Source organism: Pseudomonas sp. Sample_23 (assembly GCF_004307595.1).
Lineage (GTDB): Bacteria > Pseudomonadota > Gammaproteobacteria > Pseudomonadales > Pseudomonadaceae > Aquipseudomonas > Aquipseudomonas atacamensis.
In genome coordinates, this window is sequence record NZ_RCNX01000010.1 from 20,568 (window position 1) to 118,593 (window position 98,026).

The 98,026-nt window shown below is 58.8% G+C and carries 86 protein-coding genes, 1 tRNA gene and 1 pseudogene; 32 read left to right on the forward strand and 56 right to left on the reverse strand.

What is annotated here, in order from left to right:
• Nucleotides 1-480: 480 nt before the first annotated feature.
• From gspE to D8U82_RS02160, 4 genes are all read left to right on the forward strand, one after another.
• Nucleotides 481-1,887 (forward strand): type II secretion system ATPase GspE, encoded by a 1,407-nt coding sequence (gspE, locus tag D8U82_RS02145; protein WP_122881681.1) that lies wholly within the window; start codon nt 481-483, stop codon nt 1,885-1,887.
• Nucleotides 1,887-3,098 (forward strand): type II secretion system inner membrane protein GspF, encoded by a 1,212-nt coding sequence (gene gspF / locus D8U82_RS02150; RefSeq protein WP_130901565.1) that lies wholly within the window; start codon nt 1,887-1,889, stop codon nt 3,096-3,098. The genes gspE and gspF overlap by 1 nt, the downstream gene beginning before the upstream one ends.
• 437 nt (nt 3,099-3,535) lie before the next feature.
• Nucleotides 3,536-4,639, forward strand: coding sequence for a substrate-binding domain-containing protein (locus tag D8U82_RS02155; RefSeq protein ID WP_125927549.1), 1,104 nt, complete (start codon nt 3,536-3,538; stop codon nt 4,637-4,639).
• Nucleotides 4,640-4,813: 174 nt separating this feature from the next.
• The gene (locus D8U82_RS02160; RefSeq protein ID WP_130901566.1) at nt 4,814-17,299 is read left to right on the forward strand and encodes a filamentous haemagglutinin family protein; all 12,486 of its coding nucleotides are present in this window, start codon (nt 4,814-4,816) and stop codon (nt 17,297-17,299) included.
• 46 nt (nt 17,300-17,345) lie between these two features.
• On the opposite strand, the gene D8U82_RS02165 is transcribed toward D8U82_RS02160, so the two are convergent.
• The 9 genes from D8U82_RS02165 to D8U82_RS02205 all read right to left on the reverse strand — a co-directional run bounded on the left by D8U82_RS02165 (nt 17,346) and on the right by D8U82_RS02205 (nt 24,027).
• Entirely contained in the window at nt 17,346-17,657 is a 312-nt protein-coding gene (locus D8U82_RS02165) for a type II toxin-antitoxin system RelE/ParE family toxin (RefSeq protein WP_130901567.1), read from the reverse strand.
• Entirely contained in the window at nt 17,620-17,814 is a 195-nt protein-coding gene (locus D8U82_RS02170) for a hypothetical protein (RefSeq protein ID WP_016774959.1), read from the reverse strand. The genes D8U82_RS02165 and D8U82_RS02170 overlap by 38 nt, the downstream gene beginning before the upstream one ends.
• Before the next feature lie 230 nt (nt 17,815-18,044).
• The gene (locus D8U82_RS02175; RefSeq protein ID WP_016774958.1) at nt 18,045-18,263 is read right to left on the reverse strand and encodes a hypothetical protein; all 219 of its coding nucleotides are present in this window, start codon (nt 18,261-18,263) and stop codon (nt 18,045-18,047) included.
• A gap of 107 nt (nt 18,264-18,370) precedes the next feature.
• A complete protein-coding gene (locus D8U82_RS02180; RefSeq protein WP_130901568.1) occupies nt 18,371-20,050 on the reverse strand; it encodes an MFS transporter in 1,680 nt (559 codons plus the stop codon).
• Nucleotides 20,051-20,228: 178 nt separating this feature from the next.
• Nucleotides 20,229-20,996: a phosphonate ABC transporter, permease protein PhnE gene (gene phnE / locus D8U82_RS02185; protein WP_130901569.1), complete on the reverse strand. Its 768-nt coding sequence runs from the start codon at nt 20,994-20,996 to the stop codon at nt 20,229-20,231.
• Complete coding sequence (locus D8U82_RS02190; protein ID WP_130901570.1) at nt 20,993-21,820, reverse strand: ABC transporter permease; 828 nt, start codon at nt 21,818-21,820, stop codon at nt 20,993-20,995. Before D8U82_RS02190 ends, phnE begins: the two co-directional genes overlap by 4 nt.
• Nucleotides 21,814-22,611, reverse strand: coding sequence for an ATP-binding cassette domain-containing protein (locus tag D8U82_RS02195; RefSeq protein WP_130901571.1), 798 nt, complete (start codon nt 22,609-22,611; stop codon nt 21,814-21,816). The genes D8U82_RS02190 and D8U82_RS02195 overlap by 7 nt, the downstream gene beginning before the upstream one ends.
• Nucleotides 22,608-23,471, reverse strand: a complete 864-nt coding sequence (locus tag D8U82_RS02200; RefSeq protein WP_125927554.1) for a putative selenate ABC transporter substrate-binding protein — start codon at nt 23,469-23,471, stop codon at nt 22,608-22,610. Before D8U82_RS02200 ends, D8U82_RS02195 begins: the two co-directional genes overlap by 4 nt.
• Nucleotides 23,472-23,628: 157 nt before the next feature.
• Complete coding sequence (locus tag D8U82_RS02205) at nt 23,629-24,027, reverse strand: RidA family protein (RefSeq protein ID WP_024013144.1); 399 nt, start codon at nt 24,025-24,027, stop codon at nt 23,629-23,631.
• Nucleotides 24,028-24,141: 114 nt separating this feature from the next.
• On the opposite strand from D8U82_RS02205, the gene D8U82_RS02210 reads away from it, so the two are divergent.
• From D8U82_RS02210 to D8U82_RS02220, 3 genes are all read left to right on the forward strand, one after another.
• Nucleotides 24,142-25,035 carry a LysR family transcriptional regulator gene (locus D8U82_RS02210; protein ID WP_130901572.1) on the forward strand — a complete coding sequence of 298 codons (894 nt, stop codon included), beginning with the start codon at nt 24,142-24,144 and terminating at the stop codon, nt 25,033-25,035.
• 118 nt (nt 25,036-25,153) lie between these two features.
• Entirely contained in the window at nt 25,154-26,314 is a 1,161-nt protein-coding gene (locus D8U82_RS02215) for a radical SAM/SPASM domain-containing protein (protein ID WP_130901573.1), read from the forward strand.
• Between the two features lie 115 nt (nt 26,315-26,429).
• Complete coding sequence (locus D8U82_RS02220) at nt 26,430-27,440, forward strand: GlxA family transcriptional regulator (RefSeq protein ID WP_177421646.1); 1,011 nt, start codon at nt 26,430-26,432, stop codon at nt 27,438-27,440.
• 219 nt (nt 27,441-27,659) lie between these two features.
• On the opposite strand, the gene D8U82_RS02225 is transcribed toward D8U82_RS02220, so the two are convergent.
• Nucleotides 27,660-28,694 (reverse strand): alpha/beta hydrolase, encoded by a 1,035-nt coding sequence (locus D8U82_RS02225; RefSeq protein ID WP_130901574.1) that lies wholly within the window; start codon nt 28,692-28,694, stop codon nt 27,660-27,662.
• Nucleotides 28,695-29,001: 307 nt separating this feature from the next.
• On the opposite strand from D8U82_RS02225, the gene D8U82_RS02230 reads away from it, so the two are divergent.
• Nucleotides 29,002-29,076 (forward strand) — tRNA-Gln (locus D8U82_RS02230).
• A gap of 113 nt (nt 29,077-29,189) precedes the next feature.
• Here the strand turns inward: D8U82_RS02230 and D8U82_RS02235 are convergent.
• On the reverse strand, nt 29,190-31,178 hold the full coding sequence (locus D8U82_RS02235; protein ID WP_024013138.1) for a U32 family peptidase: 1,989 nt from the start codon (nt 31,176-31,178) through the stop codon (nt 29,190-29,192).
• 224 nt (nt 31,179-31,402) lie between these two features.
• Between D8U82_RS02235 and D8U82_RS02240 the strand changes: the two genes are divergently transcribed.
• Nucleotides 31,403-31,879 (forward strand): hypothetical protein, encoded by a 477-nt coding sequence (locus D8U82_RS02240; RefSeq protein WP_130901575.1) that lies wholly within the window; start codon nt 31,403-31,405, stop codon nt 31,877-31,879.
• 166 nt (nt 31,880-32,045) lie between these two features.
• Here D8U82_RS02240 and D8U82_RS02245 read toward each other — a convergent pair whose 3' ends face one another.
• Nucleotides 32,046-32,426 (reverse strand): RidA family protein, encoded by a 381-nt coding sequence (locus D8U82_RS02245; RefSeq protein ID WP_130901576.1) that lies wholly within the window; start codon nt 32,424-32,426, stop codon nt 32,046-32,048.
• Nucleotides 32,427-32,641: 215 nt separating this feature from the next.
• On the opposite strand from D8U82_RS02245, the gene D8U82_RS02250 reads away from it, so the two are divergent.
• Entirely contained in the window at nt 32,642-33,055 is a 414-nt protein-coding gene (locus D8U82_RS02250) for a cupin domain-containing protein (RefSeq protein WP_130901577.1), read from the forward strand.
• 12 nt (nt 33,056-33,067) lie between these two features.
• Here D8U82_RS02250 and D8U82_RS02255 read toward each other — a convergent pair whose 3' ends face one another.
• The 5 genes from D8U82_RS02255 to D8U82_RS02275 form a co-directional block, all read right to left on the reverse strand.
• A complete protein-coding gene (locus D8U82_RS02255) occupies nt 33,068-33,319 on the reverse strand; it encodes a hypothetical protein (RefSeq protein WP_016774942.1) in 252 nt (83 codons plus the stop codon).
• Nucleotides 33,316-33,573, reverse strand: a complete 258-nt coding sequence (locus tag D8U82_RS02260) for a DUF6555 family protein (protein ID WP_016774941.1) — start codon at nt 33,571-33,573, stop codon at nt 33,316-33,318. Before D8U82_RS02260 ends, D8U82_RS02255 begins: the two co-directional genes overlap by 4 nt.
• A 207-nt stretch (nt 33,574-33,780) precedes the next feature.
• Complete coding sequence (locus D8U82_RS02265) at nt 33,781-34,332, reverse strand: ATP-dependent Clp protease proteolytic subunit (protein WP_016774940.1); 552 nt, start codon at nt 34,330-34,332, stop codon at nt 33,781-33,783.
• Nucleotides 34,333-34,429: 97 nt separating this feature from the next.
• Nucleotides 34,430-34,780: a general stress protein gene (locus tag D8U82_RS02270; RefSeq protein WP_130901608.1), complete on the reverse strand. Its 351-nt coding sequence runs from the start codon at nt 34,778-34,780 to the stop codon at nt 34,430-34,432.
• 470 nt (nt 34,781-35,250) lie between these two features.
• Nucleotides 35,251-35,427, reverse strand: a complete 177-nt coding sequence (locus D8U82_RS02275) for a general stress protein (RefSeq protein ID WP_016774938.1) — start codon at nt 35,425-35,427, stop codon at nt 35,251-35,253.
• Nucleotides 35,428-35,755: 328 nt separating this feature from the next.
• Between D8U82_RS02275 and D8U82_RS02280 the strand changes: the two genes are divergently transcribed.
• The gene (locus D8U82_RS02280; RefSeq protein WP_110645428.1) at nt 35,756-35,923 is read left to right on the forward strand and encodes a general stress protein; all 168 of its coding nucleotides are present in this window, start codon (nt 35,756-35,758) and stop codon (nt 35,921-35,923) included.
• A gap of 67 nt (nt 35,924-35,990) precedes the next feature.
• Here D8U82_RS02280 and D8U82_RS02285 read toward each other — a convergent pair whose 3' ends face one another.
• The 7 genes from D8U82_RS02285 to D8U82_RS02315 form a co-directional block, all read right to left on the reverse strand.
• Nucleotides 35,991-36,221, reverse strand: coding sequence for a hypothetical protein (locus D8U82_RS02285; protein WP_016774936.1), 231 nt, complete (start codon nt 36,219-36,221; stop codon nt 35,991-35,993).
• Nucleotides 36,222-36,376: 155 nt separating this feature from the next.
• A complete protein-coding gene (locus tag D8U82_RS02290; RefSeq protein WP_130901578.1) occupies nt 36,377-37,414 on the reverse strand; it encodes a DNA topoisomerase IB in 1,038 nt (345 codons plus the stop codon).
• Between the two features lie 71 nt (nt 37,415-37,485).
• On the reverse strand, nt 37,486-38,565 hold the full coding sequence (gene modC, locus D8U82_RS02295; protein WP_130901579.1) for a molybdenum ABC transporter ATP-binding protein: 1,080 nt from the start codon (nt 38,563-38,565) through the stop codon (nt 37,486-37,488).
• A 3-nt stretch (nt 38,566-38,568) separates the two neighbouring features.
• Entirely contained in the window at nt 38,569-39,249 is a 681-nt protein-coding gene (modB, locus tag D8U82_RS02300; protein ID WP_130901580.1) for a molybdate ABC transporter permease subunit, read from the reverse strand.
• Entirely contained in the window at nt 39,250-39,963 is a 714-nt protein-coding gene (modA, locus tag D8U82_RS02305; protein WP_241668034.1) for a molybdate ABC transporter substrate-binding protein, read from the reverse strand. It abuts the gene before it with no gap.
• Nucleotides 39,964-40,150: 187 nt separating this feature from the next.
• Nucleotides 40,151-41,215 (reverse strand): nitronate monooxygenase family protein, encoded by a 1,065-nt coding sequence (locus D8U82_RS02310; protein ID WP_130901582.1) that lies wholly within the window; start codon nt 41,213-41,215, stop codon nt 40,151-40,153.
• Nucleotides 41,216-41,320: 105 nt separating this feature from the next.
• On the reverse strand, nt 41,321-43,765 hold the full coding sequence (locus D8U82_RS02315; protein WP_130901583.1) for an autotransporter: 2,445 nt from the start codon (nt 43,763-43,765) through the stop codon (nt 41,321-41,323).
• A gap of 186 nt (nt 43,766-43,951) precedes the next feature.
• Here D8U82_RS02315 and D8U82_RS02320 point away from each other — a divergent pair, with 186 nt between their 5' ends.
• Nucleotides 43,952-44,935, forward strand: coding sequence for an MDR family oxidoreductase (locus D8U82_RS02320; protein WP_130901584.1), 984 nt, complete (start codon nt 43,952-43,954; stop codon nt 44,933-44,935).
• Here the strand turns inward: D8U82_RS02320 and ada are convergent.
• The 4 genes from ada to D8U82_RS02335 all read right to left on the reverse strand — a co-directional run bounded on the left by ada (nt 44,925) and on the right by D8U82_RS02335 (nt 47,246).
• Nucleotides 44,925-45,986 carry a bifunctional DNA-binding transcriptional regulator/O6-methylguanine-DNA methyltransferase Ada gene (gene ada, locus D8U82_RS02325; RefSeq protein WP_130901585.1) on the reverse strand — a complete coding sequence of 354 codons (1,062 nt, stop codon included), beginning with the start codon at nt 45,984-45,986 and terminating at the stop codon, nt 44,925-44,927. The genes D8U82_RS02320 and ada overlap by 11 nt on opposite strands.
• Before the next feature lie 78 nt (nt 45,987-46,064).
• Nucleotides 46,065-46,736 (reverse strand): DNA oxidative demethylase AlkB, encoded by a 672-nt coding sequence (gene alkB / locus D8U82_RS02330; RefSeq protein WP_130901586.1) that lies wholly within the window; start codon nt 46,734-46,736, stop codon nt 46,065-46,067.
• An 8-nt stretch (nt 46,737-46,744) separates the two neighbouring features.
• Entirely contained in the window at nt 46,745-46,915 is a 171-nt protein-coding gene (locus D8U82_RS28000) for a hypothetical protein (RefSeq protein WP_024013125.1), read from the reverse strand.
• A 28-nt stretch (nt 46,916-46,943) separates the two neighbouring features.
• A complete protein-coding gene (locus D8U82_RS02335) occupies nt 46,944-47,246 on the reverse strand; it encodes a DUF1883 domain-containing protein (protein ID WP_007912251.1) in 303 nt (100 codons plus the stop codon).
• A gap of 210 nt (nt 47,247-47,456) precedes the next feature.
• Between D8U82_RS02335 and D8U82_RS02340 the strand changes: the two genes are divergently transcribed.
• Both D8U82_RS02340 and D8U82_RS02345 read left to right on the forward strand, forming a co-directional pair.
• Nucleotides 47,457-47,813, forward strand: a complete 357-nt coding sequence (locus D8U82_RS02340; protein ID WP_016774925.1) for a hypothetical protein — start codon at nt 47,457-47,459, stop codon at nt 47,811-47,813.
• A gap of 72 nt (nt 47,814-47,885) precedes the next feature.
• On the forward strand, nt 47,886-48,116 hold the full coding sequence (locus D8U82_RS02345; RefSeq protein WP_016774924.1) for a hypothetical protein: 231 nt from the start codon (nt 47,886-47,888) through the stop codon (nt 48,114-48,116).
• 3 nt (nt 48,117-48,119) lie between these two features.
• On the opposite strand, the gene D8U82_RS02350 is transcribed toward D8U82_RS02345, so the two are convergent.
• Nucleotides 48,120-48,407 (reverse strand): hypothetical protein, encoded by a 288-nt coding sequence (locus D8U82_RS02350; RefSeq protein WP_071172599.1) that lies wholly within the window; start codon nt 48,405-48,407, stop codon nt 48,120-48,122.
• A gap of 140 nt (nt 48,408-48,547) precedes the next feature.
• Nucleotides 48,548-48,733: a hypothetical protein gene (locus D8U82_RS02355; RefSeq protein WP_016774922.1), complete on the reverse strand. Its 186-nt coding sequence runs from the start codon at nt 48,731-48,733 to the stop codon at nt 48,548-48,550.
• 258 nt (nt 48,734-48,991) lie between these two features.
• On the opposite strand from D8U82_RS02355, the gene galU reads away from it, so the two are divergent.
• Nucleotides 48,992-49,831, forward strand: a complete 840-nt coding sequence (gene galU, locus D8U82_RS02360) for a UTP--glucose-1-phosphate uridylyltransferase GalU (RefSeq protein WP_024013124.1) — start codon at nt 48,992-48,994, stop codon at nt 49,829-49,831.
• A 129-nt stretch (nt 49,832-49,960) separates the two neighbouring features.
• Nucleotides 49,961-51,319 carry a glutathione-disulfide reductase gene (gene gorA / locus D8U82_RS02365; RefSeq protein ID WP_122506793.1) on the forward strand — a complete coding sequence of 453 codons (1,359 nt, stop codon included), beginning with the start codon at nt 49,961-49,963 and terminating at the stop codon, nt 51,317-51,319.
• Here gorA and D8U82_RS02370 read toward each other — a convergent pair.
• Entirely contained in the window at nt 51,316-52,332 is a 1,017-nt protein-coding gene (locus D8U82_RS02370) for a DNA-binding protein (protein ID WP_130901587.1), read from the reverse strand. The two genes, gorA and D8U82_RS02370, sit on opposite strands and share 4 nt — an antisense overlap.
• A gap of 176 nt (nt 52,333-52,508) precedes the next feature.
• Between D8U82_RS02370 and D8U82_RS02375 the strand changes: the two genes are divergently transcribed.
• From D8U82_RS02375 to ahpF, 3 genes are all read left to right on the forward strand, one after another.
• On the forward strand, nt 52,509-53,447 hold the full coding sequence (locus D8U82_RS02375; RefSeq protein WP_130901588.1) for a site-specific integrase: 939 nt from the start codon (nt 52,509-52,511) through the stop codon (nt 53,445-53,447).
• A 137-nt stretch (nt 53,448-53,584) separates the two neighbouring features.
• Nucleotides 53,585-54,148: an alkyl hydroperoxide reductase subunit C gene (gene ahpC / locus D8U82_RS02380; RefSeq protein ID WP_016774916.1), complete on the forward strand. Its 564-nt coding sequence runs from the start codon at nt 53,585-53,587 to the stop codon at nt 54,146-54,148.
• 124 nt (nt 54,149-54,272) lie between these two features.
• Complete coding sequence (gene ahpF, locus D8U82_RS02385) at nt 54,273-55,835, forward strand: alkyl hydroperoxide reductase subunit F (protein ID WP_130901589.1); 1,563 nt, start codon at nt 54,273-54,275, stop codon at nt 55,833-55,835.
• Between the two features lie 252 nt (nt 55,836-56,087).
• Here ahpF and gloA read toward each other — a convergent pair whose 3' ends face one another.
• Nucleotides 56,088-56,609: a lactoylglutathione lyase gene (gene gloA / locus D8U82_RS02390; protein WP_130901590.1), complete on the reverse strand. Its 522-nt coding sequence runs from the start codon at nt 56,607-56,609 to the stop codon at nt 56,088-56,090.
• A gap of 137 nt (nt 56,610-56,746) precedes the next feature.
• Between gloA and D8U82_RS02395 the strand changes: the two genes are divergently transcribed.
• On the forward strand, nt 56,747-57,265 hold the full coding sequence (locus D8U82_RS02395; RefSeq protein WP_125918637.1) for a DUF4946 domain-containing protein: 519 nt from the start codon (nt 56,747-56,749) through the stop codon (nt 57,263-57,265).
• 215 nt (nt 57,266-57,480) lie between these two features.
• Here D8U82_RS02395 and D8U82_RS02400 read toward each other — a convergent pair whose 3' ends face one another.
• Both D8U82_RS02400 and D8U82_RS02405 read right to left on the reverse strand, forming a co-directional pair.
• The gene (locus tag D8U82_RS02400; protein WP_016774912.1) at nt 57,481-57,846 is read right to left on the reverse strand and encodes a histone-like nucleoid-structuring protein, MvaT/MvaU family; all 366 of its coding nucleotides are present in this window, start codon (nt 57,844-57,846) and stop codon (nt 57,481-57,483) included.
• A gap of 227 nt (nt 57,847-58,073) precedes the next feature.
• Nucleotides 58,074-59,609, reverse strand: a complete 1,536-nt coding sequence (locus tag D8U82_RS02405) for an EAL domain-containing protein (RefSeq protein ID WP_130901591.1) — start codon at nt 59,607-59,609, stop codon at nt 58,074-58,076.
• 351 nt (nt 59,610-59,960) lie between these two features.
• On the opposite strand from D8U82_RS02405, the gene hppD reads away from it, so the two are divergent.
• Nucleotides 59,961-61,037 (forward strand): 4-hydroxyphenylpyruvate dioxygenase, encoded by a 1,077-nt coding sequence (gene hppD / locus D8U82_RS02410; protein WP_130901592.1) that lies wholly within the window; start codon nt 59,961-59,963, stop codon nt 61,035-61,037.
• Nucleotides 61,038-61,210: 173 nt separating this feature from the next.
• Here hppD and rarD read toward each other — a convergent pair whose 3' ends face one another.
• Both rarD and D8U82_RS02420 read right to left on the reverse strand, forming a co-directional pair.
• Nucleotides 61,211-62,092, reverse strand: a complete 882-nt coding sequence (gene rarD / locus D8U82_RS02415; RefSeq protein WP_125927574.1) for an EamA family transporter RarD — start codon at nt 62,090-62,092, stop codon at nt 61,211-61,213.
• A gap of 285 nt (nt 62,093-62,377) precedes the next feature.
• The gene (locus tag D8U82_RS02420) at nt 62,378-63,688 is read right to left on the reverse strand and encodes an MFS transporter (protein WP_130901593.1); all 1,311 of its coding nucleotides are present in this window, start codon (nt 63,686-63,688) and stop codon (nt 62,378-62,380) included.
• A gap of 171 nt (nt 63,689-63,859) precedes the next feature.
• On the opposite strand from D8U82_RS02420, the gene D8U82_RS02425 reads away from it, so the two are divergent.
• The 4 genes from D8U82_RS02425 to D8U82_RS02440 all read left to right on the forward strand — a co-directional run bounded on the left by D8U82_RS02425 (nt 63,860) and on the right by D8U82_RS02440 (nt 69,343).
• Nucleotides 63,860-64,978 carry a sugar diacid recognition domain-containing protein gene (locus tag D8U82_RS02425; protein WP_125927576.1) on the forward strand — a complete coding sequence of 373 codons (1,119 nt, stop codon included), beginning with the start codon at nt 63,860-63,862 and terminating at the stop codon, nt 64,976-64,978.
• A 215-nt stretch (nt 64,979-65,193) separates the two neighbouring features.
• Nucleotides 65,194-66,330, forward strand: coding sequence for a glycerate kinase (locus D8U82_RS02430; protein WP_129999431.1), 1,137 nt, complete (start codon nt 65,194-65,196; stop codon nt 66,328-66,330).
• 158 nt (nt 66,331-66,488) lie between these two features.
• Nucleotides 66,489-68,114 (forward strand): methyl-accepting chemotaxis protein, encoded by a 1,626-nt coding sequence (locus D8U82_RS02435; protein ID WP_130889144.1) that lies wholly within the window; start codon nt 66,489-66,491, stop codon nt 68,112-68,114.
• A gap of 41 nt (nt 68,115-68,155) precedes the next feature.
• Entirely contained in the window at nt 68,156-69,343 is a 1,188-nt protein-coding gene (locus D8U82_RS02440) for an aminotransferase class I/II-fold pyridoxal phosphate-dependent enzyme (RefSeq protein WP_130901594.1), read from the forward strand.
• Nucleotides 69,344-69,510: 167 nt separating this feature from the next.
• Here the strand turns inward: D8U82_RS02440 and D8U82_RS02445 are convergent, their stop codons facing one another.
• The 5 genes from D8U82_RS02445 to D8U82_RS02465 all read right to left on the reverse strand — a co-directional run bounded on the left by D8U82_RS02445 (nt 69,511) and on the right by D8U82_RS02465 (nt 74,823).
• Nucleotides 69,511-70,479, reverse strand: a complete 969-nt coding sequence (locus D8U82_RS02445; RefSeq protein ID WP_130901595.1) for a D-glycerate dehydrogenase — start codon at nt 70,477-70,479, stop codon at nt 69,511-69,513.
• Nucleotides 70,480-70,492: 13 nt separating this feature from the next.
• Nucleotides 70,493-71,791, reverse strand: a complete 1,299-nt coding sequence (locus D8U82_RS02450; protein WP_130901596.1) for an MFS transporter — start codon at nt 71,789-71,791, stop codon at nt 70,493-70,495.
• 57 nt (nt 71,792-71,848) lie between these two features.
• Complete coding sequence (locus tag D8U82_RS02455; RefSeq protein WP_130901597.1) at nt 71,849-72,868, reverse strand: sugar kinase; 1,020 nt, start codon at nt 72,866-72,868, stop codon at nt 71,849-71,851.
• Nucleotides 72,861-73,643 carry a TIM barrel protein gene (locus D8U82_RS02460; protein WP_122506810.1) on the reverse strand — a complete coding sequence of 261 codons (783 nt, stop codon included), beginning with the start codon at nt 73,641-73,643 and terminating at the stop codon, nt 72,861-72,863. Before D8U82_RS02460 ends, D8U82_RS02455 begins: the two co-directional genes overlap by 8 nt.
• A 151-nt stretch (nt 73,644-73,794) precedes the next feature.
• Entirely contained in the window at nt 73,795-74,823 is a 1,029-nt protein-coding gene (locus D8U82_RS02465) for a LacI family DNA-binding transcriptional regulator (RefSeq protein WP_125926516.1), read from the reverse strand.
• Nucleotides 74,824-75,071: 248 nt separating this feature from the next.
• Between D8U82_RS02465 and D8U82_RS02470 the strand changes: the two genes are divergently transcribed.
• The 3 genes from D8U82_RS02470 to D8U82_RS02480 all read left to right on the forward strand — a co-directional run bounded on the left by D8U82_RS02470 (nt 75,072) and on the right by D8U82_RS02480 (nt 80,553).
• Nucleotides 75,072-75,890: a hypothetical protein gene (locus D8U82_RS02470; RefSeq protein WP_130901598.1), complete on the forward strand. Its 819-nt coding sequence runs from the start codon at nt 75,072-75,074 to the stop codon at nt 75,888-75,890.
• Nucleotides 75,891-76,012: 122 nt separating this feature from the next.
• The gene (locus tag D8U82_RS02475) at nt 76,013-78,019 is read left to right on the forward strand and encodes a hypothetical protein (RefSeq protein ID WP_130901599.1); all 2,007 of its coding nucleotides are present in this window, start codon (nt 76,013-76,015) and stop codon (nt 78,017-78,019) included.
• Between the two features lie 182 nt (nt 78,020-78,201).
• Nucleotides 78,202-80,553: an autotransporter outer membrane beta-barrel domain-containing protein gene (locus D8U82_RS02480; protein ID WP_130901600.1), complete on the forward strand. Its 2,352-nt coding sequence runs from the start codon at nt 78,202-78,204 to the stop codon at nt 80,551-80,553.
• Nucleotides 80,554-80,615: 62 nt separating this feature from the next.
• Here the strand turns inward: D8U82_RS02480 and D8U82_RS02485 are convergent, their stop codons facing one another.
• The 4 genes from D8U82_RS02485 to D8U82_RS02500 form a co-directional block, all read right to left on the reverse strand.
• Complete coding sequence (locus D8U82_RS02485; RefSeq protein ID WP_125926520.1) at nt 80,616-81,059, reverse strand: hypothetical protein; 444 nt, start codon at nt 81,057-81,059, stop codon at nt 80,616-80,618.
• Nucleotides 81,060-81,218: 159 nt separating this feature from the next.
• Complete coding sequence (locus D8U82_RS02490) at nt 81,219-81,860, reverse strand: DUF1345 domain-containing protein (protein ID WP_130901601.1); 642 nt, start codon at nt 81,858-81,860, stop codon at nt 81,219-81,221.
• A gap of 180 nt (nt 81,861-82,040) precedes the next feature.
• Nucleotides 82,041-85,139 (reverse strand): efflux RND transporter permease subunit, encoded by a 3,099-nt coding sequence (locus D8U82_RS02495; RefSeq protein ID WP_130901602.1) that lies wholly within the window; start codon nt 85,137-85,139, stop codon nt 82,041-82,043.
• Between the two features lie 15 nt (nt 85,140-85,154).
• Entirely contained in the window at nt 85,155-86,312 is a 1,158-nt protein-coding gene (locus D8U82_RS02500; protein WP_130901603.1) for an efflux RND transporter periplasmic adaptor subunit, read from the reverse strand.
• Nucleotides 86,313-86,565: 253 nt separating this feature from the next.
• Here D8U82_RS02500 and D8U82_RS02505 point away from each other — a divergent pair, with 253 nt between their 5' ends.
• Complete coding sequence (locus tag D8U82_RS02505; protein ID WP_122611358.1) at nt 86,566-87,267, forward strand: response regulator transcription factor; 702 nt, start codon at nt 86,566-86,568, stop codon at nt 87,265-87,267.
• A 4-nt stretch (nt 87,268-87,271) separates the two neighbouring features.
• A complete protein-coding gene (locus tag D8U82_RS02510; protein ID WP_073476613.1) occupies nt 87,272-88,573 on the forward strand; it encodes an ATP-binding protein in 1,302 nt (433 codons plus the stop codon).
• 15 nt (nt 88,574-88,588) lie between these two features.
• On the opposite strand, the gene D8U82_RS02515 is transcribed toward D8U82_RS02510, so the two are convergent.
• Both D8U82_RS02515 and D8U82_RS02520 read right to left on the reverse strand, forming a co-directional pair.
• Complete coding sequence (locus tag D8U82_RS02515; RefSeq protein ID WP_130901604.1) at nt 88,589-88,768, reverse strand: hypothetical protein; 180 nt, start codon at nt 88,766-88,768, stop codon at nt 88,589-88,591.
• A gap of 68 nt (nt 88,769-88,836) precedes the next feature.
• Entirely contained in the window at nt 88,837-89,193 is a 357-nt protein-coding gene (locus D8U82_RS02520; RefSeq protein WP_130889135.1) for a DUF2834 domain-containing protein, read from the reverse strand.
• Between the two features lie 250 nt (nt 89,194-89,443).
• On the opposite strand from D8U82_RS02520, the gene ilvA reads away from it, so the two are divergent.
• On the forward strand, nt 89,444-90,457 hold the full coding sequence (gene ilvA, locus D8U82_RS02525) for a threonine ammonia-lyase, biosynthetic (protein ID WP_130889134.1): 1,014 nt from the start codon (nt 89,444-89,446) through the stop codon (nt 90,455-90,457).
• 12 nt (nt 90,458-90,469) lie between these two features.
• On the opposite strand, the gene eco is transcribed toward ilvA, so the two are convergent.
• Complete coding sequence (gene eco / locus D8U82_RS02530; RefSeq protein ID WP_125926527.1) at nt 90,470-90,955, reverse strand: serine protease inhibitor ecotin; 486 nt, start codon at nt 90,953-90,955, stop codon at nt 90,470-90,472.
• Nucleotides 90,956-91,324: 369 nt separating this feature from the next.
• Here eco and D8U82_RS02535 point away from each other — a divergent pair, with 369 nt between their 5' ends.
• Nucleotides 91,325-91,594, forward strand: a complete 270-nt coding sequence (locus D8U82_RS02535; protein ID WP_016774885.1) for a DUF1652 domain-containing protein — start codon at nt 91,325-91,327, stop codon at nt 91,592-91,594.
• On the opposite strand, the gene D8U82_RS02540 is transcribed toward D8U82_RS02535, so the two are convergent.
• From D8U82_RS02540 to D8U82_RS28240, 8 genes and pseudogenes are all read right to left on the reverse strand, one after another.
• Complete coding sequence (locus D8U82_RS02540; RefSeq protein ID WP_130901605.1) at nt 91,591-91,989, reverse strand: hypothetical protein; 399 nt, start codon at nt 91,987-91,989, stop codon at nt 91,591-91,593. The genes D8U82_RS02535 and D8U82_RS02540 overlap by 4 nt on opposite strands.
• Before the next feature lie 90 nt (nt 91,990-92,079).
• Complete coding sequence (locus D8U82_RS02545; protein WP_130889133.1) at nt 92,080-92,349, reverse strand: DUF2790 domain-containing protein; 270 nt, start codon at nt 92,347-92,349, stop codon at nt 92,080-92,082.
• Nucleotides 92,350-92,640: 291 nt separating this feature from the next.
• On the reverse strand, nt 92,641-93,609 hold the full coding sequence (locus D8U82_RS02550) for a sel1 repeat family protein (protein WP_177434103.1): 969 nt from the start codon (nt 93,607-93,609) through the stop codon (nt 92,641-92,643).
• Between the two features lie 171 nt (nt 93,610-93,780).
• Nucleotides 93,781-94,755 carry a sel1 repeat family protein gene (locus D8U82_RS02555; protein WP_130901606.1) on the reverse strand — a complete coding sequence of 325 codons (975 nt, stop codon included), beginning with the start codon at nt 94,753-94,755 and terminating at the stop codon, nt 93,781-93,783.
• Nucleotides 94,756-95,146: 391 nt separating this feature from the next.
• Nucleotides 95,147-95,350: pseudogene (locus D8U82_RS28365) on the reverse strand (type VI secretion system tip protein VgrG); the annotation flags it as partial.
• A gap of 149 nt (nt 95,351-95,499) precedes the next feature.
• On the reverse strand, nt 95,500-97,320 hold the full coding sequence (locus D8U82_RS02565; RefSeq protein ID WP_130901607.1) for a DUF2235 domain-containing protein: 1,821 nt from the start codon (nt 97,318-97,320) through the stop codon (nt 95,500-95,502).
• A complete protein-coding gene (locus tag D8U82_RS02570) occupies nt 97,317-97,793 on the reverse strand; it encodes a DUF3304 domain-containing protein (RefSeq protein WP_177434102.1) in 477 nt (158 codons plus the stop codon). Before D8U82_RS02570 ends, D8U82_RS02565 begins: the two co-directional genes overlap by 4 nt.
• A 51-nt stretch (nt 97,794-97,844) precedes the next feature.
• The coding region (locus tag D8U82_RS28240; RefSeq protein ID WP_206663320.1) for a hypothetical protein at nt 97,845-98,026 on the reverse strand (182 nt) is incomplete at its 5' end.

The window sequence follows — 98,026 nt, forward strand, 5'->3', positions numbered from 1 at the left end:
TGACTGTGGCGAGGGGATTCATCCCCGCTCGGCTGCGCAGCAGTCGTAAAACCGGTACACGGGATTTGCCTGTAGAAACCGGTTCTCAAGGTTTGGGTCTGCTTCGCAGCCCAACGGGGATAAATCCCCTCGCCACAAGGGTTCTCATTGCCACAGGGGATCTCATTGCCACGGTACCCATTGAAGGGAGCACTCGGTTTTGAATGGAATGATGATTGTGGCGAGGGGATTCATCCCCGCTCGGCTGCGCAGCAGTCGTAAACCGGGCACACGCGATTTGTCTGGAGAAACCGGTTCTCAAGGTTTGGGTCTGCTGCGCAGCCCAACGGGGATAAATCCCCTCGCCACAGGGGATCGCATTGCCACAGGGGATCGCATTGCCAAAGGGGATCGCATTGCCACAGGGGATCGCATTGCCACAAGGGATCTCATTACCACAAGGGCTCCCATTGCCACGGTGGATTGTGGGGAGGATGGACGATGAGTGCATTGCCTTACGCCTGGGCCAAGGCGCAGCGCATTCTTTTGCGCGATGGCGTGCTGACGGTGTGCCCGTCAACGCCCGGCTGGTCGATCAGCGAAGTGCGTCGGCAGTTCGGTGCGACGCGGATCGAGCGGGTGCGCGATGACGAGCTCGACGGTTTGCTCGCCAGCGCTTACGCCGATACCGGCAGTGCGGCGGCGGTGGTGGGTGCTGCGGAAAACGAGGTTGATCTCGATCGGCTGATGCAGGACATGCCGGAGATCACCGACCTGCTCGACACCCAGGACGGCGCGCCGGTGATTCGCATGATTAACGCTTTGCTCACCCAGGCCGCGCGCGATGAAGCCAGCGACATTCATATCGAACCTTTCGAAACCCATTCGGTGGTGCGCTACCGCGTCGACGGCACCCTGCGTGACGTGGTCTCGCCGCGCAAGGCGTTGCACGGTGCGCTGGTGTCGCGGATCAAGATCATGGCCCAGCTCGACATCGCTGAAAAACGCTTGCCGCAGGACGGTCGCATCGCTTTGCGCGTAGCGGGGCGGCCGATCGATATTCGCGTTTCAACGGTGCCCACCGGCCATGGCGAACGCGTGGTGATGCGCCTGCTCGACAAACAGGCCGGGCGCTTGCATCTGGAAACCTTGGGCATGGATGCGCAGGTGCTGGCCAAGCTCGACCACCTGATCCGCCAGCCCCACGGCATCGTGCTGGTCACCGGGCCGACCGGCAGCGGCAAAACCACCAGCCTCTACGCGGCGCTGGCGCGGCTGGATGCGAGCACCAGCAACATCCTTACCGTGGAAGATCCGGTGGAATACGATTTGCCGGGGATCAGCCAGATTCAGGTCAACGCCAAGATCGACATGACCTTTGCCCTCGCGCTGCGGGCGATTCTGCGGCAGGATCCGGACATCATCATGATCGGCGAAATCCGCGATCTCGAGACCGCGCAAATCGCCGTGCAGGCCTCGCTCACCGGGCACTTGGTGCTGGCGACGCTGCACACCAACGACGCGGTGTCGGCGGTCAATCGCCTGATCGATATGGGCGTTGAGCCGTTCTTGCTCGCGTCATCCATGCTCGGCGTCCTCGCGCAACGTCTGGTGCGGCGCCTGTGCAATCAGTGCAAACAGGAAGATCCGGCCACGCCCGGCACCTGGCGCCCGGTGGGCTGCGCAGCGTGCAATCACACCGGGTACAGCGGCCGCACCGGCATCCACGAATTGTTCTGCATCGACGACGACATCCGCACGCTGATCCACCAAGGGGCAGGGGAGCAGGCCCTGCGCGCGGCGGCGGCGAAAGCAGGGATGTTCAGCCTGCGTGAGGACGGTGAGCGCTGGATTCGCAGCGGTGCCACCGCGCCGGAAGAAATCCTTCGCGTGACACGGGACGCCTGATGAATCGCTATCGCTTTGAAGCGGCGGATGCCACCGGGAAAATCGAGTCCGGGCACCTTGAAGCGGACAGCCAGAGCGCAGCGTTCAGTGCCTTGCGCGGACGTGGCCTGACGGCGCTGTCGGTGCACGAGGAAAGCAACGTCGCCCGACACGGTGGCGGCGGTTTGTTCAGCGCCAGACTCTCCGACAACGACCTCGCCTGGGCCACGCGGCAACTGGCGAGCCTGCTCGGTGCCAGTCTGCCATTGGAAGCAGCACTGAGCGCCACAGTCGAGCAGGCCGAGAAAAAGCACATCGCCCAGACCCTCAGCGCCGTGCGCGCCGATGTGCGCAGCGGCATGCGTCTGGCGGAATCGCTGGCGTCGCGGCCACGGGACTTTCCCGAGATTTACCGCGCGCTGATTGCTGCTGGCGAAGAGTCCGGCGATCTCGCCCAGGTGATGGAACGGTTGGCCGATTACATCGAGGAACGCAACAACCTGCGCGGCAAGATTCTTACCGCGTTCATCTATCCGGGCGTGGTCGGGCTGGTGTCGATCGGCATTGTGATTTTCCTGCTCAGCTATGTGGTGCCGCAGGTGGTCAGCGCGTTCTCTCAAGCGCGGCAGGATTTGCCGGGGCTGACGCTGGCGATGCTGACGGCTAGTGATTTCATTCGCGCCTGGGGGTGGTTGTGTGCGGCGCTCATGGCCGGGACGTTCTGGAGTTGGCGTCTGTATTTGCGCAATCCGGCGGCGCGCTTGAGCTGGCATCACCGGGTCCTGAAGTTGCCGCTGTTCGGGCGTTTTATCCTGGGATTGAACACCGCGCGATTCGCCTCCACGCTGGCAATTCTCGGCGGCGCCGGCGTGCCGTTATTGCGTGCATTGGAAGCGGCGCGGCAGACCTTGTCCAACGACCGCTTGAGCCTGAGCGTCAGCGAGGCCACGGCGAAGGTGCGAGAAGGTGTCAACCTCGCCGCCGCGCTGCGCGTGGAGAATGTCTTCCCGCCGGTGCTGATTCACCTGATCGCCAGCGGCGAGAAAACCGGCTCGCTGCCGCCGATGCTTGAGCGTGCGGCGCAGACGCTATCGCGGGATATCGAACGGCGCGCGATGGGCATGACCGCGCTGCTCGAACCGCTGATGATTGTGGTGATGGGCGGGGTGGTGCTGGTGATTGTGATGGCGGTGTTGTTGCCGATTATTGAGATCAACCAGTTGGTGCAGTAGCCAAATTTGATGTTGGCCGGGCCGGCCTCTTCGCGAGCAGGCTCGCTCCCACAGGGGAACGCATTTCAACCGTGGGAGCGAGCCTGCTCGCGAAAGCGCCAGTCCCGACAACACAAAACTCAAATATTTTGCACCGGCCTGACCCTCACCCGAGTCCCGATCCCGCCATCCTCGGGTTCTCCATTCTGTCATCTGCAACCACCCGCCAACGGCTCCAGCCCGATTCAGCCAAACCCCCGATCCAGACGCGCCGCAACCCACCGCAAACACCCGAGAAATCCCCCCAAAAATCTCCCCGCAGCTCCCGAGGTTTTTTCCTTTATCTGTCACCGGAAGCTGCGAATTTCTCCCTGCGGCTCCACTGCGGTGGACCCTCCCGGTGTCATGCAAGCCTTCCGAAACCTGTGTTCCCAACCAAGTTGAAAAGGAGATTCTTCATGTTCAAGCGCACTCTGATCGCCGCCTCACTGACCGTCGCCGCTCTGGCTTCCGCCCAGGCCATGGCCGTAACCGGTGGTGGCGCCTCGCTGCCTGCCGCGCTGTACAAAGGTTCTGCCAACAGCATCCTGCCAGCCAACTTCAGCTACGCCGTGACCGGTAGCGGCGTCGGCAAAAGCGCTTTCCTGACCAACAATGCCGCCCAGTTCAGCACCACCGGCACCGTGCATTTCGCCGCCAGCGACTCGATCCTCAGCGCTTCGGAACTCAGCACCTACACCACCAACTTCGGTGCTTCGTACGGCCCGCTGATCCAGCTGCCATCGGTGGCCACTTCGGTTGCCATTCCGTACAAAAAATCCGGTCAGACCGCGCTTAACCTGACCAGCGCTCAACTGTGCGATGCGCTGTCGGGCACCGCCACCACTTGGGGCGCTCTGCTGGGTAACGCCGACAGCACGCCGATCCGTGTGGTTTACCGCAGCGTGTCCAGTGGCACCACCGAAATCCTCAGCCGTCACCTGAACTCGATCTGCCCGACCAAATTCGCCGTCAACTCCACCTTCACCAACGCTCGTCTGCCGGCCGGTTCCGCGCTGCCATCGACTTGGGTCGGCGTAGCCAACACCGCTGATGTGGCCACTGCGGTGAACGCCGTGGACGGTTCGATCGGCTATGTGGGTCCGGACGGCGTGAACGCCACCAGCAACGCTGTGGTTGCCCGCGTCAATGGCGTCCAGCCAACCAACGCTAACGTGACGCTGGCGCTGAGCACTGCACCGGTGCCAAGCGCACCTGCCAACCCGGCTGGCTGGGCCCCGGTCGTGCCTAACCCGGCAAGCGGTTACCCGATTGTGGCTTACACCAATTTCATCTTCGGCCAGTGCTACAAAGATGCAGCCGTGGCCACCGCCGTGCGCAACTTCCTGACCACCCACTACAGCAACCCGGGCAACAACGTCGCCACCGTCGCCCACAGCTTCACGCCGGTTCCCAACAACTGGAAAACCGCTGTGACCGCCAACTTCATCACCAACACCTCGGGCAATAACCTGGACATCAACAACGCCAACGCCTGCAACGGCATTGGTCGTCCTTTGTAAGCCTTGTCTCAACTGCAATGAAACGGCAGCAGCCTTCGGGCTGCTGTTTTTTTTTGCCGATTTACTCCTCGAACATGAAGTTTGTGTGACATCCGTTCGGTCGTGAGGCTCGCCAACTGCCTATGTCGTAACAGCAGGGCTGATCCGACCTGCCACCCAAAAGGACCTGTAGTGATGCTTGCTCGCACCTCCCGTCACAGTAACCGTATCCGGCCGATCAAACGTGGCGCGGGCGATCCCGCACAGTGGCTGCTCAAGCCATTGGCGCAAGCCGTCGCCTTGTGTCTGGTGGCGGGCAGTGCCGAGGCGGCAACAGCGTTCAGTTCCACCTGGTTTGCCGCGAAGGGCGCAGCGCAGCAGGCTTCGGCGTCGCGTCCGGGTGGGAGCGGTCTGCCGGGGATGACCCCACCGCTGGCACAGCAGCAACGGGCCAGCCAGCAGTTGCAGCGCTCTTTGCAGACGCTCAATAACACCGTGGCAGCGATTGCCGCTCAGCAGGCCGCACAAGCCGCTGGACGTGCCGCCGCATTGGGCAGTGTGCAAGTGGTACCGGACGGATTGGGCGAGGGCGGCCTGAAGGTCGATAACAGCCTGAGCCAGGGCTGGATGAACGCCAAAGGCCCGCAACAGACCCAGGCCGACGGCAAGACCACGGTGAAGATCGAGCAGACCGCCGACAAGGCGATTCTCAATTGGGAAACGTTCAACGTCGGCCGCAATACCACAGTGGAATTTGCCCAGCAGGCCAACTGGGCGGTGCTCAATCGCGTCAACGATCCGAGCGCACGGGCCAGCCAGATTCAGGGGCAGATCAAAGCGGACGGCACGGTGATGCTGATCAACCGCAACGGCATCGTCTTCAGCGGTGGCAGCCAGGTCAATGTGCGAAATCTGGTAGCGGCAGCCGCGAACATGACCGATGCACAATTTCGCGATCGGGGTCTGTATTTCGACAGCACTGGCAGTCAGCCAACCTTTACCGACGCTGCTGGCAAAGTCCTGGTGGAGCGTGGCGCAGCCATACAAACGCATCAACCTGCGCTGTCCACCGACGCTGGCGGCTATACCTTGCTGCTCGGCCAGGACGTGCACAACGACGGCTCGATCAGTACGGCCAAAGGTCAGACGGTGCTGGGTGCGGGGGACCGTTTCTATATCCGCAAGGGCTCGGGCACCGACGGCAATGGTTATTCAACCACCTTCGGCAGTGAGGTCATTCCCGGTTTCAAGGCTGACAGCTCGGGCAAGGTCAGCAACACCGGCCTGATCCAGGCATCCACCGGCGACATCACCCTGACCGGCCGCGACGTTGTGCAAAACGGTGTGCTGCTGGCGAGCACTTCGGTGGCGACGCGCGGCACCGTGCATCTGCTCAATCCGGCCAGCGATGCCCAAGGCCGTGTGACCCTGGGCGAAAATGGCGTCAGTGCGATTCTGCTCGACAGCAGTGATCTCACCGCCCTGGACAGCCAGCGCGAGGCGGCGCTGACCGGCGTCAATGCCAACAACCGGATCCGCAGCGATCAGTCACGCATCGACATCGGCAGCGGCGGCACCGTCGAATTCAAAAGCGGCTCGATCACCCTTGCCACCGGTGGGCAGGTGGCAGTTGCCGCCGGACAGCGCAGTCTATTGCGCGAGGGGGCGGTGATCGACGTGTCCGGCGCCCTCGGCGTCAAAGTGGCGATGGCAAACAACAACATCAAGATCAACGTCCAGGGCAACGAGCAGCGTGATGCGCCGGTCAATCGCGAGAACGGCGCGCTCAACAGTAACGACATCTGGGTCGATGTCCGTGAGCTGGTATTCGTGCCGGCGGGCACCAACGGTTACGCCACCGACCGCTGGTACACCGCCGGTGGGTTGTTGGAGGTCGGCGGATACCTCGGCACTCAGGGCCATGGCGTTGGGGAATGGATGGCGCAGGGCGGTGAGGTGCGGTTTTCCGGAAAGGACGTGATCAGCGAAAAAGGTTCGCTGATCAATGTGTCCGGCGGCACGCTTGATGTGCAGGGCGGCGAGATTCGCCAGAGCTGGCTGCGCGGTGCGGACGGGCGGTTATACGAAGTGTCGCGTGCGCCGGGCGATATTCTCTACAACGGTCTTTACAAAGGTTACGAAAGTCACAGCGAGCGCTGGGGCCAGACGGATTATTTCTATAGCCCGCTGATCGCGCCGACGCGTCGTCAGGAATCGGGTTACACCGTTGGCCGGGATGCCGGCCAGTTGGTGATCGCCACGGGCAACGCCGTGCTGGATGGCCAGCTGTTGGGTGAGGTGTTTCAGGGCGAACGGCAAATCCAGGCACCGCGGGCAGGTCTGGACGGCTATGCCCAGACCCAGACCGCCCGGGCGCAGCGAGGGCAGTTGGTGGTTGGCAGTTACGATGCTGCTTATGTCGCTGCCAGTGCCGGCCTGCTCTATCAACTCGCCCCGTTGCTCGATCAGGTGCAAGTGGGGGGCGCGCATGCCAGCGTAGCGAACGCAGGGCTGACCGACTCGGTCGCGGCAGAACGCGCAGGCAAACTGTTCCTCGATGCCGGGCTGCTCAATGGTTTCGCGCTGGGTGCGCTGAAGATCTCGGCGAAAAACACGATTGAAGTCAATGAAGGCGTGACGGTGGATCACGGTGGCAACATCACCCTGTTCAGCCCTGACGTGCAGGTCAATGCCGATCTGATTGCGCAAGGCGGCAGCCTGCAATTGGGCAACGTTTTGAACCAGCTCGCCACCGATCGGCGTGATGACACCAGTCTGCAGGTTTCAGCAGGCAAGCAAGCGCGAGTGACGGTTGCGCAGGGTGTGCAGCTGCAGACACGCGGTCTGTGGAGCAACCTGTCGAGTAACCCGGACGACGCGGGCGGCCTGGCGTACCTCAATGGCGGGACGGTGTCGATCCGCAGTACCGGCGACATTCTGCTGGCCAGTGGCAGTCTGGTCGATGTTTCGTCGGGCGGTGCGGTATTGGCCAACGGCAAGACGCGTGGCGGCAAGGGTGGCGACGTGACGCTTGAATCCAGCGCCAACAGTGCGCCAGGCCTGTCGCGCATGGTGCTCGATGGCGAGGTGCAGGGCTATGGCGTGAACGGCGGCGGCACCTTGACCGTGCAGGCCAGCAAGGTGCGGATCGGCGCTTCCGGCGAAGTGGCCGAAGAACAGACCTTGCGCCTGACGCCGGAGCTGTTCCGCACGGGGTTCAGCGCCTACAACATCATCGGTCTGAAGGGGCTGGAGGTCGCCGCGCAAAGCGCGATCGATGTGCAGATGCCGGTCTATCGATTTGGCGAATCCGCCTCGACCATTGTGTCCGGTATGTCGCCGCGCGCTGCGCTGGAGCTATGGACGCCCGCGCTATTTCAGGAAGACCCGCTCAAGGGCGTCTTGACGCAAAGGGCCGGCGCTTCTGTCGCATTGCAAGCCGGCGCGACGCTTGCTGGCTTGATTGATCCCGCCAGCAGTCCGTTGTCGATTGGCGAAGGCTCACGGATCAGCGTCGATCCCGGCCAGCGCATCGGTTTGCGCGGGGCAGGCCAGATCACGCTTGATGGTGAACTCAACGCCTGGGGCGGTGTTGTCGATATCCGTCAACAGCAGTTCGGCGCGATTGATGTGGCGACGTCCTTGCAAGAGGCCGATCCGACCCCGCACAACCGTTCGATCTGGATCGGTGAACATGCCTTGATCGATGTCGCCGGTCGTGCAGCGACCGCTGTCGATGCGCTGGGCCGCGTCTACGGCCAGGTTGGCAAGGGTGGCTCGATCATTGTCGGTGGCGAGATTGATGTGAAGAAAGTCACGGCGACCGCTGCCGATGCTTTCGTCATCATCCGCAACGGTGCGCGACTGGAAGCGTCCGGTGCGCAAGCCGTGCTCGATAGCGGTGGGCAAGGCCCCGCTCGTGTGGCCACCGATGGCGGACGGATCACCCTGAGTTCCTACAATGGTCTGTTCATCGAGGGCAGTCTGCAGGCAAATGCTGGCGGTGCAGGTGCGGCGGGCGGGCGTCTGGAGATCGCTCTGGATACACCGGCGTACGGTCCCGCGAACTTGAGCAATGCGGTGCGCGTGCCACGTGAACTGATCATTGCCCAAGGGCCTGCGCCGGCACTGCCGCAGCCGCTGCGAGCGGGAGAGGCTTCGCCACTTTTACGCTACGGGCGTACACGCTTGAGTGCCGATCAGCTTATGAGCGGTGGCTTCGACAGCGTGAGTCTGCTGAGCAACGGTCTGATGACGTTCGACGGCGATGTCGACCTGCACATGGGACAGGGCCTGAGCCTGTTCGCCGGTTCCCTTTCATTGGCCGAGTCGGCGAGTGACAGCGCCCGGGTCAACCTCAGCGCACCTTACCTGCGCCTGTCAGGGCTGGGCACCTATTTCAGCTCGGAAGTCAAAGTGCGTCCGCGGGTGATGAGCAATCCGACAGCGCAGTTGTCCGGCGCGCAATTCACCGCCAGCGCGAACCTGCTGGACGTGGGCAACTCGCTTTCATTCGGCACCGAAGGGACGCTCGTGCAATCGGCCGCACCGGCGCTGGCGGTCAGCCGCCGTGGCTTTGGTCTGGTCACGCTCGACAGCCAGGGCGACTTGCGCTTCCTCGCGCCAACCGATGAACAGCAGCGCAGCCGTCTGTGGACTGCGGGTGACATGCACATGCGGGCTGCGCAGATCTACCCGGCCAGTGGCGTCTCGGCTGAGGTGCGAGTGGGCTATCAAAGTATGGCCGGATCGGTGCCGGAGCATACGTTGCGTATCGGCAATCACGGGGCGGCGCCGACCGCTTTGCCTTACTCGGTGTTCGGCAGCCTGACACTCAGTGCGGGACAGATCGAGCAGGGCGGCGTCATTCGTGCGCCTTTGGGGCTGATATCCCTGGGTGATGACATCATCGTCAAAACCCGTGAACTTCACCTTCTGCCGGGCAGCGTGACTTCAGTCAGCGCCGCCGGACTGGTCATGCCCTATGGAGGAACCACCGACGGTATCGACTATCGGTACAACGGCAAGTCGGTAGTGTTGAATGGCATTGCCGGAGCGACCTCCGGGGTCATCCTTGATGCGCAATACACCAATGTGCAGGCCGGGGCGCTGATCGACCTTTCGGGCGGCGGCGATTTGCGCGGTGCCGGTTTTGTCTCCGGACGAGGTGGCTCCACCGATGCGCGTTTCAATCCGCTGGTACGCAATGCCACAGATGGCACCTTCAGTTTGCCGGGGCTGGCCAATAACCCCGTGTATGCAATCGTGGCCGGTGACCAGAGCCGCTATGCGCCGATGCTGGCCGAGGCCGGCGCGGTCGACCCGCGTATCGGCCAGCAGATCACCCTCGGGACCGGCGTTGCCGGACTGGCACCCGGCACCTACACCTTGTTGCCATCGACCTTTGCCTTGTTACCGGGCGCCTTCCGGGTCGAAATCAATGGTCAAGCGATTGCGGGGCCGATGGACAGTGCGTTGAAGTTGCGCAATGGCTCCTGGACCACGGCCGGACAGCTGTCGATTGCCAACACCGGTATTCGCGACAGTTTGCTCAGCCAGGTCATCGTGACGTCTGCCGATGTGCTGCGGCGCTATTCACAGTACAACGAAACCGGGTTCAGCCAATTTGTGCTCAACGATGCTGCCCGCCGCGGTCTGCCGCGCGCCCGCACACCGCTGGACGGCAACACGCTGCACCTGCGCATGGTCAGTGGCGGCGAGCACGACTCAGCCCTGGACTTCAACGGGCAGGTGCTGTTCAAACCTGCCAGCGGCGGGGTCATTGGTACGGCGGTCGTTCAGGGCGGTTATACCGGCGCAGAGTTTGAAATTCTCGGTGCCGGGCATACACGAACGCCAGGGTTCGACGGTGTATCGCTGTACGCCGACACCCTCAACCGCTTGAATGCCGGACGTTTGACCATCGGTGGCACCCCAACCGTGTATTACGGTGCGGAGGGCGGCTCGATCAAGGTGATCGGCAATACCTCGGCGATTCGTCTGCGCGAGGGCGCGATCCTCTCGGCGCCAGAGGTTGTGCTGAGCAGTAACAGCGCCAATGGCGGCATCACCATCGATGCGGGAGCGGGCGTCAATACCTTGGGGCGAGGTGACGTCCCGTATGATGCCGCAGCCGGTTTCGTCTACGAACCGGGGCGCTCCAGCCTGCTGGTGGTGTCCAACGGCTGGACGCCGGTGCTTGCGCCCACCGAAGGCGGGGGCGGGAGCATTCGTATCGGCAACTGTCCGACGGCCGATTGCACCGCTGCGGCGTTGCTGTACTCCAACGGCAGCATCATCGCCGCCACTGACAAAGACTTCGAACTGGGCGAAAGCGTGCGCTTTGGCACTCGCCAACTCGGGCTTTCGGTCGGTGTGGTCAATGCCGGCAGTTCGCAAGCACTGGCCGCAGCCAGCGGCCGCACACCCGCGGGCCTGACGCTTAACCAGAACGTGCTGGATCGCCTGTTGCAGGGCGACACGCAATCTGGCGCCCCCGCCCTGGAAACCCTGAGTCTGGTGGCCCGCGATGCGTTCAACTTTTTCGGCAGCGTGACCCTCGACACCATTGATCCGCAGACCGGCCAGAGCCGTTTGCAGAATCTGGTGTTGGGTAGCCCGGCCATCTACGGCTCGGGCGCTGCCACCGATGTCGCGACGATCCGCACCCGCAATCTGATCTGGAACGGGGCGACTCAGGCCCCGGGTACGGTGGTCAAGGACGGCGCCGGCAACGGGCACGGCACGCTGGATATTCAGGCACAGCGGATCGAATTGGGTTATGGCCCGAACCCGCAGCCCAATGGCCTGGATCGCAATAACCGACTGGCCCTGGGGTTTGCCAACGTCAACCTCAACGCCAGCGAGCGCATCACCGCCAACCACAAGGGCAGTCTGGCGGTGTACGAATCCCAAGGGGCTTATGACGCGGTCAAGGGGTTCAGCTACAGCGGCGGCAATCTCAATCTGCGCACGCCATTGCTGACCGGCGAGGCCGCCTCGGTCAGTGAACTCAAGGCGGGCAACAACCTGAATCTGAGTGGTAGCGCCACAACGGCTGCCGCGGATGCCCTCGGTGCGCAACTGAGCCTGACGGCACGCAGTGTTGTGCTCGACAGTCGCATCGTCCTCGCCAGCGGCAAGCTGCTGGTCAATGCCGAGGATGATCTGCTGCTTGGCAGCGGCGCGCAGGTGGACATGGCGGGCCGGGTTCTGCCGTTCAATGATGTGCAGAAATACAGCTGGGGCGGCGACGTGTCGTTGCAGAGCAACAACGGCAATATTCGACAGTTGGCGGGCTCGCGCATCGATCTTTCCGCCGTCAACAATCAGGCCGGGCAATTGAACGTTGTGGCCCTGGCCACTGACGCTGGACAGGTTGATCTGCAAGGGCAGATTGTCGGCAGCAGCAGTGGCTATTACGACGCGGGCGGTACGTGGGTGCCGTACAAGGCCGGTGGCGTGGACATTCGCGCCCAGCGCCTGGCGGGTGATTTGAGCGAGGCCTTTGCCAGCCTTAACCTGCGCTTGAATGCCGGCGGGGTAGTGGGCAGTCGAAGCTTCCAGTTCAAGCAGGGCGATCTGCGTATCGGTAACGAACTCAAAGCGGGCCAAGTCAATGTCTCGGTGGACAACGGCAACCTGACCGTGGACGGGGTGATCGATGCCAGTGGTGAACGGGTCGGCAGCATTCGCCTTGCTGGCAAAAACGGTTTGAACCTGACAGGCAACGCGCTGCTCGATGCCCATGGCCGCGTACTGCGCGTCGACAGCTACGGCAAAATCATCGACGCACCGAACCGCGCCATGGTTGAACTCAATTCAGGTGACGGCGTGCTGACGCTGGCCGCTGGTGCACGGATTGATCTGCGTCACGGCACCGATGCCGTGCCTGGAAACCAGGCGGGACAAAGCGATGACGTGTTGCGTGGGACGCTGGAGCTCAATGCACCGCGCCTGGGCGGCGGTGACATTGCGGTGGATGCCAGCGGTACGTTGAGTATTCAAGGTGCCCGCTCCATCGGACTGAATGCCGTGCGAAGTTACAGTGATGCTGCCGATGGCACCGATCCGGCGGCCAGCGGTCGCCCGTATCAAGTGATCGATCAAGCCTACCTGGATCGCATTCACTCAGACAGCAGCGGCTTTATCGATACGGCGCTGGGTAACAGTGATCTGCTACAACGCAAACTGGCCGGCCTCAACAATGCGACCTATGACGATGCGTTTCATCTGCGCCCGGGGGTGGAAATCGTCAGCAAAACCGCTGACGGCGATCTGGTGGTGCAGGGCGATCTCGACTTGTCCGGCTACCGTTACGCCAGCCTCAACCCGCACACTCGCCGGACCTCGGTGTATGGCAGCGGGGAAGCGGGCAGCCTGTTGATCCGTGCCGGTGGCAACCTCGATATCTACGGCAGCATCAACGACGGTTTCGCACCGCCGCCGGAAACCGTGGACGACGCTGGCTGGAAACTGTTGCCGGGGATACAGCCTTTCGGCGGTGACCTGATCGTACCGGGCAGTGGTGTCAGCCTTGCCGAAGGGACGCTCTTTCCGGTTGGCGCCACCTTGAATTACGACCTGCCGATTCAAGCCGCCACACTGGCCGCGGGCACGGTGTTGCCGGTTCAGAGCACATTGGCCGCACCTTACGTGTTACAGGTTGGAACGGTGCTGGCCGGCGATGTGCATGACGCGGCGGGTAACCTGATGTATGCCGCCGGTACGTTGCTCGACAACGCTGTGACCCTGCCGGCCGGCAGTCGTTTGGGTGCAGGTATTCGCTTGAACAACGCCACCGCACTGCAGGCCCTGCTCTGGCCCAAAGGCGTGCCGCTGCCGGGTGCGGTTGATGCCGACAATAAAACGGTGGGTGTTGTGTTGAACGGAACGTTGGCGCTGTTGCGGGGTTCGCTGATCCCCTCCATGACCAACGTGAAGCTCGCCGATGGCACGGTATTCCTCGACCTGCGTCCTGCCAATGGAAACCAGCAAGGTCGTAACTGGGCGATCGCCAGCATGCTGCCGGCGGGCAGTGCGTCGTGGTCGATGCGCATGGTGGCAGGGGCCGATCTGACCGCGGCCGACAGCCGTAGCGTGAAACCTCAGGCCAGCGTTGGCAACTTGCAGATGGCCGACACTCACTATGGTGTGAGCATGATCGAGGTGGCCGGCAAACTGGTCTGGGCGGTGGATAACGAGTATGGCTTTACACCGTACGAACCGGTTCCCGAGGAATACCTTGTGCTCTGTGATATCGCTCCCGGTTCTTGCGCGCCCATGGCGCGCAGTGTGTGGGCGCCTGGCAACTGGATGGGCATGCCGGATTACACACCGATGAACGATGACGAATTGTTCTGGTGCTCCATCGACCCGGCACTGTGTATTGAAAACAATCCGAGCAAGAGCGCCCAGGCCCACACGCAGATGTTCAGCGTTTTGCGTACTGGCACCGGCGACCTGGATTTGATGGCGGCCGGTAACCTCAGCATGGCCTCACCTTTCGGCGTCTACACCGCCGGCACCCAATCGGCAGACGTCGACGCGCGTTATAACCAGCCCCGCGGAAGGCTGTCGGCTGATGGCTCGGTATTGGGCAGCGCTGGCAGCGATTACGAAAAATGGGTCGATGGCGGCAGTGCCAACCTCTATCAGGCCTGGTATCCGCAGATGGGCGGTAAACTGACGATCAATGCCGGCGGGTCTGTGTCGGGTGACGTGCTTGGCCGTCGCTCGGTCGCCACGGGCGACGGCACGCGGGAGCAGGTGCCGAGTGTGGCGGTGGGCAATTGGCTCTGGCGCCAGGGCACCGGCAACAACGATGTACCGACTGCCTGGTGGATCAATTTCGGCAGCTACGCTGCGCAGCCATTGCCAGCGCTGGGCGAGGAAACCAGACCTTATCTGGTAGGCTTTACCGGGTTCGGTACGCTGGGCGGCGGCAACATCAGTCTGAGCGCCGGCGGGGATGCTGGCATGCTCAAGGCCATGGGCGACGACAGGTATGCGTCGTACCCTCGCAGTCAGGGGTTGATCGTAGCTGTCGGCAGTACGGGCCGCGTGGGCAGTGACGGGAAGCTGCAACTGACCGGTGGCGGAGACCTGGATATTCGTCTGGGCGGTGTCCTTAATCCGTCTCTGCAGGCACGTGCCGGCCTGGCCGGTACCGGCACGCCGACACACGACTTGCAGGGCGCGCTCATCAACCTGCGCGGTGCGGCGCAACTGACGGGCGCCGCGTTGGGCGGTATCAATCTGCAGTACGGCGCCTCGGCGCTGTTTCATGACCCACGGGAAACGCGCGCCTTCGACCCGTTCAACTCGACGGCCAGTAATGCCAGTGGTGGGCTGGTGCTGATTCCCGGTGACTCCGGCATGCGCCTCAACACCCGCGGCGATCTGGTGTTGGGTGGCGCCGCCGATCCGGGCCGCGTGAGGTTGCAGAACTCCACACCGTTTACCACGGCGGATGGCATTTACCATGCCGGTGGCGGTTTGAGTGGTTTCTCGCTGTGGACCGATCACACGGCCATCGATTTGTTCTCGGCCGGCGGCAACCTGACGCCCAGCACCCAGTTGATGGAAACCACCGGGCAGGACCCCGTCGCCGGGCTTAACGGGTCACCGACCGATGACCGCTTCGTCTTTCCTTCGATATTGCGTGCCGTGGCCGGCCAGGGCTCGATTTATGCGGGACCATCAGCGGCCTACGGCATAGGCAACCCGGCGCCGGCTCTGGCCTGGTCATTGCTGTTGGCACCTTCCAGCGCGGGGCAGCTTGAACTGATCGCTGGGGATTCGATCTATGCCGGCGGCTACGCCATCAACCAGTCAGGGGCCAGCCCGGCGGCGCTCGCCACACCGTTTGCACCCGCGTTCAATGGCTACGGCAACAACCAGTCCGCTCGGCCGATCACGACCAACGCCGGCAGCGATGGTGTGCTGGCGCAAACCAATTCGCGCTATCCACTGTTTGCCTTTGGTCCCGATAGCTACTCGGGGTTGAGCAGTGTTCAGGGGCCGGCGCGCTTCTATGCACTGACCGGTGACCTGGTAGGAATTCGCACGGGCGAAACGCTGGCGTTCGCGACCACGAAGCGCACCTGGTATGAATCGGCAGGCCCGGTGTGGATGGTGGCGGGGCGTGACATCGTGGCGTCCGGTACCAATTTGGGGCAACCCACGTTTGCGCCCGTTGGGGGCATGAGTCGCAATAACGAACAGATCGCGTCTACCGGCAATCTGTTCGTGCATAACGATGCGCGCGACATTTCGCGGGTTTCGGCCGGGCGAGACATTCTCTACAGCAGCTTCGACATTGCCGGCCCGGGTGTTCTGGACGTCAATGCCGGGCGCAATATCCTGATGGAGGATCGCGCCAGCATCACCAGCCTCGGCCCTGTCGTGGCAGGTGATCAGCGCCCCGGTGCGAGCATCGTGATGCAAGCGGGTGCGGGCGCGCAGGGGCCGGATTACTCACGGTTCATTACGCGTTATCTGAACCCGCAAAACGTAGCGGATTCAGCGGTGGCCCTCAGCGCGCAGCCGGGCAAAGTGGTCAAGACCTACGTCGAAGAACTGCAGAGCTGGCTGAGCCTGGGTTATGGCTTCAAGGGTAGCGACGAACAGGCGCAAGCGTTCTTCGCCGCACTGCCGAGTACCGAACAGGCGATCTTCGCCCGCCAGGTGTACTTCGCCGAATTGCGTGCCGGTGGCCTGGAATACACCGATGCCGACGGCCCGCGCACTGGCAGTTACCTGCGCGGTCGCAACGCCATTGCGGCACTGTTCCCGACCACTGATGTCGCCGGCAATCCGATCCGTTACGACGGCGATATCACGATGTACGGTGGCGCCGGGGTCAAGACGCTGTTTGGCGGCGATATCCAGATGCTCACACCGGGCGGTGGCCAGGTGTTCGGCATCGAAGGCGCGGCGCCGCCGTCGACGGCGGGGATCATCACCCAGGGTTCGGGCGACATCCAGCTGTACTCGCAAGGCAGCATTCTGCTTGGCCAGAGCCGGATCATGACCACCTTCGGCGGCTCGATTCTCGGCTGGTCCGCCGAGGGCGATATCAACGCCGGTCGCGGCTCGAAAACCACCGTGGTCTACACCCCGCCAAAACGTGTCTACGACATTTGGGGCAACGTCACGCTGTCGCCGTCGGTGCCGAGTACCGGGGCCGGTATCGCCACGCTCAATCCGATCGCCGAAGTGGCACCGGGCAACATCGACCTGATTGCGCCACTGGGCACCATCGATGCCGGCGAGGCGGGGATTCGCGTGTCAGGCAACGTCAACATCGCCGCGCTGACGGTGGTCAACGCCGCGAACATTTCGGTGCAGGGCAAGGCAACCGGCGTGCCGGTGGTGTCGGCAGTGAATACCGGCGCAATCACCTCGGCCAGTTCGGCAGCATCCTCCGCGACCCAAGCGGCGGAAGACGTCGCCCGGCAGCAACAGGCAGCGGCGCGGCAGAACCAGGCCTCGGTGTTCACTGTGCAGGTGCTCAGCTTCGGCAACGAGCAACTGGCACCAACGCGCGATGGTGCCAGTCGCACGCCGGCGACCGGTTATAACCCGGACAGCCCGGTGCAGGTGCTCGGCGCCGGGGCATTGGATGAACAGGCGAAGCAGCAGCTGACCGAGGAGGAGCGTGGGCAGCTGACGTTGTAAAAGACTCTCGTGCAGTACGTTTGGGCGGCCGGTTGGCCGCCTTTGTTTAGAGTGAAGGGGATAGGGGATATTTTTGTCGAGCGTGAAGCACCCTGAGTATGTCGATCTCCCCATTCACCCGATAAACCAGCAGATAGTTCGGATGAATCACCATTTCGCGAGTGCCAGACACCCGACCGGATCGGTAGCCATGGGGTATAGAAGAAAGTTTCTGCGCTGCGGCAACGGCTTTACGTTGAAAGGAAACCGAAGCAACGGAGTTGTGCTGATCGATGTAATCAATGATGTCAGCCAGTTGACGAATAGCCTTGTAGCTCCATTTAACCCGCAGCGCGGCGCTTCCTGCGGTTTTCTTCATTCATCTGATCGAGCAACACCATTGCTTCGGCATGGGGAATGCCAGGGTGCGGATCATCAAGTGCTTCCTGAACCTGCGCACGAAACCAAAGGTCGTATTCCGCAGCCTCTTCTTCGGTTTCGAAGTCTGAAACGATAAGTGAAAGTTCAGCGCTCATCATGACCTCCATGATCAATATGAAGCAGTCTAAGGGGGATGTGGCTCGTTGTCGTCACTGGCGGGACGAGGGAGACATCATCCGCAAACAGACGATGCAAATCTGTCAGACGCTTCGCTTGTGATGCACGTGCAGTCGATCAGCTGTGTAGTTCAATTCTGTAGGAAATCAGCTTTTGGTCATCGGGCTGACAGCCGCCGCTCAAAGCCGCGGCCACAGCCACGCCGCACTTAGTTACCGTCTGCAACCTTGCGCTCGATCTCGTCGACTTTGCGCTGCAGCTCTTCCGCTTCCTGCTCTTTGACCCGAGTGGAAGACGGCGTGATGACTTTGTCCACGCCCTCGGTGTTGTTGTCGCGGTCCTGCAGATCGCGCTCGACCACATTCACCGGTTTGCCGCTGGCATCGGTGGGTGGGGCGTTGGGGGTTTTGTCGTCGTTGGGGTTCATGGCGCTGGCCTCCTGTGGGTGTACACATTGGAGACAGCGCGGCGGCAGACGTTCGAAATTTTTCAGCGGCTGTGCCCTCTCCCGCAGGAGAGGGCGCTGCGGCTTTTTCAGTCTTTCAGAATGTCGCGATCCTTGGTTTCCGGCAGGAAGAACGTGCCGAGTATCGCCGTCGCCACTGCAATGACGATCGGGTACCACAGCCCGTAGTAGATATCGCCGGTGGCGGCGACCATGGCGAACGCCACGGTCGGCAGGAAGCCGCCGAACCAACCGTTACCGATGTGGTAGGGCAGCGACATCGAGGTGTAGCGGATGCGCGTCGGGAACAGTTCGACCAGCCACGCGGCGATCGGGCCATAAACCATGGTCACGTAGATCACCAGCACGGTGAGCAGGAGCAGCATCATCGGGTAGTTGATTTTCGCCGGATCGGCTTTTTCCGGGTAGCCGGCGTCTTTCAACGCTGCGCCGAGGCTGGCGGTGAAGGCGTCGTTGCGGGCCTTGAAGTCGGCGGCGGTGAGGGCGCTGCCTTCGAAGCTCTCGACAACGCGGTCACCGATGCGCACCTGCGCCACCGTGTTCGGTTCGGCGGCAACGTTCTCATAAGGGATCGCGCGTTTCGCCAGTAACGTTTTCGCCAAGTCACAGGAACTGGTGAATCTGGCCTTGCCCACCGGATCGAACTGGAACGAGCACTGATCAGGATTGGCGATTACCTTGACCGGATTTTTTTCCTGGGCGACGAACACGTCCGGATTGCCGTACTGGGTCAGCGCAGTAAAAATCGGAAAGTAGGTCAGCGCCGCCAGGATGCAGCCGGCCATGATGATCGGCTTGCGCCCGATGCGATCGGACAGGCTGCCGAAAATCACGAAGAACGGTGTGCCGATCAGCAGCGATCCGGCGATCAGCAGATTGGCGGTCTGCGCGTCGATCTTCAATGTTTGCAACAGGAAGAACAGCGCATAGAACTGCCCGGTGTACCAGACCACTGCTTGCCCGGCGGTGCCGCCGAGCAGCGACATGATCACCACTTTGAGATTGTCCCAGCGCGCAAAGGATTCAGTCAGCGGCGCTTTCGAGGCCTTGCCTTCGTCCTTCATTTTCTGAAATACCGGCGACTCGCTCAGTTGCAGGCGAATGTACACCGACACGGCCAGCAGAATGATCGACAGCAGAAACGGAATCCGCCAGCCCCACGCTTCGAACGCCTCGTTACCCAGCGCCGTGCGACAGGCGAGAATCACCAGCAACGACATGAACAGACCGAGGGTGGCGGTGGTTTGAATCCACGAAGTGAAAAAGCCACGCCGGTTGCGTGGTGCGTGCTCCGCTACGTAGGTTGCCGCGCCGCCGTATTCACCACCCAGCGCCAGACCTTGGAGCAGACGCAGGGTGATCAGAATCACCGGGGCAGCGACGCCGATAGTGGCGTAGCCCGGCAGCAAACCGACGATTGCCGTCGACACGCCCATGATCACGATGGTGATCAGAAACGTGTGCTTGCGCCCGATCATGTCACCCAGGCGCCCGAAGACGATGGCGCCGAACGGCCGCACCGCAAACCCGGCGGCAAAGGCCAGCAGGGCAAAGATGAACGCGGTGGTTTCGTTGACGCCGGCGAAGAAGTGCTTGGCGATGATCGCCGCCAGTGAGCCGTAGAGGTAAAAGTCGTACCACTCGAAAACCGTGCCCAGCGAGGAGGCGAAGATGACCTTGCGCTCCTCCTTGGTGATGCCGCCGCTGCGCGGTGGCGTGCCGGTGGATGCTGTGTCGATTGTGGCCATGGGTGTTCTCCGTCGTGCTTATTGTTGTAGGCCGGAGTCCCCCGTTACTGCCTGTCGCACTCTGGCCCGTCGGCATCTGTCGCCATCGCTGTCGCGTGAAGCTTGCACAGTCTGACCGCCTCGCAGGGCTGCAAGGTTTCCTGAAGCATAATCAGCTTTTGCCAGATATCCACTCGGCCTACGCTTTGACCCAACGCTGCCGGCTCCAGGCGCTCAACCAATCGACCAGAAACACCAGCAACAGCATCGCCAGAATCACCGTACTGGCCTGGGCTTCCTGGAACAGGCTGAGGCTGACATACAGCATCTGGCCCAGGCCGCCGGCGCCGACGAAACCGAGCACGCTGGCCATGCGGATGTTGTTTTCCCAGCGATACAGGCAGTAGGCGAGCAGTTGCGGGGCGAGGTTAGGCAGGGTGCCGTAGCAAAAAGCGAGGATCGGATTGCCGCCCTGCAAGCGAATCGCTTCGGCGGGTTGCGGCGGGGTGTTTTCCAGCGCTTCGGCGAACAGCCGACCGAGTACGCCGGTGGTGTGCAGAGCGAGGGCGAGGGTGCCGGCGTTCGGTCCGAGACCGGCGGCAAGCACCATCAGCGCCGCCCAGACCAGCTCTGGAATCGCCCGCAAGCCGTTGAGCAGCAGGCGCGCCGCACTTTGCAGCGGCCAGCCGAAACGCCCGGCGGCGGGCAGCGCGAGAACAATGCCGAACAGCGCCGCGAGCAGGGTGCCGAGGCCTGACATAGCGAGAGTTTCCAGCGAACCGTGAGCGATAGCTTTCAGATACCCGGCGCTCAAGTCGGGACTGAGAAAACGCTGCACATAACTGCCCATCTGCTTGAGGCTGTTGGCGCTGCCGAGTTCGGCAAGATCCAGTTCCAGATAGGCAAAAGAGGCGACCACCGCGACCGCAATGGCGGCGAGCAGCAGCAGGTTGATCAAGCGCCTCATGTCAGCCTCCAGCGCAGCAAGCGGCTGAGTTGATCGGCGCACAGCACCAGCAGCAGGAACGTCAGCAACATGCTGGCGACTTCACCGCCGGCGAACATGCGGATCGACAGGTCGATCTGTTGCCCCAGACCACCGGCACCGACAAAGCCCATCACCACCGAGGCACGGATCGCGCACTCCCAGCGGTAGACGGTGTAGGAGAGCAATTCGGCGGCGACATTCGGCAGCGTGCCGTAAGCAAACGCCGCCAGTCGACCGCTGCCGGCCTGCAACAATGCGTGCGCCGGGCGCTGGTCGGTGGATTCGAAAATTTCTGCGTAGACTTTGCCGAGCATGCCGCTGTAGGTGATGGCGATGGCCAGCACGCCCGCCGCCGGCCCGAGGCCGACCGCGCGCACGAACAACAGCGCCCAGACGATTTCCGGCACGCTGCGCAAAAAGATCAGCAATCCGCGTACCGGCCAGCGCAGCAAGCGCCCGGGCAGGCTCGGCACGCCGCCCCGCGAAGCGGCAGAAAGCGACAGTGCGCGGCTCGCGATCAGACTTGCCGGTACCGCCAGCAGCAGGGCCAGGGCCATGCCCGCTGTGGCAATCGCCAGGGTTTGCAGGGTGGCTTTGAGCAGCAGTTGCAGAAACGCCTGATCATGCGCGGGTGGCCAGAACGCCGAAACAAAACGGCCCATTTCGTTCTGGCTGTCGGCCTGAAACAGCACGCTCAGGTCCAGTTCGCTGAGCTGAATGCCCGGCCACAGCAGGGCCAGCGCCAGCAGCGTCAGCAACAATCGCGGCCACGCCGCCGGGTCCCGTGAATCGGCCTTCAGCATCGCGGAATCTGCACAATCAAAGGTGCGACCGCTGGCGCTGGCGATTGCAGTTGTTCATTGGCGTACAGCGCATCGAGCTTGTCGCGACTGACTTGATCGGATGGGCAATCAAAAAGAATCTGCCCGTCGCGCAAGCCGATGATCCGTGGAAAGTGCGCCAGCGCCAGGTCCACCGCGTGCAGGCTCGCCACCAGCGTGACGTTGTGCTCGCGGGCATGGCGCGACAGGATCGACAGCGTGTGGCCGGCAAGCACCGGGTCCATGGCCGATACAGGTTCGTCGGCAAGCAATATTTGCGGCGCCTGATACAGCACCCGCGCAATGCCGACGCGCTGCAATTGCCCTCCGGACAATTGCTGGCAATGGGCGAACAGTTTGTCGCCCAGATCCAGTCGCGCCAACGCCGCGCGAGCGCCTGCCACATCCAGTGGATGCAGCAGGTTCAGCAGACTTTTGCCCAGACTCCACTGACCGAGCTTGCCGGCCAGCACCGCCGTAATCACCCGCTGACGCGGCGGAATCGGCGGCGCCTGATGCACCAGGCCGATGCGCGCACGCAGGCGCTGCCGCTGGTGCGCCGACAAGTGCCAGGCGCGTTCGCCGAGCACTTCGATCTCGCCGCTGCTGGGCTTGAGCGCAGTCGCCAGCAGATTGAGCAGGCTCGACTTGCCCGCGCCGGACGGGCCGATGATCGCCACCTGTTCGCCAGCACCAATCTGCACGTCGATGTTACGAAGGGCATCGACGCCATTGGCATGGCGCAGGCTGCCCTGGGTGAGGCGTAGGGTCATTTCAGCAGTTCGGCGGCGCGGGCGGCTTCCTCGATGCCCTTGTAGTTCTCGGGCTTGGTCTCGATGAAGCGACTGGCGGCCTGCAGATCGAGGATCTTCTTCTGCTCAGGATTGGCCGGGTCGAGGTCGAGGAAGGCTTTCTTGATTTTCGCGGCCAGCTTAGGATCAAGGGTGCCGCGCACGGTCCAGTTGTAATCGAAGTAGGTCGGCGTGGTGGCAAAGACCTTGACCTTGCTGGTGTCGACCTTGCCGGCGTCGACCAGTTTCTGCCAGACGCTGGCGTTCAATACACCAGCGTCGACCTTGCCGGCCTGCACCCAGGCAACGGTGGCGTCATGCGCGCCGGAGTAGGCGACGCGGCTGAAGAAGCCCTCAGGTTTGATGCCGTCGTTTTTCAGCATGAAGTAACGCGGCATCAGGCTGCCCGAGGTGGACGACACCGAACCGAAGGCGAAGGTTTTGCCCTTGAGGTCGGCGAGGCTTTTCACGTTCGGGTCGGCGGTGATGAATTTGCTGGTGAACTGCGCGTCCTGCTCGCGCTGCACCAGCGGGATCACTGGCGTGGTGGCGTCGGTCTTCAAACGTGCCTGCACAAAAGTGAAACCGCCGAGCCAAGCCATGTCGAGGCGATCGGTGGCCAGCGCTTCAACCACGGCCGGGTAGTCAGCGACAGGCACAAACTGCACCTTCATGCCCAACTGCTGCTCAAGATAGGCGCCCAGCGGTTCGAACTTGCGCAGCAGCTCGGTCGGGGCTTCGTCGGGAATCGCGCTGACGCGCAACACATCAGCGGCTTGCGTCATCAGGGCAGAAAAGGACAGCGCCAGACCGGCGGTGAGGGCGAGGGTACGCTTGAACATAGAATTCTCCGTTTCGTAAGCGTCAACATTCGAAGGGCCACCGGTAGTCAACGGCGCGCCACGTCAGGGTAGACGAAACGGCGAGGTTATACGCATTCGCGAGGAGATTGGCCAGCCTCCGTGCCGGCGCGTTGTGTCTGTTTGTGTGCCGTTCCGGTCAAGCCGCTTCGGGCAGTCTGGCAATCACCTTGATTTCAAAATCGAAACCCGCCAGCCAGGTCACGCCGACAGCGGTGATGGTCGGAAACGGCGCTTCGCCCCAGAACTCCGGTACCACAGTCCAGATCGTTTCGAACGTCGAGTGCGGATCGACCATGAACACGGTGACATCCACCGCATCATCGAAGCTGCAACCGGCCGCAGCGAGGATCGCGTTGAGGTTGTTGAAGGCGGTGCGCACCTGATCGCGCAGATCGGCCTCGGGCGAGCCATCCTCACGGCTGCCGACTTGTCCGGAGACAAACAGGAAACCGTTGGAGCGAATCGCCGGCGAGTATCGGTGACGCTCATACAAGGCATGGCGGGCGGGTGGGAAAACTACATCGCGCTTGGACATGGGGCTGACTCCATCAGGGGTTGATGGGAACGACTTTAGGTATTTGCAGTGCGCGGATAAACGCGCAAGCTTGGCGTTCACTGTTTGCAAATCCCAAACAATCGAGGGGCGTGGATGGACCGGTTCGATGCGATGCAGGCCTTTGCCCGGGTGGTCGAGGCGGGCAGTTTCACCAAAGCTGCCGAAACCTTGCACATGAGCAAGACCACGGTGACGCAACTGGTGCAGCAACTGGAGGCGCGGCTGCGGGTCAAGCTGCTCAATCGCACCACGCGCAAGGTCAACGTCACCGCTGATGGCGCGGCGTATTACGAGCGGGTGATCAAGCTGTTGGCCGACATGGACGACGCCGAAACCAGCCTGCCCGGTGCCGCCGCACGGCCGCGCGGGCGCTTGCGCATCGACGTGCCGAGCCCGTTCGCGCGGCATATTCTGGTGCCAGCCTTGCCGGATTTTCACGCGCGATACCCGGACATCCAGATCGACATGGGCGTTAGCGACCGCATCGTCGACATCATCGATGAGAACGTCGATTGCGTGGTGCGCGGCGGCGAGCTGCTCGATCAATCGTTGATGGCGCGCAAGCTAGCAGATCTGCCCTTGGGTGTTTTCGCCGCGCCGGCTTATCTGGATCGCGAAGGGACGCCTGAGCACCCACTGGAACTGCAAGACTCCCATCACCGCGTCGTCGCTTTCCTCTGGGCTCGCACTGGTAAACCTCTTCCGTACACGTTGCACAATGGCACCGAGCGCCTGCAGATCAAGGGCCGGCATGTGCTTGCGGTGGATGACGGCAATGCCTATCTGGCGGCAGGGCTGGCGGGCATGGGGGTGTTGTGGTTGCCGACGTATATGTCTGACGCGCATGTGGCGCGCGGAGAGCTCGTGCCGTTGTTTGAGGGCTGGCGCCTGGAAAGCATGCCGCTTTACGTCGCGTATCCGCCGAACCGGCATGTCAGCTTGAAATTGCGGGTGTTTATCGACTGGATTGTGGCGTTAATGGCGTAGGGCTCTGGTGCGCTTATTGCTTTACGTGAAGGCGGGTCGTCAGAAAAACAACCAACCCGGCGACCCGAACGTGCTCGTGATGAGAGGTGCACGTTCGACCCAAGGAGCTATGCGCGTAATGAATATGTACATCGATATCGTCGGCGCCTGCAATCTGAGCTGCCCGTCATGCCCGATGGGTAATTCGGAAAATGCCAATTTCAAGAAAGCCATGCAGCTCAAGATGTTCACGCAGATTGTCGATAAGGCACGGCGTGAAGGGGTCAAGGCGATCTTTTTGTACAACTGGACCGAGCCGTTGATTCACCCGCGCATCGGTGAGTTCGTCGAAATCATTAACGCTGCAGGTCTGCAAAGCGGCATCAGCTCCAACTTGAACTTGGCCAAGAACATTGAAAGCGCGATGCTCGCCAATCCCTGGTTCTTCCGTGTCTCCCTGTCCGGGTTCCACCAGGACACCTACCGCCAAGGGCATGTCGGCGGCGACATCGAAGTGGTCAAGCAGAACATGATCAAGCTGCATGACCTCAAGCAGCGTCACGGCCTGAATACCCTTATCGAGGTCTATTACCACCGCTATCTGGATAACCTCGAAGAAGAGGGGCTGATGCGCGAGTTCAGCGAGCGCCTGGGTTTCAATTTCTCCACCGGCTACTCGGTGATGATGCCGCTGGAAAAAACCTTCGCCATCGTCGAAGACGATGCCTCGGTCACCGACACGGACCGGGAAACCCTCAAGCGCCTGGCGTTGCCACCGTATGCAGACCTGGTCAATCTGGTCAAGCAATACCCCAAACAGGCGTGCACTCTGAAAGATGATTGGCTGGTACTCGATTGCAATGGCAATACCGTGCTGTGCTGCACGATTTTCAATCAGTCTGAATACAGCGTCGGCAAGTATCTGGACATGCCGGTGCAGGAATTGATGAGTCGCAAATCCACGCAAAAGAACTGCGTGGACTTGTGCAACCGCTGCGCGAAGAACGGTCTCCACATCTACTCCGCATCGCCCAACAAGGGGCCGCTGGAAAGTCATGCCGTCAATCGCATCATCGACTTTCAACGACGCACGATTCTCGAGCAGCCGATTGATAGCGAACGTCTGGGCCGTACAGGTGAAGTCAGCGCCGAGCATTTCGATGAGGCTCAATATCTGCGACTCAACGCCGACGTAAAGACGGCAATCGCCACAGGCGCCTTCTCCAGTGGCTATCAACACTACGTCCTGTTTGGGCGCCTCGAAGGGCGGCTCGGGGCGGGGTTGAACACGGTCGTTTGACAGATCCGGGGCGACGGCCATGGGTTGTTTGGTGGTGTGGCCCGATGACGTGATTGACTCTTTACCGGTTCCGGCCAACTATCGGCGCACAACAATGTGACCGATGGATTGAAACTTGACCGAACGACGCCAATTCAGCGGAGGCATGAAGGGGAAAAACCTCCGCTATCTGAATGAGCAAAGCGATAACGCGCAGTTGACGCGCACCGGTTTTCTGCTGCTCGAACACTTTTCGCTACCGGCCTTTACGCAGACGCTGGACGCCGTGGTGACCACTAATCTGTTGCGCCCGGGGCTGTTTACCTCGCGCACCTTCGGTCTGGGTGAGGGCGAGGTCATCAGCGACCTGGGGTTGGTGATCCGCCCCGATGCGCGCCTGGACTCAGCAGCGCTCGAGGAATTGGATCTGCTGGTGGTCTGCGGCGGTTATCGCACCGAGTTGCGAGCGAGCGATGGGTTTGTGCATTTGCTCAAACTGGCGGCGGAGCGGGGCGTCAGTCTGGCCGGGTTGTGGAACGGTTCGTGGTTTCTCGGCCGCGCCGGGTTGCTCGACGGCTACCGTTGCGCGATTCACCCGGAACATCGCCCGGCACTGACCGAAATCGCCAAGAGCACCCACGTCAGTAGCGAACCCTTTGTGATCGACCGCGACCGGCTCACCGCGTCGAGCCCGTCGGGGGCTTTCCACATGGCGCTGGACTGGATCAAAAGCCTGCACGGCAAGGCGCTGGTCGAGGGTGTCGAGGACATTCTGGCGTTCGAGGAATCGCGCTACAGGCGGATCAAACCGGATGAAAACATCTGCGTCAGCGCGCCGTTGCGGGAAGTGATCAAGCTGATGGATGCCAACCTCGAAGAGCCGCTTGAGCTGGAACAACTGGCGGTCTACGCCGGCCGCTCACGGCGCCAGCTCGAGCGCTTGTTCAAGGAACAACTGGGCACCACGCCGCAGCGCTATTACCTGGAACTGCGCATCACCGAAGCACGGCGCCTGCTGCAACACACCGAGCTGTCGCAGGTGGAAGTGCTGGTGGCTTGCGGTTTTGTCTCGCCGAGCCATTTCAGCAAGTGCTACAGCTCGTACTTCGGTTATCGGCCTTCGAAGGAAAAACGGCTGGTTAAATAGATCGACCGGTGCAATCCCCAAAAACCCTCACCCCAGCCCTCTCCCAGAGGGAGAGGGAGCCGACCGAGGTATCTTGCGCTGTACATCGACCTGAAAGATGGACGTCGACTTTGGATTCAATACAGCGCTTTCAGGTCGGCGTAAATCTCGAATATCCCCCAATCAGTTCCCTCTCCCTCCGGGAGAGGGCTAGGGTGAGGGGTATTGAGGGCGGGTCTGTCAGAGACGATCAGCATCGATTACAGCTTGCGCAAACGCCGCCGGGCTTTCCTGCGGCAAATTGTGCCCAATCCCACCCTCAATCAATCTGAATTGATATTTGCCGGTAAAACGCTTGGCATAGTCCTCAGGCTTGGGATGTGGCGCTCCATTGGCATCGCCTTCCAGGGTAATCGTCGGCACGCTGATCGACGGGGCAGTCGCAAGCTTCTCTTCCAGCGCGGCATATTTCGCCTCGCCCTGCACCAGGCCCAGCCGCCAGCGGTAGTTGAACACGGTGATCTCGACGTGATCGGGGTTCTGCAACGCTTGGGCGCTGCGCTCGAAAGTGGCTTCGTCGAACTTCCACTGCGGCGAAGCCAGCTGCCAGATCAGTTTGGCGAAGTCGTGGGTGTTCTTTTCATAGCCAACGCGGCCGCGTTCGGTGGCGAAGTAGAACTGGTACCACCACTGCAATTCGGCTTTCGGCGGCAGTGGATTCTGCCCGGCGGCCTGGTTGCCGATCAGATAGCCGCTGACCGCCACCAGCGCTTTCACGCGCTCTGGCCACAAGGCCGCGACGATGCCCGCTGAACGCGCGCCCCAGTCGTAGCCGCCAAGCACTGCTTGTTTGATTTTCAGCGCGTCCATGAAGTCGATCACGTCGCTGGCCAGCGCTGCCGGTTGGCCGTTGCGCAGAGTGGCTTTGGACAGGAATTGCGTGTCGCCATAACCCCGTGCATACGGCATCAGCACGCGGTAACCCTTGGCCGCGAGCAGTGGTGCGACTTCGTCGTAGCTGTGAATGTCGTAGGGCCAGCCGTGCAGCAGGATCACCACCGGCCCATCGGCAGGACCGGTTTCGGCGTAGGCCACATCGAGCAAGCCTGCCTTGATGTGCTTCAGCGGGCCGAAAGGAGAGGGCGCTGAATAGCTGACGGCGGCCGGTTCAGTGGTTTGCGCCTGAGCGCTGCCGACGGTGCCGAGCAGTGACAGCGCCAGGACTGACAAGCCGAGCGCGGCGGTGATTTTAGAGGTGTGCAGAGCCTGTTTCATGCTGACGTCTCCTTTGCGAGCCTGTGGCCAAGGGGCTGGATGAACCCTTGAAACCCTGGGTGCATTGAAGCGTGGCGAGGTATCTGCTCTGTGTCGCCAGAGAGCGTTTTTGCATTGGGTTGTGTAGCAGCGGGGCGCGTACACAGTGTGATACATGGCGATGAAACGGTGAGTTTTCGCGCGAAAATAATAAGTGGCTGTTTTAAAACAAAAAATATTTCATCTCGGGCTTCCCAAACGAAATGAATGTTGTTAAATTGCGCCCCGTTCTCACAGCGATCCTAACGGAGCCGCTGACCAGAGCTACAGGGGCGTCGCCAAGCGGTAAGGCAGCAGGTTTTGATCCTGCCATGCGTTGGTTCGAATCCAGCCGCCCCTGCCATCTACGAAAAAACGCCAACTTCGCAAGAAGTTGGCGTTTTTTTATGCCTGCGATTTACCGCGCTTGAGCCAAGCAGGCGTGCGCGTTGCCGAAGCACCGCGCACGCCGGTCACTCAGTGCGGTGCGCGCGGGATGGTTTTCATCAGGTCTTCAGGGCTGATGTGGCCGACCACGCTGCCCGGCTGCGGCAGGTTGAGGATGTGGCCTTTCATCTTACCGATGATGTGCATCTCGCATGGCTTGCAATCGAACTTCAGCGTCAGCACCTCATCGCCGTGGATCAACTGCATCGGCGCGACCTTGGTACGCACACCAGTCACGCCTTTGGCCTGTTTCGGGCACAGGTTGAAGGAGAACCGCAGGCAGTGCTTGGTGATCATCACCGGCACTTCGCCCGGCTCTTCGTGAGCTTCGTACGCCGCGTCGATCAGCTTGACGCCGTGACGGTGGTAGAAGTCGCGCGCCTTCTGGTTGTAGACGTTGGCGAGGAAGGTCAGGTGCGAATCCGGGTACACCGGCGGCGGCGTGGTTTCGGCCTTGCGGCTGCCACGCGGATGCGCGGCGACACGTGCCGCAGTCAGCGCTTCGATGACTTCGCGGCGCAGAGACTTGAGCTGCGAGTTGGGAATGAAGAACGCTTGCGGCGCATCCAGCTTGATGTCGGTGGCGTGATACTGCGTGGTGCCGAGCTGACCAAGCAGGTCGCGCAATTGCTCCAGCGCTTGCTCAGGCTTGTTGGCGACACCAAACGGCCCGTTGAGGGTGACGCTGGCGCTGATGCCTTCTTCGCTGGTCGCGGTCACTTCCAGCTGTTCTTCGCGCAGACGAGCGAACCAGCTCAGGGCCACACGACGTTCCGAAGAAGTTTTCTGCAACGCCTGTTGCCAGTTGTGATCAAGGTTGCGATTGAGCGGGTGGCTCGGACGCAGCTTGAACAGGCCCTCGGGCATTTCGTTCGGCTCGACGCGGTAGCGGTAGCGCTTCTCGCCGTCTTCTTCGAACTCGCCTTTGGCCTCGGCGATGTTGGCGCGGAAACCGACCACTTCGCGTTTGACCAGTACGTTCAGACCGTCACCGTTGGACAGCGGCTCATGGGTGACGACCTGCATGTCACGCTTGCCGACTTTTTCCACCGTACCGACCGGCAGGCCGGTGAAGGTTGGCGAATCGAAGGCGCCGATGTCGATCTTGCGATCGGTGACGAAATAATCGGTGCTGCCACGGTGGAAGGTCTTTTCCGGATCGGGCAGGAAGAAATGCACGGTACGGCCGCTGGAAGCGCGGGCCAGGTCCGGGCGGTCTTCAAGCACGTCGTCGAGGCGCTGGCGGTAATAGGCGGTGATGTTCTTCACATAGCCCATGTCCTTGTAGCGACCTTCGATCTTGAACGAACGCACGCCGGCCTCGACCAGAGCGCGGATGTTGGCGCTCTGGTTATTGTCTTTCATCGACAGCAGGTGTTTTTCGTAGGCGATCACGCCACCCTTTTCATCCTTGAGGGTGTAGGGCAAGCGGCACGCCTGGGAGCAGTCGCCACGGTTGGCGCTGCGGCCGGTTTGCGCGTGAGAGATGTTGCACTGGCCGGAGAAGGCCACGCACAGCGCGCCGTGGATGAAGAACTCGATGGCGGCATCGGTTTCATCGGCGATGGCGCGGATTTCTTTCAGGTTCAGCTCGCGGGCCAACACCAACTGGGAGAAACCGGCCTGATCGAGGAACTTCGCTCGCTCGAGGGTGCGGATGTCGGTCTGGGTCGAGGCGTGCAGCTCGATCGGCGGAATGTCCAGCTCCATCACGCCCAGATCCTGGACGATCAGCGCATCGACACCGGCGTCGTACAACTGATGGATCAGCTTGCGCGCCGGCTCCAGCTCGTTGTCGTGCAGGATGGTATTGATGGTGGTGAAAATACGCGCGTGGTAACGGCGGGCAAACTCGACCAGTTCGGCGATTTCGCTGACTTCGTTGCAGGCGTTGTGGCGTGCGCCGAAGCTCGGGCCGCCGATGTACACGGCGTCAGCGCCATGCAGGATGGCCTCGCGGGCAATGGCGACATCGCGGGCAGGGCTGAGCAATTCCAGGTGATGCTTGGGCAAGGACATAGTTTTTTTAGTCAGGCGGTCACGGGCAAGGGGCGCATTGTACCTGTGAAACACCAAGGCGGCACCAGCGTACCGATATCAGGTACGAAGGACCTAGCACAATACGAGGCAATGCATAACTGTAAAGTCTGTCAGTTGTCCGCCCGCGTCCAAAGCGTGAACATCAGGTGGGAGCGGGAAAGTCGCTCTGGCCTATATCACGCAAGACATTGGAGATTAATATCATGAAAGGTAATAACGCCTTCGCGACGATTGGTATCTCGGATTTCGCGTCGTTTAAATCTCGTCCTCGGAAGACGGCCGAGGTGTATTACAAAGCGGTCGTTTCACCCAATCATCCGGGCATTGGCAAGCCAATATTCTCCGCTACTCGGCATCTTTATTTCGGCACAAAGGAAACGTTCAGCGTTATTGGCCAATATTTTACGGACGAGGTGGGTGAGATCATTTCATTTGTGATAGATCGCTCCCTTACCGACGGTACGCATGAAGTTGGCGGGTTCGGAAGTCCCGTGGCGGGAGTGATTACTATGTCGCATGAAATTTTATATGCGAAAACAGGAACGATAGAGTTTGCGCGCAAACACGAAGAAGGTACCGATTCGATTACGGCAACATTCAATTTTGAAGTCGAGCACCGCGGGCAAACATACCGGGTATCAGAAGGTAAACTGTTTGTTGTAGCTAGCGGTCCACTTTGAGTTTTGTGAATAGACCGTTGACGCCAATTCGCTCAACGGGCGAGCCAGCGCTTGCCAAACGGCCCCATCCTGGTGGCTGCTGTGTTTGGCGCGCGCCCTTGAGTATTTTCACTGCGTATGTCGCACCTCGGAATCGTGGAGGCAGCCTACGCAGTATTTCCGTAACTCAGCTTTTCGCCGCCATCGCCGTCACTTCCACACGCATCCCTTCAACCGCCAGCGAGGCCACGCCTACCGCCGCCCGCACCGGCCAAGGCTTGGCGAAATAGCGTTTGTACACTTCATTGAAAGCCCCGCGATCGCCCATGTCGGTCAGGTAAATGGTCAGGTGCAGCACCCGGTCCATCGAACTGCCGGCACGTTCCAGTGCGACTTTCAGTGCTTGCAGGGTGCACTCGCTTTGCTCGGTGATGCCGCCGAGTTCCAGGCTGCCATCGGCGCGGGTTGGAATCTGCGTGGAAACCATGATGCCGCCGAAGGTGGCAATGTCGGAAGAAATCGAATCGGTGTCGGGATCCGGCGTGAAGATGATGTCTTGATTGGCCATGGGCATCTCTTGTTTGAGTGAATGAAGATTGCGGCAGTTTACAGATTCCCTCCGGCCATGGCCCGGTCAGGTACCGCAACACGTTTGTATAAGCATGTATCAACCCTCAGCGCATACACACGGCAACACCAAACTGCGCCTTCGAGACACATCCGTCCTACATGCCGAGCCCAAAGTAGCCCTCACACCAACACTACGCTCAAGAGGGCATCACCATGTACCGTCCACTGTTTCTGGCTTCTGCCGTTGTCTTCGCCTCCCTGACCGGCTTCGCCCATGCGGCGGATGCACCGGCAACGAGCTGGCAGAAAGGTCTGAGCCGCACCGATCTGGTTCGTCAGGATCTCGGCGCTGACAATCGCGAAGTGATTCAGGCGCGTATCGATTTCGACGCTGGCGTCACTTCACCTCGGCATGCTCATCCCGGCGTGGAGGTCGCCTATGTCATCAGCGGCACGTTCGAGTATCAGCTCGAAGGGCGGGCGCCGGTGATACTCAAGGCCGGCGATTCGTTGTTCATTCCGGCGGGCGTCGCGCATGTGGCCAGAAACGTTGGCAACGAGAAAGGCGTCGAACTGGCCACTTACGTCGTCCCAAAAGGCGAACCGCTACTGATCCTCAAGCCATGAGGCGCCAGTCCGCTATTTCGAGCGCGGCTTGCTCATCGCGCGCTTGATGCGCATCCAGTCCTGATAGGCCGCCGTTCGTTTGGCGTCGGCCATAGCCTTGGCTTCGCTGAAACGGGCCCAGGCTTCAGGATTGTCCGTGTCGTTCTCGATGATTCTGTAAGCCGCTTCTTCGAGCAGATCGGCCTCGCGGAACATCGCGGTATTTTCCGCCATCTCGTCATCCCACGAGCGGCCGAAACCGAATTTCAATGTGCGTTCTGTCATTTCACGTGATCCTCCTCCCAGACCAAAGGTACTGATTCTCGCCATTGCACCTCGGTCACGCCAAAGCGTTCCGCCATCGGCTTGGAAAAACGTTTCAACGGAGGTCGGCCGGGGCGGGGGATGGGCGCGATACCCGCGTCACAACTTGCCCACTGCCACGCTTCGGCATTGTTCATGGTTTTTGTGCGAATGACGAATGACCTGGGCTTCCCGTGAAGCAGGTAATCAATCACGTACAAATCCTCTCCGCTCATACATTTCCTCCGGCTGTTAAGAAGAGGGATATCTGGCGAAATGAATAATTCAGAGAAATTGAAACGGGCGTGATGACCGGCTGGTTGGGCGCTTTGCAGGCCTGTACGGCAGATCGATTCTGTACAAGTTCGTCTGGAATTTATGGCTGAATTGACGGCTGTTAAGACAGGAACGCGCCCGCTACGACGCGTTATCAAGTGGGACGATCAGGAGTAGATGCAGGAGCAGACAAAGTCCGCGTGAACCTCGGTGTTTTCAATCGCCGTGATAAGGCCTGAATGCATGGCTTCTTCAGGATTGATGATGCGCGGCGCTGCTGTCAGATATTTCTCTGTCTCCAGCGCATTTTTTCCGTTGCTCGTACGCTCGGCGACAATCTGGGCGTAGAGGTGCAAGTCGTAATCCAGGCTCATGGCGTATTCCGACATGCGCGAATGATCGACCGAACCTTGCAGGTGCCAATGAAATGGGTGAAACAGAAATTTGCTGTGGGTACAGGCGGTGCGGCGCTGGCCGGCCAGAAAGACAATGTTGCCCATCGATTCAACCGTTCCCAAATTGTGGGTGTGTACCGGAATAGGCAGGGCCAACAGGAAGTTGTACATCGTGAAACCGTAACTGCATTCGCCGCCCATGGTGGCGATGTTGACGATCAGTCGCGGTGCATCTTCCTTTACGGCGAGCGAGGCTTTATCGATCAATTGGCCGCACGTCGAGGCATTGATCGGGCCGGTGAAGTTGATGACATGAACAGGCATGGCGATTCCCTCGGCTGGTCAGGACTCCTAAGCAATAGCTGTAATTTCGCTTGAATGAAAGTGGGCAGGGGAGCCGCGCTCCCCTGCACCCGACGCATCAACTGTTGCGCCCGCCACCATGGCTGTTTTGACCACCTTTGTGTCCAGCTTCAGAGGCTTTTTCCCGATCGTTGGCAAAGTTGCCGCCGCTGCTCTGGCCGCCCTTGCTGCCAGCTTCAGAGGCTTTTTCCCGATCGTTGGCAAAATTGCCACCGCTGTTCTGGCCACCTTTGCTCCCGGCTTCGGAGGCGCGCTCAGGATCATTCTTGAAGTTGCCGCCACTGTTCTGGCCGCCTTTACTGCCGATTTCCTGATAGAACTCTTTATCGTGCGAAGCCGAAGTGGCATCACCACCTTTCTTGCCTGCTTCGTTAACCGACATGCTGCCTTGTTGTTTATCTTGTGCCATTTCAAACTTCCTCATTTTCTTTATATAGGCACTCGGCGAATCAAGGATGCACAAACTACGTGCCGTCGTTGTTCGCGAAATGCTCATAAAGTTTACTGATGTCGTTTGCTTTAGTTGGTCTGGCTTGTCTTGTGACTACAAGTTAGACCTTTGTGCTAAGAGGAGCGCTCATAAGTCGGCGTTGTATCCGGTGTCCGGGAGTTTTCAGAATTTACTGCAAGTTCCCGGCGTTCATAACATTCCTGCTGAACACTTTCCCGGTGCCTTGGACTGATTTGCTGTCGTTCGACACAAGGTGACACCGACGGACTGTCCGACCTGGTCACGTGCGAACTGCGCGCTGCTTCGGGATACACTTCCGCTCCCTTGTTTCGTTGCACTTCGCCTCGTGCAAAAGCCGGTACCGTTCTCATGATTACGCTCCATCAGCTGATTTCAAAGGGCAGCGAGGCTGCCCTTGTACCGCTTGCTCAGGACTTGCGACCGCCGCCGTGGCTGTTCTGCCCGCCTTTGCGGCCAGCCTCGGATGCTTTTTCACGATCATTGGCAAAGTTGCCGCCCGACGACTGACCGCCTTTCTTGCCGGCTTCAGATGCCTTTTCACGATCGTTTGCGAAGTTACCTGGATTTTTATTTCCTGTGGTCATGATAGCTCTCCGATATCAATTAACGTTTCGCTAGTTATGTCCGTTGTCGCACCGGACATCTACTCCGATTACGAGCCGGCGAAAAATGTTTTGAAAATTTTTCCTCAGGCCGATGAACGGTAACTTTGTGATGAAACTTATACAGCCTGCGGTTTTCTGCGCCGCTTCGTATAACTTTTCAAGTTGCTGGTTGATGTGCAAGAGAGGTTGAAGCTTGTTACCGCTTCGCTTCGGATTTCTGACCATTTGTCGGTGCGAAGTTGAACTGTAATCGGCTGAAACTAGAGTCTGTTAAGTGTATGTATATAATTATTCTGAGGACATTGAGATGACCAATCATCACAAGGATCAACCGTTCGCTGAAGACCCACAGAAAATCAAGGAAGCCGGCAAGAAAGGCGAGAGTCCAGTCAACGTGAAAGTTGATCGGGCCGAGAAGGCACGCGTCGGCGGGCAGCACAGCCATGGAGGCGGCCGTACGGGCAAGGGCGACTGAGTCGGTCGGAAAAGTACCAATCGGCGTCCTCTCTGCGCCGATGCAGAGAGGACCTCTACGCTGAGGCCTATCTGAACCGTGGCAACGGCCGGTCGATCGGTTTGAGCGTCGAGAGCGTATCGCGAATCAGCGGCGCATCTTTTTCGATGTCGTGCAGCCGGTCGCGAATGCGCAACGCTGTCGGATGCCCGCCCTGATGATCAACCCAGTCGGCAATTTCTTTACAGGCGGCTGCGAGGCGCGCCTGGCGGGCGTCGAGCAGGGTGAGGAGGGTGGTGATGGACTCTTTTTCGGACATGAAACACCTCCGTTCGCTGAAACGGCTGAGTTGCAACAAAAAGTCCGCGTGGCGCGAACCTTCAGATCAACTATAGAAGACCTGTGTGATCGTGCAAAAAATACCCAGTTCAACTCGTCGGCAAACCTTTGTAGGTGCGAGCGTTACGCTGGAGATCAAGACGCCTCGCTTACCTCACACGTCCGCTCGAGAAACATCGCCAAGGCTACTTCCTCGGCGCGCAGGCCTTTGCGCACGCGCGGACGGGGCAGTTCGGCAAGGGCGCCGAGCATGAAGTGTTCGACCACTGCGGGGTGGATGTAGCACTTGCGGCACACCGCCGGCGTGTTGCCCAGCTGTTTCGCGACGTTCTTCACCGCTTCTACCACATGGCGCTTGGCTTCGGTTTCCGACTCATGCTGCAACTCGCGCAGCACCGACAACGCCAGGGCGCTGCCCGCCCAGGTGCGATAGTCCTTGGCGGTGAACGCCGCGCCGGTGAGCTTTTGCAGATAGGCATTGACGTCGGAGGAGGTGACGGTGTGCCGTTCGCCATTTTCATCAAGATACTGAAACAGGTTTTGCCCGGGAATTTCCAGGCAGCGCTTGATGATTCGCGCCAGGCGGCGGTCCTTAACGGTGATCTGATGCTCAATGCCGCTCTTGCCACGGAACTGGAACAGGATCGCGCTGCCGTTGACCTCGACATGCCGACTGCGCAACGTGGTCAAACCGTAAGAGCGATTGTCCCGTGCGTATTGGGTATTGCCGACGCGGATCAGCGTGGCGTCGAGCAAGGTAATCACCGTGGCCATGACCTTGTCGCGGCTGAAGCCCGGCTCATCGAGCAGCGCCTCGAGCTTGCGCCGCAGTTTGGGCAGGGCCATGCCGAAGTCGCGCAGGCGCGAGTATTTGTCGGCGTCGCGCACTTCGCGCCAGCGCGCGTGGTAACGGTATTGCTTGCGCCCGCGCGCATCGCGGCCGGTGGCTTGCAGATGGCCGCACGGGTCGGCGCAGATCCACACATCGGTGTAGGCCGGTGGTACCGCGAGGGCATTGATGCGTTTGATTTCGTCCGGGTCGGTGATGCGCTGGCCCGACGGTTCGAAATAGACGAACTTGCCGCGCAGTTTTTTCCGGGTGATACCAGGCTGAGTGTCATCGACGTAATGCAGATCGGCGGGCAGAGCATCTGTCAGCACGGTATCGGGCATGGCGGTTTCCTTCGGTCATACGGCAGTCTGTAACTGATTGACCGCAGGCGCTGGCCGTCGTGCCGAATGATTTACGCGAGCACCGCCACCGCCTTGATCTGCGCCCACAGCCGCTGGCCCGGATGCACGCTCAGTTGATCACGCGAGAAGCGGGTGATCCGCGCCAGCAGCGGCGTGCCACCGGCATCGAGGCGGATCAGCACATGGGCACTGTTGTCAGCGGCCTGTTCGCTGACGACCGTAACGGGCAGACGATTGAGAATGCTGCTGGCTGCATCATTGTTCAGCGCCAGGCTGATGTCGCGCGCGTGCACCTTGCAGCGCAGGGCCTGGCCCACGGCCATCGGCGCATGGGTGACGCGAATGTTCATTGCAGTGGCCGGCAGTTGCAGGCTGAGCAATTGATAGGTGGCGTCGTAGGCGCTGACCTGGCCTTCGATGATCACCCCGGCGTCATCGCCCAGCGCCAAGGGCAGATCCAGGCGTGCGAGGGTCTCGCCGATCGGGCCGCTGGCGAGGGCTTTGCCATCACGGAGCAATACCAAATGATCGGCCAGACGCGCGACTTCGTCCTGGGCATGGCTGACGTACAGCAGCGGAATATCCAGTTCGTCGTGCAGGCGTTGCAGGTACGGCAAGATTTCGCTTTTGCGCCGGCTGTCGAGAGCCGCCAGCGGTTCGTCCATCAGCAACAGTTTCGGGCTGGTCAGCAGGGCGCGGGCGATGCCGACGCGCTGCCGTTCGCCGCCGGACAGATGCTGCGGGTGACGCTCAAGCAAATGGCCGATGCCGAGCAGTTCTGTGGCCTGGTTCATATCGACCCGGCGTTGCGACCTGGCGATGCGTTTGAGACCAAACTCCAGATTGGCCAGCACCGAAAGATGCGGGAACAGGCTGGCTTCCTGAAACACATAGCCAAGCGCACGCTTGTGCGGCGGGACGAAAATGCCCTTGGCACTGTCCTGCCAGATCTCGTCGTTGATCTGCACAAAACCCTCCTCGGCGCGCTCCAGCCCGGCGATGCAGCGCAGACAGGTGGTTTTGCCCGAGCCGGAATCACCAAACAGCGCGGTGACGCCGCGGCCCGGCACTTGCAGGTCGACATCCAGTTCAAACCCCGGATAAGTGCGTTTCAGGCGTACATCAATCATCGATCAGCTCCAGCCTGCGCGGGTCTTGCGGCTGGAGTACAGCGCCAGCAACACCAGAAACGAAAACACCAGCATCGCCGCGGACAGCCAGTGCGCCTGGGCATATTCCAGCGCTTCGACATGGTCGTAAATCTGCACCGAGACCACGCGGGTCTTGTCGGGGATGTTGCCGCCGATCATCAGCACCACGCCGAACTCACCCACGGTGTGGGCGAAGCCGAGGATCGCTGCGGTGACGAAGCCGGGGCGCGCCAGCGGCAGGATCACGCTGAAGAACGTGTCCCAGGGATTGGCGCGCAAGGTCGCCGCGACTTCGAGCGGGCGGGTGCCAATCGCCGAGAAAGCGTTTTGCAGCGGTTGCACCACGAACGGCATGGAGTAGATCACCGAACCGATGACCAGCCCGGTGAAACTGAACGTCAACGTGCCCAGCCCCAGCCATTGAGTGAACTGACCGAGAAAACCGTGCGGCCCCAGCGCCAGCAGCAGATAAAAACCGATCACCGTCGGCGGCAGCACCAGCGGCAGGGCAACGATGGCGCCGATCGGCCCGCGCAACCACGACGAGGTGCGCGATAGCCACAGCGCGATCGGCGTGCCGATCACCAGCAGGATCGCAGTGGTCAGTGACGCCAGTTTCAGGGTCAGCCAGATCGCGGCGAAGTCGGCACTGGTCAGCGACATTTACAGTTCATATCCGAAGGATTTGATCACCGCAGCGGCTTTCGGCCCTTTGAGGTAATCGACCAGCGCCTTGGCAGCGGCGCTGTCCCGGCCCTTGTTCAAGATCACCGCGTCCTGTTTGATCGGATCATGCAGAGCGGCCGGGACAATCCATGCCGAGCCACTGCTGACTTTGCCGTCCTTGTAGATTTGCGACAGGGCGACGAAGCCCAGTTCGGCGTTGCCGGTGGAGACAAACTGGTAGGCCTGCGTGATGTTCTGGCCTTCGACGATTTTGCTTTTCGTGGCTTCGCTCAACTGGAGTTTTTCCAGCACCTGGGTGGCGGAGAGACCGTATGGCGCAGCTTTTGGATTGGCGATCGCAACGTGTTGGTATTGGTTGGTTTTCAACACTTCGCCCTGCGCATCTACGTAGCCTTCTTTCGCTGACCACAGCGCTAGCGTGCCGATGGCGTAGGTGAAGCGCGAACCTTTGACGGTTTCGCCTTCCTGCTCAAGCTTTGCCGGGGTCGCGTCGTCAGCAGCGAGAAACACTTGGAACGGTGCGCCATTCTTGATCTGGGTGTAGAACTGGCCGGTGGCGCCGTAAGCGGCGACCAATTTGTGGCCGGTGTCTTTTTCGAAGTCGGCAGCGATGGCCTGGATTGGCGCGGTGAAATTGGCGGCGACCGCCACTTGCACTTCATCAGCCTGCGCGGCGCCGATGCTGAACATTGCGAGGAGTGAAGCGAAGCAGGCAGGGGCGAGGCGTGTGGCAGCAAGTGTCATGTAAAGGCTCCGTGATCGGCGGTAAATGCTTTGCTTTGGATAACGCCGATACACGGGCGCAATCGCTGTATACGGAAATATATAGCGATACGCCGCCTAGTGGCGAGGGAATAAATCCGCTCGCCGCATAAATTCAGTGGCGGTTGAGTTTGGCCAGTGCTCCCTCGGCCAGTTGCCGGGTCAGCTCAGCGCTGCCGATATCCTTGCCCAGCGTCAACGCCTGACCGGCCCAGAGGTTGGCGAAGTCGGCGTCATCCTTGGCCCGCAGCGGCATCAGCGCACCGCCGGCCAAGGGGAAGGCCGGCGCCTGCGCTGACATCGGGCCGAGTTCACGCATCGCCCGATTGACAATGCCTCGTGCCGGACGTCCGGTAAAAATGTTGGTGATCGCGGTCTGGCTTTCCTTGGCGATGCGCAGGGCCTTGTGGTGTGAGGCGCTGACTTTGGCTTCCGGCGTGAACAGGTACGCCGTGCCGACTTGCACCGCCGAGGCGCCGAGCATCAACGCCGCTGCAACACCCCGCGCATCGCTGATCGCGCCCGCCGCGATCACCGGCACTTTCACCGCGTCGACCACCTGCGGCACCAGGGCGAAGGTGCCGACCTGGGTGCTCAGATCATCGCTGAGAAACATCCCGCGATGGCCACCGGCCTCATAACCCATGGCGATGATCGCATCGCAGCCGTGTTGCTCCAGCCAGATCGCTTCTTCGACTGTGGTGGCAGACGAAAGGATTTTCGCCCCGGTTGCCTTGACCCGATCAAGCAGATTTTTCTCCGGCAGCCCGAAATGAAAACTCACCACTTCGGGACGGAATTCTTCGAGCACGGCACACGCGGCCTCGTCGAACGGAGCACGGTTGGAAACCGGCGTCGGCGCGTCGAAATCGGCACCCAGTTCGCGGAAGTAAGGTTCGAGCAGATTTTTCCAGTCACGGGCCCGCTGTTCATCAGGCGCCGGTGGCTGGTGGCAGAAGAAATTGACGTTGAACGGCTTGGTGGTGTGCTGGCGAATCGTCTTCAGTTCTTCGCGCAGTTGCTCGCTGCTCAGCATCGCTGCCGGCATTGAACCGAGGCCGCCAGCATTGCACACGGCAATCACCATCGAAGAGTTGGTCGCCCCGGCCATCGGGCCCTGGATGATCGGCAGTTCGATCCCGAGAAGATCAAGGATGCGGGTGTCTAGCCACTGGCTCATAAAGCAATTCTCCGAACGATGAAACGGGCAGGGACGGCACGCGGTTTTTAACAGCAAAACCGGATGCGGGGCCAGTCTGAAATTCTGAACATTACGTGCAGTTTTTCAGCGTCGGTGCAATCCGCCGCCACCGCCAAACGAACGGTTCATCATTTGTGAAGAATGGTTGAAGTTGTGCGTGCGCTGATTGCCGAGACTGCGTGCGGCGGATTCGCGGTTGAGATTCTGCAATTGCGCATTGTTGTTCGCGGGTCTGGTCCGGTTGGCACCGCTGCCGGCCACGGACTGCCAGCCGTTGTCGGTTTTCTTGTAAACGTTGCCGTCGCGCCCGGCATAAACGTTGTCGCCGACCCGCGCAGCGCCGCCGTCGCGGCCATGAATGCCACCGTATTGCGTGGTGTTGCCGGTATTGGGGTTGTAAACGGCGCCGCGATTGGCACTGACGTGAGTGCCGCTGCGGACGTTGCCAGCGCTAACCCGTCCTCCGGCGATGGCGCCGCCGTTCGGGCCGACTGCCACGCCGCTGCGCCCGGCAGCGTAGTTGCCGGTGTAGGCGTTGTGCACCGCGCCACGTTGCCCGGCGGCGGCAATGCCGGTACGCGAGTTGTACGAGGCGCCAACCTGGCCGGCCCAGCGATTGCCGGTCCAGGCGTTGTAACCGGCGCCATAACGGCTGACCGTCGCGCGATCACCCCACTGATGATAAAGATTGCCGGTGGTTCCGGCCCAGCCACCCGGACCCCAGGCCACCGCGCCGCCGCGATAACCGTAGGCTGCGCCACCCCAGGCCAGCGGCGCCGGGTACAGACGCGGACCCCACGCATAGCCCCAGCCGTAATTTCCCCACCACGGATAGGCGCCCCAGCCCCAGCCCATGGCGACGGTGTTGCCGCCCCAGCTCCAGCCGAATCCGAAGCCGAAGGTCCAGCCAGTCCACGGCGTGTAACGAATCGCGACGCCGAAACCATAGGTCACCGGCGGCCCGTACCAGACGCTACCGACCCACGGCGTATACGGATAACCGGTGCCGTACACCACAACGCCAGTCGCCGGATCCAGCGTCGAGCCTTGATAGCCCGGCGTGTAGCCGACCACCACGGTATCGCCGCTGGATTCGTAAACCTTCACGTACGTGAGGTAGTGCATCGGCGAGCTGGGCGGAATCGAATAAATCACCGCTGGCACTGAAGTTGCCACGCTCCACGGCCCGTTCAGCGAGGTGGCGCTGAACCAGATGCCGTTCTCCACCGCCCACCAACTGTCGTTGCCGACTCGAATAATCGGTGTAGCGCTGTTGATCACGTATTGCAGCGGCGTATTGCTGATCGCTTTGAGCTGCGGCTCACCGTCAAATTGCGGTGTCGTCATCTTCACCGCGCTCTTGTTGATCGCCGACGTCTGCGGGATGGTCGCCGCAATGGCCGCCTCCTGCGCCTGTGGCGTGCCGGCTACCGAGGCCTTGACGTTCTCTTTGGCGCTGTCGTCAGGAATATTGGCAAAGTCGGCCGGCAGTTTGTCTGCCGGGACAAAGGTCCATGGCCCGCTCATGTCGCTGGCGCGGAACCAGCGCCCGGAGATCAGCACGTAACTGTTCTGGTCGCCGATTTCCTTGAAAATGTGCCCGGTGGTGTTGCTCACGTACAACAGGCTGGTGCCCTGAATCGGTTGCCATTGCGCGGCGCCGTCGGTCACCAACAGTTCCGTTGGCGTGGTGGCGAGGAAGATTTTCGGCTGCGGCGGCTTGGCCAGGCTGGGAATCTTGTCCTTCGGATCGCTTTGCCCGGTGAGCAGGTCCACCTGGCGGCTCTTGATCGCCGCCTGTTTGGCTTTTTCCAGACTGGCCGGCGATGCGGCGAGGCGCGTGTAATCGCCGGCCAATTGATCGGCAACCATCCAGCCGTCGAATACGTGCAGGTAATGTCTGCCTTGGGCATCCTTGAGCAGCAGTGGGCGCGTGTTGATCACCCGTTGCAGCTCCGTTCCTTCCACCGGCCGATAAGCCGCCTCGCCGTCGATGTATACGAGAATTGCCGGGCTGTCCGAGCTGATAATGGTCGGCGGCGTGTTTTCCAGCGGTGCACCGTCGGCTTTCTGTTCGGCGTTGAGCACGCCAACCGCCGCTTCCAGTTGATCGAGGGAGATGGTTTTCTTGCGGCTCTCGGCATCTTTTTTCAGGATGGCGAGCCACGTGTCGGCCTGTTTCGCGTCGGCGGGGAAATCCGCCTTGATGATCTGGTACTGATCGAGCGCGACCCAGCGAGTGGCCTTGTCGACGAGGGTGTGAGCGCTGAACTGGACGATGCCGTAGGTGGACTTGCCATCGGCAGCCGTGGCTTCGACCGCCGCGCGGGCACTGAGCGTATAGCCGTCCCAGCTGTCGAGCTGCGGCTGATACACCGTCAGCTTGCTCTTGGCGCTGCTGATCACCTGCGGCCATGTCGGCTCGCTTGGCGCCGCGTTCGGCTTTGCCGCCGGTGCGGCTGCCCAGGCATTGCCAAGTGTCAGCAGACATAACATCAGCAGCGAGGGTAAAGCGCTCAGGAAAGGCATCGTCAGCTCCATCGACACACCGGTTTGCAAGGCGCAACCGGGAAAACACAACCGTCGAAAAAGCATAGCCGCCTGCCGGGGATTTACCCGGCTGATCGAGCCGTTAGCGCAAAGTCGAGTGTGGCAATGTGTTGCGATGTGCTATTTCAAGGCATGCTTTTTTCAAATCATCTTCGAGGGGCCGTCATGTTCAATGCCATTCTGATCGACAAAGATGACAGCGGTTATCGAGCCAATCTGCAGCAAATCGATGAGCAGCAACTGCCCGAAGGCAATGTCAGCGTGAACGTCGCGTACAGCACCCTGAATTTCAAGGACGGCCTGGCGATTACCGGCAGCAGCCCGGTGGTACGCAAGTTTCCCATGGTGCCGGGGATCGATCTGGCGGGGACTGTCGAGTTCAGTTCGCATGCGGATTTCAAGGCGGGCGATCGGGTGCTGCTCAACGGTTGGGGCGTCGGTGAAAACCACTGGGGCGGACTGGCGCAAAAGGCTCGGCTCAACGGTGACTGGCTGATTCCACTGCCCGAAGCTTTCACCCCGGCGCAAGCCATGGCCATCGGCACCGCCGGCTACACGGCGATGCTGTGCATTCTGGCGCTGGAGCGCCATGGCGTAACGCCGGATCAGGGCGAAGTGTTGGTCACTGGCGCCAACGGCGGGGTCGGCAGCTTTGCCATCGCCTTGCTCAGCAAGTTGGGATACCGCGTGGTGGCATCCACCGGCCGCGTGTCCGAGCATGAATATCTGGAGCAATTGGGCGCTGCCGAAATCATCGATCGCGCCACCTTGTCCGAACCGGGCAAGCCATTGGCGAAGGAGCGTTGGGCGGCGGTGGTCGATTCGGTCGGCAGCCATACATTGGCCAACGCTTGCGCCAGCACGCGTTCGGAAGGCGTGGTTGCGGCATGCGGGTTGGCGCAAGGCATGGATTTCCCGGCCTCGGTAGCGCCGTTCATTCTGCGCGGCGTGACGCTGGCTGGAATCAACAGCGTGACCCAGCCCAAAGCACGCCGTATCGAGGCCTGGGACCGGCTGGCCAAGGATCTGGATATCTCATTGCTGCAATTGATCAGTCACGAAATCAGTTTGAGCGAAGCCCTTGAGACTGCGCCCAAACTGCTCGCCGGGAAACTGCGGGGCAGGGTGGTGGTCGACGTCAATCGTTGAGTTCGCGCTCAAGCAGTTGGCGTTTGCGCTCGACGCCCCAGCGGTAGCCGGAAAGGTTGCCATCGCTGCGTACCACGCGGTGGCAGGGAATCGCCACCGCCAGGCGGTTGGCCCCGCAAGCCTGGGCCACCGCACGCATCGAAGTCGGCGCGCCGATGCGTTGCGCGATCTCGGCGTAACTGGCGGTGCTGCCTGCGGGGATCTCGCGCAGCGCCTGCCAGACGCGCTCCTGAAACGCCGTGCCGCGTATATCCAGCGGCAAGTTCAGGCTTTTCGCCGGTGCTTCGACAAAGCCGACGACGCTGGCGATCACCTGTTCAAATTCGTGGTCGGCGCCGATCAGGTTGGCGTTGCGAAACTGATCCTGCAGGTTGCAGACCAGTTGATGCGGATCGTCGCCGAGCAGAATCGCGCAGATCCCACGTTCGCTTTGCGCCACCAGAATTGCCCCAAGCGAGCATTGGCCAACGGCAAAGCGAATGTCGTTGTTCTGCCCGGCAGCGCGATAGTCGGTGGGTTTCATGCCCAGCAGTTGATCGGCTGATTCGTAGAAACGGCTGTTGGAATTGAATCCGGCGTCATACAGCGCGTCGGTCACCGAGCCGCCGTCGGCCAGGCGCGCACGCAGCTTGCGTGAACGATGCGCCATGGCGTAAGCCTTGGGCGTCAGGCCGGTCGCAGCTTTGAATACTCGATGGAAATGAAAAGGGCTGAGGCCCGCGCTGGCGGCGAGGCTGTCGAGCGCGGGCAATGTCTCGCACGCTTCGATTTGCCGGCAGGCCGCTGCGATGATCGCCGCGTGCTGCGCGTCATTCTGGTCCTTGCTGGCGCGTTTGCTTGCCCGGTATCCCGCTGCTTCGGCCATTTCGGCTGTTTCGAAAAATATGACGTTCTGCGGTTTCGGCAAACGCGCAAGGCTGCTCGGTCGGCAATAAACGCCGGTGGTTTTTACTGCGTAGACAAACTGCCCGTCCGCACGCGGATCGCGCGCCACCACGGCGGCCCAGCGTGGATCGTCTTCAGTTCTGATCGTCTTCGAAAGCGTGTCCATGAGAGGGAATCCGTTGACCTGTTTGAGTCAGGTTAACCAGCATCGTAACCCGCGACACTCCGCGGCTTGCGGTCAAACTTACTGATCGCCAGCGACGCGGAAGGTGATGTTGATGCGCCGGTCGCCCAACAGCGGGTGATGGCCGGGTTTGATTGGCAGCACGCCGTGATAGCGCAGACGGTCCACGCCGCCCCAGACCACCATGTCGCCATGCAAGAGCGGAATGCGCTGGCTTTTGTCGCTGCGTTCGAAGCCGCCAAACAGAAACATCGCCGGCAAACCCAGCGACAACGAAACGATGGGCGCGGCATAGCCCTTTTCGTCCTTGTCCTGATGCAGCGACATCTTGGCGCCGGGGACGTATTGGTTGATCAGGCAGGAGTCGGCATGAAAATCCATGAAGCCGGCGCGTTCCGCCGCCTCGTGCGCCAGATCGGCAAACACCGCCGGCATCGACGGCCACGGCAAGCCGCTGAGTGGATCGACGCTGGAATAGCGGTAACCGCTGCGATCGGTAATCCAGCCCAGCTGCCCGCAGCTGCTGGTGCCAACCGACATGCTGAAGCCGCCGGGGGTAACCATGTGGCGCAGCGGGGCGGCGGCGAGAATGGCTTCGAGCTCGTTCAGCAGTTGCTCGACCCGTGACAAGGCAAAACCGCGCAGCACCCACGATTGCTCGCCGATCTGCTCGGCGCGTGGTTGCTGCACGGGTTCGTTGTCGGCGAACAGGTCGAACGTGGTTGGGTGCATGGTGTTGGTTACAGCGCTTTGCTGACTTTGATCTCACTGAGTTCTTCGTCAGCGTGCATTTTCTTCAGCGCCGCTTTCGCTTCCTCGTCAGTGCCGGTTTCCAGTTCGGCGAACTCGAAACGCTGTTCACCGTCCAGTTTGTACTTGATCACGTATTTGGTTTTTTGCGCCACGGTCATGTTTCCCTTTCAGAATAGGCTGCGCGTCTCAGCTCAGTTTAGTGCTGGAACGACGGATGATCTTGATCGAATGGGTCAGCGTCGGCTTGCGCGTGACGCTGATTGCGCGGCGGTTGACGGTGTCGATGGTGATGTTCCAGAAGCCGGTGCTCGGCGCGGTGATACGCGCCGGAAACGTGTCGAACGCGCCGCCGTGGTAGGTGTGACGGCCGCCGTTTTTGAAGCTGCGGAAGTTGGCGTCGTTCATCAAACGGATGTTGCACATCTGCGAGCATTGAATGACGACGATGTCGTCTTCGTTGAGGTGCTCGCGCTGGTGAATGAATTTCATGGCGCCTCCAGAAGGGCTTTTTCTACTAAATCAAAACGATAGCTTGTCGATGGGCGCAGTTTATCAGCCCGCACGGGTTATTATCTGGCCGTCGGGCGTTGCTTTGACAAATTTTGAACAGAACTTCGCCACGGCAGGCGGGTTAAATGCACAAGGCCCCGGAGAAAAGCGGCATTTGTGCTGTCGGACGGTCTTTAACGGAGGATTTATATGAAGTGGGGTGTGGTGTGTGTGCCGTTGATTCTGGCGATGGCCGGTTGTGCAAATGTTTCCGAAATCAATGAAACACTGCCAACCATGAGCGTGATCTCCGGCAAAAAACCCCAGGAGTATGCGCAGTGTCTGACCGACAAGCTCGCTGACAGTCGTGGTGCGTTGCAAGTCCAGCCGCAGAAGGACGGTGTACGAGTCATCGTTCCCGGCAAACTTTCGTCAGGCCCGGCAGCCGTGTTTGATATCGAGGATCGCGCCGGCGGCAGCAGCATCAAGCTGCATGAGCGCATGTCCAACGTGCCGGTTCGCCCTCGCGATGTACAGAAAGCCGCGAACGCCTGTATTTCCGGCTGATAGACTAGCGAACATCAGCACCCGATGCCGTCACAGTCCTGCTGTGGCGGCATTGTCATTTATGGAGTCGCGATGAAGCGAGAGCATGTGCGGGAGCGCCACGCAGAGGGCCTTATCTCTGCCACCCATGTCATCCAGAACCCGGCGAATCCCGGTGAATGGATCGTGTTTTTCAAGAAGAGTGCAGGTCGCAGCTATTTTTTGGTGGATGACAATGACGAAGTCGAGTCCTTCAATCGCCTCGACGATCTGATCGAGGTCGTCCGTGGCCTCGGGATCAAGTTCGCCGAAATCCACATGTAAGGCTTACTTGCAGACGACCACGACGTTGCGGGTCTTGTAATTGCCAACGTCAACGCCCAGGGTTTTGTCATCTTCCTTGGGCGCCGGCGTGCCATCGGTCCCGACGATGCGATAACCGGTGCCAGCGCAGGAGGCATCGGCCTTTTCGTAGCACATGGCCCAGGAGTTGGCTTCGCCGGAACAGTCGATGCTCAGACCCTGTTCGCCATTGTTCAGATAGGTGGGCTGCGAAGTGGCACAGCCGCTCAATACCAATACCGCGAGAAGCGGCTGCAGTTTGTTCAGGTTCATGGTTGCGTGATCTTCAAGTGGGGGACTGGTTGCTCTGACAGCGCCGCGATGAAAAGGTTATAGCGATTGGCCACTTGTTTGCCAACAAGGCACAAAAAAGCCCTGCGTTCTGGCAGGGCTTGGCGCAAGTGCTGGCAGGATCAGTCTTGATCTTTACCACGGCGCTTGGAAGAAGCAGGTGTATCGGTGAACACCGAGGCTACATCCGTCGCCATCTGCTCGCTGTCGAAAGGCCCGGCGATATGTTCGCCGTTGGTGGTGGTCAGCGTCCACTTGCCGTCTTTCTTGTCGATCACATACCCGTTGATGATTTTTACCGCAGCCATCTGGTCATTCTCGTTCGCTGGTTCAAAGACGCCATGATAGCGGCAAATGCTCGCATTGGGGGCTGATAAGCGTATGGTGATCCTGTTTGCCCGAATCTTGAGCTACGCTGATTCCGCCGCTGAAATACCCGGATGGAACTATCCGCGCGAATATTTCTCTATGTTGGCATCGGTTAGCCAGCGCGGGGCATTGTAAGGCGCACGCCGCCTGATTAGACTGCCTCGAAACTCGTACACACAGCCTTTTCAAGGACTTATATGATCAAGAAATGCTTGTTTCCAGCAGCCGGTTACGGCACTCGCTTCCTCCCAGCGACCAAAGCCATGCCTAAAGAAATGCTGCCGGTGGTAAACAAGCCACTGATCCAGTACGGCGTTGAAGAAGCACTGGACGCGGGCCTGACTGAGATTTCCATCGTCACTGGCCGTGGCAAGCGTGCTCTGGAAGACCACTTCGACATCAGTTACGAGCTGGAAAACCAGATCAAGGGCACCGACAAGGAAAAGTACCTGGTTGGCATCCGCAAGCTGTTGGACGAGTGCTCGTTCTCCTACACCCGTCAGACCGAAATGAAAGGTCTGGGCCACGCGATCCTGACTGGCCGCCCGCTGATCGGTGACGAACCGTTCGCCGTGGTCCTGGCGGACGACCTGTGCGTCAACATCGATGGCGACGGCGTGCTGACCCAGATGGTCAAGCTGTACAAGCAGTTCCGCTGCTCGATCGTCGCTATCCAGGAAGTCGATCCGCAGGAAACCAACAAGTACGGCGTAATCGCTGGCGAAATGATCCGCGATGACATCTACCGCGTACACAGCATGGTCGAGAAGCCTAAGCCGGAAGACGCGCCGTCGAACCTGGCGATCATCGGTCGCTACATCCTGACCCCGGACATCTTCGACCTGATCGAACAGACCGAGCCAGGCAAGGGCGGTGAAATCCAGATCACCGACGCCCTGATGAAGCAGGCCCAGAACGGCTGCGTGATGGCCTACAAGTTCAAGGGCAAGCGTTTCGACTGCGGTGGCGCTGAAGGCTACATCGACGCGACCAACTTTTGCTTCGAAAACTTCTACAAGACTGGCAAAGCTTACTGATAGCGTTTGCCTCGTCTGCAAAAGAAAGCCACCTCCGGGTGGCTTTTTCATTTTCCGCCCTTATATGGATGGCAGTGCTTGCCCAATGGATGACTGCGGGTATGCTGATGGCCTGCCGAGGAGATAGAAATGGCCTACGATTTTGACCTTTATGTGATTGGTGCCGGTTCCGGCGGTGTGCGAGCTGCGCGGTTTGCCGCAGGCTTCGGGGCGAAAGTGGCGGTGGCCGAGAGCCGTTACCTGGGTGGCACCTGTGTCAACGTCGGTTGCGTGCCGAAAAAGCTGCTGGTCTACGGCGCGCACTTTGCCGAGGACTTCGAGCAGGCGTCCGGTTTCGGCTGGAACCTGGGCGAGGCCAACTTCGACTGGGCTACGCTGATCGCCAACAAGGATCGCGAGATCAATCGCCTTAACGGCATTTATCGCAATCTGCTGGTCAACAGCGGCGTGACCCTGCACGAGGCGCACGCGAAAATCGTCGGGCCGCACGAGGTCGAAGTCAACGGCGAACGCTACACCGCCAAGAATATCCTGATCGCGACTGGCGGCTGGCCGCAGATTCCCGAAATTCCGGGGCACGAGCACGCGATCGGTTCGAACGAGGCGTTCTTCCTCAAAGAGCTGCCCAAGCGTGTGCTGGTGGTTGGCGGCGGTTATATCGCGGTCGAGTTCGCCGGGATTTTCCATGGCCTCGGCGCCAACACCACGCTGCTGTATCGCGGCGATTTGTTCCTGCGTGGTTTCGATGGGTCGGTGCGCAAGCACCTGCAAGAAGAATTGACCAAGCGCGGCCTCGACCTGCAATTCAATGCCGACATCGCACGCATCGACAAGCAGGCCGACGGTAGCTTGAAGGCGACGCTCAAGGATGGTCGCGTGCTCGAAGCCGATTGCGTGTTCTACGCCACCGGTCGGCGTCCGATGCTCGACAATCTGGGCTTGGAAAACACCGATGTTCAGCTCGACGACAAGGGCTTTATCAAAGTCGACGACCAGTATCAAACCACCGAGCCGTCGATTCTGGCGCTGGGCGACGTCATTGGTCGCGTGCAGCTGACACCGGTTGCGCTCGCCGAAGGCATGGCCGTGGCGCGGCGTCTGTTCAAGCCGGAGCAATACCGCCCGGTGGACTACAAGATGATCCCGACCGCCGTGTTCAGCCTGCCGAACATCGGCACAGTCGGTTTGAGCGAAGAAGAAGCGCGTGAATGTGGTCACGAAGTGGTGATTTTCGAAAGCCGCTTCCGCCCGATGAAGCTGACCCTGACTGACTGCCAAGAGAAAACCCTGATGAAGCTGGTGGTCGACGCCAAGACCGACAAGGTGCTTGGCTGTCACATGGTCGGCCCGGACGCTGGCGAGATCGTGCAAGGTCTGGCGATCGCCTTGAAGGCCGGCGCGACCAAGCGCGACTTCGACGACACCATCGGGGTGCACCCGACGGCTGCCGAAGAGTTTGTGACCATGCGCACGCCGGTCAGCGCTTAAGCGTCCTCCGCTTTGGCTGAGTCTGGCGCTGCCGCAACGGTAGCCGCCAGACGCTGGCTCTCTTCCAGGCTCGCCTGAGCCTTGAGCAACTCCTTTTCCAATGACTGATTGAGCTGCGTCTGTTCGTCGACGCTCTGCTTGAGCGCCTGGCTTTCCAGCGTCGCGACGCGCAGACGTTCCTGGAGGAGGGTGCGCTCGCTATCCGTGCGCGTCGCCTGCTCGAGCAATTGATCCTGCCGCTGATTGCTCTGCTTGAGCTGATCCTGCAACAAGTTCAGCTCGCGCTGGGTGCCACGGTTCTCGGTGAGCAGGCGTTCGTTGTCGCGGTGCAACTGTGTGATCTCATCCTGACGCACCAGCGCGCTCTGCTGGGCTTGGCGTAGCTCGGCCTGGATCTGCTGGATTTGCCCTTCGTGGCGGGCCTGTTCCTGCTCGCGCTGTTCCTTGGTGGCGTTACGGTAATGCTCCAGCGCATCGCGGGCGTGCAGGTGTTTTTCTTCCAGTGAGCGGATCTGCTCGTCCTTGTCCTGCAAGCGCAATTCAAAATCGGCCAGTGCCTGGTTGAGACCGGCGTTGCGCGTCTGTTCGGTTTGCAGCATCGAGCGGGTGTTACTCAGCGCCTCGGATTCGCGTTGCAGTGCGGCGCCTTGAATGTCGTGATCGTGCTCGAGTTTTTCCAGCGCCTGGCGAACCTGTTTCAGCTCGGTCTCCAGTGCTTCGCGTTGCTCTTCGAACTGTTCGCGGGCTTGCTCGATAGGCTCCTGCGCCTGTTCTTTCAGGCGCTGGGCGAGGCGAGAGACGAGGGCGGTCAGCTCATCATCGATCGGTTCTGCTGACGTTTCTGCTGGTTGTGCGCCATCATCCAGTTCTTTCAGATAGCGATGGATCGTGGTTTTCGAGCCGGTGTTGCCCATTTCGATGCGTACTGCATCGATGCTTGGGTGTTCGCCGCGAGCCAGGATCGCTGTGCGCGCGATTTGCACCAGTGCTTTGGTAATGCCGCCACGGGCCATGTGAACTCCTACGGTTACGTACTGTGGTACATGCCACTAAAGTACGCAGTGTACCATGCTGAAAATATAGGTAAACATTTGAAATAAAACAGGCGGGATATACTGGTATTACCCAATGTCAGGCGGCAAAATGCGCCTCTGCATGCCTGAACCGTACGCCAGCGAGAAAACTGCACATGAGCGACATCGATCGATACCTGCAAGCCGCCACCCGGGACAACACCCGCCGCAGCTATCGCATGGCCATCGAGCACTTCGAGGTGACGTGGGGCGGATTTCTCCCGGCTACTGCCGACAGCGTTGCGCGCTATCTGGTGGAGCACGCCGGGGTTCTGTCGATCAACACCCTCAAATTGCGCCTGTCGGCGCTGGCGCAGTGGCACAACAGTCAGGGCTTTGCCGATCCGACGAAGGCGCCAGTGGTGCGCAAGGTGTTCAAGGGCATTCGCGCATTGCATCCGGCGCAGGAAAAACAGGCTGAGCCGTTGCAACTGCAGGATCTGCAACGAGTGATCGATTGCTTGGAGCAGGAGGCGCAAACCGCCCGCCAGGATCAGGACCGCCCGACCTTGCTCAAGGCTTATCGGGATCGCGCGCTGATTCTGCTGGGCTTCTGGCGTGGCTTTCGCAGTGACGAGTTGTGCCGCCTGCAGATCGAGCATGTGCAGGCGAGCGCTGGCAAGGGCATCACTTTGTATCTGCCGCGCAGCAAGGGCGACCGGGAAAACCTCGGGCAGACCTACCAGGCCCCGGCGCTGCTCAAGCTGTGCCCAGTGCAGGCCTATATCGATTGGATTACAGAGGCTGCGCTGGTTCGCGGCGCGGTGTTCCGCAGCATTGATCGGTGGGGCAATCTGAGCGAGGAGGGCCTGCACGCCAACAGCATCATTCCGCTGCTGCGCCAGGCGTTGCAGCGCGCCGGGATTGCCGCCGCCAACTACACCAGCCATTCACTGCGGCGTGGCTTTGCCACATGGGCGCATCAAAGCGGCTGGGATCTAAAATCACTGATGAGTTACGTTGGCTGGAAGGACATGAAATCCGCCATGCGCTATGTTGAGGTAAGCCCATTCCAGGGAATGGCTCGGATTATGGATAAGCCGGATCAAGCGTAGAGATCGTTTTCTTCTATTAATACAGTCAGCTAATAGCGAAAACAAATCAGCAGCATCAGGTTTGCCAATGAGCCTTCCGTCGAGTGAGTGGGTAGGATTCACCCATCAACTTCATAACCCCTGACGGAGAGTCATCGATGCCTATCATCAACAGCCAAGTAAAACCGTTCAAAGCTACCGCGTTCAAAAACGGCGACTTCGTTCAAGTCTCGGATGCTGACTTGAAAGGCAAGTGGTCCGTAGTGTTCTTCTACCCAGCCGACTTCACTTTCGTTTGCCCAACCGAGCTGGAAGACCTGGCCGACAACTACGCTGAGTTCAAGAAGCTGGGCGTGGAAATCTACAGCGTTTCGACCGACACCCACTTTGCTCACGCTGCCTGGCACAACACTTCGCCAGCCATCGGCAAAATCGAATACACCATGATCGGCGACCCGACCCACGTCATCTCGCGCAACTTCGACGTGCTGATCGAAGAAGCTGGTCTGGCTGACCGTGGTACCTTCGTGATCAACCCTGAAGGCCAGATCAAAATCGTTGAACTGAACGATGGCGGCGTTGGCCGTGACGCTTCCGAGCTGCTGCGCAAGATCAAGGCTGCTCAGTACGTCGCTGCACACCCAGGCGAAGTTTGCCCGGCCAAGTGGAAAGAAGGCGAGGCCACTCTGGCTCCGTCGCTGGACCTGGTCGGCAAGATCTAAGTCTGTGACATGCAACGCAGGGCGGCACGCCGCACCTTCTTAAGTTAGCTGCACCGCCCAATAAAAATGCCCGGGCGAGATTCGCTCGGGCTTTTTTTCGCCTCAAATAAAGGAAATCGCCCGTATGTTGGACGCCAATCTTAAAGCCCAGTTGAAATCGTACCTGGAACGGGTCACCCAACCGATCGAGATCGTTGCATCCCTCGACGACGGTGCGAAATCCCGTGAAATGCTGGACCTGCTGAAAGACGTTGCCAGTCTTTCGAGTCAAATTACTCTGATCGACAGCGGTGACGATGCCCGCAAGCCATCGTTCTCGATCAATCGCCCTGGAGCCGACATCAGCCTGCGTTTCGCCGGCATTCCAATGGGCCACGAATTCACCTCGCTGGTGCTGGCCCTGCTGCAAGTCGGTGGCCACCCGTCGAAGGCCAGCGTTGAAGTCATCGAGCAGATTCGCTCGCTCAAAGGCAAGTTCAGCTTCGAGACTTACTTCTCGCTGTCTTGCCAGAACTGCCCGGACGTCGTCCAGGCGCTGAACCTGATGGCCGTGCTCAACCCGAACATCCGCCATGTCGCCATCGACGGCGCGCTGTTCCAGGACGAAGTCAACGATCGCAAGATCATGGCCGTGCCGAGCATTTACCTCAACGGCGAGAACTTCGGCCAGGGCCGCATGGGCCTGGAGGAAATCCTCGCCAAACTCGACACTGGCGCGATTGAGCGTCAGGCCGAGAAAATCAGCGCCAAGGAAGCCTTTGACGTGCTGGTTGTTGGTGGCGGCCCCGCTGGTGCTTCGGCGGCCATTTATGCTGCGCGTAAAGGCATCCGCACCGGTGTCGCGGCTGAGCGCTTTGGCGGTCAGGTGCTCGACACCATGGCCATCGAGAACTTCATTTCCGTGCAGGAAACCGAAGGGCCGAAACTGGCCACGGCGCTGGAAGAACACGTCAAGCAGTACGACGTCGACATCATGAACCTGCAACGCGCCGACAAGCTGATCCCGGGCAAGAACGGTGAGCTGCATGAAGTCCACTTCGCCAGCGGTGCAACGCTGAAAGCCAAGAGCGTGATCCTGGCGACCGGCGCACGCTGGCGCGAAATGAACGTTCCGGGCGAGCAGGAATACCGCAACAAGGGCGTGGCTTACTGCCCGCACTGCGACGGCCCGCTGTTCAAAGGCAAGCGCGTGGCGGTGATCGGCGGCGGTAACTCCGGCGTTGAAGCAGCCATCGATCTGGCGGGTATCGTGTCGCACGTAACGCTGCTGGAATTCGACGTGCAACTGCGTGCCGATGCCGTGCTGCAACGCAAGCTGAACAGCCTGCCGAACGTCACGGTGATCACCAGTGCGCAAACCACTGAAGTCACCGGCAATGGCGAGAAGGTCAACGGCCTGCGTTACAAGGATCGCACCACAGATGAGCTGCGTACGGTTGAGCTGGAAGGCATCTTCGTACAGATCGGTCTGCTGCCGAACACCGATTGGCTGAAGGGCACCATCGAGCTGTCGCCGCGTGGCGAGATCATTGTCGACAACCGTGGCGAGACTTCGATCTCGGGGATCTTTGCAGCGGGCGACGTGACGACTGTGCCGTACAAGCAGATCGTGATCGCAGTGGGCGAGGGCGCCAAGGCTTCGCTGAGTGCGTTCGATCACTTGATCCGGACTTCGGCCCCGGCGTAACTGCCAGGTCGAAAACGAAAAAACCCATGAGCGATCATGGGTTTTTTATTGCGCGTGGAAAGCCACCCCTCACCCCAGCCCTCTCCCGAGGGAGAGGGAGCCGACCGAGGTGTCTGAAGTCATCCATCGACCTGAGAGAGCCGGTCGATTATGGATTCACCGCCAATCGTTCAAGTCGGCGTAATTCTCCAACATCCCGCAATCAGTCCCCTCTCCCTCTGGGAGAGGGCTAGGGTGAGGGGCTTTCAGCTTTTACAGCGGCGCAGGCTGAATGATTTCAACCCAGTAACCATCCGGATCCTTGATAAATGCCAGGCTCTTCATCCGGCCATCGGTCAGACGCTTCTGGAAATCGCAACCCAGCTCTTCAAAGCGTGCACACGCTGCGACGATGTCCGGCACCGAAATGCAGATGTGGCCAAAGCCACGCGGATCGGTGTTGCCGTCGTGATAGGCGAAGTCGGCATCGTTTTCGGTGCCGTGGTTGTGGGTCAGTTCGAGAATGCCCGGGATCGATTTCATCCATTCGGTACGCGCAGCGTCGTCGGCCGGGATCTGTGATTTATCGACCAGCGCGAGGAAGTACAGGCTGAACTCGGCTTCCGGGAAATCACGCTTCTCGACCAGCGAGAAACCCAGTACGCGGGTGTAGAAATCCAGCGACTTGGTGATGTCCTTCACGCGCAGCATGGTGTGGTTGAACACGAAGTTGCGGGTTGCGCTGTCTGGCGCGGCAGTCACGCCGGGGAAAGTGTTCAGTTCGTTGAGGCTCATGGGCCCTCCAATAACAATGGGCGAGTGAATGGGCGCAATGATACGCATGCCGGCCGGCATCGCCAAATGCAAGGCGGGCTTGCCCTGCGCGAAGGCGGAGCTCAGACTTTGCTTTCTATCCATGAGTGCGTCCGGCAATGATCCGACTGTTGAAATCCGTGTTTGTTTTTTTTGCTTTGTCGTCGGCTGTGGTTTTACCCGTAATGGCCGAACCAAGTATCACTTGGCCGACGGGCTGGGAGGTTGAAGCATTGCCGGAAACCGCGCCGCCAGTCTCGCGGCAACGGGCGGTGAAGCTCGATGCTGATGGCAATCAGGTGATGGTGATGGAGTTGACCATGACGCAAGTGGAGGCGGGGCATCAGGTCAATTTGCAAGGCGTGCTGCTGGAAATGCGCAAATCGATCCAGAAGGATTTTTTCCGCAGTGGTTATCAGAGCGTCTGCAACAGAATTCATCCGGCTGCGCTCGGCTCATTGTCCGGGCTGGAGACGACCTGCACGGTCACCGAGAACGGTCGACACGTATTATCACAAACGTTGGTGGCAGCTGTGGAAACAGACAAGGCTTACGTACTTTCATATGCCGGTCAGGCCGAGGTTTATAAGGCGAGCGCCGACGATATAGAAGCGGCGCGCAACAGCCTGAAATTATAAACGTTCGTACTAACTCGCAGCAGTTCGCTTGCCGGAAAGGATTAAGCACATAGTTTGATCATGCGCTCGAGGTAACATCGCGCAGCAAAATGTTTAGCCTGATGATTCAGAAGCGTTACACAAATTTCCAACTTGTTCGATGAAAATCATTTCATTTGTTAGATATTGTCAATAAAAAAGCCCTGCATCAGGCAGGGCTTTTTGTTGGCGTCAGATTAACCGCGCAACCATGAATCCACGGTGGCTGCACCGTACTGCTCTTTCCAGGCTTTCAGACCGCGATGGTTGCCGCCCTTGGTTTCGATCAGCTCACCAGTGTGCGGGTTCTGATAAACCTTGACCACGCGGGCGCGGCGGGTCTTGGGTGCTGCGGACTGCTGCAGACCGGACTTTGCCGGGTTTGGATCAAGGATGGCGATGATGTCTTTCAGGCCTTTGCCATAGGTTTTCATCAGTCCCTGGAGCTTTTCTTCGAATTCGATTTCTTTCTTCAGCCCGGCATCATTCTTCAGCGATTCCAGCTGTTTGAGCTGTTCCTGAAGGGCCTTTTCAGCTGCGCGAAATTCAGCGAGTCTGGACAATATCTTTACTCCAATAGTGTGTTTGGCTGATACCAACCGCAAACAAAGCTATAAGCCAAGAGCCTGGAAGCGACTCGGTGATAATTGGCTCACCTGCCAGTCTGGCTCAGGTTGAAAAAATTGTAGTAGTTAATGCGACAAGAGTAAATCCTGATGTTGTCGCCATGTAACAACAATGACTTTTTGTATCAATTTGGTGCGGTTGTTCGGCGGGCAGTGTCGGCGATTTAATGATGAGTTAATGCTTCGAGGAAATCAGCGCCAGGCATCGGTCTACCGTACAAATAGCCCTGCAAAAAGTTAACGTTATGCTCGGTCAGGTAATCCGCCTGGGCCTGAGTTTCGACACCTTCGGCAACAATGCCCAAGTCCAGTTTGGCCGACAGTTCAATGATGGAGTCGAGAATATGCCTCGATAACGCGTCTACACCGATCATGGCCACGAAGCTCTGATCGATCTTTAGAAAGTCGACGTTGAAGGTGCGCAGATAACCAAGGCTCGAGTGTCCGGTACCAAAGTCGTCGATTGCGATTTTCACTCCAAGTGCGTGCAATTGCTCAAACAAGTGAAGCGTGATGTCGCTCGGCTCGATCAGTTCGCGCTCCGTCAATTCCAGCACCAGTTCGACGCTGCCTGGCGCAAATGCCGCCAGGAGGTCACGACAATCCTCGACCAGTTCCAGATCCTGGCAGTGGCTGGCGCTGATGTTGATGCCGATATGGAAAGGCTTGGCGAAGTTCACAGAAAGTGGTCCCAGCAGGGCCGCAGTCTGTTGCATCAGAGCGCGGGTCATCGGCACGATCAGGCCTGAGTGCTCGGCAAATGGTATGAACAGATCCGGGCGTACCAGCCCCTCTTTCGGGTGATTCCAGCGCATCAGCACTTCAGCGCCCGACCACTGCTTGCTGTCACCGTGAACCACGGGCTGGAAGTAAGGAATGAATTCCCCGGCCTCAAGTGCGCGCATCATTTCGTGGCTGGGCGAGGTCGATCGCTTCTGAACGAAGTGGCCAATGGCACCGGAAATTGCACCGAAGAAAATCAACAGACTGAACAGCGGAGGGTATTCAGCCGCCATGTAACGCCGGACTTCGCCCTTGGGGAAACCCGCCGACACTTTGAAGCCGTAACGCTCGGATTCCAGCAGGCTGTGCGCGACCGGCGGGGCAGGCAGTGATCCCTGATGAACTTTGCCGTCGGCGGACAGCCCGTTATCGCCCACTTGCAACGTCAGTAATGTCTGGCGGCCGATCAGGCGCAGGATGTTGCTCAAGTGATAGCCATCCAGAGTGGTCAATGCGCCACCGCGACCGTCGCTGATACGGTAGATCAACAATGCCGTATCAGGCGTCACCGGATTGCCGTTCATCAACCACAGTTTGCCTTGATGATAGTCCCCGGCATTGACGGCTTCCTGGAACGCCCCGAAGAGTGAGCTGCAGTAGAGATTGTTGTCCCAGACCAGATTGGTCGAGCGCACGAAGGGGCGGCGGGTCACTTGTTCGCGCAGGGCCAGTTTCACCTCTTCGCAATTTTTCCCGGCAAGCGGCAGCAGGACCCGAGCGGCTTCTGCCGTGTTATCGAGCATCAGATCGAACTGTCGCAGCGCTTGTTCGGCCGTTTCCTCGGCACTTTGCTGCAGTGTGCGTTCTGCCTGCATATAAAGAATCCCACTGCCCAGTACGATCGGCAGCAGACCGCTGAGCACAGTCACGACGATGCGGGTCCTGCGTTTGCGGCGGGGTCTGCGGGTCAGCGGCATGGACACATCCTGTGGAGTCGAAGTCCGGCCCGATAGACAATTGAGCCAGAGGGGAGAATAGATCGCAGATGGCTCTTGCGCCGTGCGAAAAAAAGCGGATTTTATACAGAGGGCAGACAGGTCCCGTTACGCTGTGTAGAATCGATTTACGCATACAATAATAATCGTCTTCTGGCAGCAGAAGCCTCGCCCGCAAGAGCCTTGGGTCGACAATGAAGATATTCGGGTTCCAACTGATCTACGGAGACTTCCTCGCGCGCAGCGTGCGTGGCATCTCCTGTGCGCCTCCCTCTACATCACTTTCCTGACAAATAACCCTGGTTAATTGATAAGAAATGATGAGGCGTCACCATGGCAGATTTATACGACAACCCAATGGGCCTGATGGGCTTTGAGTTCATCGAGTTCGCAGCGCCGACTCCCGGCACGCTGGAGCCGATCTTCGAGATCATGGGCTTCACCAAAGTCGCGACCCACCGTTCCAAGAACGTGCACCTCTATCGTCAGGGCGCAATCAACCTGATCCTCAATAACGAACCCAACAGCGTCGCCTCGTACTTCGCCGCCGAACACGGCCCGTCCGTTTGCGGCATGGCGTTTCGCGTGAAGGATTCGCAGAAGGCCTATTCCCGCGCACTCGAACTCGGCGCTCAGCCGATCCACATCGAAACCGGTCCGATGGAGCTTAACCTGCCGGCGATCAAAGGCATCGGCGGCGCGCCACTGTATCTGATCGACCGTTTCGGCGAAGGCAGCTCGATCTACGACATCGACTTCGTGTTTATCGAAGGTGTTGATCGCAACCCGGTTGGCGCCGGCCTGAAGATCATCGATCACCTGACCCACAACGTTTATCGCGGTCGCATGGCCTACTGGGCGAACTTCTACGAGAAGCTGTTCAACTTCCGTGAAATCCGTTACTTCGACATCAAAGGCGAGTACACCGGTCTGACTTCGAAAGCCATGACCGCACCGGATGGCATGATCCGCATCCCGCTCAACGAAGAGTCGTCCAAGGGCGCCGGGCAGATCGAAGAGTTCCTGATGCAGTTCAACGGCGAGGGCATCCAGCACGTTGCGTTCCTCACCGACGACCTGATCAAGACCTGGGATCAGTTGAAGAAAATCGGCATGCGCTTCATGACCGCGCCGCCGGACACCTACTACGAAATGCTTGAAGGTCGCCTGCCGAACCACGGCGAGCCGGTCGATCAGCTGCAATCACGCGGCATCCTGCTCGACGGTGCCTCGGAGCAGGGCGACAAGCGTCTGCTGCTGCAGATCTTCTCGGAAACCCTGATGGGGCCGGTGTTCTTCGAGTTTATCCAGCGCAAGGGCGACGACGGTTTCGGCGAGGGCAACTTCAAGGCTCTGTTCGAATCGATCGAGCGTGACCAGGTGCGTCGTGGTGTGCTGACCACCGAGTAATCCGAAATGAAAAAATCCCGGCCTGCAGAAATGCAGGGCCGGGATTTTTTTGCTTCATACAAAACCTGTGGGAGCGAGCCTGCTCGCGAATGCGGACTTTCATTCAACAGTCATGTTGACTGGTCTGACGACTTCGCGAGCAGGCTCGCTCCCACATTTGTCTTGTGTTGCATTCAAGAGCGTCGTTGGCGCGTCAAATGCTTGAAGCCTTCGAACACCAGCACCACAACCGCCAGCCAGATCGGGATGTAAGTCAGCCACTCGCCCGACTCGATGCTTTCTCCCAGCAACAACGCCACCGCAAGCAACAACACCGGTTCAACATAACTCAACAAACCAAACAGACTGAACGGCAGCAGGCGGCTGGCGATGATGTACACCACCAGCGCGGACGCACTGATCAGGCCGAGCAGCGGAATCAGCCACATCAGTCCTGGATATTGATCGAACACGGCCAGGCCCTGTTCGCCGCCCTGCACAAACCAGTAGGCGACCGGCAGCATCAGGGTCATGTCGACCCACAGGCCACCCAAATTGTCGGTTTTCAGGTATTTGCGCAGTACGAAGTACAGCGGATAACCGACCACGACCACCAGTGTCGCCCAGGAAAAACCACCCACCTGATACAACTCGTTCAACACGCCGAGGCTGGCAAAAAATACGGCGATTTTCTGCAGGTAAGACAGGCTCTCGCCATAGGCAATCCGCCCGGTGAGCACCATAGCCAGTGGCAAGAGGAAATAACCCAGCGATACATCCAGGCTGTAGTTATTGAGCGGTGCCCACATGAACAGCCACAGCTGAACCCCGAGCAGGGCGGAAGAAACCAGCAGCCCGGCGATCAGCTTCGGCCTGGCTGCCATCAATCGGAACAGCTCCAGCACCCGCCGCCATTCCCCGGAAACCAGCATGAACACGGTCATGCACGGCACGGTCAGGAGCATGCGCCAGCCGAAGATTTCCACGCCGCTCAGAGGCGTCAGCAGCGACGTGTAGTAATACATGACGGCAAACAGCACCGAGGCTGAAACCGATAGAGCGATACCTTTAGACAAACTGTCCTCGCGACGTGATGGTTGAACGGGGCGCGCAGGATACGTGGTTTTTGTGTTGAATATTGAGCGGATGCTCATTATTTCCCACATCCAGGAGCCACAAATCCTGTGGGAGCGAGCCTGGGCGCGAAGCGGCCGGCAGAGTCAGCATAGATGTTGCGTCGACTGGCGCTATGCATAATTGCACCGCTTAAACGCAAAAGATCGCAACCTTCGGCAGTTCCTACAGGGAACGCATTCCACAGTAGCTGCCGAAGGCTGCGATCTTTTGATCTGCGCTTCTGATTAAGCCCGCAACGTCCGCGTCATCCGCAACGCCAGCAGACTCCCGCCAACGATCACCGCCGCCAGCACATACAACGCCGCATCCGTCGAGCCAGTGCTGTCCTTGACCCAACCCACCAGATACGGGCTGAGGAACCCGGCCATCTGCCCCATCGAGTTGATCAGCGCCAGACCGCCAGCCGCCGCGCCCGCGCTCAGCATGGCGGTCGGCACCGGCCAGAACATCGGCAGACCAGTCAGTGCGCCCATGGTCGCGATGGTCAGGCCGAGAATCGCAATCGTCGGATTGGCCGCAAAGTTCACTGCGATCACCAGCCCGATCGCGCCCATCAGCATCGGCACCACCAAGTGCCAGCGGCGCTCCTTGCGCAAGTCCGCCGAGCGGCCGACGACCAGCATGAACACCGCCGCGAGCAGATACGGAATCGCACTCAGCCAGCCGATCACCAGGTTATCGCTGAAGCCGAGGTTCTTGATGATCGACGGCAGCCAGAAGTTGATCGCGTACACGCCGCTCTGGATGCAGAAATAGATCAGGCCGAAGGCCCAGATCGCAGGATTCTTGAACACCGCAAGCAGCGAGTCGGTGGCGGTTTTCGGTTTGTTGGCGAGGTCTTCGGCGTGGTCGGCTTCGAGCACCGAACGTTCGTGGGCGGTCAGCCATTTGGCGTTGGCAAAGCTGTCGCTCAACAGGAAATATGCCAGCGCACCAAGGATCACGGTCGGAATGCCTTGCAGCAGGAACATCCACTGCCAACCGGCCAGGCCACCTTGGCCGGCGGCGAAGTGGTTAAGGATCCAGCCGGAAAACGGGCTGCCGAGCAGACCGGAGACGGGGATCGCCGACATGAACAACGCCATGATCCGGCCACGGCGGAAGGTCGGGAACCACTGCGAGAGATACAGCACGACGCCCGGGAAGAAACCCGCCTCAGCCGCACCGGTGAAAAAGCGCAGGGTGTAGAACTCGGTCGGAGTGGTGACGAACAACAGGCAGGTCGACAGCGTGCCCCAGGTGATCATCATCAAGGCAATCCAGCGCCGAGGACCGAAGCGGGTAAGTGCGAGGTTGCTCGGCACGCCGCACAGCACGTAACCGATGAAGAAGATGCCGGCGCCGAGGCCATATACGGTTTCGCTGAATTTCAGTGCGTCGAGCATCTGCAATTTGGCGAAGCCGACGTTGACCCGGTCGAGGTAGTTGAACAGGTAGCAGATGAAAATGAAGGGAATCAAACGCAGGGTGATGCGTTTGTAGACGGCGTTTTTACCGTCGTCGATGGTCTGGGTAGCTGCGGCGCTCTGCGACATAGCGGCTCTCTCTTTATTATGATTTTTTGCGATGCAAAGGGTAACGTTGATCGCCCTGAGAGTCTCGGCCACCTTTGGCCGGATTGTCTTTGTGCCTGAGCACAGGGTTTGCCGCCAGACCCTGTGCGGCTGAACAACCGTCCGTGCCTGAAATGAAGGATTGCCGCCGCTATGTTCGAACTCGATCACGACCTTGCCCAGGACATCGTCGACCGGGCCATGGCCATTTTGCCGTACAACGTCAATGTCATGGACAGTCAGGGCCTGATCCTCGGCAGCGGTGAACCGGAGCGCATCAACACCCGGCATGAAGGCGCGCAACTGGTGCTGGCCAACGGGCGCGTGGTGGAAATCGATGCGCAGACGGCGGTGCACCTCAAAGGCGTGCAACCGGGCATCAACCTGCCGCTGTTGCTCGATCAGCGCTTGATCGGCGTGCTTGGCATCACTGGCGAGCCGGAGCAATTGCGCACCTACGCCGAGCTGGTGCGCATGACCGCCGAAATGCTGGTCGGCCAGCGCAACCAGCAGGCCGAGCAGCAGTGGCGACGGCAGCGCTGCGATGATCTGCTGGCGTTGCTGTTGAGCGAGTCGGGGGACTCGCCGCGTCTGGTCGATGAGGCGCAACAGTTGGGACTCAAGCCGCAACTGACGCGGGTGCCATATCTGTTTGAACTGGGGCTTGAGCACGGCCCGGGGCAAACCGTCGAGGCCCTGAGTGCGTGGCTGACCTCGCGTTATCCCGACAGTTGGTGTGTGAGTTCGGCGAAGTCTTCGCTGTTGTGGTGTCGCCCGGCGAGCCAGAACGTCGAGCACGATCGCCTGCTGGAAAAACTCGATGGCCTCGGCTGGAAGATTCTGCGCATCGCCGTCGGCGGGCAGGCGGATGGCCTGGCCGGGTTGCGCCGCTGTTATCGACGGGTCGGCGACTTGCTGGCGTATGGTCGTGACGTGCTGCCGAATTCGAGACTGCTGACGCTCAATCGTTATCGCTTGCCGGTCATGCTGTGGCGGCATCGCAACGATGATGCGCTGGACGAGTTGCTCAAACCGCTGCGCAAGGTCATCGCCAAGGACAGCAACGGCCAGTTGCTGGCGACCCTGCGCAGTTGGTGCGAGCACGACGGGCAGAGCCAGGCCTGTGCCGAAGCGCTGGGTATCCATCGCAACAGCCTGCGCTATCGCATGGAACGGATTGCCGAGCTGAGCGGGGTTGATCCATTGAAGCTGGACGGGATGCTGGCGTTGTACCTGGGGGTGCAGCTGTTGCCGCAGACTGATCCGAATTGATCGGTGTATTTCGGGGCCTCTTCGCGAGCAGGCTCGCTCCCACATTAGAAATGCATGCCACTGTGGGAGCGAGCCTGCTCGCGAAGGGGCCGGAACATCCAACGCAAGTCTTTTGTGGAAATGAACAATAAACGCCGACGCCACTTGTGCACCCGACCGGCGTCAAGGCGCATGCCGACTGGCAGCATGAATGCCACTGCAACCGGAGAATTCCCATGAAGATCGTCATCGCCCCCGACTCGTTCAAGGACAGCCTGAGTGCCCAAGGCGTTGCCGAAGCCATTGCCCTCGGACTGGCGCAGGTCTGGCCGCAGGCGACGCTGATCAAATGCCCGATGGCCGATGGCGGCGAAGGCACGGTCGAGTCGATTCTCGCAGCCTGCGAAGGTGAATTGCGCCGCACCCGCGTGCGCGGCCCGTTGGGCGCACCGGTCGATGCTGCTTGGGGTTGGCTGCCGCACAACCACACCGCGATCATCGAAATGGCCGAGGCCAGTGGACTGCAATTGGTCCCACCGGGGCAGCGCGATGCGTGCATCAGCAGCACTTTTGGTACCGGTGAGTTGATTCGTGCAGCGCTGGACGCCGGCGCGCAGCGGGTGATTCTGGCAATTGGCGGCAGTGCGACCAATGACGGCGGTGCCGGGGCGATGCAGGCGTTGGGCGTGAAGTTACTGGATGGGCAAAATCAGCCGTTGGTGCCCGGTGGCCTGGCCTTGGCGCAACTGGCGCGGCTGGATCTGAATGGACTTGATCCGCGTCTGGCCAATGTGCGTTTCGACATCGCCGCTGATGTTAACAATCCGCTCTGCGGCCCCCACGGCGCGTCGGCCATTTTCGGCCCGCAGAAGGGCGCATCGCCCGCGCAGGTTGAGCAGCTCGACCACGCGCTGGGGCACTTCGCCGAGCTTTGCGCGCAAGCATTGGGCAAGGACGTGCGCGATGAACCGGGCAGCGGTGCGGCGGGTGGTCTGGGATTTGCCGCCAAGGCTTTTCTCGGCGCGCAGTTTCAGGCTGGCGTCGAGGTGGTGGCGGAACTGGTCGGGCTCGCTGACGCGGTCAAAGGTGCGGATCTGGTGATTACCGGCGAAGGCCGCTTCGATGCGCAGACCCTGCGCGGCAAAACGCCGTTCGGTGTCGCGCGAGTTGCCAAACAATACGCCGTGCCGGTGATTGTGATTGCCGGGACCTTGGGCGAGGGCTATCAGGCGCTCTATCAACACGGCATCGACGCCGCGTTCGCCGTGACCAGCGGACCGATGACTCTGGAACAGGCCTGCGCCGAAGCCCCGCGCCTGCTGCGTGAACGCGCCACCGACATCGCCCGGGTCTGGCAACTCGCCTCAGCCTGAAAAATATTTACCGCCGACCCGAAACCTTCCTCAAGCCTGGCCGATACAACGGTCAGGCGCACACAAAACCACAACTCAGTGCTGCCGGACTGTCGCCCGCTATGGGCCAGTGCTCACGGCATGGACGCTCGCAGTTTCTTTCTTTCGAGAGTCCGACCATGTCCCTGCGTAATCTGAATATCGCGCCCCGTGCTTTCCTCGGTTTTGCCTTTATCGCCTTGCTGGTGATTGTCCTCGGCGTGTTCGCCGTCAGCCGCATGACGGTCATTCGTCAGGCGTCGGTCGACATGGACACCAACCAATTGCCAAGCGTGACCCACCTCAGTGTGGTCACGGAGAACGTCCTGCGCATGCGCATCTTGTCGTTCCGTGTGCTGGTCAATCGCGAGCCGGCCAGCTTGCAAGAGGCAGAAACCCGCATCGCGGTGCTGGTCGACAAGGTGCGCAAAGCGCAAGCCAGCTACGCTGCGTTGCCGGCAGGTCCTGAAGAGCACGCCGTTTTTCAGACGTTTTCGACAACCCTCGACAACTACCTGCAAGCGCAGAATCAGATGATTGAGCTATCGCGCAAGGGCGATCTGGAAGCGATGCGTGCGTTGATCAACACGCGCATCAAGGAAGGCACCGATCAGATGGGCGAGCAGCTCAACAAGCTGATCGGCATGAATACCGCCGGGGCCAGAGCGGCGGCCACCAAGGCCGGTGATAACTATGACAGCGCCATCACCGGGATCATCATCGTCGCCGTGATTGCGGCGCTGGCCACCGTGTTGCTCGCCTGGTTGCTGACCCGCAGCATCGTCACGCCGCTCAACCGCGCCGTGCTCGCTGCGCAAACCATTGCCGACGGTGACCTCAGCAAAGCCATCGAAGTCGACGGCAAGGACGAACCGGCGCGCCTGCTCGAAGCCCTGGCGGCGATGCAGACCAACCTGCGCAAAACCATCGAGCAGATCGCCGGTTCCGCCACGCAACTGGGCGCCGCTGCCGAAGAACTCAGCGCCGTCACCGAAGAAGCGTCGCGCGGCCTGCAGCAGCAGAACAACGAAATCGAACAGGCCGCCACCGCCGTCAACGAGATGACCGCTGCGGTGGAAGAGGTGGCGCGCAACGCCGTGTCGACTTCCGAAGCGTCAAACCAGTCGACCCACGCCGCCCGCGAAGGTCGCGATCAGGTGGTGAAAACCGTCGACGCGATCCAGACCATGACTCACGACGTGCAGAACACCGCGCAGATGATCGAAGGCCTCGCCGCGCAAGGTCGTGACATCGGCAAGGTGCTGGACGTGATTCGGGCCATCGCCGAGCAGACCAACCTCTTGGCGCTCAACGCTGCAATTGAAGCGGCGCGTGCCGGCGAGGCTGGCCGTGGTTTCGCCGTGGTGGCGGACGAAGTGCGCGCCTTGGCGCATCGCACCGCGCAGTCGACTCAGGAAATCGAAAAAATGGTCGCCGGCATTCAAAACGGTACCGGTGAAGCGGTTTCGTCGATGCAGCAAAGCAATCAGCGCACTCAGTCCACGCTGGAAATGGCCCGCGCTGCCGGTGTGGCGCTGGAGCAGATCACGCAATCTATTCACCAGATCAACGAACGCAACCTTGTTATCGCCAGCGCTTCGGAAGAGCAGGCGCAAGTCTCCCGCGAAGTCGATCGCAACCTCGTCAACATCCGCGACCTCGCCACGCAATCGGCCGCCGGCGCCAACCAGACCAGCGCCGCGACCCACGAACTGTCGCGGCTGGCGGTGGATTTGAACGCCATGGTGGCGCGTTTCGTGATTTGAGATACGGTGAAGGCTGGAAACCGCGCTAACAGGAGACGTACATGCGCTATTCAGCCTTGACCCAACGAATTGCCGGGGAGGGTGCCGCTGCCTGGCAGATTCACGACCGAGCGCTGGAACTGCGCGCCGAGGGCGTAGATGTTTTGTTGTTGAGCGTCGGCGATCCGGATTTCGATACGCCGTTGCCGATCGTCCATGGCGCGATCGATAGCCTGTTGGCCGGCGACACCCATTACGCCGATGTGCGTGGTCGGTTCGAGCTGCGCAGGCTGATTGCCGAGCGTCATCGCCAGCGCAGTGGTCAACGGGTTGATCCTGATCAGGTGATTGTCCTGCCCGGCGCGCAATGCGCGGTGTATTCGGTGGCGCAGTGTCTGCTTGATCCGGGTGACGAAGTGATCGTCGCTGAGCCGATGTACGTCACTTACGAAGGTGTGTTTGGCGCCTGCGGTGCCAAGGTAATTGCGGTGCCGGTGCGCCCGGAAAACGGTTTTCGTGTCGACCCGGCCGATGTCTCCGCGCGCATTACCCCGCGAACTCGCGCCATGCTGCTCAACAGTCCAAACAACCCCAGCGGCGCGAGTTTGTCTTTGCTGATCTGGCAGGAACTGGCGGCGCTGTGCATTCGCCATGACCTGTGGCTGATCAGCGATGAGGTATACAGCGAGCTGTTATATGAAGGCGAGCACATCAGCCCGGCGAGCCTGCCGGGCATGGCCGAGCGCACCGCAACGATCAACAGTCTGTCGAAATCTCATGCGATGACCGGTTGGCGCATCGGCTGGATGATCGGCCCGAAACCCTTGGCCGAGCATCTGGTGAATCTGTCGCTGAGCATGCTCTTCGGTCTGCCGGATTTCGTACAGAAGGCCGCGCAAGTGGCGCTGCAAAGCGATCTGCCGGAAGTCTCTCAGATGCGCGAGGAGTATCGCTTGCGCCGCGATCTGGTTTGCGAACGTTTGTACGGTTGCCCTGGGTTGCAGCCGATTCGCCCGGATGGCGGCATGTTCGTGATGGTCGATGTGCGCCAGACTGGCCTTGGCGCTCAGGCGTTTGCCGAGCGCTTGCTGGAAGGTTATGGCGTGTCTGTGCTGGCCGGCGAAGCGTTCGGGCCGAGCGCGGCGGGGCATATTCGCATCGGTCTGGTGGTAGATCGGGTCAAACTGGCGGATGCCTGCGCGCGGATTGCGTTGTGTGCGGTGCAGCTGTTGCAGGCGCGCAGTGCCTGAGGGTCTTGCATTGCCTGCCCCGGCGCCTTGCTGATCGTTCCCACGCTCCGCGTGGGAATGCCTCTAGGGACGCTCCGCGTTCCAGCTTTCGGAAGGGACGCGGAGCGTCCCGGGCTGCATTCCCACGCTGAGCGTGGGAACGATCAGTACGCAGAGCGTGGGAACGATCAGTTTAGAGGATTCACCAGATTCGCCGGCCGCTGTCCGTTCAACGCCGCCAGCAGATTCTCCACCGCACACCGCGCCATTGCTTCCCGCGTCTCATGGGTCGCCGAGCCCATGTGCGGCGTGGCCACAACATTGCTCAACTGCAACAATGGCGAATCATGATTCAACGGCTCGCGCTCGAACACATCCAGCCCCGCCGCGCGAATGCGCTTGCTGCGCAACGCCTCGATCATCGCCACCTCATCGACCACTTTGCCCCGCGAGATATTGATGAAAATGCTTTCCGGCCGCATCAGCGCAAATTGTTCCGCGCCGATCAAACGTTCGGTCTGCGCCGTCAGAGGCAAAGTCAGGCAAATGAAATCGGCCTGCTGGAGCAACTCTTCGAGGCTGCGATATTGCGCAGCGAACCGCTCCTCGACCGCCGGCTTGCGCGACTGACTGTGGTAGATCACCGGCATGCCGAAACCAAAATGCCCACGCTGGGCCAAGGCTTCGCCGATGCGGCCCATGCCGATGATGCCCAGCGTCTTGCCATGCACATCGGTGCCGAAATGCGCCGGGCCGATATTGCGGCTCCACTGCCCGCCACGGACCATATTCGCCAGTTCAACCACACGCCGCGCGGCAGCGAGGATCAGGGCGAAACCGGTGTCGGCGGTGGTTTCGGTGAGCACGTCGGGAGTGTTGGTCAGCAGAATCTTGCGCCGATTCAGATACTCGATGTCGTAGTTGTCGACACCCACCGAGACGCTGGCAATCGCCTCCAGTTGCGGCGCCAGATCCAGCAACGCCGCATCCAGTTTCAGGCTGGCGCCGAGCAAACCGTGGGCGCGGGGCAGGGCATCGCGCAACTGCATGAGGCCATCGGCGTCGAGGCTTTCGATCAGCGTTACGTCAAACTGCTCTTGCAGGCGCGCCATTAGCGCGGGCGAAAGTTTCTTGTACAGCACGACCTGTTTTTTCATGGCAAAAGTCCTTTCAGGAATGCGCCGGCACACGCGGTGTGGCGGCGGCTTTGGCGACGACGCAATCACTGGCGCCGGGCTTGAGGAAAATCGTCAGCACCACCGACAACAGCAACGCGCCGCTCATCAACAGGTAGGAGGCGCCGGGCGAGCCGGTGGAGCTGTTCAGGTAGCCGACCAGATACGAACCGCCGAACGAGCCGAGCGCGCCCATGCTGTTGATCAGCGCCATGGCGCCACCGGCAACGTTGGCCGGCAGGATCTCCGGAACGATGGCGAAAAACGGCCCATACGGCGCGTACATGCAGGCGCCGGCAATCACCAGCAGCGTGTACGACCACCAGAAATGTTCGGCGCCCAAGGCGTAAGAGCCATAAAACGCAATCGAAGCGATCAGCAGCGGCGGCCAGACGAAGCGTTTGCGCTTCTGCAATTTGTCCGAGCCCCACGACACCGCGAGCATGCCCAGCACCGCCGCCAGATAGGGCAGCGACGAGAGCCAGCCAGCCTCGATCATGTCCATTTGCGCGCCTGCCTTGAGGATCGATGGCAGCCACAAAACGAATCCGTAGACGCCGATGCTCCAGCAGAAAAACTGCAGCGCCAGGATGATCACCTTCGGCGAACGGAAAGCCTCGGCGTAGTTCTTCACGGCTTTGATGCCGACCTGCTCTGCGGCGAGGGCGCTTTCCAGATCGTGTTTTTCCTGCTCATTGAGCCACTTGGCCTGGGCCGGACGATCATCGGCCAGACGCCACCAGATAAACGCCCACAACACTGCCGGCAGACCTTCGATGATGAACATCCAGCGCCAGCTGAAATGCTGCACCAGATAGCCCGACACCACCGACATCCACAGCATGGTTACCGGGTTGCCGAGGATCAGAAAGGTGTTGGCCCGCGAACGTTCTGCACGGGTGAACCAATGGCACAGATACACCAGCATCGCCGGCATTACCGCCGCTTCGACCACGCCGAGCATGAAGCGAATGACGATCAGCCAATAGGCGTTGGATACCACGCCAGTCAGCGTGGCGAGCCCGCCCCAGAGAATCAGGCTGACGAAAATCAGCTTCTTCACGCTGTGCTTTTGCGCGTAGATCGCGCCGGGCACCTGGAAGAAAAAGTAGCCGAGAAAGAACAGCGCGCCGAGCAGCGAGGACAGGCCCGGTGTGATCATCAGGTCTTCGGCCATGCCCGACGCGGCGGCAAAACCGTAGTTGGCGCGATCGAGATAGGCCAGGCTATATGTGATGAACACAATCGGCATGATGTACCACCAGCGGCGGGTGGCGAGGGTAGCGGTTTTCATCGGTGTGACTCCTGAGCTTGTTGTTTTTGTCGCAGCAGGTTCATTGATTTGCGGTGATCAGGCGGGCCTCTTCGCGAGCAGGCTCGCTCCCACAGGCGATTGCATGCCAAATGTGGGAGCGAGCCTGCTCGCGAAGGCGGATTCAAATTCAGTCGATAACTCTTGGCGGGTCGGCAACCCCTCCATGTCGCCACGACTCTGCACCGCGCGACTGCCAATCCAGTTCGCTCGCTGCACGGCCTCGGCAAAACTCTGATGCTCGAGCAGGGCGCTGATCATCCCCACCGCAAAACCATCCCCGGCGCCCACGGTATCGACCACGTTGCTTACCGGCACGCCAGCGACAAAACCCTGATCCAGCTGCGTGCGGTAATAAGCGCCTTCAGGCCCGAGCTTGATCGCCACCGCCTCCGCACCTTGATCCAGATAGAACGCAGCAATGTCCGCCGGGTCGTCGAAACCGCTGAGCAAGCGGCCCTCGCTTAACCCCGGCAGCACCCAGTGGGCGAGGGCGGCGAGGCGGTTGATCTCGCGGATCATCTCGCACTCGCTGGCCCACAGGCTTGGGCGCAGATTCGGGTCGAATGAAACGCTGCGTCCGGCGGCGCGCATGCGGGTCATCAGCTCGAGGGACATTTCCCGCGCCGAGGCGGAGAGCGCCGGTGGGATACCGGTGGCGTGCAAATGGCGGGCGCTCAGCAGGTTGTCGTTGATGGCGTGCGGCGACAAATGACTGGCCGCCGAACCGCGCCGGAAATATTCCACCTGCGGGTCGCTGCCGTCGTCGTTGCGCGATTTGAACTGGAATCCGGTCGGATGGTTTTTATCGACTTCGACGTGGCTGCAATCCAGACCTTCCTTGACCAGCGTCTCGACCACAAAGCGTCCGAGTGAATCGTTGCCGACCCGGCTCAACCACGCGACGTTGAAACCCAGACGCGACAAGCCGATCGCGACGTTGCTGTCGGCCCCGGCAATCCGTTTGTGAAACTGCTCGACCTTGGCAAGATCGCCGGTCTGCTCGGCGACCAGCATCGCCATGGTTTCTCCGAAAGAAAGGATATCGATCTCAGACATGAGCAGGCTCCAGGCGCGATTGACCGAGGCGGGCGAGGGCGGCGACGTGTTCACGGGTCAGTTGCACCAGGTCATCGCCTTGCAGCGGGTATTCGGCGGCGCGCATAACGCCTTGGTCCATGTGCCGCAGCAGTTGTTCCCAAAGATGCAGGTCGCTGATGGCCGGCGGTACGGCGACCAGTTTGCCGTCGGCGCGGCGCGCAACGGCTTTGCAATGCACATAACCGACGTGACGGCCGAGCGCGCGTGCGGCGCTGGCGGCGGACTGATCCTGCCAGTGCCAGTTACCGATGTCGAAAGTCATCTTGATCGGCAGGTTGTGCTGCTCGACGGCGGCGAAGAAACGCTGGAACGGCTCGATGCGCCCGCCGTGCAGGGTTTGGTCGTTTTCCACCAGCAACTGAACCGGGCTTTGCTTGAGTCGCTCGGCCAGTGCCTGCAAATCAGAGTTGTCGGTGAAATAACCGAGGGACACTTTCAGCCATTTCGAGCCGAATGCCTGGGCCTGTTGCAGCGCGGTAATCAGTTCGGGATTTGGCTGCGCTTGCCCTGCGAGCCAGAGTTCGGTGGGTGAGGAATAAATACTTTGCAGGCCCTGCGCCTGGGTAGCCTGAGCCAGTTGCGCGGGATCTTCACGGGTCAGTAGCTCTTCGCGCCACTCGATGCGATTGGCGCCGGAGGCCGCGAGGATCTCGATAAAAGAATCCTGCCCACGCTGGCGCACAAGCTCGGCACCGTAGCTGGACAGACTGATGGAAACGGCTGGTTTATTCATTGCTATTGACCTCTGAAACCGGTTTCATTTTTGTTCAAAAAAATTTCAAGTAGTTCTGCAGTGTTCTTCTGCAGGCCTTCGCGAGCAGGCTCGCTCCCACACCTGGAACGCGGTCACCTGTGGGAGCGAGCCTGCTCGCGAAAGCGCCAGATCAGACGCCGTCAATCCCTCGGGTCGAACCCCGCTCAATCAGCACAGGGGCAAAATCCACCACCCGCGCCATCTCATCATCCCCGCGCAAGCGCTTGAGCAGACACTCAAACGCCCGCGCGCCAATCTCTTGCGTCGGCTGTGCCAGCGCGGTAATTCCGCTGCCCACCAGCGGATACCAGTCCAGATCATCCAGGGCAATCAACCCGACATCTTCAAATAGACGCACGCCCAGCGCGCGCAGCGCATGCGTTGCCGCCAACGCCGCCACGCCATTGGCGCAAAACAGCGCTTTCGGGCCATCACCGGGTGTGTTTAAAAAGCTTTGAAGTTGCGGGTTCAGATCATCACCGGTTTCCAGCACCGCCCCAGTCAGGGTCGAGCGCTGAGCAATCTGCGCCTGAAAACTGCTGACCCGCTCGATCCGCGAGCTGGTGCCGTCATACGGTTCGGTGACCAGCAAAAGATCCCGATATCCGCGTTGCTCGAGATGCGCGAGCGCCATCTCTACTGCTTGCGAGTTGTTCAACCCGACCATGTCGCTGTCGAGCCCGTCGACCTTGCGATCCACCAGCACCAAGGGCATCTCGCGGCGCAACTCGTGCAACTCGTCTCGATGATGGCCCAGTGTGTTCACGATCAGCCCTTCGATGTTGTACGAGCGCAACAGCGCCAGATGCTGGCGCTCCTGCTCGTCATCGCGGTCGGTGTTGCAAACCACCAGGCTGTAGCCGTGCGCCCGGCAGGCGGTTTCCACCCCGTGCATCACGGCAATTGAATAAGGGTTACGGATATCGGCGACAAGCATGCCGATCAGGCGCGTACGCCCGCGTTTCAGGCCGCGGGCCATTTGGTTGGGGCGGTAGCCGAGTTCATCAATCGCCTGCTCGATGCGCCGGGCTATGGCATCGGAGAGCAGGGCGCGGTCATCGCCGATGAAACGCGAGACGCTGGCCTTGGATACGCCGGCATGTTCGGCAACGTCGAGCATGGTCACGCGGCTTCGTTGTGCGGCGGAGAAATCGTTCACGGGCGTATAGACCTTATTTTTATATTGCGGGGATAAGCTCTGAAACCGGTTTCAGTGTTCTCCGAAAAACGAAATATCGTCAAGTGCTCTCTTATTCGCTTGCAGTGATCCATCCTGTTATTCCGACAGACGGTCATTTGACCTGTCAGATATGACAGTAGGCAAAAGGGAGAATCCGGCGCTTAATCGAAACAACACACAGAGTTCATTGACGCGCACACAGCAGATTATCGCAGAGAGTAGATAACATGGAGCAGAGTAATCAGCTCACCGCGGAGCCTTTTACATTAGATGGAATTAGTTCATCAGACCCGGACGGCCACGTGCCGCCGGATGTTTTGATTAACGGGACGAAAGGGAGAATACCGCGCTGGGCAAATTTTCCACAAAAGCCGCTTCCAGGTGAAGATGAAGATTACACGAAGCTTTATGTTTATTGGGAGCAAAACAAAGAAACGAACGTGATTTTCTGCGAGAGATATACCTATCTCGACGATAAACCAGAGTTCGAATTCGATCTCACAGCAGAACATATGAAAGAGGACGGCCTTGCCGACATTTATTATCTGCTTGTGGGGCGTAATGGTAATGATGATGAATCGCCCCGGCGTAGACTAACAATAGTACACGCTCTCAAGCCCACGCTTCGTAAACCAGCATTTCCGGATGCAGATCTTTGGGGCTATATAAATTGCAAAACCGTTCCTTGGGTTGGGGAAAAAATACAGGTCGAGATAGTGCCTGAGGCTGCGGATATATTCCAGCATGAGGATGTGTGTGTACTCGTCTGGCAGGGGTTTGCGACATTAAATGGATCTCCCCCTGTACTCACTCCGCAGCATACGTTCAGGGAAATAATTGATGGTGATAAACCTGTTAAGGGGTTTGTTATAGATATTCCGTTTGATCCTTTTATAAGGCCTATGTTTGACAAGCATTCTGCTATCGCCCGATACACCATTATCCGTCGGGGGGTACCGATTTATGCCTCACATCCTGGTCTGGTCAAAATAGACCGCGTCGAGTCGGGTTGTCCAGAGCCCTGCGGCGGCGGTCCTTTGAAGTAAATGTTGTAACACAGCCGTAATCAAAGCGGTTTTTGGCCTCTACGTCATGCATGTCGCTCATGTTGGCGACAGAAAGTTGCTTGGGTGCGGCTTGGGTTTTTAATTACTACGAGGAAATGAAGGTGAATACTTCGATTTTTAACGATAAGCCGCAATCTGCTGTTGCTCTTGGTAAAAGTAGTCGCCTTGCGCTGCGTACTTCTAACGTTAACGTAGGGGTGCGCTTGGCTGATCCCGAGTTCGTTGGCTTGCTACCGGGTAGGCTGTTGCCGAAGGCAATCATTGATTCAGGTACCGCCCAGGTAAAATTCCTGACTTCAACAATCCTGACGCCCGAAGATAACGATTTATATGAGTTGTACCAGCGCAAGGGCCCGGGCGGTACAGAAGACATGATTACAGACGACAATTTGGGGGCAGTCGCCGGCCGCCCGGCGGAAGTGCTTATCGACGTGCCGACCGCGGCGCTGGTGGATGATGATGTGAATAAAGCTTCAACAACGTGGCAGTTTCAGTTACGCGTACAAAACGGAAAAAACGGCAATTGGGACGACTCGAATTGGCTCACTGTAGAAATCGATAAAAATCCACCAGAGGTGGACAAGGTAACGGGTACGAAATTTCCGCCGGAAAGAGCTGTTTACATGAATTTGCCCGATAAAACCGTCGACGACGCATGGCTGGAGAATAATGAGTTCTTACAAGTAAGTATCAATCGAAACTACGAGTTTTATAGTGCAACCGACACTATTCATGTGTATTCAGGCTCCACATATGGAACTGGAAAGTTGCTCCATACTCAGCGGTTAACAGCGGACACAGTTGACGTGCCAAGTGCTGAATTGCCAAAAATAGACGCGCGGGAATATCTTTGGTACACGCTGACGGACGCGACGGGCAACATCAGCGAGCAAGCGGTTGCCAATGATTATCAAATTTCTCGAACCCCACCTCCAGTCTTTCACGATTGTGAGTTTCCCCAGGGTATCTTGCCGGACCCAATCGACCTCAACGATCTGCAGGGTACGGTGTATTTGAATGTCAAACGCCCGGACAATGCGCAAGACACCGACCGCATTGCTGCAACTGTCACCAATGGAACGCTTCCAGTCAGTTTGGGGACTCGCCCCTTGGGTGCCGCCACTGTGCTGCAGTTCCCTATCACAACCAGCAGATTGCTGGCGCTCTGGAATAATGCGACCGCGGCAGTGCCGATTACTGGATCTTATAAGTTTTTTCGTGGAACTGAACCTGAAGTTGCTCCGCCAGGTACCGACTCCCAAATCAATTTACTTGCCCCCGGCCCAAGTAATCCGGGCTTTCCGGACATCAAAAACCCGAACATGGTAGAAGTTACCGTGGAGGGTGCGTCGGGAACCAAGAACCACATCACCGCTTCCGACCGTTTGGCGGATATCACATTCAGCACACCGATGATAAAAACCGGCGACACGTGGGTGCCTGTAACTGGCGACATTGCCAGATTCTGGATAAACGGCGAGGAAGTTGCTGACTTCACGCTGACTGCGGGTAATACGGACCCATTGACTCATACCATGACGCCTGATGAGTTTGATGCAGTGATCGGGGCACCAGGTCCAAAGCAGGCATATTGGACGATCGAAAATAGCGTTACCAGTCCAGCCGTCATAGAGTCACTTAACACTGAAGTCCAGGTGGATCTCGCCAAGGTCGACTTAGTGGCGCCAACAGTTAGGCTGTTCAATGGACTAGTATCATGCGCATATCTGACCCGGCCTGATCGAGAGTTGCCGGTGACCGTGACGATAGATGCAACGCATATGCCGAAAGACACAGTTGTTACGGTTTATTCGGAAGGCTATGAGGACGCGCTTGGAACCAAAAAAATCGATGGAACAGAGTTTTGGGACACTTATACCATACTTGGCACCGAAAGCCCGGCGGAATTCGTTCTTAATGTCAAGCCTTATTTGACCAAGATCAAGCCTATTCAACCACCCTTCAGTTCCGGGTTGCCAAATGGCTATATCAAAATCTGGTATTCGATACTCATCTCGGGTGCTCCAAATCCTTCTGAAGAGTTTTTTAACGAGGTGTCGCTACTAAATTCAAGTAACAATTATTGCGAAGGTACTCCGACAATTTAGGTTTGTCAGCATTGCTGCCGGGACAGGTTGTCCCGGCAGTTGGCAACGATTGGAAAAAAAACAATTGTGCAATATCGGACATGTCCTACATACCAATGCGTAACGGATCGGTAGTTTGGCGCCGCCTTGGGTGAAGGATCTACTCGATCTATCACCATCGACGTATATTTGGAGGATTGGATTTGAGTACTTCATCTCTTTGCAAAACCACACATTTTCGCTCTCGTGCCAAGACCGTTATCTGGCTTGGAACCTCTTCGTTCTGCTTCTCATTGCTGAATTGCGAGTCTGCTTTCGCCGCCGGACTGGTGGGAACGGCTCATACAGTCACCAAAGGCGATAACGTGGAGTCCTGGCAGCTTTCACAGCAGGCGACATTGAATATCGATCAGGCTGAGACTCTGGGCATCGTCGCTCGGCAATCTCAAGTCAATGCGGTAGGGGCAACCACTCAGCAGATCTTTGCCTCCGCTGGATCAGTGGTAAACCTGGCGGGAACCACTGTGACAGGTGGCAATGCGCGTTCCGGGGTTGAACTGACTAACAGTACCGCGACGATTTCTGGCAATAGCACTATCTCGAGTGATCGCCTTGGGCTCCAGGCCGGACGCAACATCAACGTCGATTCCGGGTCGAAGGTGACGGTCAGTGACAGTACGATCCGCGGGGCAACAGGCGGAGCACGTGCAACGGCCTTCAGTACATTAGAGTTTTCGGGCTCTACTATCGAAGGGACCGGTGCAGGCAGTTATGGTGTAACGTTGCTGAGCGGTTCGGCTTCCGCTACGGAAGGCAGCCAGATACTTGGTGGTCAGAATGGCGTAAGGCTTGGACTCGAGGGTGCAGGGCTGCCTGGAAGCCATTTGCTGTTGCGAGGTTCAGGTGTTGAGGGCAAAGGCGGGTCGGCAATTGTCGTGGATTACCAGGGGACCAGCGCAGCCGCCTCCCGGATCGACGTCCTCGACGGCTCGGCGCTGACGGGTGGCTCCGGGACCATTATTGAAGTCAAGGGGCTGGGCAATGCGGACTTCAATGTGGAGCGCAGCGACCTGATAGGCAACGTGCAGATTGCGGATACCAGTACGGCAGCGCTTGGTTTCAACCAGGCATCGTTGACCGGAGATGTGACAGCCGATACTGGAGCAACTGCTTCTGTAGCACTGCAGCAGGATTCGCAATTGACCGGTGTCATGACCAATGTCTCCAGCGCCACTATCGATTCGACGTCACGCTGGAACATGACGGGCAACAGTCAGGTGGGCGATTTGGCGCTCAATGGCGGTACGGTAAGGATCGGTGCCGATACCGTCTTCAATCAACTGGACGTGCGCAACCTTTCTGGTAGTGGCCTGTTTGAAATGAATGTCAATTTCACAACAGATCAATCCGACGTGCTGAATATCACAGGAACAGCGACTGGAGATCATCGTTTGTTGGTCGCCTCAACTGGGACAGAGCTGCCGAGCGGTCAACCCGTGGATCTTGTGCATGTCGCCGGCGGTGACGCCAAATTCTCATTGGCCAACGTCAATGGCGAGGTCGATCTAGGTGCGTTTTCTTATGGCTTGAAACAGAGTGAAAGCGGCAACGACTGGTTTCTCGATCCGACTGCTCGGACGGTCAGTCCGTCTACTCGCGCTGTCACAGCGCTTTTCAATACTGCCATCACTGTGCTTGATGGAGAGGCTATGTCTTTACGCAGCCGTATGGGTGAAGTGCGTTTCAATCGCTCTAAATCCGGCGCGTGGGGGAGGGCGTATGGCAGTAAGTACAATGTTTCGGACGCGTTTGGTGATGGTTATCGACAAGATCAGCAGGGTTTCACGCTTGGCGCAGATGCTCCGCTGCCTATAGGCGGTGGACAGTGGCTGTTGGGCGTCATGGCCGGGCAAAGTCATTCTGACTTGAATTTGCACCGCGGAACCAGCGGCACGATCAAAAGTTACTATGTGGGCTCCTATCTCACCTGGATCGATAATGCCAAAGGCTATTACGTTGATAATGTGATCAAGTTCAATCGTTTTCAGAATGAAGCTAAAGTCGGGTTGAGTGATGGAAATCGTACGAAGGGTGATTACGATAACACTGGTGTCAGCGGATCTATTGAATTCGGACGCCATTTCGCATTCGATCAAGGCTATTTCATCGAACCGTATATCCAAGGCAGTGCTGCAATAATCCAGGGCAAAGATTATCACCTGGCGAACGGCTTGAGCGTCGAGGGTGATCGTACCCGTTCCATGCGTGCCGAGGGCGGTATGACGTTAGGTCGAAACTTGCAATTGCGCAACGGAGTTGTCTGGCAGCCTTATGTTCGTGCGGCTTTAGCTCACGAGTTCTCAAAGAGTAACGAAGTACAGGTGAATAATAATGTATTCAATAACGACCTTTCAGGCTCGCGTGTAAAAGTTGGCGGCGGTGTTGCGCTTAACATGTCGGATCGATGGCAGGCGCATGCGGAACTGGAATATATGAGGGGCAACAATATCGAAATGCCTATCGGCGCAACGCTTGGCCTTCAATTGAAATGGTGAATAAGTAAGTTAACGAGTTATAAAAAAGCCCCTTCATAAATGATGGGGCTTTGATTATTTTGTCAAGTCAAGGAGGTGTCGAAAGTTGCGGTGCAGGGAAATGTTCCACTTGCGTCCGATTTAGCTACGTCAGCTGTGAAGGTGCCAGTGAATCGATCGGTTTCCATGTCCAGTTTATAGTCCAAGGTGCCCGAGGTCGCTTTTTGTAGAGTTGGGGCCTGCTGGTTTTCGTAGCTGTTGTAAGTGACATTTGCACCGACATCAAACTCAGTAATAGCCGTTGATGCCTCAAGCTTGGATTTTTCAAAAACAATGGTGAAGGTCCGTACGAATGGCTTTTCACGGTCATAGGCAATGACGATGTATACGTCACCCCTGCCGGGGGTCGTGTCCGACCTTAATTCTGTATACCAAGCTCTGAATTTCGTGCCGTCTTCCAGGTCGGCGGTGAAGTCGTCTATGAAGTCGTTTTGGTTATAGCCAGTTTTCAGTGCCGCGCTGCGCATGAGTTAAATCTCCATATTAGCGAGTCGGGAAGATCCAGGCAGCATCGTAAGATAAGAGTGCGTGGACAACCCATATAAGACGACCTTCACTGTCTTGTAAACTGTCAGATATTACAGCTATGCAATAGACTGTTTTTATGCTTGGAGTCGTAGAGTGATTCAACTGAACAAGCCAGCCGCAATGTTCATCGAGAATCCCAATATTGCTGTATTGAATACAAATCCAATCAGCGACTGCGCGAGGACAATCTTTCGAATATCCCGTGTCGCAACACCCACATCCGAAGTCTGCACAGCCACGCCGATGGTGAACGAGAAGTACAGAAAATCCCAGTAATTGGGGGTGGTCAGTCCTTCCGCAAAACGCAGTGCTGGCTCCTTCCCATTCCAGGTGTAAAACAACCTCGCGTAGTGCACGCAAAAGATCACCCCGATCAGCAGCCATGAGCCGATCACCGTCAGCGCTGTGAAGCCGTAGTGCATCAATTTGTGTGTGTTATCCAGATCTTTGCTGCCCGCCAGTTCAAATGTGATGGTGGCCAGGCTTGCCAGCGCGGCGATGCACACGACGAAAAGCACCAGTCCAGCGTTTTCATCCTCGATCTCGGCGATGCGACGCACATCCGGGGCCTTGGCGCGTATGGTCAGCCAGAACATCAGGACCAGGTAAGTCCAGACACCGGCGTTCCAGCCGATGAGGATTTTGCTGACGATGGAGTCGGCCGGGACCAGCAGGCCCGTTGCGAGGCCGAACAGGGCGGCGCCGGAAAGACGAGGGTGGGTGCGGGCGAGGAAGGGCATGAAAGCTCGGTAGGTGAGGGAGGTTTCACCACCTTAGCCCAGCGATGACAGATGTGGCCACTGCGCATGATGTTGGCCAATCCTTGTGGGAGCGAGCCTGCTCGCGAAGACGTCAGCAGATTCAACATTAATGTTGGCAGACCGGACGCATTCGCGAGCAGGCTCGCTCCCACAGTTTGATCAGCGTTGTTTGGTGAATCGTTGTACGAGCTTCATGACGACGACGAAGAACACGGGGACGAAGATGACTGCCAGCGTCGCGGTGATCATCCCGCCGATCACGCCAGTGCCGATCGCTTGCTGACTCGCCGAGCTGGCACCCGTGGCGATGGCCAACGGCACCACGCCGAGAATGAACGCCAGCGAGGTCATCACGATCGGCCGCAAGCGCAAGCGAGCAGCCTGCAACGTTGCATCGATCAGGTCGTGACCTTCGTCATACAGGCTCTTGGCAAACTCGATAATGAGGATCGCGTTCTTCGCCGACAGTCCGATGATGGTGATGAGACCGACCTTGAAGAACACATCGTTGGGCATGCCACGCATTGTCACCGCCAACACCGCGCCGAGCACGCCCAGCGGCACCACCAGCAATACAGAGGTCGGAATCGACCAGCTTTCATACAGCGCCGCCAGACACAGGAACACCACCAGCAGCGACAGGCCAAGCAGAATCGGCGCCTGATTGCCGGACAGACGCTCCTGCAACGACAACCCAGTCCATTCCTGGCCCAAGCCCTTCGGCCCCAGCGCTACCAGTCGCTCGATTTCCGCCATCGCTTCGCCGGTGCTGTGCCCCGCCGACGGTTCGCCAGAGATGGCAATCGCTGGATAGCCGTTGTACCGGGTCAACTGCGCCGGGCCTTGAATCCAGTTGGCCTGGACAAATGCCGACAGCGGCACCATGTTTCCGGCGCTGTTGCGCACGTGCATTTTCAGCAAGTCGTCCACCTGACTGCGCTGATCACCTTCGGCTTGCACGACCACGCGCTGCATGCGGCCCTGATTGGGGAAGTCGTTGATGTAGCTGGAACCCACCGCAGTGGACAGCACATTACCGATGTCGGCGAACGAAACGCCCAAGGCATTCGCCTGCTTGCGGTCTACGATCAGTTGCACTTGCGGTGCTTCGGCCAGCGCGCTTTCACGGACGTTCATCAATACCGGACTTTTCTCGGCGGCGGCGAGCAGTTCCGTACGCGCCTGCATCAACGTCGCATGGCCCAGACCACCGCGATCCTGCAAGCGGAATTCGAAACCGCTGGACGTGCCAAGGCCATCCACCGGCGGCGGCAGCACCGAGAAGGCCATGGCGTCCTTGATCTGACTCAACGCAGCGTTGGCGCGATCGGCAATCGAGCTGGCAGCATCGTCACTGCCACGTTCCGACCAATCCTTGAGCGTCGAAAACGCCAGCGCCGCATTCTGCCCGCTACCGGAGAAGCTGAAACCCAGGATCACTACGCTGTCACTGATTCCCGGCTCATCGGCGTTGTGCGCTTCGAGCTGTTCGGCTACTTGCACGGTGCGGTTCTTGGTCGCGCCCGGCGGCAGCTGGATATCGGTAATGGTGTAGCCCTGATCTTCTGTAGGCAGAAACGAAGAAGGCAGGCGCGCGAAACAGAACCCAAGTCCAATCAACAGGACTACGTAGATCACCAGGTAGCGACCAGTGCGCTTGAGCGCATAGCCGACCCAACCCTGATAGCGATCGGTCAGTTGCTCGAAGCGACGATTGAACCAGCCAAAGAATCCGGACTTCTCGTGATGCTCACCTTTGGCGACAGGCTTGAGCAATGTTGCGCACAACGCCGGCGTCAACGTCAGGGCGAGAAACGCCGAGAACAGAATCGACGTGGCCATGGACAGCGAGAACTGTTGGTAGATCACGCCGACCGAGCCTTGCATGAACGCCATTGGAATAAACACCGCGACCAGCACCAGAGTAATGCCGATAATCGCGCCGGTAATCTGCGTCATTGCCTTGCGCGTGGCTTCCTTGGGCGACAAGCCCTCGCTGGCCATGATGCGCTCGACGTTCTCCACCACAACGATCGCGTCATCCACCAGAATGCCGATGGCCAGCACCATGCCGAACATGGTCAGCACGTTGATCGAGAAGCCCAGCGCCAGCATGGTCGCGAACGTGCCCATCAGCGCCACCGGCACCACCAGCGTCGGGATCAGCGTGTAGCGCACGTTCTGCAGGAACAGGAACATCACTGCAAACACCAGCAGCATCGCTTCGCCAAGGGTGTAGATCACTTTGGTGATCGAGACTTTGACGAAGGGCGAGGTGTCGTACGGAATCTTGTACTCCACGCCCGCCGGGAAGTAGCGCGCCAGCTCATCCATCTTCGCCCGCACCAGCGTTGCGGTGTTCAGTGCGTTGGCGCCGGGAGACAGCTGCACGCCGACGGCGGTGGACGGCTTGCCGTTGAGGCGAGTGCCGAACTGATATTCCTGACTGCCGATTTCGACGCGCGCGACATCACCGATGCGCACCGTGGAGCCGTCGCGGTTGGCCTTGAGCACGATGTCGGCAAATTCCTGAGGCGTCGACAATTGGCCTTTGACCAGAATCGTCGCAGTGATTTCCTGTGTGGAAGGCGACGGCAAATCACCGATGCTGCCCGCTGAAACCTGGGCGTTCTGCGCAACGATGGCTTCGTTGACATCGGCCGGCGTCAGGTTGAACGCGATTAGCTTCTGCGGATCGATCCAGATGCGCATCGCCCGCTCGGCACCATACAACTGCGCCTTGCCGACACCGTCCAGGCGCTTGATCTCGTTCATCACATTGCGCGCCAGATAATCGCTGAGCGCCACGTCATCGAGCTTGCCGTCGCTGGAGGTCAGGGTAATCAGCAAGAGGAAACCGGAAGAGACCTTCTCCACCTGCAAGCCTTGCTGATTGACCGCTTGCGGCAGACGCGACTCGACAACCTTCAGACGGTTCTGCACATCGACCTGCGCCAGTTCCGGGTTGGTGCCCGGCTGGAAAGTTGCCTTGATCGTCGCGCTGCCGAGGCTGCTCTGCGATTCGAAGTAGAGCAAGTGATCGGCGCCGTTGAGCTCTTCCTCGATCAGGCTGACCACGCTCTCATCGACGGTCTGCGCCGAGGCGCCTGGGTACACGGCATAGATTTCGATCTGCGGCGGTGCGACGTCCGGGTATTGCGCGACCGGCAACTGCGGAATGGCCAGCGCACCGGCCAACAGGATGAACAGGGCGACCACCCAGGCGAATACTGGGCGATCGATAAAGAAATGCGGCATATAAGAGCGTCCTGCTTACTGACCAGTGGTCTGGGCAAGTGGAAGAGGGGTTTCGTCGACCTGTACTTTTTCCCCGGGACGGGCGTGTTGCAGGCCTTCGATGACAATACGGTCGCCGGGCTTCAGGCCGCCGGTGACGATCCAGCGATTGTTCTGCACCGCACCCAGTTGCACCCGTTGCTGCGCCACGCGCATCTGCTCATCGACGGTCAGCACCTGGGCAATGCCGGCACTGTCACGCTGCACCGCGCGTTGCGGCACGGTAATGCCGTTCTGAATGGTTGCCTGTTCAAGGCGTACGCGGATGAAACTGCCCGGCAGCAGGTCGAGATCCGGATTGGGGAATTCACTGCGCAGGATGATCTGGCCAGTACCCGGATCGACAGTGATGTCGCTGAACAGCAGCTTGCCGGGCAATGGATACAGGCTGCCGTCATCCTGAATCAGTGTGGCCTTGACCTGGTCCTGACCGACTTCCTGCAACTGCCCGGAACGGAACGCCCGGCGCAGTTCATTGAGCTCGCGAGTCGACTGGGTGAGGTCGGCATGGATCGGGTTGAGCTGCTGAATCAGCGCCAGTGGCGTGGTTTCGTTCTGCCCCACCAGCGCACCTTCGGTGACCAGCGCGCGGCCGATGCGGCCGGAGATCGGCGCGGTGACGGTGGCATAACCGAGGTTCAGTTTCGCCCGTTCCAGCGCTGCCTTGCTGGCGGCGACATCAGCGGCGGTCTGCCGGGCAGCGGCGCGGGCGTTGTCGTAGTCCTGACCGCTGATGGCCTGGTCCTCGATCAACTGCGCATAGCGTTGTTCTTGCAGTTTCGCCTGAAAGGCGTTGGCCTCGGCTTTGCGCAGCGCGGCTTCGGCACTGTCCAGATCCGCCTTGAAAGGTGCCGGGTCGATGCGGAACAGCACATCGCCTTTTTTCACGTCGCTGCCTTCGCGATAGGTGCGCTGCAACACCACGCCGGCCACCCGCGCACGCACTTCGGCAATCCGTGGCGCGGCGATGCGCCCGCTCAGTTCGCTGCTGATCGACAGGGGCTCGGTTTTAATGGTCTCGACGCGCACCGTGGCCGGCGGCGTCTGCTCTTCGGCGTTCGAGGATGAATCACAAGCGCTCAGCGTCAGCGCCAATGCGATCAGGCCGAGCCCGGCCAGCAGTTTTCCAGACATGTACAACCCCCAATATTGAAGGCCGCATCCTACGGCCAGACGGGGAGGTTAGCGGTGAAGCTTTGTAGCTGCTGTGTGAAATTGTGTAAGGGTTTTGCTCCATGGCGGGTGAGGACGTATATCCTGCAGGCCTTGAAATTTATTGCGACAGTTCGATCGCTTTCGCGAGCAGGCTCGCTCCCACAGGAGATCGCATTTCAATGTGCGAGCGAATGAGCCCTGACTGTCGCTCCAGCATTTTCTGGAACACCCCATGCCCAACATCCTCCTGGTCGAAGACGACACCGCCCTCGCCGAACTGATTTCCAGCTACCTGGAGCGCAACGGTTACTCCGTCAGCGTCATCGCCCGTGGCGACCATGTGCGCGAACGGGCGCGGATCAGTCCGCCGGATCTGGTGATCCTCGACCTCATGCTCCCGGGCCTCGACGGCTTGCAGGTGTGCCGCTTGCTCCGTGCCGATTCGGCGACACTGCCGATCCTCATGCTCACGGCCCGCGATGACAGCCATGATCAAGTGCTGGGCCTGGAAATGGGCGCTGACGACTACGTCACCAAACCCTGCGAGCCACGGGTGCTGCTGGCGCGGGTGCGTACCTTGTTGCGGCGCAGCAGCCTCGGCGAGCCGTTGGCCGTCAATGACCGGATCGTCATGGGCAATCTGTGCATTGACCTGTCCGAGCGCACCGTGACCTGGCGTGATCAAGCGGTTGAGCTGTCCAGCGGCGAATACAATTTGCTGGTGGTGCTGGCCCGGCACGCCGGCGAAGTGCTGAGTCGCGATCAGATTCTGCAGCGGCTGCGCGGCATCGAGTTCAATGGCACTGACCGCTCGGTGGACGTGGCGATTTCCAAGCTGCGGCGCAAATTCGATGATCACGCTGGCGAGGCGCGCAAGATCAAGACTGTGTGGGGCAAGGGCTATCTGTTCAGCCGCTCCGAATGGGAATGCTGAGCTGATGTTTCGCATTCTGTTTCGCCTGTATCTGGTGACGATCGTCTCCTATAGCGCGGCGATCTATCTAGTACCGGATCTGGTGGTCATGGCCTTTCGGGATCGCTTCGTCACCTACAACCTGGACTTTTCCCGAGGTCTGCAATCGCTGATCACCAAGCAGTTTCATGCCGCGCCGCAAGAGCAGTGGCCGGAGATTGCAGCGGCGATGGACAAGGAATTCCAGCCGCTGCACATCGTCCTGACGCCAATCGACGACCCGGTGTTCACTCCCATCGAGCAGGAACGTCTGCACCGTGGTGAAAACGTGGTGCGCATCGGCGACTGGGGCTGGCGAACTTTGGCAGTCACTCCGCTGAATGCGGACATGGCCGTGCGTATGGTCGTACCGCCGGATCCGGTCGACGTCGATCTGTTGTACTGGAGCATCAACGTACTGATCGGCGCCATGCTGCTCGGCTGCCTGCTGCTCTGGTTGCGCCCGCACTGGCGCGATCTAGAGCGCCTGAAAGGCACTGCCGAACGCTTCGGCAAAGGCCACTTGAGCGAGCGAACCAGAATCGCCCCGAGTTCGAACATCGGCAGCCTCGCCAACGTGTTCGACACCATGGCTGGCGATATTGAAAACCTGCTCAACCAGCAACGTGATCTGCTTAACGCCGTTTCCCATGAGCTGCGTACACCATTGACGCGTCTGGATTTCGGCCTGGCATTGGCCTTGTCGGAAGACTTGCCGGCCGCCAGCCGCGAGCGCTTGCAGAGCCTGGTCGCGCACATTCGTGAGCTGGATGAATTGGTGCTGGAGTTGCTTTCCTACAGCCGTTTGCAGAATCCGGCGCAATCGCCCGAGCGCATCGAGGTGTCGCTCGACGAGTTCATCGACAGCATTCTCGGCAGCGTCGATGAGGAGCTGGAATCGCCGGAGATCGTGATTGACGTTCTGTTGCACGGCCAGCTCGAACGCTTTGCGCTGGATCCGCGCCTGACCGCTCGGGCCATCCAGAACCTGTTGCGCAATGCCATGCGCTATTGCGAAAAGCGTATTCAGATTGGCGTGCAGGTGATTGCCGGCGGATGTGAGATATGGGTTGACGACGATGGCATCGGCATTCCCGACGACGAGCGCGAGCGGATCTTTGAACCGTTCTATCGGCTCGACCGCAGCCGTGATCGCGCGACGGGTGGATTCGGCCTCGGTTTGGCGATCAGCCGCCGCGCACTGGAAGCGCAGGGCGGTACCTTGACGGTTGAAAGTTCGCCGCTGGGTGGGGCGCGATTCAGGCTGTGGTTGCCGGCCACGGCCTGAACCGTATGACGAATATCAGGGCTGCGTTGTGCCGCTGGTCTGCAACACGCATTGCTGGGTTTTACTGTCCCACACTTGACCTTTCGGACATTCGGGCTTTTTCACGGCGTCGCTTTCATCGACGGCGAAAACAGCAGGGCTGGACAGGGCAGCGACCAGCAGCGGGACGGCGAACAGCACTTGGCGAATGTTCATGGTCAATCTCCACTTTCATCGGCTTGGAGCGGAAGTTGTTGTTCTCATTTGCAGTGACTGTTCAGTTCTCAGGAAGATTCAAAATTGTGAGGCTGGGCCGACGGCGCAGCGGCAGATTTGCGCCGTTCCTGAATTCCGCGAATCACCAGGTACAACAGCGGCCCCACTGAAACGAACACTGTGGTCAGCAGCAAATAAGGCACTACCGACCAGACGGAGCGTCCCCGAGACCGGGCGTCCTTGACCATCCATACACCGGCCAGTGTCGCCAGCAGGTACAGATCGATGACCACTTGCGCAGTGTCCGGTCGTGACATCAGGCTGAGGCCGAAGTCGATCAGTGACTGTTCAGCCTGGAGCATTACCGAAACGGTGTAACCGCTGAACGCGAGCAAAGCGGTGAGAGGCAGGGCGATGGACATCATGCTTTCCTTCCTTGGTGTGATGAGCAGAAGTGCCAGCCTACCGGCGCGACGCGCAATTGACCATTGACTTGTCATCCGCCGGCAGGCTAATTTCGAGCCCATGACTTTCACTGTATCGCGCTGCCAGCCAAGCATTATCACCGCCATTCCTCATTTGGCGGGCTAGCTCACGACTGCAGCACCCAACCCGCCCTAGAGGCGGGTTTTTACTTTCTGTCTCCGGGGTTCTGAAAACTGTCAGGAGACGACCATGCCGCACAGCCCCGACCAGCAAGCCCTGCTTGAGCATTACGTGAAAAAGATCCTGGCAGCGCCGGTGTACGACATTGCGGTGCCTACCCCGTTGCAGCCTGCGCCGGCATTGTCGCAAGCATTGGGCAATCGGGTCCTGCTCAAGCGCGAAGATCTGCAACCGACGTTCTCTTTCAAGATCCGTGGTGCGTACAACAAACTCGTGCAACTAAGCGGAGAGCAGAAAGCGCGGGGAGTGATCACCGCGTCGGCGGGTAATCACGCGCAGGGTGTAGCGTTGGCCGCACGGGAATTGGGCATTGCCGCGACGATCGTCATGCCGTCTACCACCCCTGAGCTCAAAGTGCTCGGGGTGCGCAGTCGCGGTGCCGAAGCATTGCTGCACGGTGAGAGTTTTCCCTTTGCCTTGGCCCACGCGCTGCAACTGGCCGAGGAGACAGGACGCACGTTCGTTTCACCCTTCGATGATCCTGACGTGATCGCCGGCCAAGGCACCGTGGCAATGGAAATCCTGCGCCAGCATCAAGGCGCGCTGGATGCGATCTTTATCCCGGTCGGCGGCGGAGGTTTGATCGCCGGTATCGCGGCCTACGTCAAATACCTGCGCCCGGAAGTGCGGATCATTGGCGTCGAATCCGAACATTCGGCCTGTCTACAAGCCGCATTGCGCGCGGACGAGCGGGTGGTTCTACCGAGCCTCGGTACCTTTGCCGACGGCGTAGCGGTTGCGCAGATCGGCGCGTATGGCTTTGAGGTTTGCCGTTTTTGTGTAGATGAGGTAATCACGGTCAGCAATGACGAGCTCTGCGCCGCGATCAAGAATATCTACGACGATACCCGTTCGATCACTGAACCTTCAGGTGCGCTGGCCGTGGCGGGGATCAAGCAGTACGTGGCGCGCAGCGGCGTTCGCGATCAGACATTCGTCGCCCTCGACTCCGGGGCCAACATCAACTTCGACAGTCTGCGCCATGTCGCCGAACGCGCCGCTGCTTGCGGCGTGCCGGCGTAACAAGCGCTCGGGTTATTCCTGCAGGGCGGTGCCGACTTTTTCCGACGCCGACCAGATGCGATAGCGCACTTCGACGTCCGATGGCGCGTACACCACGACTGGCAACTTGCTGTTGTAGCGCAACATGAAGCCGTCACCGACAACCGGAACGAAAGCGCGCTTTTTCTGGCTGCCGGGCGGGCAGGCCATCATCGTGCTCATCGGGCCGATGACCTTTTCCAGGCGATAGAACGGATAGCCCCAGCCTTGCAGGTTCTTTTCATCGAGAACACCGCCCAGACGCTGGCGATTGCAATCCACTTCGAGGGTTTTGCCGGCGAGAATTTCAACCTGGAAATTCTCTTCCTGCTCTTGCTTGGGCAGATGGATGACTTGTCGGGTAAACCCGGCTTCGGCTTTGGGATACGGCGCCACGTCTTCGAGCTTGGCGGCGTGGGCGAGGGTGGAAAGGTTGGCGATTAACAGCCCAGTGATCGCGCAAATGCGTAAGGAATTCATGGAAGCCTCCGTGCGAGTTGAATTGCAATGGGAGACATTCTTGCCGTCATGGTCTTCGAAAGCAAATTCGGCCGGAGATTGCAGATTGCAGTGGATGGGCGGTCGGTTCATGCATTTTGCAAATAGCAGGATACTGGCCATCTTTCCAAGTGCTTGATTTTGCAGGGCGCCAAACGAACCGATCAAAGGCACGTTTTATGCGTTCTTCCGGTGAGGCGCACCGGATTTGGACGCCTACACTCCAATGGGCATTTCGCAGTACCACCATTTGCCGCACCAAGGAAACAGCGGGGGCACACCCGTGAAGGCGCAGCAAAGGGTCAGCGTGAATACTTGATTGGCAATCGCACAGAAAGGAGAGGGTTCGCCATGTTTTTATCTGCCTTGGAATTACGCAATATCATTGAAAGCAGCTTCCTGCCGAAACGCTGCCAGTGCACGCTGTCACCCGACTTGTCGATGTCCGTCAAAGTATTTGGCGACCATCGGACCGACCAGGCCGATCTCTACGTCAGTGGAATCGACGCCAGCCGCCTGAACAGCTGCCGTGAAATCAACAACCTGGTCGCAGGCCTGCGTTCCGACCTCGCGCAACAAACCACGACACATCAAACCAGCGCTCGTTCTCGAGCCGTTTAACCCACCGTTTCACCCAGTTCGACCGTCACGCGCCGGGCCTGCACGAAACCCAGGCCCAGCGCGAACTCGACCAGCACCGCGAGCAAAATCCCGGGGCCGGCATGGCCATTGAGCCACTCGCCAAAACCCAACGCAGCCAAACCGAAACAGCCGACGATAAAACCATTGCTCAGCGCACTGCGTGCCGCTGACGGCGGAGCATTGCGCAGCAAATAAAACATCACCCCCAACGCCGCAAACAGCACCGCGCTGCGCCTTGCGACTACGCCAGTGCCTTCCGAATAGCCAATACTCCAGATCGCCAGCAGCATCTCCGGAAAAAATCCCCAGACCAGCGCCAGCAGAAAACACAGGATTGAAGTGAAGCTCGACAACGTGCGGAACGACAACTGCATGGCCAATCCTTGCGGCAGTAGGGAAGGCCCCGAGCATAACCGCCGGAGCCACTCCACGCCTATGGCGAACCGGAAAATCAGAAGCGTCTGTCAGTTCTGCCGACTGCATGCGTCAGATAATTTCCTGTAACTGATTTGTGCGGGCTTGCCGGTGTTGTCGATGTATTTCATGTCGGCGGTGATGACTTTGCATTCCAGGGTCGGCGGCTCGGTTAGCGAAAGCACCTTCGCCACGTGTAGTGGCATGCCGCATTGGTAGGGCAAGGCATCGGAAGTGGCGGAGGTATCAGTGGCTTGGGCCAACCCGGCGAAAGCGGCGCAGGCGAGGGTGGCGGAGAGCAGGAAGGGACGGATGTTCATGAGAAGACTCCAGCGTAACGGATAGGCGCCCGGCACGAAGCCTGACGACCCTGCTGCAGTCGATTTCAGCGAGATGCCTGAGCAGAACAGTACTGTAGAGTCTTTGATTTGAGAATTAAGGGAGGGTTAATTGGACTAATTAGGCTGAATAGATCGGGGATCATACGGCAAGCACATTTAACCAAAGATATTTGCATTGAAGCGATTGCCGATCAGCCATAACCAGGAGCAATGATCCTGATTACGGCCATTAAGTATTTCCCGCCCTACCTCATCATTGATTAAAGTACATTAACGACTCAGTTTTTCGGGAAAAAAGGACAGTGGTGGATGTGTCGCAGTCCATTTCTTTGTTTGCTCGTGTGCTTCGGAAATTTGCGCGGGGGTCAACTTGGCTGCAATGAGAGGGAGTTTGTATTCAACGTTTTCTTGCATTCCACCCCCGCCGTCCAGAATGCTTAAGGATGAAACTAGAGAGTAGCCTTTAACGGGGTCATATGGAAATCCATATGTGTCGGGCTCATGAGCAAGATATGAGCCATATCCATACACTGATTCCGCATAACCTGCTATTGCTGCTTGCTCATTCCAGTGGCGAAATCCCTCTATATCGCCGCGCTCATACAATATCGCAGCGTATTCCATCATTGACTTTGGGTAGCCGCCTTCAGCAGATAGCTTAAACCACTTTTCAACTGCTTCGCTTCGTTTCCAAGGCATGAGAAAACCATCACCTTGTTTGAGGGATACCGCCATCCAGTATTGCGCAAATGCATTTCCCGCAGAGGCGGATTTTTCCAACCACGCATCATCTAGCGTGATTTCATACATTATGCACATTGCCTCCGCATCACCAGCCTCGGCTTTTTCTTGAGCTATTTTTTTTGCCTGATTTAACCATTCTATTGGTTGCTTGTGAGAAGGAGGGCAGTCGTTGGATATTTTACATATATCATGCTCAATGCGGCCCAATTGGATCATGGCATAGAGATCGCTCTGGTCTGCTGACGCTTCATACCATTTCTTGGCCTCCTCGTTCATGTAATGATTTTTCTTACGAAGAACTTCTCCTAAATAATATTGAGCTTCGTGGTCTCCCGCTTCTGCCGCTGTTGTTAAAAACGGGATTGCAGAAGTCGCTTTGTATTGATTGTATAGCTCAATGCCCTTGATTTTTGCCCGAGATTGTTCGTTCGTAAGCGCGAATGACTGGGTCGACGCTAGCGTTAATAAAATAAGCGTAGTGGGGATCACCTTCATCAGTGTAAGTGCTGAGTTGTTTTTCGATTGCAGTTGTTTCGCTGGTTTATCGGTCTTTGCAAAACTTTTGAAAACGATACGGCAGAGCGCGATCGACAAGGCTGTCGATTGTTCTAATTCGGGAAGATTAGCCTCGTACCGGTTATTTCTTGCATTCTGCTTCATTACTAATTAAAAACCTAATTTCCTTGGAAAGAAAGAAAGGGGCGGGTGGGTGGCCTTCCACTCAATTGCATATTTTTCCGCTTCCTCAATCTGGTTCGATGTCATTTTTGCAGCAATTTTAGGAAGCTTCCCTTCCACATAGACTTGAACGTTTCCACCGCCATCCAATTCTTTAAGCAAAGAGACCAGTGCGTAGCCCTTGATCAAATCGACGGGGTAGCCAACTTTGTCGGGCGTGTGGGAAAGATATGCACCATAGGTTGCGACGGCATTTTGATAACCGGTTTTCGCCGCTTCTTCCCACCAATGCCGAACACCTGCCAGATCATTTCGCTGGGAAAGAATCGAAATATATTCGATCATTGCAGGAGGGTAACCTCCTTCCGAAGCAGCCTTTAGCAACTCCTCCTCGGCACTCTTTCTTTTCCAAGGTAGCAAAAATGTGCCTTCCCCCTCGGCGTAACGATTAGCGAGTAACCACTGTGACGGCGCATATCCAGCCGCTGCTGATTTCTGCAACCAATCCAACTCTGCAGTCGCGTTGTAAAGCACAGCCATCGCTTCGCCGTCGCCACCCAAAGCGCGAGGCGTAGCAGTTTTTATCAATAAATCTAGCCAGTCACTTGGTTTTTTACTACTAGCAGGACATTGGTTGACAACCGAGCACAGGTCTTCCGATACGGTGGCGAGTTTAAACATCGCATAATAATCACCCTGTGATGCTGATGCCTCGTACCATTTTTGCGCTTCGACAGTCATTCCTTGTTTTTTTTGACGAGGCTCGTCAGCTAAATAGAATTGTGCTTCCGCATCGCCCGCTTCGGCTGCTATGCGAAGTTCCAGTTCTGCTGGTTTGTATTGATTGAAAAGCATTATCCCACGAGTTTTTGCGGCCTGCTGAGTTGGTGTAAGCTCGGCAAGTACATTGTTTGATAAGAGGGTTGCAATTGCGGTTGCTATATATATAAGTGTGCGCAACATTTTTTATCCCTTGATGTATTTAGCTGGAGGGACATATTTTGCTTTTCCGCCAGGAACAAAAGTTTGTCCGTAGTATCGGGTTCTGTGACAAAAGCCATCTAGGTTCGCGCCTAAAAGGTTCACGTGCGCTTTATACCGGGCACGCATTTCGTCGTTCGCATCGTCGTGCAGTCGCAGAATTGCTTCTGACATGAAATTGTCCATATGCAGTCGATTCTCGCAATATAGCTGTTCTGCTTCGTCTGCGGCTTTGGTTCCGAACCGATTCATGCTCATGCATGCTTCTTCAAATTGTGCTTGGGCAAGGGTTATTGTTCCTTGCTTTTCCGCTTGGCGGACAATCAATCCTAGTATGCGCTCAACAGCCTGCTGCTGAAGCAGACGACACTGGACCCACCTTCACATACTGCGTGACGCCCACAATCAGGTGATCATCCGTGCGTATTTCACTGATGGGTTCCAGATTGGGAATCCGTTGTTCTTCAACCTTGGACTCACTCAATAAATTGGCTTCAACGGTGTCGTGGCGTTCGTTGCCGACGCGGATTTTCTGGTTGTGTTCGATGTTTTCCTCCCCGTCGCGCTGGGCGTGGATCGCATAACTAAGCCGCCAGGCCGTTTACCGCGAGAGCTATTTATTTCCGTCGCGAATTCTGTTTTTTTGGCATTCGTCCTCCGCAATATCCGTCAATAGAATGGAATCCAAATCAAAAGATTCATTCTCAGACCTTGAGTCTCATGCTTTTAGGTCGATGCACCTGAAGAGTCTGCGGGCGTTTTTCGCATCATCTGTTCCATAAAGTCGGGGGCCATCCCTTTTGTTTTATTTAGGTCAGGAATGTCAAATTCTCTGATTAAAAAATACTTGGTCGAGCTTGGTGATTGTGACATTTGGCTTACCATGAATTTGTCATTTACATAGAATTCCAGCAGGTCCTCAATATCGAAGCTGAGACTCTTCGACTCCTTCACAAACCATTCGTCCAGCAATGCTTTTTCTGCTTTAGTTGCGAGTCCGATGCTCAGGCGTTTGGCTTCCCTATCAACGTCCTCTAACCAGCCAAGCTCGCTGCGAAGTACATCTTTACTTTTGCGAGTTTGTTCCAGAGCCGCGTCGCGCTTACTAGCTTGAACTTCTGTTTCACTGCCCATTCCCAGCAAGCGTTTCAATGTTCCGGAGTCACCCAATAATGGGCGTTTCAAGCGATCTTCTTGTTCGCTATAAGCACGGTGTTGTCCACTATACAATTCCCAAAGTCCACGAAGTCTTTGGATGTATAAGCGGCGATGAGCTAGAAAAGCGTCGGCAGACACTTTTTTATTGCCAGCTAGGCTCGTGTATCGTTTGCTCGCCTCAATAGCGCCGGTGCCATTGATGTGATCATGAAATTCGAAGAAGCTAGCCACGTATCTATCTTTTTCTTGAAGTTTCGCCATAGAGGGGAAGGGGACTCCAGCACTATAGGCGGCACGATACATTTCGTGCAAAGCCACTATGTGCAGCTCTCGGCTGTGCGAGGCACTTTTTTTCGCCAATCCGCCCCCTACGTCAGAGCTCGTGCCCGGAACCAACCGTTCTTCCCATCGGGGGGTAAGCGATCCGGTGCCGATTAGACGTGCACGCCTGTCACCTCTACACTCATGAGCAGCAACTAGGTGAAGTGCCGACTTGACTGGACCTGGCAAGCACTCTCCATCATCCACTGAATTGGAAATTGGCAGTAAAAAATCTCGAACCACCGATGCTTCCATGCTTCGATCTACCGCATCGAACAGCCCAGCGAAAACCACTTCCAGCTTTGCACCTTTGTAGACGGTAGTACCAGGGTCGCACGCCTCAAATAATTTATGAGCGAAGGCTCGCGCAAGCGTAGCGCCATAATCGAAACCGAACACCGATACTGAAATTTTTTTGATCGAGATCGAGTTCGATTTTTTGACGTCCTCTACAAGCTTTTCAAAACGATTACTTGCGGCCTCTAGGCGAGTGTCTACACCAGTTTTAAGTAAACTGAAAACTATTTCTTGGTCACGGACGGGAGAAATACCTTCGACCGAAGCCTTGGCTGCTGTAGTAGCAATAGCGGAAATAAGATTCCTGGGTTTTAGGTTGTTTGTAAAGTTGTCCCACCAGTTTTTCCCGGCTAATACGTCTTTGCCTACGTCAACAACAGCTTCCGTGGAATTATCTTTCGGTAGTTTGGAAACGTCGTCTTTGATTTTGCTGATTGCGCCGTTGAGGTTGGCTGCGCTAGTAGTCGAGTTCGTGCCTAAGGTAGCGTCAAACGATGTGGCAAGCCCAGATATATAGAATTTATGATGCTGACTGGCCGGATCGGATGGTGCAGAGTTCTCCTCGTGTGGATACGCGAGAAAAAGGCGGCCAATATTGGTAACTCTTTCTTCCTTTAAGTCGTCTTCTAGGTTTCTACTAACTCCATCGAAAAAAAATCCAACATGTAATGTTGCTTCACATGGTAGCGTTGAACTCTTTTTTAATCCTGTGGACGAACTTAAGCGCGAGCTAATGGCTTGTGCATCGCATAAGTTTTTTGGTTCGCTCATGGATGACTCCCTTGTCCATTGGTTTCTTTAGTCGTATTTTCGCGGAATGAGTTTTTATCAAGCGTAGTTGCAGACCACGTGAGCTCTATTTTATTACCGGGAAGAAAGTAAACATGCAGCGTGTCGTCCCCAGCCTTGCGCTTTGGCATAGGCATTAGTTCTTCATGTCTTTCTATTTTCATTCCTTGATCCTCCTGAGCTTTCGACATGCTCAGGATCCAAACTACCTTCGCAGTGTCGCCGGACATCTTCCAGCAACAGGTCACGCCACCATTTCCTCCCCAGTTGTCATTTACCCAAAAGCTACCTATTGGTCTGTTCATATAATTGTGGGAGGTGAGAGCAGCGCCGGATATTCGGGTTTTGGTGTAAATATAAAATCCCACGAAAAATACCGCGAGAATCAGAATTACGATCGCTGAAGATCGGCGTTTCCATCGTCGTTCATTCGAGCTATTCATGGTCAGCGACATCAATGTTTCCCGTGTCATTTTACAAAGCGATGTTATATAGAAATTGAAGGTTCAGTCAGACAGCTGCTGTATAACGATTCCAAGCGGCAGTTTTTCTCTAAATGTTCGCTCCTTAGCTTGAGTCCACATCGGCCAGTTCTCTGGAAACTTAGGGTTCATCAACCGCAGGGTGGCAAATAGAGTGACGTCTTCCGCGTCCGTTAAACCTTCACTGCGGCCAGCGTCCAGCGCTT

Coding starts and splice junctions, on each gene's coding strand:
- D8U82_RS02450 (WP_130901596.1), bottom strand. CDS start 71,791: ATGAAAACCGCTACCCTCGCCACCCGCCGCTGGTGGTACATCATGCCG.
- modA (WP_241668034.1), bottom strand. CDS start 39,963: ATGTTCAGCATCGGCGCCGCGCAGGCTGATGAAGTGCAAGTGGCGGTC.
- ilvA (WP_130889134.1), top strand. CDS start 89,444: ATGCCGCACAGCCCCGACCAGCAAGCCCTGCTTGAGCATTACGTGAAA.
- eco (WP_125926527.1), bottom strand. CDS start 90,955: ATGAATTCCTTACGCATTTGCGCGATCACTGGGCTGTTAATCGCCAAC.
- D8U82_RS02235 (WP_024013138.1), bottom strand. CDS start 31,178: ATGTCCTTGCCCAAGCATCACCTGGAATTGCTCAGCCCTGCCCGCGAT.
- D8U82_RS02240 (WP_130901575.1), top strand. CDS start 31,403: ATGAAAGGTAATAACGCCTTCGCGACGATTGGTATCTCGGATTTCGCG.
- D8U82_RS02545 (WP_130889133.1), bottom strand. CDS start 92,349: ATGAACATCCGTCCCTTCCTGCTCTCCGCCACCCTCGCCTGCGCCGCT.
- D8U82_RS02225 (WP_130901574.1), bottom strand. CDS start 28,694: ATGAAACAGGCTCTGCACACCTCTAAAATCACCGCCGCGCTCGGCTTG.
- D8U82_RS02505 (WP_122611358.1), top strand. CDS start 86,566: ATGCCCAACATCCTCCTGGTCGAAGACGACACCGCCCTCGCCGAACTG.
- D8U82_RS02470 (WP_130901598.1), top strand. CDS start 75,072: ATGGAGCAGAGTAATCAGCTCACCGCGGAGCCTTTTACATTAGATGGA.
- D8U82_RS02460 (WP_122506810.1), bottom strand. CDS start 73,643: ATGAATAAACCAGCCGTTTCCATCAGTCTGTCCAGCTACGGTGCCGAG.
- D8U82_RS02555 (WP_130901606.1), bottom strand. CDS start 94,755: ATGTTGCGCACACTTATATATATAGCAACCGCAATTGCAACCCTCTTA.
- modC (WP_130901579.1), bottom strand. CDS start 38,565: ATGATTGATGTACGCCTGAAACGCACTTATCCGGGGTTTGAACTGGAT.
- modB (WP_130901580.1), bottom strand. CDS start 39,249: ATGTCGCTGACCAGTGCCGACTTCGCCGCGATCTGGCTGACCCTGAAA.
- D8U82_RS02570 (WP_177434102.1), bottom strand. CDS start 97,793: ATGTCGCTGACCATGAATAGCTCGAATGAACGACGATGGAAACGCCGA.
- ahpF (WP_130901589.1), top strand. CDS start 54,273: ATGTTGGACGCCAATCTTAAAGCCCAGTTGAAATCGTACCTGGAACGG.
- D8U82_RS02270 (WP_130901608.1), bottom strand. CDS start 34,780: ATGGCACAAGATAAACAACAAGGCAGCATGTCGGTTAACGAAGCAGGC.
- D8U82_RS02500 (WP_130901603.1), bottom strand. CDS start 86,312: ATGTCTGGAAAACTGCTGGCCGGGCTCGGCCTGATCGCATTGGCGCTG.
- D8U82_RS02210 (WP_130901572.1), top strand. CDS start 24,142: ATGGACCGGTTCGATGCGATGCAGGCCTTTGCCCGGGTGGTCGAGGCG.
- D8U82_RS02170 (WP_016774959.1), bottom strand. CDS start 17,814: ATGAGCGCTGAACTTTCACTTATCGTTTCAGACTTCGAAACCGAAGAA.
- D8U82_RS28000 (WP_024013125.1), bottom strand. CDS start 46,915: ATGACCGTGGCGCAAAAAACCAAATACGTGATCAAGTACAAACTGGAC.
- D8U82_RS02430 (WP_129999431.1), top strand. CDS start 65,194: ATGAAGATCGTCATCGCCCCCGACTCGTTCAAGGACAGCCTGAGTGCC.
- D8U82_RS02395 (WP_125918637.1), top strand. CDS start 56,747: ATGATCCGACTGTTGAAATCCGTGTTTGTTTTTTTTGCTTTGTCGTCG.
- D8U82_RS02320 (WP_130901584.1), top strand. CDS start 43,952: ATGTTCAATGCCATTCTGATCGACAAAGATGACAGCGGTTATCGAGCC.
- D8U82_RS02275 (WP_016774938.1), bottom strand. CDS start 35,427: ATGACCACAGGAAATAAAAATCCAGGTAACTTCGCAAACGATCGTGAA.
- D8U82_RS02370 (WP_130901587.1), bottom strand. CDS start 52,332: ATGGCCCGTGGCGGCATTACCAAAGCACTGGTGCAAATCGCGCGCACA.
- D8U82_RS02280 (WP_110645428.1), top strand. CDS start 35,756: ATGACCAATCATCACAAGGATCAACCGTTCGCTGAAGACCCACAGAAA.
- D8U82_RS02375 (WP_130901588.1), top strand. CDS start 52,509: ATGAGCGACATCGATCGATACCTGCAAGCCGCCACCCGGGACAACACC.
- D8U82_RS02535 (WP_016774885.1), top strand. CDS start 91,325: ATGTTTTTATCTGCCTTGGAATTACGCAATATCATTGAAAGCAGCTTC.
- D8U82_RS02540 (WP_130901605.1), bottom strand. CDS start 91,989: ATGCAGTTGTCGTTCCGCACGTTGTCGAGCTTCACTTCAATCCTGTGT.
- D8U82_RS02155 (WP_125927549.1), top strand. CDS start 3,536: ATGTTCAAGCGCACTCTGATCGCCGCCTCACTGACCGTCGCCGCTCTG.
- D8U82_RS02515 (WP_130901604.1), bottom strand. CDS start 88,768: ATGAACATTCGCCAAGTGCTGTTCGCCGTCCCGCTGCTGGTCGCTGCC.
- ahpC (WP_016774916.1), top strand. CDS start 53,585: ATGCCTATCATCAACAGCCAAGTAAAACCGTTCAAAGCTACCGCGTTC.
- D8U82_RS02510 (WP_073476613.1), top strand. CDS start 87,272: ATGTTTCGCATTCTGTTTCGCCTGTATCTGGTGACGATCGTCTCCTAT.
- D8U82_RS02490 (WP_130901601.1), bottom strand. CDS start 81,860: ATGCCCTTCCTCGCCCGCACCCACCCTCGTCTTTCCGGCGCCGCCCTG.
- D8U82_RS02310 (WP_130901582.1), bottom strand. CDS start 41,215: ATGAGCCAGTGGCTAGACACCCGCATCCTTGATCTTCTCGGGATCGAA.
- D8U82_RS02260 (WP_016774941.1), bottom strand. CDS start 33,573: ATGAGCGGAGAGGATTTGTACGTGATTGATTACCTGCTTCACGGGAAG.
- galU (WP_024013124.1), top strand. CDS start 48,992: ATGATCAAGAAATGCTTGTTTCCAGCAGCCGGTTACGGCACTCGCTTC.
- D8U82_RS02190 (WP_130901570.1), bottom strand. CDS start 21,820: ATGCTGAAGGCCGATTCACGGGACCCGGCGGCGTGGCCGCGATTGTTG.
- phnE (WP_130901569.1), bottom strand. CDS start 20,996: ATGAGGCGCTTGATCAACCTGCTGCTGCTCGCCGCCATTGCGGTCGCG.
- D8U82_RS02265 (WP_016774940.1), bottom strand. CDS start 34,332: ATGCCTGTTCATGTCATCAACTTCACCGGCCCGATCAATGCCTCGACG.
- D8U82_RS02335 (WP_007912251.1), bottom strand. CDS start 47,246: ATGAAATTCATTCACCAGCGCGAGCACCTCAACGAAGACGACATCGTC.
- D8U82_RS02405 (WP_130901591.1), bottom strand. CDS start 59,609: ATGCCGCTGACCCGCAGACCCCGCCGCAAACGCAGGACCCGCATCGTC.
- D8U82_RS02200 (WP_125927554.1), bottom strand. CDS start 23,471: ATGTTCAAGCGTACCCTCGCCCTCACCGCCGGTCTGGCGCTGTCCTTT.
- gloA (WP_130901590.1), bottom strand. CDS start 56,609: ATGAGCCTCAACGAACTGAACACTTTCCCCGGCGTGACTGCCGCGCCA.
- alkB (WP_130901586.1), bottom strand. CDS start 46,736: ATGCACCCAACCACGTTCGACCTGTTCGCCGACAACGAACCCGTGCAG.
- D8U82_RS02215 (WP_130901573.1), top strand. CDS start 25,154: ATGAATATGTACATCGATATCGTCGGCGCCTGCAATCTGAGCTGCCCG.
- D8U82_RS02420 (WP_130901593.1), bottom strand. CDS start 63,688: ATGTCGCAGAGCGCCGCAGCTACCCAGACCATCGACGACGGTAAAAAC.
- gorA (WP_122506793.1), top strand. CDS start 49,961: ATGGCCTACGATTTTGACCTTTATGTGATTGGTGCCGGTTCCGGCGGT.
- D8U82_RS02250 (WP_130901577.1), top strand. CDS start 32,642: ATGTACCGTCCACTGTTTCTGGCTTCTGCCGTTGTCTTCGCCTCCCTG.
- D8U82_RS02345 (WP_016774924.1), top strand. CDS start 47,886: ATGAAGCGAGAGCATGTGCGGGAGCGCCACGCAGAGGGCCTTATCTCT.
- D8U82_RS02160 (WP_130901566.1), top strand. CDS start 4,814: ATGCTTGCTCGCACCTCCCGTCACAGTAACCGTATCCGGCCGATCAAA.
- D8U82_RS02565 (WP_130901607.1), bottom strand. CDS start 97,320: ATGAGCGAACCAAAAAACTTATGCGATGCACAAGCCATTAGCTCGCGC.
- D8U82_RS02255 (WP_016774942.1), bottom strand. CDS start 33,319: ATGACAGAACGCACATTGAAATTCGGTTTCGGCCGCTCGTGGGATGAC.
- D8U82_RS02495 (WP_130901602.1), bottom strand. CDS start 85,139: ATGCCGCATTTCTTTATCGATCGCCCAGTATTCGCCTGGGTGGTCGCC.
- D8U82_RS02245 (WP_130901576.1), bottom strand. CDS start 32,426: ATGGCCAATCAAGACATCATCTTCACGCCGGATCCCGACACCGATTCG.
- D8U82_RS02175 (WP_016774958.1), bottom strand. CDS start 18,263: ATGAACCCCAACGACGACAAAACCCCCAACGCCCCACCCACCGATGCC.
- D8U82_RS02440 (WP_130901594.1), top strand. CDS start 68,156: ATGCGCTATTCAGCCTTGACCCAACGAATTGCCGGGGAGGGTGCCGCT.
- gspF (WP_130901565.1), top strand. CDS start 1,887: ATGAATCGCTATCGCTTTGAAGCGGCGGATGCCACCGGGAAAATCGAG.
- D8U82_RS02445 (WP_130901595.1), bottom strand. CDS start 70,479: ATGAAAAAACAGGTCGTGCTGTACAAGAAACTTTCGCCCGCGCTAATG.
- D8U82_RS02195 (WP_130901571.1), bottom strand. CDS start 22,611: ATGACCCTACGCCTCACCCAGGGCAGCCTGCGCCATGCCAATGGCGTC.
- ada (WP_130901585.1), bottom strand. CDS start 45,986: ATGGACACGCTTTCGAAGACGATCAGAACTGAAGACGATCCACGCTGG.
- D8U82_RS02550 (WP_177434103.1), bottom strand. CDS start 93,609: ATGAAGGTGATCCCCACTACGCTTATTTTATTAACGCTAGCGTCGACC.
- D8U82_RS02165 (WP_130901567.1), bottom strand. CDS start 17,657: ATGAAGAAAACCGCAGGAAGCGCCGCGCTGCGGGTTAAATGGAGCTAC.
- D8U82_RS02520 (WP_130889135.1), bottom strand. CDS start 89,193: ATGATGTCCATCGCCCTGCCTCTCACCGCTTTGCTCGCGTTCAGCGGT.
- D8U82_RS02455 (WP_130901597.1), bottom strand. CDS start 72,868: ATGTCTGAGATCGATATCCTTTCTTTCGGAGAAACCATGGCGATGCTG.
- D8U82_RS02340 (WP_016774925.1), top strand. CDS start 47,457: ATGAAGTGGGGTGTGGTGTGTGTGCCGTTGATTCTGGCGATGGCCGGT.
- D8U82_RS02435 (WP_130889144.1), top strand. CDS start 66,489: ATGTCCCTGCGTAATCTGAATATCGCGCCCCGTGCTTTCCTCGGTTTT.
- D8U82_RS02425 (WP_125927576.1), top strand. CDS start 63,860: ATGTTCGAACTCGATCACGACCTTGCCCAGGACATCGTCGACCGGGCC.
- D8U82_RS02205 (WP_024013144.1), bottom strand. CDS start 24,027: ATGTCCAAGCGCGATGTAGTTTTCCCACCCGCCCGCCATGCCTTGTAT.
- hppD (WP_130901592.1), top strand. CDS start 59,961: ATGGCAGATTTATACGACAACCCAATGGGCCTGATGGGCTTTGAGTTC.
- D8U82_RS02485 (WP_125926520.1), bottom strand. CDS start 81,059: ATGCGCAGCGCGGCACTGAAAACTGGCTATAACCAAAACGACTTCATA.
- D8U82_RS02355 (WP_016774922.1), bottom strand. CDS start 48,733: ATGGCTGCGGTAAAAATCATCAACGGGTATGTGATCGACAAGAAAGAC.
- D8U82_RS02290 (WP_130901578.1), bottom strand. CDS start 37,414: ATGCCCGATACCGTGCTGACAGATGCTCTGCCCGCCGATCTGCATTAC.
- D8U82_RS02285 (WP_016774936.1), bottom strand. CDS start 36,221: ATGTCCGAAAAAGAGTCCATCACCACCCTCCTCACCCTGCTCGACGCC.
- D8U82_RS02315 (WP_130901583.1), bottom strand. CDS start 43,765: ATGCCTTTCCTGAGCGCTTTACCCTCGCTGCTGATGTTATGTCTGCTG.
- gspE (WP_122881681.1), top strand. CDS start 481: ATGAGTGCATTGCCTTACGCCTGGGCCAAGGCGCAGCGCATTCTTTTG.
- D8U82_RS02180 (WP_130901568.1), bottom strand. CDS start 20,050: ATGGCCACAATCGACACAGCATCCACCGGCACGCCACCGCGCAGCGGC.
- D8U82_RS02350 (WP_071172599.1), bottom strand. CDS start 48,407: ATGAACCTGAACAAACTGCAGCCGCTTCTCGCGGTATTGGTATTGAGC.